Consider the following 114,120-nt stretch of genomic DNA (forward strand, 5'->3'; position numbering starts at 1 on the left):
AACCCGCTTTTCCGTTTAGAAATCCGCCTCTTAAAACATAGAAGGCAATAAACACTATGGTTGGTCTAAAAGGCAATCTATAACTTAATCGTTTTTGTGCCTTTCGTTTTAATGTTGGGTCTTTAGAAAATAAATTTTTAATATGCAGCGGTTCTTTAATTTCTCCAATCATTTTTTGAGCTTCCATTTCAGAGTAACGATTGTGTTTATCAAACCACCATGTCAATCCTTTATTAAATGGATAATGAATTAAATGCTCGTGGAGCAAACCTTCACTACCAGTTGTAATATATTCTTCATTAATTTCTCTGGCTACAGTGACACAACCATTTTTAAACAATCGAGGAAACCAAGTTGGATAGCCACTACTCTGTTTGATCCATTTATCCTGAAACATATCTTTACGTCTCACGCGATACATGGTGTTTTTATTATCAATTGAAACGGTTTTTAAAATTTCAGCTTTTAAATTAGACGTTACAATTTCATCTGCATCTACCATCAAAATCCAATCACAGGTTTTTGAAACTGTGGCTAAGGCAGCATTACGCTGACTAGCATAATTATCAAATTTTCGCTGTATGATAGTTGCATTAAAAGACTGAGCAATGTCTAAGGTTTTATCTGTACTATAAGAATCAAAGACGATAATAGTATCTACAAAATTGAGAGCTTCTAAGCATTTTTCTAGAATATTTTCTTCGTTGTATGTTAAGATAACTGCACTAATCATTTATAATCCTGTCTTTTATATATTTAGCTGGATTACCACCTACAATAGTCCATGGCTCAACATCCTTAAACACGCAAGCTCTTGCTCCTACAACAGCACCTTGTTTAATGGTTGTTCCCATACCTCCAACAAAGGCTTCGGTTGCAATCCAAACTTGATCTTCTATAATAAGATCTGCACAAATCATGGGAAATTTAGGATCGTTAAAATCATGAGAACCTGGACACAAATAAGCGCCTTGAGAAATTGTAGTATGAGCTCCAATTTTAATTTTTCCAGTGTTATAAACATTAACGCCTGCCGCTAAAGCAGAATATTCAGCCATTTCTAAATTCCAAGGTGCCCAAACAGTAACTGATGAATATACATGTGCTTTAGGATGTAATTTAGCTCCAAAGCAACGCAATAAAAATAAACGCCAAGGGTTAAACAGACTTAAAAAAAAAGGCTTAAAAAGAATAAGATTAACCAAAATCCATGCAGCTCTACCCAATTTATTTTTTCTACTTAACCAATTCTCAAATTTAGAGAGGTCTACTTTTAATTCACTCATTACTTAGTTGTTTAAAGTTACAAAGGACGGTAATTCTTTGGTATCAGAAAGAATCCATTCATAAAAAATCGTCATCATTTCACTAACGGCTTCTTTAGAATATTTACTTTCTACTAGATGTCTTCCATTTTCCCCCATTTCTAAACGTTTGATTTCATCTAAACTTAAAGCCTCATGAATTGCAGTACTTAGACTAGATAAATCACTATCAATCCACCAACCACACTGTTTTGTATTCAACTCTTCCCAAGGTGTTCCTTTTGATGCAATTACTGGAATTTCTCGTGCTAAAGCCTCTGGCACAACCATCCCAAAGTTTTCACTTTTACTAGGTAATACAAGATAACTTAGTTTCTGCATGATATCTTCTTGAGCTTGACCTGACAAAAACCCAGTAAACGTAATATTTTCTAAATTATGAGTTTTAATTAAGGTTTTAAGTTGATCGACATAAACCTGATCACCATCACCAATAATAACTAATTCTGCATCTTGTGTCATTGCTTTAGATGCAGCCCAAGCCTCTATTAATACTTCTAAATTTTTTATGGGAGCTAATCGACCTAAAAACCCAATTTTACGAGTACTAGAATGTGATGCTTTGGTCGTTTTACTAAATGCATTTACATCTATTGCGTTTGGAATTACAGCTACAGGCTGCGTTAATCCAAATGCTCTTAAATAGGTCATTTCTTTATGACTTGTAGCATGAAATGCTGTGGCTTTTAATAAATCTTTTTTCTGAAATAGGCCTAATGCCAATTTTTTAAACCATTTAGATTTTTTTAATCCTTCTGGATATAACATGCCGTGTGCAGATATAACGTAGGGCTTTTTATCCTTTTGTGCTTTTAAAGCTGCTGCATGCGAAGCATATTGCCATAATGCGTTTGTGTGATATAAATCATAATCTGAGTGCGTTTCTAGCCACGTTTTCAACTCTTTAGAATATCCATATCTTGGATGTTTTGGAGGTGTGAGAATCTTCATAAACGGTTCTCTACTAATAATCTCATCATTAGCTTGGGCATCAAAGGTTAACAAATCTGCATCCACATGATTCTCTTGTAATCCTTTTAATAAATTATAAGTACAGGTTGTTGGACCTCCAGACTTTAATCCCATTCCTGATATGACTTGAAGTACCTTCATTAATTCTCTAATTTTAAAGTATAACGTTTCACAATTATCTACCTATTTTCATCTGGGTTAACATATTGTTTTCGTTTATACCATCCAAAAAACGGACTCATAGCACCATTAACAATAGCTTTAAACTCTGAAGGTGATGAAAATTGCACCAAATTTCTATAAACCAATCCATCGGTACGCTTGTTATGATAATTCCCAGGAAGTGAGCTATATAATATTTTGTAACCAGCATCTTTACAACAATTTAAAACACGATCTGAAAAATAACCAATTGGAAAACAGAGTTCATTAACTTCTTTTTTGAGTAAGTCTTCTAAATAGGCTTTAGAAGCTTTTAACTCATAATTTAAATCCTCATCATTAAAGGACGTTAAATTTTCGTGTGCATAGGCGTGAGACTCAAATATAAAGCCCAAATCTTGGAGTTCTAATATTTCCGAAGCATTCATATAACCCTCTTGTCCAATTAAACTAATGGCTAAGAATATGGTTGGTCGCAAATTGTGCTTTACAAAATAATCTTTATTATCATAAATGCCTTTAAAACCGTCGTCAAAATTTATCTGTATTTGATTAGTCTTATTCTTAATTTTAGCTACAGGTGTATAACCTTCGGCTTTTAAGATCTCGATGTGTTGTATAAATATGTCCATCGAAGTAGACATATCTGTATAGCGTTTCTCTGGAGAATGCACATCATGGTAAAACACAATTTTACTCTTGGTGTTAGCGTTTAATTTTCCGCTTAAAACAAAAGCAAGCTCTTTAATTTTGTGTAGCATCTCTTAATTAATTGAATTTTGAATATTCACACTATTTTTCTTTTCTAATTGAAATTTCTCCCAAGGAGGCAATGGTCTTTCTCCTTTGTTTTTATAATGGAAATTGATAATATCAATTAAATATTGCGCTACTTTTTCTCCTTTTAAACGATTACTAAACTCAAGAATATAGTCTCTGTCAATATTATCTTTTTTAGTTATAGTTTGCTCTAACATTTGAGTTAGCTCATCTTGATTATTGATATTAAATACATGACCTATTTTATCATTTATAATTAAAATAGATGCACCACATTTATTACTACAAATTACTTTTAAACCAGAAGCGAGGGCTTCATTAACTACTGCTCCCCAACCATCAAAACGACTTGGTAAAATGAGCACATGATGTTGTCCTACAAGGTTTCTTAACTCTTTATTACTTACAACACCATTAAGGGTGACTTTATCTTTAAGTTGGAGATCTTTAACCAAAGTAGCAATAGCTGACTCATCTTCACCTTCTCCAAATACATCTAAAGTCCAATTTGTATTCTTAACATTTGACAAAGATTTTAGTAAAATATCTAAACCTTTTCGTTCTATGAGTTGCCCAATAAATAAGAATTTTAATTGATGAATATCTATAGGATTAGAGTTTACGACCTCAAGATCTTCAATACTATATAAAAATGAATAAAAATTCTCTGGCTTTACACCACATTCTAAATACCAATTTTTAGTACTGCTTCCTGATCCAAGCACAATATCATAGTGTTTTTGGTAGCGTCTTTCAATTAAAAATGAAAACAATCGACGCGTAATTGCTCTAGAGCCATTTAAATTAACGGTTTCTGTTAATAGCAATTTATGAAGCGGATATTTTAAACTTTGCTGAAATGCATTATATACCAAATGAATTGCTTTAATCCCAGAAAATACGTGATAACTATTTGGCATATCTTCTTGCAGTAGTCTTGCTATTTTTTCTTCGGAAGGATTGACATGTAATTCAAACTTAGCTGTTTCATTGACATTATTTTCCCATCCTTGTTTTTCGAGTTTCTTATAGAGTAATTCTTCAACAATCAACACGAATTTAGTCACCTCATTAGAAGCTGCTAAAGCATTCCAATATGGCAATTTATGCTGACTTACAATATTTTCCCAAAAAACAATTCTCATAGTTAATAAATAATTATGTCTTTACCTCTAATTCTATTATTAATTACACCGAGCAGTAACCAAACATAAAAAAACATAAAGCTACCAGATCCTAAAATATAACCTTCTACTACCATGTGGATGGTAAAAAAAAATAACATTGCAAATAACAATTTACCTTTATGATATGCATCTTCGGTACGATATAATTTTCTAAAGTAAGATAAGAATAAAACAATTAATGGAATAGCACCCAAAATACCTAACTGAGCAAATAAAACGCCCCAACTTGTACCTGGTTCAATTCTTCCATTAATTTCATTTATCTCACCTTTATTAGCAGATGCAAACCCGATACCAATCACTGGAGATTGTTCAAATTCTTCATAACGATAACCCCATAATTCACTACGAGAAGCAAAATCATCACCTTGTTCTTCAGCATATTCATTTTTTTTATCAATGTTTGCAGTATAAACACTCCAATATGGCACTGTTGCTCCAACTAAAATAATAACAAACGCAACAAGCTTGATTATTTTACTAAAATTCTTTCTAAACACAAGTAAAAACAGAATAAACGAAGACAATATTCCACCTATAAGAGAACCTCTCGAACCAGCAAGTAATAAACAATAAAGGCAAACTAAAACCATTAAAATACAAACAATCAATAATTTTCTATCTATTTTTTTTTGAGTTGCTTTCCAAATAATTATCAACATCATCAGACTAGTTATTGGACCTATTAACATAGAGTGTGATGTTAACCCTTGAAACATATCTGATCGACCAAACCCAGGAAATGCACTTGTAACATTACCTAAAAAAGATAATATTAAAACAGTAAATAATAATAGGTTTGTATATTTAAACACATATGTTCTAACCTCAGCTAGTGAGTCACTAAAAAACCATGGACTTAACATACAAAACACTAGTAAAAAGGAAACAAAGCGCTCATTTGCTTGAAAGTATGAAGGTATTGTATTACCAATAAGACTAAAAATAATAGCAAGAATAAAGAAGCTCATGATACCATCAAATCTTGGTTGTTTCGATACTACAACACCCACAAAAGCGGCTCCAAAAATCGCATAATAAACAGCCATTGGTAGACCAGGTGTTACAGTAATAATATTATTTACTGCTAGAATTGCTAATATGAGACCTATTTTTTTATACACTTTGCAATACTTTTATATAATCTTTCACAAGTGACTTTATATCGATAGACCTCTTAAGTTTTTGAGGTGTTCTGTTTTGATAGTATCCTTTAATACAAGTTACTAAATCGTGTACATTTTTTCCCTTAATTAACCATTTATCTTTGTCAGTTTCAAGAATAAGTTCTGCAATGCCTTGTCCTTCTACGGCAATAAAAGGCACACCACAAGCGTAAGCCTCAGTATACACACAACCAAAAGCCTCATAGTAAGATGGCATTACATACAAATCTAAAGTATTATAAAATGTATTTAATTCTTGATGTGTCATTTCTTTCTGAAATGTGATATGCGATTCTAATTGATGTTTAACCACATAAGCCTTACAATCATTCAAGAGCGCTCCACTGCCAATAAAAGCAACATACAAATTTGCGATTCCTTGTTGAATGAGTTCCTGAGCCGCTTTAATTAATGTCATTTGATCTTTTAAAGGCCAAAAATTAGCAATACAACCTATTTTAAAAATAGTGTTATCTTTTAGACCGTCTATGGGATAAAATTTATTAGGATCTACGCCATTATACAACACATATTGTGATCTCATTTTAATTTCTGAAAACGCTCGCACACAACTCAAGGTTTTTTCACTAACGCCAAGATGCAAGTCTATTTGATTACAAATAGAAACGCCATAATTTCTTACCCAATTTCTATGCCACGACAGATTACGTAAAACGCCATTTTCTAAACTCAATACATCAAAACCATGATGTTGTAACACCGTTTTAATTTTAGGGTTTTTGGTTTTTAATATATTTGCATAAAAACCATTTTCAGTTACATGCGTATGAGCTACAGTAATATTGTCACAATCTAGACTTATACTTTTTAATTTTTTAAGAAAAAATAATTTACTCAACCCATTAAACAGGCCAGACAATATATTTGAAGGCAATACCACTCTCTTGAAATAATAAACTTTTACACCCTCAAACTCATAATCTTTTTGCTTAGAAAACAAAGACTTTGGTTTTAAAACCGTTACCTGATAATCACTTACGGCCTCAATTGCCTTAACTTGATCTAACACATATGGACCTCTAAAATTATCTTTTGAAGGAAAAAAGGGCGTTATGACTAAATAATTTAGTTGTTTCGAGTTAAGCATATCGGTAAATAAAAATCTATTTAAAAGGATTTAAATGGTTATAATACATTCTTAACACACCTTTCATTCTATTTTTTTTAAAGGTCTTAGCTGATTTTAAATCTTCAAAATTTCTCAAACAAGAACTCAACTCGCTAATATTAAGTAAATTAACATCGTTATCAATTTTATACTCTAAATATTGCATTTCAGACTTAAGCAACAACTCAACTTTCTGTAAAATTCCATTTGGTATCTTTTTATAAGATCCTACTGAATCTGTATTGACTTTTCTATTTAAATTTTTATGAGCTTCAGCTGCTTCATCATTATTGATAATAAAATTCTTTGTATTCAAGTATTCGCTTTCAAATTCGAGTCCTAACTTTGAAAACAAATCTCCCATTTGCTTATTTGGATCTTTTGTTAATTGCTCGTATCTAATTTTAATAGTATTTTCATAAGGATTTTCTTCAATTAGCTTATAATAATAGTATTTAAGCAAAACAGCAGTATTTAATATGAATTTTTCATCTGCAAAATCATTATTATTCCATCGTTTAATATAAGATACAATAACATCTCTAGGATCTCTAATAATCCAAACAATTGTTGCCTCTGGAAATAAATCATAAATTCGTTTGAGTCTCAAAGCATGAGCAGGTGTTTTTTCTCCCCAAAATTCTTTATTATTACTTTTCGCATAAGAATGTCCTATTTCCATTACAACTTGAGATAACTCTTTTCCTCTCAAATCCTCATTTGCATCGAAATATTTTTTTACTACAGTTTTTGCATTGTCATCATAATCCTTTAAACTATTATATAATTGTTTCCCTAAATATTTGTATTCGAAATTTTTAGGATAGTCCTTAAGGTTAAGTAGTTGAATACAAGAAAACACCCAAGACTCAGGCATTATTGACAATTTAGGATGGTTGTTAACTATCCTTGACAATAATGTAGAACCGGATCGACTAGTTCCTACAATTAAAAGTGGAGATGCCTTCATTTTTTATTTACCTTTTAAATTATTATAAAACTATATTTTTAAATATTTATAATCGAACAAAACTATATCTTTATTATATAAAGCCTCAACTTATATTTTCATTTCAATACGATAACTATGTTCATTTTTATCGTTTGCTTTAATTCATTGATTCCTATCCTATTTTTTTAGTTGATCAACTATTAGTTTGGCATGTGCTTTACTGTCGTAATGATGATCTAGTGGATTAGCATTTTTTAATTTATTAAGAACTAAGCCATCCTTTCCCAGACTGTGTTGATCTAAATTCACACTCACTATGCCTTCTGATTTACAATAAGCATCTATTCTTCTATTAAATTCTACTGTAAGTTTTGTTCTGTCTAATTGTGAGACTTCAATTTCTTTTCTTGCCATCGCAACTTCTCCGGCAGAATCATCATCAAGAGTTGGTAATGGTGTACTAATAATTTTAACCTTAGCATAACTTGACATTTCTAAAATTAAACTTTGATAATTACTTATTGCAGTTTTTAACATAACATCTATATCTTCTCCATATTTTTTAGATCTGTACCAGACGACAAATCCTGTATCTACTTCACCCATCATTATTATAATTTCATCATAAGTCTTTTTAGATACAGTTTCTCGAAATATCTGATATGCTTGAGTTTTTGAGTTAGGATTCTCTAATCCAGAAACTGTAGCTCCTCCAACTGAACAAACTTCAAAATGTGTCATTGGGTTACTTATTAAAAATTGTCTATCACCAAATACAACAACATGAGAGTCTCCTAAAACAAGTACTTTTTTTGTTGATAATAAATAGTGAAGCTTTCTTAATTTACCTGAAATAGCACTTCTTAAACTCATAATCTTAAAAATTATATTCGAAAAATTTTATATCTTCTTTGTACAATTCTGTCACTCTTTCTTTCATTGCTATAGTGTATACTTCTCGATAATCAAACACCTTTTTATCTTTAGTTTTATTCAAATGAATTAAAGATTGATTCACACCTATATGTTTACTTATAGATTCAAAATCAGTTTCAAAATTCTCAAATCGACCCACAAAATCGACAACAATTTCTCCTTTTGCATTGGTAATATATTTATACTGCGGTATAAAATGAACCCATTCACTAACGCGCTCAGGAGTTAACCACCTCATGACGAAATCTTCAAAGGTATTAACTTGAGACATCACTTCGTCTGAAAACTGTTTGTCTTGAGGGTTCATTCCTCCCTTTTTCAAAAACCCATAAGCCGAATGTAATCGATCCCAAGGATTTCTCACAAACGTAAATTTATAATAGGCATTAAATCGTTTTTTTCCAAATAATTTTAAAAAGCGCATATAACTTGGATGGCCAAAACCACCTGCTTGATCTCCATATAAACTTTTTATAATAGAAATACCACCTGCTTTTGGGATATGTACAAACACACTCTTAGTAGCATCAAAACATTGGTAGACATGACCTTCTTCACGTCTCAACTTCTGATACTCTTGATATTCTTGGTATTCCTTTACCTTTTCTCTAAAACGTACTGGAACTAATGCTCTATATATCCTTTTCATTAGTGAGGTTTAGCTGTTTTTTCCCTTTCTATTAATCAATGATTTTATAAACTGTTTATCCTCTTGAGTATTAAATACCAAAAATAGACTTGTAAAAATAAGATACGTAGTGCATAAAGCAACAAATAGCCATAACGGTTGTCGTAAATTATCAAGAAAACCAAATCCAAAATAGTAGTAGGCTAATGCAATAACAAAATACACAACTATCATTTTCAAATAAGATAAACTGAAAGGTTGAATTTGTTGATTTGTATATAACATAGATACAGCATAAATACCTTGTACTGACAATGCTAATAATTTCACTATCCCTATACCAATTAGGCCATATTTGGGAATTAACAGTAAATACCCTGTCATACTTAAAACAGCTACAATTATAGAATTATTACGACTCACACGTTCTAAACCTGTCATATTAAGCATCATACCAACGGAGCCTGTACTAATATTTATAACTTGTGCAATCAACAATAATATTAACACTTGACCTCCTAATTTAAATTCTTCACCAAACACACTAAGAATAGGTTGATTATAAACAATTAAAAATATAATAAGCGGAAATGTCAACACATAAATGTATTTACAACTGGCTTGATAGTATTTTTTAAGCTCCACCATTCTATTTTCAGTATGTAATTGTGAAATAATAGGTGTAAATATCGCATTTACAGATAACAATATTGTTGGCACAAAAGCAGTTAACGTCAAGGCTATAGAATACACCCCTAAATCTTTAGTAGTTAAATAAATGGCTAGCAATATTTTATCACCTTCTCGTTGAAGAAGGCCCACCGAATTTGTTAATAACATATTATTTCCAAAATTCCGCTCTTCTTTATTTATTTTAGTAGTTGATTTTAAAGATAGTTTTAGCATTTGCTTGGGTAGCAATTTTTTAATCAACCAAAAAAACAGCCCTAGAGCCACTATAGCACCAATAATTTCTGCCCAAATATAACCTTCTAATTGATAACCCATGGTTATAAAACCAACAGCAACAGCAATTTTAATAGGTAGGCGAACAAAATGTCCAATGAGTGTACTTTTTCTAACCTCCTGTAAACCTCTAATCGTTTGATCACAGAGGGTAATGATCGCATTAACAATGAGTAAAATTCCGAAGTACGATAAGTAAGGTGTTAATTCAGGAGAATTTAAAAGTGTATTAGCAATAAAATCTGGAAACAGAAAAAATAAGGATGCACTAATTATAGACATCACAAGCGTAATACCTAATGTTTTACGCAAATACGTATGCAGCTGTGTATAGTTTTTTTGAGCCAAGTATTTTGAGATAAAGCGCACTAAACCATTACCTAAACCTAAACTCAAAAACACAGATAACACTGCTACGACGGTCATCCCAAGTGCATAAACACCTAACATATCTGCACCTAGCTCTTTGGAGATGTATATTTTAAAGAAAAAACCAATGGCTACAGAAAAGAGTGTACCTGCGAAATAAATGCCTGCTTGACCTGTTATTTTTTTTGCTATAGACATTACTTATTATATAATTTAAAAACTTCTTGTTCCCATTGTTTAATTACAATCTTCCAATCAAATTGTTTTGCCAAGTTTATAGCGTTCTTAGAGTTTAATTGTAATAACTCTGGTTTCTCTATAAGTTCTTGCATGGTTTCAATCATTTGCTGTAATGTTTCTACAACAAATCCATTATGCTTATGAGAAATCCATTCATTAGCACCATAATCTGAATACACTAAAGAGGGCACACCTGCTGCTGCAGTTTCTAAAGTTACTTTAGGAAAACCTTCAGATCTTGATGGCAAAACGTGCAAATCTACTGTTTTTAATAAGTTAGCTAAACTATTATGATCAATTATTCCATGAAAAATAATATTATCTAATTCCTCTTCTTCAATTTTAGTTATCAATTCTTTTTTATCTGCACCATCTCCAACAATATGAAATTTGATGTTTTTAAATTTCTTTGCCAAGTCTAACACATCAAAGATTCCTTTCCTTTCTATTAAGCGACCTATATATATTATATTATTAAGACTAATGATCTGTTTTTCAGGGCTTAAAAATGGAATTAAATCCAAACCTAAATACAACACTTGCTCCTCAGAAGAAATACCATGATGCTTAAAATTATATGATTTAAGATACTGTGTAATAGAATACAGCTTGTCGAACTTGCTGTAATGATCAACAAATGATTTATAATCTCCATGTACACTTAGTGAAGATTCTAAGTTTTTCTCATCAAAAATACCTTCAACAGTACTTATACTTTTCTTATTAAATAATTTTAGCAAAAAAAAGTTCCAACCAACAATTTCTCCTTTTGGTAAATAAGCAATATCACACCAAAAAATTCCTAAAAAGTAAGATAGATACTTAAAAAACTTATGAGGTTTATTAGTTTTTATAAGACGAACTCCTGGTATATTTATATTTGAAAGATTTCCAGAATACAAAACTATTGCTTTAACATCAAACTTTTGCTTATCAATATATTTGGCTATCGCTAAACAATTTAAGTTTTGAGCATTAGTACTATTAATATATCCTCCTAGAAAAATCTTAATTTTTTTATTACTCATTTCAATTAGTAACTATCAATTTTGATAACTCCTTATTATCAAAAGGTTCAAAAAATTTATTAGACCAACCTATGACTAATTTACTATCATTCTCCCAACTTCCTACGTGTGAATTATAATATATCCATAAATCCAACAAAGATTTATTTTTTTGGATTGGATATTTATATTCTTCAAGAAAGATATGGTTTCCTTGAGGTATTTTTTCATTAAATAAAAAGTATGTAGGAATCCCTTCTTCTGCCATTTCAAAAGCAGCTGTAGAGAAAAAGGTGACGTTTATTAAAACCTCTTCAGTATTTAAAACTGCATTGTCTGCTAAAACATCAACATAGTCGAAATCTTGAGAAATAGATTTTAAATCAACAGCATTATTATGTCTAGGGTGTTGTTTTAAAATAATTTTAGGTCTTCTATCTCTAGGAATTTTAGTAAACTCCTCTAATGTCTGTTTTAGCTTTGCGAACATCTCTAAATTCATTTGCTTTCCAACATCTGGCATAAATTGTAGCATAAATACAATTTTATCTCTCCCTTCAAAACCTTTAGTTGTAAGTTTCTTCTTTAAAAAATAACCTAATACGTGAATTTTATTTGGATAGTATTCTAAATCTTGTCTAAAAACATCTTTAAAAGCGCTTCCCCAAACTGCAACTTCTTTATCGTTTTGTACAATATGTATAGGCGCTTCACCATTATTATTAAAAAAACCTGTTTGTTCTTTATTGATAATACCGTGTTGATAATCTATAATTCTAGATTTAGGGTTATACCCTCTCCAAAACCCTCCTAAAGAATTACTCAGTGTAAAAACAACATTTGCCTTATAACGATTTGATGTAAAAAATCTATAAAACTTACCAATGAATTGCTCCCTAGTTTCAAAATTTTTAAAAAGTAAAAGTGGAACCAATTTTCTTAAGACAAACACAAAAAACAAGTTGAACTTTTCAGCCTTTGGATTAGAAGGCTTTAATGAATTTTTATCTGGTTCTTCAACAAGCTTATAACGAATATTATTTTTATCACAAAAGTCAACAAAAGGTTTGAATAAAAGATTTTCATTCGCAACATCTCTATTAAAATGTTGCGGATAATAAAATATAACCTGATTTTTTTCAGATGTTGACATTTCAGAATAGATTTTAAAACTCTTTTTTGCTAGCTAGAAATTCTGCAAACTCCCAATCTAATGGTGTGTCTATGTCGACAGAAGAAACATCATCCATTTGGTGTTTTATGATTTTTTTAAAATCTCCAATAGATTTATCTTTTATTGACTTAGGTTTAATAATATAAATCGCACCATTTAACTCCCAAACCTTAGGCACATCTTGTCGCCTTAAAACCTTACTTTCTTTACTCTTTTTTAAAAATGCATCATCATCTTCTTCAAATAGAACGTAATATGGGTTAGCACTTGTTTCTTTTACAGAAACGACCATATCTAAACTGTCATTATATAATGATAAGGCTTCCTTTATATGCTTTTGATTTCTAAATGGCGATGTAGGTTGCAATAAAATAATAACATCAGGTTCATTACCATTAATCAAAGTATATTCTTTTAATGCATGAAGTATCACATCTCTTGAACTTGCCGTATCTGAAGCGAGGTGATCTGGTCTTAAAAACGGAACCTTTAGCCCTGTTTCTTCAGCTATATCTTTAATTTCTGTAGAATCTGTACTTACATAGATGTATTGATTTTCAAAAAGACCCTGTGCAGCTTCTATGGTATAATGAATTAAAGGTTTCCCATTTAACAATTTAATATTCTTACCTGGCACTCCTTTAGAGCCTCCTCTAGCTGGTATGACAATTAATGGTTTCAAAATTAAAATTTTATAGTATTAATATCTCTCTGTGCCTTTTCAAAATCTTCATGTTTACCAACATCGAGCCAATAACCCACTAATGGGTAAGATACAACCTTTTTATTTTCGGCAATTAATTTCTCCATTAAATCGGTAGCATTAAAATGTGTGCCTTTAGGAATATATTCTAATACTGAACGTTTCATAAGGTAAATCCCACCATTAGAATAATACGTGTAGGTTGGTTTCTCTTTAAAATCTATCACTTGACCTTTAGACGTTTCTAAAACCGCATAAGGAATACTAACATTGTAAGGAATGGTCACCACGGCAAAGTCTGCATCTTTACTTAAAAAATCTAAATAAAAATTTTCGTAGTCTAGATTAGTCAACACATCAGAATTTGATACCAAAACATGTTCATGTTCTAAATTCTCAATTTTTGAAACAGAGCCAATAGTGCCTAAGGGCTCATCTTCCCAAACATAGTGAATGGATCTATTTTTATCTTTGCCATCACCAAAATAATCTACAATTTGGTCTCCTAAATATTTTACCGAAAACCAAAAATCATCAATTCCATAAAGCGCTAAACGATCAACATTGTGTTCCATTATAGATTTGTCTCCAACTTTAAGCAATGGTTTTGGAACTGTTTCAGTTAATGGTCGTAATCGTGTTCCTTTTCCTCCAGCCATAATAATGGCATCAATTGGCAAATACGAACGCATATGCCTAAAATTCACAACATTAACAACTGTATCATTAACATCAATTACTGGTATGATTCTGAAATTTTCTTTTCTGTATTCTATGATTTGATGAATATCTCTTGAGCCTTTTCTTATATATCTAGGACTTGATTGAATAATCTCACCTACAGGTTGATCAATAGTCACTCCTTTTAATAAACCTCGTCGCACATCACCATCTGTTAATGACCCTTTAAGTTTATCATCTTTGTCAACCACGAATACAATGGCATCACTTGCTAAATCATTTAAACGTTGTAATGATTCTCTAATGGATGTTCCGGTAGTTATTAAATGATTTCTAAAATTAATCATACTGTTGTATTGTTTTAATAATCGAATTTGCTGTGTTAGATTTATAATATACATTATTACCTTCAAAATCAGGTAACTTTAAGGCTTCAGTTGTTTTTTCAATTATGCTTTTTGAATCAAAAGCTACATCAAATACATTATCTCCATGCGCTCTACCTTGTTGTCTAGAGCCAACATTTATAACATACTTCCCAAAAGAGGCGGCTTCAATAATACCGCTAGAGGTATTACCAATCATTATTTTAGCATAATGCATGGCAGAAAAATAATTGACTTTCCCAAAATTTTCTATCAACACAATCCTTTCAGGTATTTGAGCTTTCAATTCATATAATTGCGTTCTATAAACGCTTCCAAGTGTATCTGCATTTGGCATTGTAATGACGATATTAAGTGTATCACTAATTGCCGCTAAAGCTTCTCTCATATGCTTTGCATAAGACAAGTTCGCATCGACTGCAACGGTTTCCGGATGAAATGTAACCAAGGCAAAGTCTTCATTTTTAATCGCAAATGCTTCTAAAAAAGGTGATTTTTCTAAGGGCTGAAAACTCGACATATTATCTAAACTCAATGCTCCTACATTAAATATATTTTCAGAGGATCCTGTAAGGGCTTCTACTTTTGTTTTATACTCTAAAGTTGATACAAAATGGTATTGCGACGCAAGTGTAATTTGATGACGGTAAATATTATCAATTGCACCTAAGGTGGTTTCGCCTCCATGAATATGCGCTAACTTAACGCCAAATGGAATGCTCGCTTGTACAGCTGCACTCATTTCAAAACGATCACCTAAACAAAAAACCAAATCAAAGCTGTTAGTTTGCCAAAATTCTGAAAACTTAAGCACTGTATTTCCATAGGATATAGCGATTCCTTTTTGAGAATCATCAGCTTCTAATGACGCTATCTCATGAATTACATCGTAACCTTCGGCTGCTATATTGGTTAATGTGTAACCGTGAGTTTTTGAAAGATGTGTCCCAAACGCAATAATTTCTAGTTGAAAATAATCATCAATTTTCAATTTCCGAAGTAATGGTAAATAAATTCCATAATCTGCTCTAGAACTTGTTAAAACTCCTATTTTCATGATAGATCAGTCCAATTTAATTTATCATAGGCTTTTTTGTCTGCTAACAATGTTTTACCAATAACAGTCGTCCATTCCATTGCAGAAATCCCGTCTCCAGGTCGTAAAGCAATAATATCGGACTCTTTAAGTGTCGTTCCTTTTAAAATATCGTGTCTTAGATGGATACTTTTTCTAGCGATATGAATATTTTTAGTTTCGCTCGCACTTGGCTCTTTAATTCCGTTACCACTTATGGCTAATTCAATATTTCTAATGGCACTAACCATGTCAACCAGCTCATTGGGCTCTAAAGACGCTTTGTGATCTGGACCTTTTAAGCTTCTATCTAAGGTAAAATGTTTTTCTATAACTGTTGCACCAAGAGCCACTGCTGCTGTAGGCACTTCAATGCCTAATGTATGATCAGAATACCCAACTTTTACTCCTAAGCGCTCGCCTATAGTGAGCATAGCTTTAAGATTAACATCTTGCATTGGCGTGGGATATTCGGTATTACAATGTAAAACTGTAAGGTGCTCTTTTTTTGTTCCGAAGGAAACCAAAACGTTTATAGCGGCTTCAATTTCTTCTAAGTTCGCCATACCTGTTGATAATACAATTGGCTTTTGAGTTTGGGCAATAGCTTTTAAATATGGATAATTGGTAAGCTCACCACTTGGTACTTTAAACATATCAAAATGTAAAGATTCTAAGTATTGAATCCCTTCTACATCAAAAGCTGTTGAAAAAAACTGAATACCTTTTGAGTTACAATACGTAACTAACTCTTTATGATCTGCGTCACTTAATTCTAAATTTTTAAGCATTTGATACTGCGAGTCATCACCATCACCAATGTTTTTAGATTGGTAAGCGGCTTTCTTTGCACTGGGACTTACAATCGTATCAGCCTTAAAGGTTTGAAATTTCACATAATCAACCTTAGCCTCAACAGCAGCATCAATAAGTTGTTTAGCAACATTGATATCTCCATTGTGATTTACTCCTGCTTCTGCAATAATTATAACTCTACTCATATGAAATAGTTCTTCCTGGATTACCTACAATTTTTGAATGGTCTGGAACATCACTTAACACCACAGCTCCTGCTCCAATAATAACATCACGACCTATGGTTATATTTTCTTTAATTACCGCATTAGCACCAATAAATGATTGTTCTCCAACAGTTACATTGCCAAGTAAAACTGCACCTGGAGCAACATGAACACCGTTTGATATCACACATTCATGCTCTACAATACAACCTGTATTTAAAATACAATAATCACCAATTTTTGCCATAATGTTTACGGTAGCATTTTTAGCAATAAAATTACCTTGACCAATAATAATTTCTTCGGAAATTTGAGACGATGGCGCAATGACATTTAAAAGTTGTTTGTTCTCACTTAAAATTAATTGAGCTACCTTTTTCCGAATAGTATTGCTGCCAATGCCTAAAACATAATCATAAGGTTTATCCCAATTAGAAAACGTAGCATCACTCTCAAATCCTAAATACTCTAGACCAAAAGGGTTAACCTCCATTTTTTGTTGTTCAGTATAGAACTGTAAATTCATTTGACTTGCTTTTGCACTATCTGCAACAACCAAACCATGACCAGAATAGCCTACTAAAACAATTTTATTATCTAACACTACTTGGTATATTTACAATGCGTTCTTCGAGAAATATAGCATTTTTTTGATTATCCTTTTGGAATTTCTCATACATAGGCAATCTAAACATCAATTGCCATATTGGTCTTGTCATGACACTTTCACTATTAGTATATTTCAAAAAAGCGTCTCTGTCTTGTTTATTTTCAAGTTCAACACACATTAACCAATAGTTAGCTTTTGTATTTGGCAATTCTGTTCTAAAATTTAGGCTTTGAGTTTTAAAAAAATCAGCATATATCTCAGCTATATTTCTTTTTTCAGCTAAAAAGGTATCTAACTGTTCTAATTGGGCACAAGCTAATGCTGCATTTAAATTGGGCATTCTATAATTATACCCTAACTCATCATGAAAATACTCATAAGGATGTGGCTGTTTAGCCGTTGTCGTTAAGTACTTTCCTTTTTCGGCAAGCGACACAGAATTACTCACAATTGCACCTCCACCTCCAGAGGTTACAATTTTATTACCATTAAATGAAAACACACCTAACTCTCCAAAACTCCCAGTGGGTTTGCCTTTATATTCGCTACCAAGTGATTCGGCCGCATCTTCAACTATTGGAATATTCCATGCCTTACAAACTGATATGAGTTCATCTAAATGCACAGGAAACCCAAAAGTATGCATTGGCAAACACGCACTAATTTTTCTTCCAGTTTTTTTATTATAGCAACCATCATCTCTTAATTCGCCATAGTCTTCTAAAAATGCAGAAACTGCTTTTGGCGATAATCCCATGGTGTCTAGATCTACATCTAGAAATACAGGATGTGCATGATTATATATAATTGCATTTGCGGTTGCAACAAAAGTTAATGCTTGTGTTAGAACTTCATCACCAGCTTTTACACCTACTAAGCGCAAAGCTACTTGTATACCTGCTGTACCATTAACAACTGCTACTGCTTTTTGAGTTCCAGTAATTTGCACCATTTGATCTTCAAATTGATCTACAAATTTCCCAACACTAGACACAAAGGTGGTATCAATACAACGTTCTAAATAGTTTTTTTCTTTTCCTCGAAATTTAGGCACATGTAATGGTATAAATTCACGTGTGTCATATAAATTTTTAATGTATTCTGTGACAGGTTTAAAATTCTCCATTACATTTTAGAGTCTAAATATTTACCAGTTTCTTTATGACCGAAATCGGGAATCATATGATGAAACAGGTCTACCAAAACATTTTTGTTCCATGATTTCTGAAATTTTAATTGTTCAATAGTATCTGAAAAATGATTTAATTTATCATTATCATAAGTTGCCTCGTTCTTGATGATACCTATTCCGCTAAAACGTTCCATGTCTAAAATTTCAGAATCTGTAAAAAACTCTTCAAAATCCTTTTCACCAGTTGTATCACTTTTAGTAAATAGACAAGGCCATTTTTTATTAGCTATATGTTTTTCAATATCTGTTCGTGCCTCTTCTTCAGTCTCACACACATGCGGTTCGTAACCTAGATTTTTTAAATATTTAACGGCAATATCAGCAAAAGAAATTAGGTGTAATGACTCTTCCAATTTCGGAAAAAATATATCTCTATTATCACCTAAAATACAAGATGACAAACACAGTTCTCCAGCCTCTTGAGGGACTACAAAATAACGTTTGATATCATTAGGCGCAACAATTGGTTGTTTCTTTTGAATGCGCTGATTAAACCCGTGAAGTAATGAACCATCAGAAAATGCTACATTAGCAAATCGTGCCGTAGAAATGTCAATTTGCTTGCTTCTTCGCATTAGAAACATTTCCATAATGCGTTTTGAAGCTCCCATCATATTTACGGGATTTGCAGCTTTATCTGTAGACACACAAAAATACTTCTTAGCATTTTTATTTATTGATTGCTGTATCGTTTTATCTGTATTAAAGATATTGACGTTAATCATTCGCATTAAAGTGAACGGATCTTTTTCGCTCCTCACATGTTTAAGCGCAGATAAATTTAAAATATAATCATAGTGACCATCTGCCTCGATAAAAGCATCATATTCTACCGAGCCTATATCTAATGCAAAGGTTTTGAAATCACCTTTAATATAACCAAATGAACTTCGTATATCTCTTACCAATTCAACAAGATTATTCTCACTAATATCTACAACGTGTAGCTTTAAAGGATCTCTTTTAAAAACCTCTTTAACAACTGCTTGGCCAATAGAACCTGCACCACCTAAAACTAAGAATTTTGATGTTGATACTTTTGTATACAACGCGTCTTGATTAGACTGAATATCTCTAGTAAACAGCATCTTATTTCTACCAATAAGTTCTAATGGTACACTCATAGATTATTACAATTTTTCATGAAACTTTTGCTCCTAATTATCTAATTGCAATAATACGATAATTTGACAAGGCTTAAAAGTTTAAATCTACACTTTCAAGACGTCACACTAGGATACAAGTAACTAAAATTAGTTTAAAACCGCATTTGAAATCACTTCTAAAACACGTTCAGTTGCTTTTCCATCCCATAGTTGAGGGATTTCTCCTTGTTTATAATCTCCAGAAATCACTTTTTCAACGACTTCTAGTATGTTTTTTTGATCAAAGTGGAGTAAAGTATTTGATCCAATATTAATGGTGCTGGGTCTTTCAGTATTTGGTCTTAACGTCAAACACGGAATTTGTTTATAAGTCGTTTCCTCTTGAATCCCTCCACTATCTGTTAAAACCATGGCGCTATTATGAACGAGATTTTGAAAACACAAATAATCCATGGGCTCTGCGATAATTAAATTATCAATGTTTTCAAACTCTACCTCTAAACCATTAGATTTAATATTCTTAAGCGTCCTTGGATGCATCGGGAAAATAATTTTTCTAGAAGATGGCAAACTCTTAATAAGTGACAACAATGCTTCTAAACCAGTTTTATTATCTACAGTTGCTGGCCTATGTATGGTCATTAAGATATAATGCCCTTTCTCTAAATTATAGGTTGATAGCAGCTTTTGATTAATAATATCTTTTTCAAAGGCAAACAATGTATCTATCATAGTATTACCAACAAAATAGATCTGATCTCTTGATTTACCTTCTTTTAATAAATTATCGAGCCCACTCTGTTCGGTAACAAAATAAAAATCGGTTATTTCATCGACAAGTATTCTATTAATTTCCTCTGGCATAGAACGATCAAAACTTCTTAGACCACTTTCAAGGTGCCCTAATTTAACTCCCATTTTATAGGTAGTTAAAGCAGCCGCTAATGTAGAATTCACATCTCCTGGCACAATAACCATATCTGGCTCAAAGGATAACATCACTTTTTCCAAAGTCATCATAATTTCACCAACTTGAGAATTTGCCGATGCTGGCTTAATATTTAGAAAATAATCTGGCCAAATATCTAACTGTTTAAAAAAAACATCAGCCATTGAAGTATCAAAATGCTGACCAGTATGTACAATTTTAATATCAAATTGATTAGAAAATCGTTGTTCGGCGACTTTTTTAAATTGAGTCACTTTAATATAATTTGGTCTTGTACCAACAACAAGTAAGACTTTTTTCATTATTAAAATTTTATAATCATATTGTAGACACCATATCAAATTCAAGGATCCACGTTACAAATATATTCTAATTTTCATGAGGCTATCTATAGCTTACTAATAAATTAAAATTGATTAGTTATAATAAAAAAAACGTGATTAAACTACATTTTAACTAAAATATGTAATTAAATTGTTTTTGAATTTTTCTTTTTACTACTTTTGCGCTCCCCTCTATCTACACAAAATCTTATTACCAAATTCATTAACTAATATTATTAAATCTTTAATAAATAAGATTGTAGAATTAAAATTTATTTAAATCATGAGAAAAATCTACGGATTACTAATAACAATTTTGTTTTGTGCATTTGGTAATGCTCAAACAGTGGTCACTATTGATAGAGAAAATGGACCTGGTCCAACCGCTACTGGTAATGACGCTTCTATTACCTCAATAGGCTTATCTAGAGGTGCTGGAGTCACACAAAGAAACGGAACTGCATTTTCAACAAGAAATTGGAATAGCTCGAGCCAAGCGACAGCAGAAACCAATAATGATTATTTAGAATGGTCAACATCTACAAATGCTAATTATGATATTCAAATTACTGAATTAGATATAAAACTAAGACGTAATACAGATGGACCTTCGGATTATCAATTATTTTATAGTTTAGATAATTTTGCAACTCCAGGAATCGCATTACACGCACCATCAACCTTAGCCGTTACTACTGACATAATCGTTAACGTTAATGGATTTACTATAAACTCTGGACCTTCTGGAACTATAACGTTTAGACTATACGCATGGAATGCAGCTACAAATGCTGGATGGCTTCGTGTGAGAGGTCAAACGTCATGGAGTGCTTTTGGCATTGCTGTTCCGGGTGCTAGACTTATAGGAACCGTCACACCTATTTCGGTTAATAGTTCTAATTCAAATATTGTAACTACACCTTTTGATCCTACAGATAATATCGATTACTCTAGTTATTCTGCTACTTCTGGGTTAACCACGAGTAATGCTATAAAAATAGGTGAATTTACAATTCAAGATGGTGGAGACTCTTTATCAGATGCCGACTTACTTACTACAATTTTAACAGACTTAGAGTTAGACGTGACTAACAGTTCTACAATTGCTGCAATGGCAATTTTTGATGGAACAAGTAACATTTCAGAAGTAACCACCGTTACTGAAACCACAGTATTCTCAGGAATTTCTGGACTATCTGCTCCTGATAATGGATCTAAAACGTTTGATTTATACGCTACATTTAATTCGTTAGTTGTAGATAACACGCAATTTCAAACCTCTATAAATGTTGCAATTGCAGATGGAATATTAGGATCAGTTTTTGATGCTATTGACGCTGGAGGTGCTCAAACATCGATAGCTGGTGATGATAACAGAATTGAAGTTACCGCTACACAATATGTTTTTGTACAAGATCCTTCAGATACATTTCAGTTTGAAGTTATGAAACCATATCCTACTGTAATGGCTGCTGATTTAAATGGCAATCAAGATGTAGATTATAATATAACTATCAATGTTCTCGCTGCTGGTTCACTTGATCCAGCATTTATAACATATACTATGACTAATGGTTTTGCGACTTTAGACACTATTGTTTTTACTGAAAAAGAAACTGCAGCTACTTTATTAGTTTATGGTGGCGCTTTTGCACCTACCACAAGTAACACTTTTACAGTTGAAGGCCCTTTACTTACAATCGCATCTCAAGATTTTGATGGTTCAACTCCAGAATGGACATACACTTCAAACACTGCAACATTTGATAATGGTTGGGGAACTGACGGTTATTATGATGTGATTGATTTAGCAAATGCTACACCATTAAATTACAATTCATTTTCAAATAATATTTTTGGTGAGAATGATTTAAACGATGAAGGAAATGGCACAACAGGTTATGCCACATTAACATTTGCTACTTTAGATATTAGCTCTTATGAAAACATTAAACTTACATTTGATTGGCAAGTCGTTGGTTATAACGGGAATAATGACGACGTGAGATATAGACTTTTTTATGATGGTGTTGCACAACCTTATGTAGTTTTATTTGACGGTAATGGTGCTCCTACAGATGATCAAGGCACAGTTTGGCTATCTATTCCTGACACTGTTAACACCGTTGGTTTTCAATTAGATGTTAGAAACAATGGCTTAATTGGATATTCTGGATTTGACAATTTTAGCTTAGTGAGCACTTTTGATGGGTTACTATATGTAGATAATGGCTGGACTCCCAACCCACCATCTGACACCACAGGTTCAGACAATGTATATATCTATGATGGAACTTATATCATTGGATCAAATATCGAAGCGAATAACTTCTATGTTAGCCCAATAGCAACTACTTCAATTTCAGCTGGACAATCTTTAACTGCGAACGCTAGTATTATAAACAACGGAACGATAGAAATGAATTCTGTTTCTACAAGTTATTCGTCATTAATATCAGATAATGTAGAAGGAGAAGTTATTTATAATAGACATGTAAACACATTTGCCGATTCGGGCTCTACTACTGGTCAAAATGATTTTGTATCAGCTCCAGTAACAAATAGCAATCAAACATTCTCTGTAATTAGAACAGCTAATACAGATATTCCTTCAGGACCAATTGGAGGCGTATTCTCGTATCTATTTGGCCCTTTCGACAATAATGCCAACACGTTTATTAATTACACTACTGCAGATGATGCCACAATCATTATTCCAGGTTTAGGATATAGAACAGCTTCTGACACTCCAACAGGGTCTACATTTGAATTTGTAGGAGATGTAGAAACCTCTAGCATTACTACGCCAATTACTGTAGGCACAAATAGCGATTTCAATTTAATTGGTAATCCGTTCTCTTCGTACATTAAATTGTCGAATTTTTTAACAGACAACATTACACAATTTAGCCCAGCTAACTTTGGAGTTTATGGTTATGATGGCTCTGCAACTGACGGTTATACCATCTGGAATCTAGCTTATTCGGATGCGAACCCAACTGCGCTTATCACTCCAGGTCAAGGTTTCCTAGTTGCTGCTAAAGCAGGCGGAGGAAGCATTGCCTTTGATATAGACTCTCGTTCTATAGGAACAACAGAAGACTTTATCTTAGGCAGAGTAGACAACACAAATCTTGCGCATGTACAACTAGAAATGGCAAATGATATCTATACGTATAAAACAGACTTTTATTTTAATGATAATGCAACTCTAGGTATGGATGCTGGATATGATTCAGGAATCTATCATGATGACGCTCCAGAATTTGCAATCTACTCTCATTTAGTTACCAACAATAATGGATTAAAGTTAGGAGCCCAGTCTGTAAATTACGATGCGATAAACGATGTTATTATACCTTTAGGAGTTAATGCTAACCAAGGAGAACAACTAACAATTAGCATATTAGAACACAACATCCCTGAAGGCACTGAAGTGTTTTTAGAAGACACAGTGAACAACACATTTACCTTATTAAATACTTCAGATTTTGTATTTACTCCAAATGTTAACCTATCAGGTACAGGACGATTTTTCTTAAGATTTTCTTCGGAAGCATTATCAACTTCAGAAAATAACTTTGAAACCATTCAAATTTACACAACTAAAGCACCTAAAACCTTGTTTATAAAAGGAGCGCTTCAAAGTGATACAACTCTTGAAATTTATGATATACAAGGTCGAATGATTTTGAACACTTCCTTAGATAGTCGTAATAATTCTAATCAAATAGATCTTTCAGAATACACAACTGGTATTTATGTTGTAAAATTAAATAACGGAAGTTCTCAAAAATCTCAAAAAGTAATTATCGACTAATCAAATAATTACAATTTAAATTCTACTAAAGCACACCTAACAAGTGTGCTTTTTCTGTTATAGATAATGTTAAAATTTTTTTTAGTAACATTTTAATAATACTACTTCATATTGTAATTAAGAAGAATTAATATATTTGTAATCCCTTATTTCAAAAGCCCTATCAGGCTTTTTTATTTTATTAATTAATAGCACATATCTACAACACATGAAACATTTTTACCTATTTTTATTACTTTTATTTATTTCAAGTATTGGTTTTAGCCAAACCATTGCGCTTCAAGATTTTGAAGCCTCTGCTCAAACTCCTGTTCTAAATTTCTCAGATTCAGGAGGAACCTATTCCACTGATGATGGACCTTATCCTGTTGGAGATAATAATTTCGTTTCTGGCAGCAGAGGATGGGAAGCAAATAACACAACATCTACAATTACATTTTCTTCAGTTGATATTAGCGCTTTTAGTAATACACGTTTAGACTTTAGATTAGCTTCATTTGCTGGCTCAAGTGGAAATGGAAATGATGATTCTGATTTTGTTTTAGTAGAAGTGAGTTTGGATGGTGGAGCTTCTTTTTCAGATGAACTTGAAATCAATGGAAACAATAATGCAAAATGGTCTTTTGATACAGGAACAGGAGTTGCTACCACTCCTTATGATGGCGATAATAATCAGACTAATTTCACACCATCTGCAGGTGGCTATTTAACCTCTGAAGGTTATAGTTATATTTCAATCACGAGTATTCCAACTACCACCCAATTAGTTATTAGAATAACATTGCAAAATAACAGTGGTAATGAATATTGGATTATTGACGATGTTGTTATCTCTGGTGTCGCATCATCTGGCCCAGTAAACCCAACAACCTTTACAGCGACACCATTATCTTCTTCCCAAATAGATCTTGCTTATGATGATAATGCTGCAGGTGATGATATTATCATTATTTTTGATACAGATAATACATTTACAACTCCAACAGGATCACCTACAGCTGTTGGAACTTCTTTTGCAGGAGGAACAATCCTATACGACAGTAATGGCACAGGAACGTATAACCATACTGGTCTAACCGAAGGAGCTACCTATTACTACAAAGCCTACTCGTATGATGGTGCAGAGTATTCATCTGGTTTGAGTGCCGATGCGACAACCATAATCAACTGCCCTAGCATAACAGATTTAACAATTGATAGTTATACAGATACGGAAGCTATAATTAGTTGGACAAATGGTGGCACAGAAAATGCGTGGGAAATTGTCGTTCAACTAAACGGCTCAGCAGTACCTGCTGATACTCCTGGGTATGGCACTGCAACATCTAGTAACCCACATACCGTATCATCATTATCAGACAATACACTTTATGAAGTTTATGTTAGAGCTAATTGTACCACTGAGAGTAACGGATTTAGCACTTGGGAAGGACCTGTTACCTTCACAACAGAAATCACACCTCCTCAAGGTAGCACATGTGAAGACCCAATAAATTTAGGAACATTACCATATGTTGCTTTAGGAGAAACTACAAATGGATTTGGAGATAATTATTCTGGATCACCTGGAGATTCTGGCTGTGGTAGCACTAGTTCATATTTAAATGGAGATGATATAGTATATGCATATACTGCTGATGAAGATGGAACTATTAATGTAAATTTAACCAACATTACAGATAACTACACTGGTGTCTTCATTTACGACTCTTGTAACGATATAGGATTTAGTTGTCAAGCAGGTAATGTAAATTCATCTAGTACAGCAGATTTGAATATCCCATTATTCCCTGTAAATAATGGACAAACTTATTATATTGTTGTATCTACATGGGCAGATCCGCAAACAACAACTTATGATCTTTCTATAACTAAAGGGACATCAAACTTAGCTAACATCATTGAATCTGGTTTTGATGAACCAAACAATATCGATTATACGTTATATGATGACGTCACAAGTGGATTAGATGATACTAACGCAATAAAAATTGGAGAATTCACTATTCAAGATGCCGGAGAAACATCTTCAGACTCCGATGCTTTAAGCACTACCTTAACAGACATTTCTTTTGATATTGTAGGATTTGCTAATATAGCCGCAATTGCTCTTGTAGATGACTCAACTGCTATGATTAATAATCTTGCTGAAACATCAACTGTAAATGCGACGACGTCATTTTCAGGTTTAAATATACAAGCTGCAGATGATGGCACAACAACTTTTAGCGTGTATGTTACCTTTGATAATACAAGTGTTACTGATAACGATCAAATTCAATTAACAGTGAGTGCTGCTACTGCAAACCCTAGTGGTTCTGTATTTACCTTAGCTGATGCTGGATCAGCAGAAACAACACTTAATGGTGACGATAACAAAATTGAAGTCACTGCAACAACTTTAATTATTGACACAAACGTATCAAATGTAGAAGTTAATGCTATTATGTCGCCTTCACTAACTGTTTTGGCTGTTGATGACGAAGCTAATGTAGATTTTGACTCTGGCAACGTTACTCTAACACCTTCTGTAGCAAATATTTTTGGAATTTCTGCGTCTTACGTAGAAGCAACAGTATCTGGCACTGCAACATTTAATAATTTAAGTTTTGACACTGTTGGTTCAGGATATACATTGACAGCGAGCTCTGGTAGTTTGACTACTGACACAAGTATATCTTTTGATGTGACTCCTGCAGGACCTGGTGGTGGCACTACAGATTTATTTTTCTCTGAATATATTGAAGGGTCTAGTAATAATAAATGTCTAGAAATTTATAATGGCACAGGAGCTGATGTTGATTTATCTTTATATGACATTTACATTTATATAAATGGTAACCCCATACATTCACCATCAAGTGATATAATACTATCAGGTACTTTGATTGACGGAGAGGTTTACGTTATTTGTGATGATGGTGCAGATACAGAATTTTTAGCAGAGGCAGATATGACTCCAACATCTAACTTTTATAATGGTGACGACGCTGTTGCTCTAGTTAAAAATGGAGTTATGGTTGATCTTATTGGTAATATTGGGTGTGATCCTGGTTCTAGCTGGAATGAAGGCGGTAATAATACAGCTAATAGTACTTTAGTAAGAAATAGCGATATATGCTCTGGAATTACAATCGATCCTGAAAACTCGCCTTGTGATTTCCCAACTTTAGCGAGTGAATGGACAAGTTTTGCTTCAGATACAGTTTCAAATCTTGGATCTCATACAGCAACCTGTGGTATTATACCAACGTGTAACACATTTGCAGGAAATGGCTTAACTGGTTCTGGAGGTCCTGTGGGAAATGGTAGCTTAGAAGCATGTGCAATCTCTGGTACCGAAATCACATTTACATTCACAAAAGCTGAAATGATATCTTTAAATGATGTACTCGTTTTTTACATCGATAGTGAAACTGGAGGTATTATGGATACATCAGGTTTAAATGATACTGCTGATGGACAGCGAATAGCTATTTCTGGTTATAATGGAACTACACGTTCTACGGTTACTTTTCCTCCTGGTTTTATGCCAGAATATGCTATTGCTTTAGACAATGGAGCAGCTAATCTTTTTCAATTAGATGCTAGTTCACATATATTTATTCAAGATGCTAGTTTAGCAATATCTGATGACGATTACACATTTTCAATAGATTTTACTAATATCAATACTACTCCAAATTCTGAAAGTTTCAACATTTTAGCTACTTATTTAAGTGATACTGCAGTTCGATCTAATGAATCTATAGGGCGTACAACAGCAACTGCTGTAAATCCTGGAGCAAGTAATCCGTTAGAATTTGAAACTTATTATCAAGTCAATAGTGGTTTTCAAGGTGGAAAAGCACCATCTCTTGCAGATGGATTATGGTCAGAAAGCGCATCATGGTTTAATGGAAATGCACCTTTAGCTGGTGATGAGATTACAATTAACAACGTTATTACGCAAGACACTGATTACATAGCAGGATTAATTGACATTACTGGAGCAAATTCGTTAACCGTTGATTCTGGAACTGCACTTGCTATAACTGGAGGAGTAACAGGAACAGGTAGTATAAATATAGACGGTAAACTTGTATTAACTGAAGGTGGATACACAAACCTCACTCCAACTTACGGTAATGGCTCTACCTTAGAATACAGAAATATTAGTGGAATATACAATCGTTTCAATGAATGGAATAATGGCACCTCTCTAGGTGTAGGTGTTCCAGATAATATAATTATCGAAAACGCCACTTTAGACATTACAAATTCTGAGCAAGCCAGTTTTGTTGATTTTACGGTAGGTTCAAATTTAGATTTATTAACTAATGGTAGCTTAACTGTTGATGCTACTGAAAGCTTAACTATTGGTGGAGATTTAAACATTTCCGCAGGAAACTTAGATTTAAATTCAATTTCTAATGATTATTCTAGTCTAATAATTGACGGAACTGCAACTGGAGATGTGATTTATAAACGACACATCAACACGTTTGCAAATAATCCTATTACTGGAAATAATGATCTTGTATCAGCTCCTGTTACTAATGCCAATCAAACTTTTAGCGAGTTTAGAAACATAAATACCAACATCCCATCTGGAACTATAGGTGGTGTGCCTTCATATTTATTTGGTTCTTTAGATAATGACACCAACGTATATATTAACTATACTACTGCAAATGATAATAATATACTATCTCCAGGTACTGGATATAGAACAGCAACAAACACTGCTACAACGACTCTAACGTTCGTTGGAGACGTACAAACTAGTGATGTATCTGTAGCCATTAATATTGGTGCAGCGAGTGAATGGAATTTAGTGGGTAATCCGTACCCATCATATATTAGTAGTGTAGAATTTTTAAATGAGAATGCTGCCTTATTAGACGAAGATGCCGTAGGAATTTATGGTTATGATGGTGACGCTGGAAGTGGTTGGAGAATTTTGAATTTCAACACCACCAATAGCACAGATTACAATATGGCTCCAGGACAGGGATTTTTAGTTGCTGCTGAAAGTGCAGGTACTGTAAACTTTACAACAGCAATGCAAACGATTATTGGTGATGATGATTTTATCCCTTTAAGAACAGAAAATAATAAGCATTTAAGACTTCAAATAGAAGGAGGCGATGCAAACTATGAAACTGATTTCTACTTCAATGATAATTCTACTTTAGGTCTAGATCCTGGTTACGATGCTTCTATTTATGACGCAAGCTTACCAAGTTTCTATTTATATTCTCATTTGGTTGAAAACAACACAGGACGATCTATGGCAATTCAATCCTTAGGATCTACAGATTTAAGTGCTGTTAGTATTCCGTTAGGTGTACATGCAAATCAAGGTGAACAAATTACGTTTAGCATTGTCGAGTCTACTTTACCTGCAACCGTAGAAGTTTACTTAGAAGACACTATAGCCAATACGTCTACTTTGTTAAATAGTACAGATTATATTTTAACACCAGATGTTAATTTAACTGGTACTGGCCGCTTTTTCTTAAGATATACTGAAGACGCATTATCAACAACAGAACAAAACTTTAATAATTTAAATATCTATAACTCAACAGTAACGAAAGAGGTTGTCGTTGCTGGTCAACTTTTAGAGAACACTACTTGCAACATTTATGATATTCAAGGTAGAATAGTATCTACAACCGAATTAAACGATACGACCTTAGAGAACAGAATTGATGTCTCTACAGTAAGTACTGGTATTTATATTGTGAAGTTAAAAAATAATAATCTAGAAAAAACTCAAAAATTAGTTATCAAATAACTAACATTTATTACAAAATCTAAAAAGACATATTCTATTGAGTATGTCTTTTTTTTATGCTTTATAACTTCTGAAATGTGACCTTCTAAAACCCTAAGTGTCTAAAAGCTGAATACTTATTAACACGAAAACGTTTGCGCTCATAAGTATAGTTAAACTTAATTATCTTTAAATATTCTTATATATTTTAGGAGTTAACATAAATGATTTATCATGATGAAAAAATACTTTGATTCAAGTTTTATTATTACATTATTAGTAACACTTACAACAAGCCTATCCTTTAGTCAATCTAACCATACAGTAACATTTTCTGGTACTTCTAGTGATTTTAATGCTACTGAAAAAATTTGGGGAGGCGATGATGTAGATTACTATGTAACTTTTGATGACACCTATATGTATTTTGGAGCATTTAGAGTGAATGGATCAACTTTTGGAGCTTATGATCATTTCACAGTGTATTTAGATACAGATCCTCAACCGAGTTTAACAGCAGGTAATGGAAGTACGACAGGTTTAAATTGGGACAACCAAACACCAACCATGCCTTATAATGCAGATCACAGATTTGTTATTAGAAGTAACGCTACAGGCGAGTCTTTTCATCATAAATACACAGGAGCTTCATGGGATGATCAAACCGGTGGTTCAACATCAAACTTTACTCAGTTCACTACAAGTACTGCTCTCGAAATAAGAATTCCAATTGCTAACATTGATAATGCAAAAGGTATTTACTTCTCTATGTTTATGTCTTATGGAGGAGGTGGTGGAGGATTTTTTGGCGCAAACGACGTCAATTATCCAATTTCATTTTCTGGAAGTACATTCTCAGGTTACTTTGGAGGTATTGGCTTAACATCAACTGGATGCAACCCAATAGACTATAAAAACCAACCTATACAAGATGAACTTGTAAATGCTAACCCTTTAGCAAACACTAAATATGCGTACATAGACATTAATAATAATGATTATACTGTGACTGGAGACATTGCTTTAGTTTCAGGAGGAAGTGGTAGTGTTGCCGCAGGAAAATCCTTAACAATTGATGGCAATTTTGATATTGATGGTTATTTTGAATTACAATCAATATCTAACTCATACTCAAGTATAATACCAACGACATCTACTGGTGATATAACTTATAAGAGACATGTGAATTATGCTGCAGGTTCAGGAACGTCTACAACCGCAAATGATTTAATTAGCACACCTGTAGCCGGTATGACCTTTGGAGATTTAAGAATGGATCCTAATACTAATATTCTCTCAGGTACGGTAAATGGTAATGGTCCTTTTTACCTTTTTGGACCATTTGATAATAGTAGTGTTAATAATTATGTGTTGTTTGAAGATGCCGTGGATGATGGCATAACTCTAGAAACAGGCGTTGGCTACCGAACTGGCTCAACAGATGGAGGCACTTATACTTTTACTGGAACTATAGAAACCGGTAATATACCAAAGACCATAACTACGCCTGCGGGAGGAAGTGAATGGAATTTAATAGGAAACCCATACCCTTCATATATTAATTTATCAGAATTTTTAAGTATTAATAGTAGTAAATTTGACACAAATGCAGTTGGAGTTTATGGTTACGATGGTACAGCTACTGATGGTTGGGCGATTTGGAATACGTTATATTCACTGATAAACCCAAACGCTGTAATTACACCTGGCCAGGGATTTTTTGTGGCTGCTGCTTCAGCAAGTGAAGTTGTAAATTTCAATACAAATATGAGAGCTATCGGTTCTAGTGATGATTTCATACCAATGCGCACTACTTCAGCTATAACTAATGTACAATTAAATATGTCGTCTTCTACAGATAGTTTTAATACCGACATCTACTTTACAGAGTTCTCTACATTAGGATTAGACCCTGGTTTTGACTCTAGTTTATTTGGCGGTACTATTCCTACATTTTCAGTATACTCGAATCTAGTTGAGCAAAACAATGGAGTACCATTTGGTATTCAAGCAGTAGGCGAAACAGATTACAATGATGTCACAATACCTCTAGGTGTAAGTGCTAATCAAGGTGAACAAATAACATTTAACATTACCACATCTACAGTACCAAATACAGTAGAAGTGTATTTAGATGACACTGTAGAAAACACATCTACTCTTTTATCAACAACTGATTATATTATCACACCTGCTTCAAATTTATCTGGTGTAGGTCGTTTCTATTTAAGATTTACTGATAATTCATTATCTACTGTTGAAAATAGCTTTGACGATTTAGATATTTTTATGGCTTCAAGATCAAAAGAAATTATCGTTAACGGTCAAATATCAGAACACTCTATATGCGAACTATATGATATACAAGGAAGATTAATTTTAACATATAACCTTGACACTACTAATTCACAAAACCGAATTAATGTTTCTAACGTAAATACTGGTATATATGTTATTAAATTATCAAGTAATGATTCAAAGTTATCTAAAAAGATTATTATAGATTAAATTGCGTTGAAAATAAAAGCGATAACATTTTTAAATATTATTTTTTTACTTACTTTTGTCCACTATATAAGATTACAATGAAAAGAACTAGTCCTCAAGATCAAATTACACGTAAGGAAGCTATCAGAAAGATGGGCAAGTACGCAGCTCTTACAGCGATGGGTACTTTTCTTATTCTTAATCCAAAGAAAGCTCATGCTACTTCGCCTCCAGATCCAGGTGGAAATCCATTTGATTAATACTATATTTAATTTTGAAAGCGGATTTAGCTCCTAAGCACATTCGTAAAATTGACGACTCCATAATCCTTTGGTTTAAAGAGTCTAATAGATACGTCGTAGTACCTCAACATACTTGGACGTTAATTAGCCTATATATAGAATCTAAAAATAAAGATGCTTACCTCAATCACCTCGAGCACGAACTCCAATTAGGAGATTTAGACGCATCTACTGCTATATTTACAGAAATCTCTAAGTTTTTAATTGAAGTTAACGTAGGTTCTAATGATGATAACGCAACCGTTACATCTGCTGTATCACCAAAATTAGACATCGAAAGATTTTATCAATTTGACACCAAGTGTGTCAAAATAAATTTTGAATCCACACGTATTGAAAGTATAATACATCCTCAAATTGAGCATCATTTATCAAATAGAAATGTAACTGTTGATACTGAATTTGACATATTCAAAATTAAGGATTTTTTGTATATTCATAAAAACAAGAAACACATTGGGCGATATCCAACTCATGCATTTCATCTTCTTCAAGGACGATTTGCGTTAGAATTAACTAACACTATTCATGATAAACATGCCGACGATTGGGTTGCTACATTTCATGCCTCTACTGTAGCTAACACAAAAGAAGCCATTATGATTATTGGAGATTCTGGCAATGGAAAAAGCACATTATCTGCACTATTAATGACTAACGGTTTTGATTTATTGGCAGACGACTTTACGCCTTTACATCTTGACACGAATCTATACCGATATCCGAGTGCAATATCAATAAAAAAAGGTGCTTTCAGTATTTTAGATGCTGAAATATCTAACTTCAACAACTTGAAGATTCATACCAATGGTCCTAAAAAAGTGAATCTTAAATATGTCCCTCAAAATCTCAGTTTTACTAATAAAAATTCCCATTTTCCGTGTACTAAGATTGTCTATGTTAAGTTTGATAAGACTAAATCGTCTGAATTGCATCACATTTCCGTAGAAAAAATAGTAGAGACCTTAATTCCAGATTCTTGGATTTCTCCAAATGAACATCATGCTCACAAATTCATGAATTGGCTTAATGATATTACCTGTTATGAATTAACATATAGTGATAATGATTTTGCTATTAGTAAATTTAAAGCGTTATTTAATCAATAGCGTATTTTAAATTTGCATATAATAGTACTATAACCAAAATTTCTTACTGTAATTTGTTATCAACCAAACGCACATACCAAGACACACTAAAACTTATTGCAGAAATATTGTGCGTAAACAAACCAACACAAGAACTTGAAAAATCATTAACAAGCTCTGAGATTGATTGGGAGTATTTTGTACAATTATCAAGTGAGCATTTAGTGTTAACGACGGCATACTGCAGACTAGAACAGAAAGAATTATTAAATTATTTACCAAAAGAATTAGTAGATTATTTAGAAGAGATTACCAACATTAATCGCAATAGAAATCTAGCATTATTAAATGAAATTAAGGCAATTGCAATCTGCTTTAATGAACACAATATACCGTATGTATTTTTAAAAGGTGCCGCTCTATTAATTGGAGGTTACTGTAAAGATTTGGGTGAACGTATGATATCTGATTTGGATATTTTAATTCCAAATGAATATATTAATCACGCTTATAAACTCATACAATCTTTAGGATATGATCAAGAAAAAAACTTCAATTATAGCGTAAAAAATTTCAGGCATTTAGCACGACAATTTAGCAATAGTAAATTGGCTGCTATAGAATTACATCACTCGGTGGTAAATACAAATTGTGCACCTAAAATCAATTATAGGTTGATATTTGATACGTCAGAGAAAGTTGATAATATTTACATACCAAATACCTATTACCTCAATTTGATCACTATTATTGGTGTTCAAACAAACTCCAATGGGTATCGCTACAAACAGTGGTTTTTACGAAGTTTGAGTGATAGTTTAACACTTAAATTAAGTCATGAAACTCAACTAATTGAAGATTTTAAGCATGATAAAATCGTAAAAGACTATTTGTCTAAATTATACACAATATTTAATTGTTGTGACATTAAACCAACTAATGTAACACTAACAAAACTAAACAGACGTTATCTATTTAGAATAAACCATATAGGTTATCATAAATTTTCACATAAAGTTAAATTCATTTATTACAATATCACAGAACGCATTACATTATTTTTCAATAATAAAAGTTATAGAAACCATTGTGTCAACTCGCTTAGATCAAAACTAAATCGTTAGAAACATGATGTTAATTTTAACTATAATAGTTCTTTACTAGCTTATAAATGCGAAACTTAGCAGTTTTAATTCAACTTAGAATCTATAAAATCTAAAATATTTTAAAATAATAACAAATAGAATAGCTTTAATAGGCTGTTGAGTCAATAAATTCAGCAAATTAGTCAATTATAATTTACAAAAAACCAAGTAATTTTAGAAATTATTTTAACTTTGCCAATTGTTACAAAGCATGAAGGTTTAAGTTTTACTTAACGTAACTTTATTTTATCATAATGAAAAAAACAATTTTAGTATTAACACTCTTAGCACTTTTTTGCTATGATAGTCAAGCCCAATCTCATCTTACAAAAAGAGAATTAAGAGATACAGATGCATGGATCTTATCTGCAGGTATTAATGCAACAGGAAGTCTTGGTTCTAGAAATCCATTTAAAAATGTAGATGATTTTCAATTTAGAAATCCTTTTGTGGTTGGTATTCAACATAAATGGTCAAGATTATTTTCAATTGAGCAAGATTTCTCAATAAATGGTTTTACTGAAAACACTATAATTGATGGAAATCCAGTTCCTGAAGATTACACATACTTTTCAACTAACACATATTTAAAATATTATTTTTCTGACCATTTATGGGATGAAAGATGGATCGACATATATGCTGGTGGTGGTTTAGGAGTTTTTCGCATTGATGAATATAACACCTCTGCCAATGTTGTGTTAGGTGGTATTTTATGGATAAACCCTAGAATAGGTGTGAGCTTTCAAGGTGTTGGTAAATTTGCTTTTAACCACGACGATAACTTATTTGCTAATAATCATATTCAATATATGCTTCAAGGTGTTTTTAGACTTGACTAAGCAAAACAAATTTAACTCATACAAATCCTCAAATATATTTTTTATTTGAGGATTTTTTATATCTACATTTATCCATAATCTCTCATAAATCCTTTAGTTGAAATCTTTTTAATAACCAGCAAAATTAAAACCCAACATTGTTTTTACCTTGTTATAAATTAACGGAAAATTAGATCTAAAATCTTGTGGTGATTCGATAAAGGTTTCTACAATAACAGAAATAAATTCAAACTGATTAGTATAAGCATAATCTCTTAAAAAATTAGAGTCCACTAACCTAGTTTTTAATTTTTGATCGTTGTCTAACATAGTTGTAAGCTCTACAAAAGCATCCAAAAATATTGCAGCACTGGTGCTTGATCGTCGTACTTTCATATAATAAAAATGAATAGCGTGCGTAAATTCATGGACGGCTAAATTGAGATTATCATCTTCTATCTCATAACCATGTAGCACATCTTTCCAAGACAATACTAACGCTCGCAAACCTAAATTAAACTCTCCCTTATGATATGTTTTATTGGTTTGTGAATAAAACGCCTCAGGATAAAAGATAATGCGCTCCACAGACTCAATATTATAATCTCTTAAACCAAAAGTCAATTTTGTTAATGTAGCAGATAACACGAGCTTCATCTCCTCTGTAACATCAATATCCTTCCCAATAAACTCTGTTTCACTTATGATTTTATAAACCCTATGCTCAAAATAAGATTGATGCTTTATTGACAATCTTTGATAGAATTTAAAATTTTTATTAAGTAAAGACTTTTGAGAATTGGTGAGTTTCTTTTTTCTAAAATACACATGATTAAAAAATAGCTTTTTGTTTATATATTCTACATAAGCCATTTCAAAAAAATAGAATAATCTACCTATAAAAAAAATAACCATTAAAAATGCTGCAACCAATAAAACATAATTAGCGATTACTTTTTCCTCTTCATTAAGCTTACTGTATTGTAGAGATAAAATAATAATTGAGTTTATGGACATGGTATTGTACTGTTTATTTTATGGTCTTCGGAAATATCAACTAAAACGTTAAATTGAGCGACACATTCAACTAATATAATGCTAAAAATACATTTGTGTTTAGAGTTTTAAGTTTCATTTTGCCACCACCCAAAATACGCCACTTTGAAAATAAAAAACCTAAGCTTATAAATTCAAGCAAGTTTGATTTAATATGAATACTAGACAAACTAACGGTTTGGATTAGCTCCTTATGTCGCTTTTCCTCAAAGCTCAGCTTTGAAAATAAAAAACCTAAGCTTATAAATTCAAGCAAGCTTGATTTAACGCTTAGGTTTTTTATTTATTCGTGACCTCGAGAGGATTCGAACCTCCAACCCTCAGAGCCGAAATCTGATATTCTATCCAGTTGAACTACGAGGCCTTTTTATACCATAAAATCTAAGCTAACTTTGCCTTTACAATAGTAGAAATAGTCTTTCCATCTGCTTGTCCAGCGAGTTCTTTATTTACTATTCCCATCACCTTACCCATATCTTTCATTCCTTCTGCTCCAACTTGCTCAATGGTCATAACAACAACTTTTTCTATTTCTTCTTCACTAAGCGCTTCAGGTAAAAACTGACTAATAACTTCAGCTTGATCTATTTCTGGCAAGGCCAAATCCTTACGATCTTGCTCTAAATATATTGCAGCACTATCTTTACGTTGCTTCACTAGTTTAGATAATATCTTAATTTCTTGCTCTTCGGTTAATTCCCCTCCTTCTCCAGACGTTTGAGCTAGTAAAATCTCAGATTTAACAGCACGTAATGCTGCTAATGCAGTTTGATCTTTAGCTTTCATTGCTGCTTTCATGGCAGTCATTACTTCAGTTTGTAAACTCATGATGTATTCTATTTTATTGAATAGCGAAGATAACAAAATTGAACTTATAATTTGATGCTAATATTTCCGAAGAACACATAAAAAAACCCGAAAAGTTAGTTAAAAATTTTCGGGTTTAACAAAGTGTGAAACACTAAACTAAATTTGCTACTAATCTACGTTGTCGTGTAAAAATGAATTGTTACTTCTTAGTTGAATATCGTCGTTTTCATCACTGGAAACAGATGTTCGAGAAGCGTTGGTTTCTGATGAATGCTGAGCATTCTCTAAATTCACACCTTGCCTTTTATAAGCAGGTTCTTTTTCAATTTCGTCAATTTTAGCAGTATTAAACTTGTAATTGAAATCTTTCATCTTACGTCGTCTCTCATCTGCTCTATCTTTTAACAAGTCTGAAATTGGACTATTCATAGGATCAATTTCTTCTCCTATATGCAATTCGCTTTCTTCTGGCTCTACAGTCTTTTTTTCAAAAACGATCTCTTCTTCAGTTTCTGGCTGCTTTGTCGTTTTTGTCTCATTCATTGCAGAATCGTAAGTCGAAAAATCATCTAAAGTATAACGCTTCTCGCCTTCATCATTAGCCTCTGGCACTGGTATCACTTCTACATGCTCATTAACTTCTAGGTCTTTCACATCATCTTCTAATGTAAAAAATGTGGTATCCTCTTCTTTGATAGTCTCTGGCTTTTCTTCAACCTCTTCTTCCGAAGCATTATAAGATAGTGGCAAATCAAAAGTTAGTGTAATTTGCTCTTCTTCTACCTCTTCTATAACAGTTTCTTTAGCCTCTTGCACTGGAGTAATAATGAACTCTTCTTCTTGAATTTTATGATCTAAAACTTCATCATACACAATATTGATATCTCTAATGATATCTGTAGTGGCAATTAAATTTGTTTCAAAATTACCAACAACTGTATCTGTATCTTCTTCATCATCCATTAAAGTATGAATCACAACTTCTGGTGCTTTTGGCTCTTCTTTTTGAAGAATAATATCTGGTCTTATAATTGCTGGATCAGGTTCTTTTATATGTACTTCTTCGTTTTTTTCGTCTTCTAAAGCATGCACAACTTTCTTTTGTTCTGTATTAGAAATTTCATGTTGCTGGTCTAAATCAAAACCCGTAGCAATAATGGTTACAGAGATGGATTCTTGTAAAGACTCATCTTCACCAACACCCATAATAATATTTGCGCCATGACCTGCTTCATTTTGAATATGGTCATTGATCTCTCCTATTTCATCAATAGTAATTTCTTCTGCACCAGAAACGATAAGCAACAATACGTTTTTAGCTCCAGTAATTTTATTATCATTTAATAATGGTGAATCTAAAGCTTTCATGATCGCCTCTTGCGCTCTAGATTTTCCAGATGCCGTAGCCGATCCCATGATGGCTGTCCCACTGTTACTCAATACTGTTTTAGCATCACGTAAATCAATATTTTGTGTATAGTGATGTGTAATAACTTCAGCAATTCCTCGAGATGCTGTAGCTAAAACCTCATCTGCTTTTGAAAAACCTGCTTTAAAACCTAGATTTCCATAAACTTCACGTAATTTATTATTATTAATAACCACTAATGAGTCTACATGAGCTCTGAGTGTATCAATACCTTTAGCCGCTTGTTCGTTTCTTGTTTTACCTTCAAACTGAAAGGGTAGCGTTACAATACCTACAGTTAAAATATCTAACTCTTTAGCTAGTTTAGCAATAATTGGCGCAGCTCCTGTCCCTGTTCCTCCACCCATACCTGCAGTGATAAAAACCATTTTGGTATTTGAACCTAACATACGACGTAAATCCTCTATACTCTCTACAGCCGCTTGCTCTCCTACATCTGGATTTGCTCCTGCTCCTAAACCTTCGGTTAAATTAACTCCTAATTGTATTTTGTTCGGAACACCACTATTTTGTAGTGCTTGGGCATCTGTATTACATATCACGAAATCAACACCATTAATCCCTTGTAAAAACATGTGATTAATTGCGTTGCTTCCACCTCCACCAACACCAATCACCTTAATGACGTTTGATTGGTTTTTTGGTAAATCAAATGCAATGTTGCCTAATTCATTGTTGTTGCTCATAAACCTACTTTTATTCTATTTAAACTTTATTCCCCAAACACCCTCGAAAGTCCTACCCATTCAAAGCTGTATGTACTATTTTATTCTGCGTTATCTAAAAAATCTTTAACGCGCTCTGTTAACTTATCTAGAAAAGATTTACGCTCTTTTTTAGGAGCTTCAACAATCTCTTCTACGTCTTCTTCTATTGTATTTTCTTCGGAAACATCAACTGCCACATTAGACATCTCTTCAACTTCTTTTTCGATACGTTTACGCTCTTGTCGTTTTAAACCATCCATTACTAATCCAACAGCTGTTGCAAATAACGGACTTGCAATATCGTCATCACTACCACCTGCTAAATGCTCGTTTGGATAACCTATTCTGGTATCCATTCCTGTGATATATTCAACCAATTGTTTTAAATGCTTTAATTGAGCACCTCCACCTGTTAAAACAATACCTGCAATTAGTTTTTTCTTTTGCTCTTCGTGACCATAATTTTTAATCTCTACATATACTTGCTCTATAATTTCTACAACACGAGCGTGTATAATTTTTGAGAGATTTTTTAATGTGATCTCTTTAGGTTCTCTACCACGTAATCCAGGAATAGAAACAATCTCGTTATCTTTATTTTCTCCTGGCCATGCCGAACCAAATTTTATTTTTAATAATTCAGCTTGCTTTTCAATGATTGAGCAACCTTCTTTAATATCTTCTGTAACCACATTACCTCCAAATGGAATTACTGCAGTATGACGAATAATCCCATCTTTAAACACTGCTAAATCTGTGGTACCACCTCCTATATCAATTAAAGCAACTCCAGCTTCTTTTTCTTCTTGACTTAACACTGCGTTTGCAGATGCTAAGGGTTCTAATGTAATGCCTTCTAATTCTAAACCAGAACTTTTTACGCAACGACCAATATTTCTAATAGACGATACTTGCCCAACAACCACATGGAAATTGGCTTCTAACCGTCCACCATACATCCCAATTGGCTCTTTAATTTCTGCTTGGCCATCAATTTTATATTCTTGCGGTAACACATGAATTATTTCCTCTCCAGGAAGCATCACCAATTTATGCACTTGATTGATTAAACGATCAATATCCTCTTCATCGATTACAACTTCAGAGTTTGCTCGAGTAATATAATCACTGTGTTGTAAACTTCTTATATGCTGTCCTGCAATACCAACAGTAACATCTTCTATTTTGAGACTCGCTTCGGCTTCGGCTTCTTGAACAGCTTGTTGAATGGATTGAATCGTTTGTGTAATATTATTTACGACACCTCTATGCACACCCAAACTCTTAGATTTTCCTATACCTAAAATTTCGGCTTTGCCATATTCATTTTTACGACCAATCATAGCCACAATTTTTGTGGTTCCGATATCTAATCCTACTGAAATTTTATTATTCTCCATCTGCTTACTTTTTGGTGCAAATCACTTGCTTATCAAACTTTAAATTCACTAGCTTATAATTTCCTAGCGAATCATCTTTCATTGCCTTCTTATAGAACGCTTTTAGATTATTAATTTTTTTATCTAACAATGTTAATGCTCCTAAATGAATATTAAAATCATGATTTCTAAATTTCAAATCAACTGTTTTGTCTTCGTTTTGATGAATCACAACTACGTGCTTCAGCAAAAAGTCGTCACTTTGTATTTTTTTAGCAATAGCATATACATTTGCTAGATCATTTTTCTCAACAAAACCTGTAATTAGAGGCACGCGTGCAGTACGATTTGTTGATAACGGCATATACGAACCTGTTTCATCAATGTAGTACGACGCATTTGTGCTCACTCGAGCAATAGGTTTTTTTTGTTCAATTTCAGCAGTGATTATTCCGTCAACAGTCATAAACACTTGCGCTTGCTTAATCATAGGATTGGAGTTTAGGGCAGATTCCAATCGATTCAAATCTATAATTTCTTTAGGCTTATTTGCAACACTCTCTTGATTTTGTATTAACAATTTACTAACAGTCTCATGAGTCACAAAAAGAATATCATCATCCACAAATTTTATTTCGGGAGTTTCAACTATTCTTGATGCATTTCTTATTGACGAAAACGCATACAAAAATACAACTAACACTAGTAGTAATACAACTTTTATGTAGTCATAATTAATTCGCATAACTCAGTGCTTTTTTTATATGCTTCACCTCTTCTCCAATATCTCCAGCTCCTATGGTTAAAACAACAGGAGCATCACTATTTTTTATTTCGTTAACCAATTCTGTTTTTTGAACTAATTTTTTGTTTTTATGTTCAATTTTATCTAACAACCATTGGGACGTTACACCTTCTATGGGTAATTCTCTAGCAGGATAAATATCTAACAATAAAATGTCATCAAACTGAGACAAACTCTTAGCAAATTCATCAATAAAATCTCGAGTTCTCGTGTATAAATGCGGCTGAAATATCACCAATACTTTTGCATCAGGATACATTTCTCTCACAGCCTGATGTACTGCATTAATTTCTTCTGGATGATGCGCATAATCATCGATATACACTAGATTATCTGTTTTTATTTGATAGGTAAATCTTCGTTTCACACCTTTGTACGATGCTAGAGCTTTGGCGAGCTGCGGCTGAGGGAGACCATATTCTACAGACATCGCCAAGGCTATTAATGCATTCGACAGGTTATGTCGTCCAGGTAGGTTAAATTTGAAATTTTTTAGTAATGTAGTTGGCGTTTTAACATCAAACTCATAGCTACCATTTACTATGTTTATATTTTCTACGGAATAATCACTATCGTCTTCAATACCATAGGTAATTCCTTTAATTGGCAATCCGTTTTTAACAAATAGCTTCCCGTTGGGTTTTATTTTTTTTGAAAAATCTTCAAACGATTTCACAAGTTCTGATGCATCACCATAAATATCTAAATGATCTGCATCCATTGACGTGATACAAGCAAAATCTGGTGAGAGGGTTAAAAATGAACGATCAAACTCATCGGCTTCTACCACAGACACCTCTGTTCCGTTGAGGATTAAATTAGAATTATAATTCTCGCTTATTCCTCCAAGAAAAGCAGTTACTTCAACATTACAAGTATTCAATAAATGACCTAAAATACTTGTTGTTGTTGTTTTTCCGTGGGTACCAGCAACAGCTAAACAAAACGTTTGTCTCGTAATTTCACCTAAAACTTGAGAACGCTTCATAACATGAAACCCATTGGTCATAAAATAATGTAACTCAGTATGAGCTTTTGATATGGCAGGCGTATAAATAATTTGTGTTGTATTTACATCTAAAAATGCAGCATCAATTTGGCTAACATCATCTTCAAAATGTATAGAGACTCCTAAATTTTCAAGCGCATCTGTAATATCAGATTTGGTTTTATCATAACCACCAACCATTAATCCTTTAGCCACAAAAAAGCGCGCTAATGCAGACATACCAATGCCTCCAATACCTACAAAATAAACGCTATGTGCTTGCTCTAATTTCATTTACTGTTTAATAATTTTTCTACTTCGTTAGCAATATCACTTGTCGCATTTACTAATGCTAGTTGCTTTATATTTAGACTTAATTCCTTTCTCATTTCCGAAGAAGACATTAACACATCAAACTCCTGTTCAAACTTTGCATCTAAGTCACTTTCTTTAAGCAAAATAGCTGCCTTTTTATCTGCAATAGCCTTAGCATTCTTGGTTTGATGATCTTCGGCTACATTGGGTGATGGTATAAATATCACAGGCTTACCAACGACACAAAGCTCTGAAACCGAACTTGCTCCAGCCCTAGAAATAATAACATCTGCTGCAGCATAAGCCATATCCATTTCATTTAAAAACGCGTGCACTTGTACGTTTTCTAAGCTATTATATTGCTTGTACTGTTGATAATATAATTTGCCACATTGCCATATCACTTGAATATTTTGAGTTTGAAAATACGTTAACTGCTTTTCAATTAACCGGTTAACACGTCTTGCCCCTAAACTACCGCCTAAAACCAAAAGTGTGTGCTTGCTATGAATTAAATTAAAAGCATCCTTACCCTCAATATGTTTACGTTCTATATCTAATAAATCTTTTCGAATGGGATTACCCGTTAAAATGATTTTTTCCTTCGGAAAGAATTTTTCTAACCCTTCATAAGCCACACAAATTTTATCAACCTGTTTAGCGAGCAACTTATTCGTAATTCCTGGATAAGAATTTTGTTCTTGAATTAAGCTAGGAATCCCTTTAGAGGTTGCCGATTTTAATAATGGACCACTTGCAAAACCACCTGTTCCAATAACCACATCTGGTTGAAACTGATTAATGATTTTTCTAGATTTTAATAAACTCGACATAAGTTTAATGGGAAACGCAAGGTTTTTTAACGTCAGTTTTCTCTGTATTCCAGAAATCCAAAGCCCCTTAATTTCATAACCAGCTTGTGGCACTTTTTCCATTTCCATACGATCTGAGGCTCCAACGAATAAAAACTGAGCATCTGGAAAACGAGATTTTAATTCGTCGGCAATAGCGATTGCAGGATAAATATGACCTCCTGTTCCTCCGCCTGATAATATAATTTTATAGTAACTCATTAAATGGTTTCGCTTAAAATTTCTAATGGATTATCTTCACTAACTTCTTGTCCTTTTATTTGCTCTCGCTTAGCACTAACGCTTAGTACTATTCCTATTGCTAAACACGTCATCCAAATTGATGTTCCGCCACTACTAATAAGCGGCAAGGTTTGACCAGTTACAGGAAACAACTCTACAGCTACAGCCATGTTTATCAAAGCCTGAAAAATAATGGGTAAGCCAACTCCTAAAACAAGCAATTTTCCGAAGACTGTATCCGACTTTTGCGATACAATTACGATTCTAAATAACAACCAAGAATATAATAACAGTAAAAATAAGCCGCCAAGTAAACCGTATTCTTCTATAATAATGGCAAAAATAAAATCTGATGAGGATTGAGGCAACACATTTTTTTGAGTGCTTTTTCCAGGGCCTTTACCTTGTATTCCGCCTGATGCTATTGCTATTTTTGCGTTTTCTATTTGATAATCTGCTTCGGTATCTTCTCCATTAGCAAAATTTTCAATTCGACTGGTCCAAGTGTCAACTCGGTTTGGCATAACATCTGGAAATGCTTTAGCAATCAACACAAAAAGTGACAAAGCCAAAATCCCACCGCCTATAATGATAGCAAGGTATTTAATAGGATATCCTCCTATAAAAGTTAACATCATGACCATTAAAAATATAATAGCCGTCGTCGAAAAATTAGCTGGCAAAATTAAAATTAGCACAAAAAATACAGGAGCCCATAATGGCAATAACGTTTCTGTAAAAGTCACTTTTTTATCTTGAATTTTAGATAAATATCGGGCAACGTAAACCATTAACACCACAGCAGCCAATGTTGACGTTTGAAATGACATACCCACAAATGGAATTTGAATCCATCGGCTCGCATTAGCACCATCAATTGTAGTTCCTTGCAGCATTGTCACAACCAATAAGACAATAACTATAGGAATCATCACCATTGACAATCCTCGAAAATAACGATACGGAATTTTATGAACGCCATACATAATCGCAAACCCTAAAAAGAGATGCATTAAATGTTTTACAAAAAAACCAAAGGTGTTGCCAGCACCTCCAACATAAGCCAAATTACTCGCAGCACTATACACAGGAAGAAATGAGAAAATTGCTAATAATGCAGCAATTGCCCAAATTAATCGATCGCCTTTTATGTTATTAAATAGTGTTTGCACTGTTTTCCCCTAATATATTTTAGTTTTTTATCATTTTAATAGTGGTATGACTCAAAACCTCTTAATGTTATCATTTAAATAAAACGTTGAGTCGCAGCTCCTTTTACATGCCAACCGCACTTTTTACAAATTTCTTACTGCGTCCTTAAATTGACGGCCTCTATCTTCATAGTTTTCAAACAAATCAAAACTAGCGCATGCTGGCGACAACAATACATTATCTCCAGCCTCAGCAACTTTATAAGCTATTTTAACCGCTTCACTCATAAATTGAGTTTCTATAATAACATCTACCATACCGCCAAAATTCTCCATCAATTTTTGGTTATCTACACCTAAACAAATAATAGCCTTCACCTTCTCATTAACAAATTGAAACAACTCTTTATAATTATTTCCTTTATCTACACCACCAACAATCCAAACAGTTGGAGCATCCATGCTTTCTAAAGCAAAATAAGTGGCATTTACATTAGTTGCCTTAGAGTCATTGATATATTGTACTTTATTAATTTTAAGTACATTTTCTAGACGATGCTCTACCCCTTGAAAGTTTTCTAAACTCTCACGAATTGTTTGTTTTCTAATTTTTAACAAATGCGCTACGGTAGAAGCAGCCATTGCATTTTTAATGTTATGTTTTCCTTCTAATGTTAAATTTTTTGTCGGCATAATTATCTGGTTGTTATCTATTGTTATTTTTATATTCTCTTTATCTAAGCACGCTCCATTTTCAATGGTTTTCATCAATGAAAATGGTAATAATGTGGATTGAACAGGATGCTTGTCTAACCAATCTAAAATGACGTCATCATCTCCATCGTAAATGAAATAATCATCTTTAGTTTGATGTTCTGCAATCCTAAATTTTGAGGCGATATAATTCTCATACTGATAATCATATCGATCTAAATGATCTGGTGACAAATTGGTTAAAACCGCTATATGCGGCTTAAAATCAATAATATCATCCAATTGAAAACTACTTATCTCTAACACATAATTTTCATAATCATGCTCTAATATTTGCTTAGCAAAACTATCTCCAATATTACCTGCTAAACCAACGTTTAAATCCTGTTTTAGTAAGTGATGTGTTAGCGTTGCTGTTGTTGTTTTCCCGTTACTTCCGGTTATTCCAACAAGCGTTGCATTGGTAAATTTTGAAGCAAATTCAATCTCAGAAACCACCGTAATTCCTGTTGCTCTAATTTTTTGTACTAGATCAACTTTATCAGGAATTCCTGGGCTTTTCATGATAATATCTGCGTTCAGAATTTTTTCTTCGGAATGCTCGCCATCCTCAAATTCAATCTCATTATGTTTAAGAACTTCTTTATACTTTTCTTTTATTATTCCTTTATCTGAAACAAAAACATCATAACCTTTAGCCCTTCCTAAAAGCGCTGTTCCAACTCCACTTTCTCCTCCTCCTAGTATGACTAATCTTTGTCTTTTCATTTTTTTTATTATACGCTACCAAGCAGAATCTAATTTTATTGATATGGATTCCGCATCACATACGGTATGACAAGTTTTACCTAATCTTTAATGTCACTATTGAAATAATAGCTAACAGGATACCTACAATCCAAAATCGTGTAACTATTTTACTTTCGTGGTATCCAGATTTTTGATAATGATGATGTAAGGGCGACATTTTAAAAATGCGTCGACCTTCGCCATATTTCTTTCTTGTGTATTTGAAATAACTCACCTGCATCATCACCGATAAATTTTCGGCTAAGAAGACACCACACAACACAGGAATCAACCACTCTTTTCGAACAGCAATAGCAATAACCGCTATAATTCCTCCAATAGTTAAACTACCTGTATCACCCATAAATACTTGAGCTGGATATGTATTGTACCATAAAAACCCAATTAGCGCACCTACAAAAGCAGCTATATAAATCGTGATTTCTTCAACTCTAGGGATGTACATTATATCTAAGTAATCTGAGAAAATAATATTACCCGAAACCCAAGCAAATATGCCTAAAGTGAGCACAATTATCGCAGAAGTCCCAGCCGCTAAACCATCTATTCCATCGGTTAAATTTGCACCATTTGACACAGCTGTAATGATAAATATGGAGGCAAGTATAAAGATGATCCAAGCATATTTTGACAAATCTGGGCTAATCCAAGTAATTAAATCTGCATAATCAAACTCATTACTTTTCATAAACGGAATTGTGGTCTTTGTAGACTTAGCCTCTTCTTCAAACAATTGAGAAGGTGAAATATTTGGATTCTCAGCTAAAAGCACATTTTGTTGCTCTTGAGGCAACTTTTCTTTCATAGTAACATCTTCATGAAAATACATAGTTGCTCCAACGATAACACCTAAACCAACCTGACCTAGCACTTTAAAACGCCCTTTTAATCCCTCTTTATTGTTTTTAAATTTCTTAATATAATCATCTATAAAACCAATAACTCCCATCCAGACCGTCGTCACTAACAAAAGAATGATGTAAATATTTTCGAGCTTAGCTAATAATAAAACAGGAATTAACGTTGCCAAAATAATAATAATGCCACCCATTGTTGGCGTACCAGCCTTTTCTACCTGACCTTCTAGACCAAGATCACGAATAGTTTCTCCTACCTGCTGCTTTTGAAGAAAGCGAATAATACGTTTTCCAAAAATTGTAGAAATTAACAAAGACAGAATAATAGCTACAGCAGCTCTAAAGGTTAAAAACCCAAAAAGAGATGCTCCAGGAAACTGAAACTGCTGTTCTAAATATTCAAATAAATAATATAACATTGATTGCTTATTTCTGTAATTGTTTTAAAAATTCTTGTACTGTTTTGAAATCATCAAAATCAAAGCGTTCTCCTTTAATTTCTTGATACGTTTCATGACCTTTTCCTGCTATTAGGATGATATCTTTAGGGCTTGCTAATTGACATGCCGTTTTTATAGCTTGTTTTCTATCTACAATAGACATTGTTTTTTTAAAATTTTGAGGCTCAACTCCTTTTTCAATAGCCTCTATAATAGTTTCTGGAACTTCACTTCTTGGATTATCGCTAGTAAAAATGACTTTAGTACTTAAAGCCGAAGCGATATGTCCCATTTTAGGACGCTTTGATGTATCGCGATCTCCTCCACAACCCACAACTGTAATAAGTTGTTCGTTATTTGTGCGAATACTATTAATTGTTTCTAACACATTTTTTAAGGCATCTGGCGTATGTGCATAATCTACAATTGCTGTGATTTTTTCTTCGGAAATGAGATACTGAAAGCGACCACTTACACTTTCTAGTTCACTTATTAAGCGTAAAATCTCAACTTTTTCAAGTCCTAACAATTCAGCTACACCATAAATTGCCGTAATATTATAGGCATTAAAATCACCTATGAGTTTTGTCCATAATTCGACATCGTTCAACTTTAAAAGCAAGCCACTAAATTCATTTTCTAAAACCTGCGCTTTATAATCTGCATATGTTTTTAAAGCATAGGTATAGGTTTTAGCCTTAGTATTTTGTAGCATGATTAAACCATTTTTATCATCAATATTTACTAATGCAAATGCCGTTTTAGGCAAATTATCGAAAAATCTTTTTTTCACATCTCTATACTCTGCAAATGTGTCGTGATAATCTAAGTGATCGTGTGAAAGATTGGTAAAAATACCACCTTCAAAATGCAAACCATCGGTACGTTTTTGGTGAATACCATGAGAACTCACTTCCATGAAACAAAACTCAACACCAGCATCATTCATTAATTTTAAATACGAATTGATCGTTAACGAATCTGGAGTAGTATGTGTCGCCTTATATTCAGTAGTATCAACCATAATTTTAACTGTTGACAACAATCCAACTTTATAGCCTGCATTTTTAAACAACTGATATAAAAGCGATGCAATGGTTGTCTTTCCGTTAGTTCCTGTAACACCAACCAAGCGTAGATTTTCCGAAGGGTTTCCGAAGAAATTAGAAGCCATATATGCTAATGCTACATTTGCATCTTCAACCTCTATATACGTAACACCATCTACTAAATGACTTGGTAAAACCTCACATACAATAGCAATTGCACCTTGCTCAATTACAGCATCAATAAATTGATGACCATCAACAGTTGATCCTTTAATAGCAACAAAAACATCACCGTTTGATACCTGACGAGAATCAAAATACATGTCATTAATAGCCACACTCGTGCTACCCACGACTGCATTTATAGTAACCTTATATAATATGTCTTTTAATTGTATCACGATGTTCTTAAAACAATGGTTTGATTTTGTTTTACTTTAATACCTTTATTCACAGATTGCGACGTTATAGTCCCAGCACCTTCCATTTTTACTTTGAGTCCCATGTTCTCTAATAATGCTAAGGCATCCATAGCAGGTAAGCCAATTACACTTGGCATTATGGTTTTATAGGTTTGAGCCGTTTCATAAAACATGTGGTAATCTGCATCAGTTTTTTTATCTACAACCTCTAAAGACTCTAAAGCGTCTACCAAAGGTGTTTCGGTATAAATTTTTTGAGCTATTCTTTTAAATACAGGACCAGAAACATCTGCTCCATAAATACCTATTTTTGTACTCGGTTTGTGTATTACTACGATACATGAATATTTTGGGTTATCTGCTGGAAAATAACCTGCAAAAGACGACACGTACTTTCTATCTTTTCTCCACGCTTCGTAATCATTATAATCTGTTCTTGCTGTTCCAGTTTTTCCTGCCATTGAAAAATTTTCAGAATACATTCTTCTTCCAGTTCCTCTAACCACTACATTTTTTAATATCTCTTTGATTTCGGCCAATGTTTTATCTGAACATATTTTTTGACTGATCACCTCTTTATCAAAAGTTTCTATTTCTCTATCAAATTCTTTTACTGCATTTATAAATCGTGGCCTCACCATTTCACCATTGTTAGCAATAGCATTGTAAAATGTTAAAATTTGCAATGGTGTCATTTGCAAATTATACCCATAAGCCATTGACGGTAATGCATTTTTACTCCAAATAGCATCTCCTGGTTCTGGAATAATAGGTTTTCCTTCACCAATTAATGACACTCCAAGAGTATCATGAAGTTTCCAACTTTTGAGACGGTTGAGAAATTTTCTAGGCTGCTCTGAATAGTGATCATCAACAATTGTCGCCATACCAATATTAGATGACACCTCTAAAGCTCTTGCTGCTGAAATTTTACCATAACCACGAGAATCGGTTATTGTTCTGCGATAAAAACGCTTACTTCCCTTTTTAGTATCAACAATAGTAGATGTATCAATAACTCTATCTTCTAAAGCTGCCATTAAAGCCATGACTTTAAATGTAGATCCAGGTTCATGACTTTCTCCTACAGCATAATTAAGACGCTCATAATAGTTTCCTTTTGTACTCCTACCTAGATTTGAAATAGCTTTAATTTCACCAGTTTTTACATCCATAACAACGGCACAACCATGATCTGCTTCATAAGTTTCTAACTGCCCTAAAAGCGAATAATGTGCGATATCCTGAATATTAACATCTATCGTCGTGTAAATATCATAGCCATCTTGAGGCTCTACTTGATCATAATCAACGATTGGTTTCCACTTACCGCTGCCTATTTTCTGCATGAGTCGTTTCCCATTTTTGCCACGTAGATATTTTTTACCGAAATAGCCGTCAATTCCTGGTCTGGTTACATTTCCGTCGTCATCAATCTTTTCATAACCAATGGTACGCTCAGCAATACCACCCATTGGGTGATCACGCTTTTCTTCTTGAGTCACTATAAGTCCGCCTTTGATTGCGCCAAGATTTAGCATAGGAAAGTTTCGCAGTCTAATGTATTCTGAATAGCTAATATTGCGCGCTAGGAGGAAATAGCGATTTCTATCTAACCTTGCTTTTTTAATTCTTTTTAAATAATAACTGGATGGCTTACCAGAAAACTTAGAAAGTGAATCTGACAAAGGCTTGACAAGCGCATTAAACACATCGTTTTTAGGCTGAATAGCATCAATTCTAATATCATACTTTGGGATTGAAGTTGCTAATAAACTTCCATCAGACGAATACACGTTACCTCTATTTGCAGGAATATCCATATCTTGAATGTTACGTTCTTCTGCCATTGCGATATACGCCTCACCTTGCACAAACTGAATTGTGCATAACTTAAATACCACAGCAAGCGCGAAGACAAACATACTGCCAGCCACGAAATACAATCTGTTTAATATGTTAGTTTCGGTTATTGCCACGTTATCAATTCTGTGTTTTTACTTTTATTTTTATTGGTGGATTTTCTGAAATTAGCAATCCTTTCTTTTTCATTTCAATTTCAATTTGAGATGCTTTTTTTAGCCTCATCAAAGTGCCTCGTCCATCTACAAATTGAGATCTTAAATCTTTAGCTTCGTTTTTTAATCGCGCAATTTCATAGACCTTTTGATCTGCACTATGCGAACTTGCAATCATTATGATTGCTAATACCGAAATGAAAATGATAATCCTCCAATTTTTGAACGAATCATCACTCACTAAAAATTTACCTCTTAATATGCTGTAAATGTTCTTTTTCATAACTTCTCAGCAATACGAAGCTTTGCACTTCTTGCTCTGTTATTTATTTTTATTTCTTCTTTTGTTGGAATTATTAATCCGCCAACTTTTTTTAGTGGTACTTCAAAATTTCCAAATACATCACGCTCTGGCTCTCCTTCAAATAGACCATTTCTAATAAATCGCTTAACTAATCTATCTTCTAACGAGTGATACGAAATCAAACTTAATCGTCCTCCTTTTACTAAAATTTCTGGCGTTTGCTCCAAAAACTCTTTTAAGGCTTCAATTTCTTGATTCACTTCAATACGAATGGCTTGATAAATTTGAGCCAAGACCTTGTTTTCTCTTTGATGATTTAAAAACTTTTTAAGCGCTAACTTCAATTGCTCGCTTGTTTTTATCTCGTTATCTTTTCTTGCCATCACAATTGCACTTGCCATTGCTGGCGCTTGTCGCAATTCTCCATACTGAAACAACACTTGCCTAATTTGTTCCTCATCATAATCATTAATCACATGATAAGCTGACAATGCATCATCCTGATTCATTCTCATATCTAAATCTGCTTCAAAACGCGTAGAAAAACCACGTTCGGCAACATCAAATTGATGTGATGACACACCAAAATCTGCCAAAATACCATCAACTTGCTTTACACCATGAAATCTTAAAAAACGCTTTGCATACCTAAAGTTTTCATTTATTAATGTAAAACGGCCATCATCAATTGCATTTAAAAGCGCATCCTTATCTTGATCAAAAGCGAATAACTTTCCGTTAGGTCCTAAATGCTTTAATATCTCCTTACTATGACCACCACCTCCAAAGGTGACATCAACGTAAACACCGTCAGGTTTAATATCTAAACCATCAACAGTTTCTTTAAGCAATACAGGGTTATGATATTCCATCTTCATCGTCTTGTCCCATTACTTCTTCAGCTAAATCGGCAAAGTCTCCAGTTGCGTCATCAATAGCTTTTTCATATTTATCTTTATCCCAAATTTCAATAATGTTGATTGCAGACGACACTACGATGTCTTTGGTAATTCCTGAAAAAGCAACTAAATCTTTAGGAATTAACAATCGTCCTGCCGAATCAACCTCAACCTGCTTTAAACCAGCCGTAAAACGACGAATGAAATCATTATTTTTCTTTTTGAAGCGATTAAGCTTATTCACCTTTTGCATCAAAACTTCCCACTCTGTCATAGGATATAATTCCAAACAAGGTTGAAAAACCGCACGTTTAAGCACAAAACCATTTTGCAACACAGGAAGCAACTGCTTTTTTATGGCAGCAGGTAACATGAGCCTTCCTTTGGCATCAACTTTACACTCGTATGTTCCTATTAAAGGGTTCAAAATGATTGATTTACTAACTATAACGATTAAGAATCAAAGATATTGAAAATTTTACCACTATTTACCACTATACTCCACATTTGTTGATAAATTTATAATTGACAAGTTTTTGTAGCGTTCCTATTTCCGAATAAAAACACGTAAACACTTACTATCAGAGAACTAATTTTAAAAAAGGACAACTTATTTCAATTGTTAACATCTTCACCTATACTAAACTTTAACGAGTGAAATAATGTGTAAGAGTTTTAATTGAATTACCTATATTTGTTTTTAAGTAAAATGACTAACCATTAATGGCACACCGTTTAAAGAAAGAGAAAGACTATAGGTATATTGAAGTTGGAGAAGGCAAACCTTTAATCGTTTTACACGGTTTAATGGGTGGTTTGAGTAATTTTGATGCTGTAACTACCTATTTTAGCGAAAAAGGCTATAAGGTGATCATCCCTGAACTGCCTATTTACACCATGTCACTTATTAAAACCAATGTTAAAAATTTTGCAAAATACCTGCATGATTTTATAGAATTCTTGGGATTTGACAGCGTTATTTTACTCGGAAATTCGCTTGGCGGACATATTGGTCTATATCACACCAAATTATACCCTGAAAAAGTTAAAGCACTCATCATCACTGGTAGTTCTGGTTTATACGAAAGCGCCATGGGTGGAGGCTACACTAAACGTGGTGACTACGAGGTGATAAAGAAAAAAGCACAAGATGTATTTTACGATCCTGCAGTTGCTACTAAAGAAATAGTTGATGAAGTTTATGAAACCGTAAATGACAGAAATAAGCTCATCAAAACCCTTGCCATTGCAAAGAGTGCAATTCGTCATAATATGGCAAAAGATTTGCCAAAAATGACATTACCTGTTTGCATTATTTGGGGTAAAAATGACAATGTCACACCTCCTGAAGTAGCTGAAGAATTTAATGAATTATTGCCAAATTCTGAATTATTTTGGATTGACAAATGTGGTCATGCTGCCATGATGGAACATCCTCAAGAATTTAATGACATCTTAAATGCTTGGCTTGAAAGTAAGAAGCTTTAATTCCCAAAATATATTTTAATTTTAGTTTCTAATAGTATTTACTTCGGAAATTGGAAAACACAAAACCATGGTCATAAAAACAGCCGAATTTATTGTAAGCAACTCTGAAGTAGACAAATGCCCGAAAGACCAGATACCTGAATATGCTTTTATTGGTCGAAGTAATGTTGGTAAGTCCTCACTAATCAACATGATTACCAATCATAAAAATTTAGCTAAGACCTCAGGACGTCCTGGAAAAACACAGCTTATTAATCATTTTTTAATTAATAAAGAATGGTTTTTAGTGGATTTACCAGGTTATGGATACGCTAAAGTATCAAAAACTGCCAAACGAAAATTTCAAAAATTCATCACTAATTATTTTGAAAAACGTCGTCAATTAGTATCAGCATTTGTACTTGTAGATATTAGACATGAACCTCAAAAGATTGATTTGGAATTTATGGAGTATTTGGGTATCAGTCAAATTCCGTTTTCGATCATATTTACTAAAGCAGATAAACTAAAGCCAAAAGCTATTGAGCGACATGTTGAAGACTACTGCAATAAGATGTTAGAAACCTGGGAAGAGGTGCCTAGTTATTTAGTCACGTCATCATCAAAAGCTATTGGACGAGAGGACGTATTACAATTTATAAGTGATACCAATACTGAGATTGAAGGATTGAGGTAAGCTATGGCTGAGTCTAACTCATAAAGTTTCACCTGTGTTCAACCTGACTAATAACTTACATCTAAAATAGCATGTGCCAAGAATTACTTGAAAACATATAACATAATGGAATTCATTTTTGAATTGATATTACGCTGTATTTTACATTATCCAGGAGCATATATTAGACGGTTTATATTTGAAGAAGAACATGACATTGAATATTATTTAAAAGACTCCTTAATAAACACCTTTGTATCACTTTTAGTGATTACTTTTTTAATCGTCATTTTTATTGTTTCAAAACATTTTTTCTTCGGATAAAGGCTTTTTAACTCTTCACATCCAAAGCGTCTCTCAACGCATTTCCAATTAACATAAAAGACATAACTAGGACCATAATACAAATTCCTGGAATTAGTGCTAAATAAGGTTTCCCGAGAATGATATAATTATAATGATCTTTTATCATTGCTCCCCAACTTGCCATTGGTGGTTGTGCTCCAATACCAAGAAAACTCAAGCCACTTTCTATAAGAATAGCTGCAGCAAAATTAGCTGCAGAAATGACAATGATTGGCGCCATGATATTTGGCAAAATATGTTTAGTAATAATTCTATAATCATTGAAACCCATGGCCTTAGCAGCAGTAACATATTGCATTTCTTTTGCGCTTATTATTTGTCCGCGAACTACTCTAGCCACTTCTACCCACATGGTTAAACCTACAGCTATAAATACTTGCCAAAATCCTTTATCTAAGGCCAAAGTAATAGCTATAACTAATAAAAGCGTGGGAATTGACCAAGTCACATTAATAATCCACATGATGAAAGCATCAATTTTCCCTCCATAATATCCAGCAATACTTCCGAAGAAAATACCAATTACCAATGAAATAAAAACAGCAATGAATCCTATAGAAAAAGAAATTCTAGAGCCTACCAAAACTCTACTTAGTAAATCTCTTCCGTATTTATCTGTACCAAAAAGAAAGGTTTTATTTTGAATATAAGGCTTATAATTGTCGTTAGGAAAAACGTTTAGATTGATAGATTTATCTGCTCCAACTAAACCATCTGAAGCGTATTCTGTATACAGTAAGGTATTGTTTTCTATTTTATATTTTGATATTGGAATTTCTGTATCACTACTTTTGGTTCCAAATAATAATTTTGAAGCGAAGTTTTGATTGTTTTCTATTTCCGAAGGAATACTAAGCATTTGCACCTCAAAACCGGGACGTTGAGAATGGATTGACAAGTGCATTTGATTGGCGTTTTGAGAATGGTCTGGCGCAATCACATAAGCAAACAATGATAATAGGCCAATTATTACAATTAGGCAAAAACTTAAAACGCCCCAAAAATTCTTTTTGAATTTTCGGAGCGCTAATTGTGATAATGAGTCGCTTGTGTTGCTCATTCTAGTTCTTTACAGACGTCGCTACTTTTTTAATTTCGTAGGTCATTTTAAGGTCATTTAATACATTAAGTGCCTCTTCAATATAAACATCTTTACTTAAGCTAGAATGCCAACGTACGCGTTTTTCTTTTAAAATTGAATCTTTATCCATCAATTTCATCTCATATGGCAATGACTCAAATGTTAGATTTGTTGTATAATCAGATAGTTTTTCAAAACGCTTAGACTCTTCTTCATTAATGTTTAAAGTTTTTTTATAATCTTCGTAATTAAGCGAGTACATTTCTCTATCTCTTATTCTTTTTACCCATTTAGCATTTTCGTCGATAAGTTTTAACTGCTCGTTGTTTGCCATACGCTTTTTACTGTTTGCGATAGTTGTATCATAATCATAATAACTTCCCCAAACTTTATAATCTGCAGCTTGTATTTTATCCCAAGCTAATGGATTTTCTTGATCTTTTTCTCCAATATCAATGTAGCTATAACGGTCTGGCACAACGACATCACTTTTAACACCTTCTAACTGTGTTGAACCGCCATTAATTCTATAGAATTTTTGAGTTGTAAATTTTAAAGCTCCCATATCGCCTTCGCTATTTTGTCTTACCATACGGTTAAGATCTAATACGTTTTGTACAGTACCTTTACCGTAAGTTTGCTTACTTCCAATAACGATTGCTCTTTTATAATCTTGCATTGCTGCTGCTAATATTTCTGAAGCTGAAGCAGATAATTCATTAACTAAGATCACTAAAGGTCCATCCCAAACAATAGATTTATCTCTATCAGTTAAAATTTCTTTAGGCTCACCAGCCGTTTTAACTTGCACAATAGGTCCTTCTTCAATAAACAATCCTCCCATATCTACAACAGTTTGTAAAGATCCTCCTCCATTATTTCTCAAATCGAGCACGATACCTTCTACACCTTCTTCTTTTAAGCGCTCTAACTCGCGTTTTATATCTGATGCGGCATTTCGATTGTTGTAATCTTCAAAATCTACATAAAACTTTGGCAGGTTTATCACACCAAATTTCTTATCATCTTTAATTACTGTAGATGATTTAGCGTAGGTTTCTTCTAACTCTACAATATCTCTTTTAATGGTAATATCTTCAATTGTACCATCTACTTTTTTTAGTGTTAAGGTTACATTTGTACCTTTTGGACCTTTGATAAATTTAATGGCATCATCTAAACGCATACCAACAATATTGACACTTTCTTCTTCATCTTCCTGCTTCACTTTCATGATTTGATCACCAACCTCTAATTCATTTTGTCTCCAAGCTGGACCACCACTAATAATTTCATTGACTATAGTGGCATCCATTTTTTTCTGAAGCCTAGCTCCAATACCTTCAAAATTTCCAGACATTGCTACATCAAAGCGATCTTTATCTTCTGGCGCAAAATAGAATGTATGCGGATCAAACTCCTCTACAATTGCATTGATAAACACCGCAAACCAATCTTTACGCTGTCTATCATCTATAAAATCATAAAGCTCATCTAGAGATCTTTTTGTTGCATCTCTAGCATCTGCTTCTAAATCTTTTGTAGATTTTTTTAATATCTCATCATTTGCTTTTTGAAGTTTTTCATATGCAGCAGCGCTCATATCTTCTAAAGTAATGTCGTTGTTTTTAGCAAATTCTTGATCGCTTAATAAATCGTCATAGTTAGCAATTGTAGAAAATTTTAATTGTTGTCTCCAACGCTCTTTCATTTGCTTTTTAGATGTCACATAGCTTAACTTTTTATAGTCTGTTGAAAAATCTTCAGCTCTTGAAAAATTAAAAGGTTGAGACAACACTTCTTTATAAAGGTTTTTTGATTCTGAAATTCGCTTCAATAAGCGTTCATGCGTTAAATTAAAGAACGTAAGATCGTAAGCTTTAATTTGATCATCTAATTGGTCTTTGTAAGCGGCAAACTCTTCTATATCTGACTTATAAAAATAGCGCTTAAACGGGTCTAGTTGTTCTAAATAGTCTGTAAAAACAGCTTCAGAGAATCCATCGTTTATATCCTGCGGACTAAAATGTCCTTCTTCTAAAACGTAAGTAATTAATTGAATTAACAATTTATCTTTATTAGGATCTTGAAATTTCTTAGTAGTAAAACTGCAAGAGGCAAATGCTAATAGCAAAACCAATAGTGACAGTTTATAATTCCTTTTCATCATATCAATCATATTTTATTAAATGTAAATTAAATAACCTTATCCTATTTAAAAGGTAATAAAACTTGTAGATTATTTACATAATTTCTACTAAAGTAAAAGAAAAAACCATGCCAATAAAATGAGAAGCTAATAATTTTTTGTTAAAGCTTTATTTATAGGAATTTCAAGCGTCTTTACGTATTTTAGCGACACGCAAACAATTAGAAAAACCATTCTTTTTTTTATGTCAAAAAAGCCACTTATTTTAGTCACTAATGATGATGGAATCACAGCTCCAGGAATTAGAGCATTAATTGAAGTTATGAATACCATAGGCGACGTGGTCGTTGTTGCTCCTGATAGCCCACAAAGTGGTATGGGACACGCTATCACAATTAACTCTACGCTTCATATTGAACAGGTCACTATAGATGATGGTCATCAAGAAGAATACAGTTGCTCTGGCACACCTGCAGACTGCGTAAAACTTGGTGTAAAACAAATTTTAGATAGACGTCCAGACTTGTGCGTATCTGGAATTAATCACGGTTCTAATTCGTCAATCAATGTGATTTACTCTGGTACGATGAGTGCAGCAATTGAAGCTGGTGTTGAAGGAATTCCTGCCATTGGTTTTTCACTATCTGACTATAATTGGAGTGCTGATTTTGAGCATTGTAAAACTTACGTCAAAACTATTGCTGAGAACGTTTTAAAACATGGTTTGGATAACGGCACTGTGTTAAACGTTAATTTTCCGAAGTTAGAAAAAAGCGATGTTAAAGGCATAAAAATTTGCCGTCAAGCAAAAGCCAATTGGGAAGAAGTATTTGACAAACGTCAAAACCCTAATGGAAAAGATTATTATTGGCTAACTGGTAAATTTGTAAATTTGGACCAAGGTGAAGACACAGATGAATGGGCTTTAGAAAACGGTTATGTATCGGTTGTTCCTGTTCAATTTGATTTAACAGCACACCACAGCATTCAAGAATTAAACACATGGGTATTTGATGAAAAATAAAGATATAGTTATAGGTATTGTGATAGGATTAGCTTGCAGTTGTGTTGGCCTTGTTGTGGTTCTTTTGATCTTCGGAAAAGGGAATTCTATAAATGATTCGCTTGATATTGCAATAAATCAAGGTGTATTCACTAAATTAATGAGCATGGGAGCAATCCCAAACCTTGCCGCTTTTTTCTTATTCATAAAAAAGAATCAAGACGCTAAAGCACAAGGGGTTCTAATAGCAACTGTAATGGTAGCTGTAACAACATTAATTATCAGGTTTATTTAACTATATACATGAAATATTACATCATAGCTGGCGAAGCCTCTGGAGATCTTCATGCATCCAATTTAATGAAAGCATTATATCAACAAGATGATAATGCTGATATTAGATTTTGGGGAGGCGATTTGATGCAAGCTGTTGGTGGCACTTTGGTAAAACACTATAAAGAACGACAATTTATGGGTTTTGCTGAAGTTATCATGAATCTCAGAAAAGTACTTGGGCACATAAAATTTTGCAAGCAGGATATTGAAAATTTTCAACCAGATGTGATTATTTTTATAGACAATTCTGGATTTAACTTACGCATTGCTAAATGGGCAAAAGCTAAGAATTTCAAAACGCATTATTATATTTCTCCGCAAGTTTGGGCATCACGAGCAGGTCGTGTTGAGAAAATCAAACAAGATGTGGATGCTATGTATGTGATTCTTCCTTTTGAAAAAGAATTTTATGCCAAATATAATTATAATGTTCATTTTGTTGGCCACCCTTTAATTGATGCTATTGCAGATAGAAGTCAGGTAAACCCAATAGCATTTAGAAAACAATATAAGCTATCTAAAAAGCCAATAATCGCACTTCTTCCAGGAAGCCGAAAACAAGAAATCACAAAAATGCTTGGCGTTATGCTAAGTCTTGTGAATGATTTCTCAGACTATCAATTTGTTATTGCTGGTGCTCCTAGTCAGGATTTTGAATTCTACAAGCCCTTTATAAAACAAGATAATGTTGCTTTTATATCTAATAAAACCTATGATTTATTGAGTGTGTCTACAGCAGCTTTAGTCACTTCTGGAACGGCAACTCTAGAAACTGCGCTTTTTAAAGTACCGCAAGTGGTTTGTTATAAAGCTAATCCTTTGTCGTATCAAATTGCTAAACGTATTATTACTTTAAAGTATATTTCGCTCGTTAATCTTATTATGGATCGTGAAGTTGTGACAGAATTAATTCAAGGTGACTTAAACACAAAACGACTAAAAACAGAACTAACTAAAATACTAGATGATGATAATCGTGTTGCATTCTTTATTGATTATTACGATTTAGAGAAAAAACTAGGCGGAAAAGGTGCTAGTGAAAAAACAGCGAAGTTGATTTATGACAGTTGTAAATAACATTGTTGACAACCCTAACATTATTTTTTGAACTTCATTACTTAATTCTATATTTTTAGCCACAATTACTGAGCTCTACATGAAAAAAATTATATTCCTACTTATATTAAGTGCATTTTTTGCAAGTTGCAACTCCTCAAAACGCGTTGTTACAAAAAAATCGAAGACTACAAAATCTAGTAATAAACGTCATACATCACCATCGGCATCTACGCCAAAAAAAGTGGCAAACATTATAGATTATGCTAAAACTTTTGAAGGTACTCGTTACAAATATGGAGGCACCACCAAAAAAGGCATGGACTGTTCTGGTCTAGTGGTTACTGCGTTTAAAAAAGAAGACGTGCTTTTACCAAGAACAACAGGAGACTTATCAAAACGTGGCGATTGGATAGACGTAAAGAAAGTAAAAGAAGGTGATTTATTATTTTTTGCAACTTCAAAAAACAACCGTCGCGTTAATCATGTTGGCATTGTAACTTCAAGTAGACCTGGTCATGTAGAATTTATACATGCATCATCAAGTAGAGGCGTGATGATATCAAATCTCGCAGAACGCTATTGGTATTTGGCTTATGTTCAAGCAAGACGGGTTTTATGATATCTTTTAATGTTGTAGAATATTTACTATAGTATAGATTATTTACTATATTGAGGTTGTGAAACCTCTAAATACAGTTATAATTAAACTAACGCTCTGCCTTATTATAGGCATAGTACTTTGTCATTACTTCACTGTATCGCTTATAGTTATAAGTTATTGTTTACTCGCCCTATTTGCTTTGCTAGGTATTTGTTCTTATGTTTTAAACAGAACCTTTAAAAAGACCATCTGGTTTGGCTGTATTGCGTACATTCTCATGATTTGTCTAGGAATCTATACTTACCAAACTCACAATCAATTAAATTTTAAAAAGCATTACACAACACTTCACTCTACTGATGTTAAGGATACCAAATTAATCCGTCTCAAAATTAGAGAACGATTAAAGTCTTCAACCTATTATGACAAATATGTAGTGGAACTTATCGCTATAAATAAGGCGTCTGTTAATGGAAAATGTTTACTAAACATTTCAAAAGACAGTTTAAACGCAGCCTATACAATAGACGATGTGCTCATTACATCTACAAATTTTAAATCCTTACCATTTCCTATAAATCCAAATCAATTTAATTATAAAGCCTATTTAGAAAAACAATATATCTATCATCAATTAAGTGTTAGCGATCATGATATATTAAAACTAAAATCACCTGAAACAACAGTATATGGATTATCTGATCAATTAAGGCAAACTATAAATAAGAAATTAAATTATTACAACTTTAAGCCCGAGGAGTTAGCCATTATCAATGCCTTATTACTTGGTCAACGCCAAGATTTGAGTCAAGATTTACAACAAAACTATGTTAACGCTGGAGCGATTCATATTTTGGCTGTTTCAGGTTTGCATGTCGGCATTATTTTATTAATACTTTCACATTTTTTAAAACCTTTAGAACGTTTTAGAAACGGAACAGTATTAAAAGTGATTATTCTAATCACCCTCTTATGGTCTTTTGCGCTTATTGCTGGCTTATCGGCCTCGGTCACAAGAGCCGTAACCATGTTTAGCATTGTGTCTGTTGCCCTTCATTGGAAACGTGCGACAAACATTTACAACACCTTAGCAATTTCAGTATTTATTTTGCTATTATTTAAACCTTTATTTTTATTTGATGTTGGTTTTCAAATGAGTTATTTAGCGGTATTGGCCATAGTAAGCCTGCAACCTTTACTTTACAACATATGGAAACCAAAATGGAAAGCTATAGATTATTTTTGGAAAATACTAACCGTAACCATTGCTGCTCAGTTTGGTGTTGTCCCTATTAGTTTATACTATTTTCATCAATTTCCAGGTTTGTTTTTCATCTCTAACTTGGCAATAATTCCATTTTTAGGACTCATTTTAGGTATTGGTATTTTAGTTATTGTACTGGCTTTATGTAATATTTTACCTCAATTTTTAGCAACTATTTATGGGTTTATCATTAGTGTAATGAATGACATTATAAAGTGGGTTGCGAACCAGGAACTCTATGTATTAAAACATATTTCATTTGATATTACACATGTTATTGCCTTTTATAGCTTAATAATCGCTTCTATTTTTATGTTTAAAAAACAACATTTTAAACCTATCTCGTTTTTCCTAATTGCTATATTATTAGTTCAAGGAGCTTATATGCATTCAGCATTTAAAAACAGTAACGAGGCTTTTATTATTCTTCATAAAAGTCGTTATAGTATGATATTTCAGAAATTAAATTCAGAATTAAAAATTTCACACAATTTAGATAGTATGTCGTTATCTAAAGATAAGATTATTACTAATTATAGCGTCGGAAATTTTATAACTTCAAGCACGTTAGATACCTTACAATCGGTATATCAATTTCACGATAGAACCCTACTCATTATTGATAGTTTAGGTGTTTATAATGTGAAACGTTTTGAGCCTGATTATGTGTTACTGCGTAATTCTCCTAAGCTTAATATGAATCGTGTTATAGATTCAATTAACCCTAAATATATTATTGCAGATGGGAGTAACTATACATCTTACGTGAAACGCTGGAAACAAACTTGCTTAAAAAGAAAACTCCCTTTTCATTATACTAAGGAAAAGGGAGCTTTTATTATAAAATAGCATCTAAATATTTACTCTTGAAACTCTCCTTTAAACGCTTTGTAGTACGTATTAAATTCGTCTTGAGTTGTAATATTCTTATAGTCGTTAGACTGAAACAACTTTAAATACAATTCTATTTGCTTTGGTTTCATATAACCACTAATTGGTTGTATCACACTGCCTACTTCATCAAAATATACAATTGTAGGATATGCTCTAACACCGAGATGACGTGACAATTGGTGCACACTATTTCTACGGTTTTTCAATTCTTCCTTATAGCCTGGGTTTTTGAACTCTGCGTTTTTATAATTAACTACAGAATTTCCTTCTGCATTAAACTTTACAGCATAAAAATTCTTGTTTACAAAAGCGACAACATCTTTATTATGAAAGGTGTTTTTATCGAGCATTTTACAAGGACCACACCAATTGGTATAGACATCCATCATGATTTTTTTAGGATTTTTCTTTTGAGCTGCAAGCGCTTCTTCAAAAGTCATCCAATTAATTTCTGTTGACTGTGCTATTGCAGCGCTTGAAGACATCAAGACTATTGTAACTATAACTAGTATTCTTTTCATTTGTTATTTATTTTTTTTACAAGGTCAAATAGAATTCGCCATCAACTACATTGAGATATAAACCCATCTTATTGCTGCGGCTCATTTTATGATTTGATTTGTTGCAAAAGTTATTCCGAACTTACAAAAAATGCTCCTAAATAGGAGCATTTTAAGTTATTTTAACGATTATATTCGATTAACGAACACCATGCATTAATTTTTTTAATACTGGATTTAATACGAATATAATAAGTCCTGCAACGATTGGTACCACTGTAAATATTAAAAAGAACGTAGACAAACTATATTCTTTAGTTATGTTTTCTATTTGTCCACCAACTACTGCTGCCATTTTATTTCCAATTGCAATTGCCAAATACCACATACCAAACATTAAGGCTATCATCCTTCCTGGCACTAATTTACTAACGTAAGACAGTCCTACTGGCGACAAACAAAGTTCACCAAGGGTATGGAATAAATAAGCTAGAATTAACCAAATCATACTTACTTTAACACCATCTACAATACCGAACGCTCCAAAAGCTAACAAACCAAACCCTATACCCATCACACTTAAGCCTATTGCATATTTAGTAGCTGCACTTGGATTGTATTTGCTTTCCCACCATTTAGAAAAGAATGACGCGAAAACAATGATAAAAAATGAATTTAAAATACTAAACCATGATACTGTGATTTCTACTTCATTATCTCTTACTTTAGTCACGGTTGCATTAACAAAGCCATCATCCTTACTTTCTGCTATAGAATGAGCTAATAATTCTGATTTTTTCTCATCTGTAGAAACGAAAGAAAACTCGGTTAACTCCTTATTTTTATTAATAATAATTTTGCTATCACCTACTTTATAATCTGCATAAGGTTCTCCAACAGTAATTGTTTTTGTCACAATTTTTTGCGAAGCATCTGTAGTCATATTTTGAGTTACAGGAATGTATTTAAATTGCAACTCACCTTTATCATTTTTCACTTGATTGCCGTCTTCATCTAACTCGGCTTGTTCAATTGCGCTGTAGCTCACATCGTAAGCCGTAGTGTTAAAATCTCTATTTAACATCCATCCAACAATTCCCCACATTAAAATGAAACAAATCACTAGTACAATATTCGATCCAGGTATTTTTTTAAATGTTTTTTTCCAAAGAATAAATAATACATAGGAAATAATTATTAATGGGATTACTGTAAGCAAGGTATTAACAACATTAAACATGGTGGCTGCACTTCCGCTTAATAATCTATCAACATTATCTCTTGCAAAAATGACTAATGAAGATGCTCCTTGTTCAAATGACATCCAAAAAAACACGGTAAAGAATGCAAATACAATAAAAGCAATCATTCTATCTCTTACGACTCTTGTATAACGCAATATTCTTCCTATTACAAGAACTAAAAACAAAGCTAATGCAAAAAGTACGGCTGTATATTGCCCTTCAAAATCTCCTATTTGTAAGAAAGCGAACATATCAATTCCTGCAATTTTAGACATTGGATCGTTAACCGCATAACCAAGACCTATAATAGATGAAATAGCTATTAAAACTTTATCTAGAGTTGTGAACGGGTTTGCTGGTTCTTCTTGTTCTTCAATAGAATCTTTAACTACAACACTATCTTCATTAATATTTTGAGGTAATTCTACTTCATGTTCCTTAGAAGGTTTAGCTCCAATTTTTCCAAATAATGGACCTGCTAACCAAAATTGAATGGTCCCTAAAAGCATGAAAATTCCGGCTAAACCAAACCCATAAGCCCATCCTACTTTTTCAGCTAAATAACCACAAAGCATCATTCCGAAAAACGCACCTGCATTTACTCCCATATAATAAATAGTGTAAGCACCATCTTTCTTTTCTGGATGCGTTTTATACATATCAGAAATTATAGAAGTCATTGTTGGTTTAAAGAAACCTGTACCAACCACTAATAAAAACAATCCAAAGTATAAAGAGAATTCCGTTTCTAAAGCCATTGACGCATGTCCAGCTGTCATTATTAAAGACCCAATAATAACAGCCCAACGATAACCGGTATATTTATCGGCAAGCCAACCTCCAATAATTGGAGTAATATAGAGCAACATAGCATACGTACCAAAAAGTGCACCTGCATTTTCTACTGTCCATTCCCAACCTGGATTGTATCCAATTGCAGCCATAGTAAGAAAATTAACAAGTAATACACGCATTCCGTAAAAAGAAAAACGTTCCCACATTTCGGTAAAAAATAACACAAAAAGTCCGGCTGGATGCCCCAGAACTTTATCTTTAAATAAATTTTCGATATCTGTATTCATAGAAAGTATATATAGTTAGAAAGAAAAACCCTAACATTAATTCAATGCAAGGGCTATTAATTGTAATTTTAGTTTTGAATATCTTTATCACCAAGCTCATAACCTTCTTGCTCGAAGGTCTGATCATCATTTATAATTCTCTCATTATCCTCTGCACCATGAGTAAGTCGCTTTAAAGGTTTTAATAATAAAATTACAAGTAATCCAAAAATAACTGTAAATATTGTGATCCCAGAGAAAATGGCATATTCACCAAATTCTGAAGCAGACTCACCAATTACTCCTGCTACTTTATTTCCTAAACCTGTAGCAGCAAAATAAACACCCATCATAAGTGATGCATATTTTACTGGTGCTAATTTTGTAATAAAAGATAGTGCCACTGGTGAAGAACACAGCTCTCCAATAGTATGAAATAAATAAGCTAATACTAACCATTGCATACCTGAGCTTCCTTCTGCATTAAATTCTGCTGCTGCAAAAATCATGAATACGAAACCAAGTCCCATAATCATAGTACCAACTGCCATTTTAAATAATGATGACGCTTCTTTACCTTTTAGTTTACGCTTTGCCCAATATCCTGCTACTAAGGTTGCAAAAATGATTATAAATCCAGCATTTAACCCTTGAAACCAAGTTGCTGGTATCTCCCAACCAAATAACATTCTATCTGTATTAGTCTTCGTATATATACTCATTAATCCTCCAGCTTGTTCAAAAGCTCCCCAGAATACGATTACTATTAAAAATGAAAGTAATAATACTAAGTAACGATCTTTAGATATTTGATTTTCTAAATTTTTGTAAATCATCATCATGACTCCTGCAACCACAGCAATAAAGATGTATAAAGCTGTATAACCCCAACTATCTACTCCTTCGTAAGTATATCCTGCATAAACAGCATAAGCCATAATAATTAACACAATTCCTAAATTAACAGGTGATTTCATTAAATCGCCAAGTAACTTACTAATTGAGACATCATTCTTTTTATCTTCTAAAGTTGGTTTATTTCCTACATTGATCAAGTATTTCTGTCCGTATAAATAAACTATTAAACCTAATAACATTGCAATACCTGCAAGTCCGAATCCATAATGCCATCCAATTTTCTCACCTACATAACCAACAATAAATGTTGCTAATAAAGATCCTAAATTGATACCTATATAAAAAATACTAAATCCTTTATCTCTTCTAATATCTCCTTGTTTGTATAGTCCACCAACCATTGTAGAAATATTTGGTTTTAAAAGTCCAACACCTAGTATAATAAGTGCTAAACCAGTGTAAAATGCCCACATTTCATCAAAGGCTAGAATTCCATGGCCTGCTACTAATGTTAAAGCTCCATAGAGCACAGCTTTCTTTTGCCCTAAAATTTTATCGGCAATCATACCTCCTGGTATTGACATAACGTAAACTAACATCGTATACCATCCATAAAGCATAATTGATTCTGAGCTTAACCAACCTAATCCAGGATTATCAGCTGTTGTTTTCTCAACTAAATAGAGAGTTAAAAGCGCACGCATTCCGTAGTAAGAAAAACGTTCCCACATTTCTGTAAAGAATAAAACATAGAGACCTACTGGATGTCCCCAAAGTTCTTTTTGATGTGGTTGTTTAATTGTTGCTGACATAAATTTATGTATTAGTTAGTTATTTTATCCTTTAATTTTACTTCTTCTTCCTTCGACTCTTTTTATAAATCTCTATTTTCACCTAAGTTTTCATGAATGAAGTTTGTCATTTTTTTATAGAGATGTAATCTTGTATTCCCACCATAAATACCATGATTTTTGTCTGGATAAATCATCCATTCAAATTGCTTATCGGCTTGAATTAACGCTTCTACCATACGCATTGTATTTTGCACATGTACGTTATCATCGCCTGTTCCATGAATTAATAAGAAATCGCCTTTAAGTTTATCTACATGGTTAATTGGCGAATTTTCATCATAACCACTTGGATTTTCTTGAGGCGTTGTCATGTAACGTTCAGTATAAATAGAATCATAATACCTCCAACTTGTTACAGGTGCTACAGCTATTGCCATAGAAAAAGTATCGTTTCCTTTAAATAAAGCATTACTACTCATAAAGCCACCATAACTCCAACCCCAAATACCAATATTATTTTCATCAATATATGATAGTTGGCCTAATTGTTTAGCCGCTTGAATTTGATCTTCTACTTCGTATTTTCCTAGTTCGTTTTGTGTGACTTTCTTAAAATCTGCACCTTTAAAACCTGTTCCTCTACCATCAATACAAACAATAATATAACCTTGTTGTGCTAAATGCTGATACCAGTAATCATTTGCGCTATTCCAACGGTTAGCTACTTGTTGAGATCCTGGACCAGAATATTGGTACATAAATAAAGGGTAAGTTTTAGTTTCATCAAAATTTGCAGGTTTGATGGTCCACATATTTAAATCATTACCATTAACACTTATAGTGCTAAACTCTTTCTTTGAGGTGTTATAACGTGCTAACTTTTGTGCAAGTTTATTATTGTTTTTGATGCTTTTAACTAGGTTGCCCGTTTTAGAGTTATGTAAGGTGTATTCTGGCGGATTGGTTGCACTAGAGAATGAATTAATAAAATAGGTAAAGTTTGCACTAAATGATGCAGAATTTGTACCTGTGTTTTTTGTTAATAATTGTTTCTTTTTACCATTTAAACCAATGGAATATACACTTCGGTTAATTGAACCATCTTCAGTAGATTGATAAAAAATACGATTTGTCTTTTGATCATAACCATAATAATCGGTCACTTCCCAATCTCCAGAGGTGACTTGGTTTATAAGTTGTCCGTTTTTATTGTAGTGATAAATATGATTAAATCCATCCTTTTCACTTGTCCAAATAAAACTGTGATCTTTTAAAAATGTTAAATTAAAAGTAACGTCAATGTAAGCTTTATCTGTTTCAGCTAAAACCAAGTTAGCAGTTGATGTTTCCGCGTTTATCATCCATAAATCCAACTCATTTTGATGTCTATTGGTATATTGAGCGCTCAATATATCAGCATCATTGGTCCATTTAATTCTAGGAATGTAAAAATCATTGTAGGCTTTATTAAGCTGCACTTCTTGCGTTTTATTTTTAGCTAAATCAAAAATGTGCAACGATACATTAGAGTTGGTTTCACCGGCTTTTGGATATTTAAATACGGTTTGAGTTTGGTATAGTTGATTTCCGTAGACATCCATTGAAAACTCAGGAACATTGGTTTCATCAAACCTTATGAAGGCTATTTTGTCTCCATCAGCATTCCATTCAAAGGCTCTAACGAAGCTAAATTCTTCCTCATAAACCCAGTCTGTAATACCATTAATAACTTTATTTTTTTCACCATCAAAGGTGATTTGAACGGTTTCACCTGATTTCAAATCTTTGACAAATAAATTATTATTTAAACCATACGCAATTTTAAGACCATCTGGAGAAAATGTAGGTTCTTGTATTTTTTCTTCAGAAACTAATGTTGTTTGGTTAGTTTCGGTATCGTAAACATAGAATTTACCTAATGTTGAACGTCTAAAAATAGACTCCACATTTGTTGCTAATAATACTTTAGTTTCATCAGCACTAAACGTATAGTTTGAAAATGAATTGATACCACTAAGGTTACTAGATTTTACAAGTGTATTTACTTTGCTTAGTGTTTTGTAATTATAAATATCAATTTGAGTACCTCCTTTTTCATAATTTAAAACCGAATATTGTTGTCCATTTTTCATTGAATGCAAAGCATCCATTCGTTCAGTTCTAAACGTTCCATTCCATATGTCTTCTAGTGAGATTTCTTTATTTTGTGCTGGAGATAAAGCGGTTATAAAAAATACAAGAAGTGTAACAGATTTTAATATATTCATAGAGGTGTTTTTTTGACAAAATAATGTCAAGTTTACTAAAAATAATGCAAAAAACGGTAACTATAGACTGTTAAATATGCAATATTATGACAAGGCCTCAATAATAATACCAAGAATAGTATCTTTGTCGTTTCAAATTAACATCAATTTGTGGTATTAAAACAATAAAAAATAGCAGATGAACAGAACCATTACTGGCTTTTCGAAATTAACAAAAACAGAAAAAATTAATTGGCTTGTTGATACTTATTTTACCGATGCAACCTCTGCAAAGTCGCTTTTAAAACAGTATTGGAATGAAGACAATAAATTACAGCAACTTCATGATGAATTTATTGAAAATACTATAACTAATTACTATTTACCATTAGGTGTTGCACCAAACTTTTTAATTAATGATCGGGTTTATGCTATACCAATGGCCATTGAAGAAAGCTCTGTTGTAGCTGCTGCAAGTAAAGCTGCGAAGTTTTGGTATGATCGAGGCGGATTTAAAACCGAAGTCATTTCTACCGAAAAAATTGGTCAAGTACACTTTATGTTTTCTGGGGAAAGCAGCAAATTAGAACAATTTTTTAAAGCCACTAAATCAACATTTATTGAAGATGCTCAACCGCTTACCAAAAACATGGAGAAACGTGGAGGTGGCATTTTAGATATTAAGTTAGTAAATAAAACTCAACATATTGATAATTATTACCAACTGCATGCAACGTTTGAAACCTTGGATGCTATGGGTGCCAATTTCATTAATTCTTGCTTAGAGCAATTTTCAAAAACCCTCAAAAGAGAAGCTCAAAATTTTGAAATATTTTCTTCGGAAGAGAAGAACATTCAGGTTATCATGTCTATTCTTTCAAACTATGTTCCTAATTGCCTAGTGCGAGCAGAAGTAAGTTGTAACATAGAAGAACTTACTGAAAACCAAGACATTTCGGCACAAGAATTTGCTGAAAAATTTGTTCAAGCTGTCAATATCGCAGAGATTGAACCCTACAGAGCAGTTACGCATAATAAAGGCATCATGAATGGTATTGATGCTGTAGTTTTAGCAACAGGAAATGATTTTAGAGCAGTAGAAGCTGGTGTTCATGCTTATGCATCTAGAACCGGACAATACTCAAGCTTAACTCATGCTAAAATTGAAGATGGTATCTTTACCTTTTGGATGGAAATTCCATTGGCTTTAGGAACCGTTGGCGGATTAACAAAACTACATCCATTAGTAAAGTTAGCGTTAGAACTACTTGGAGAACCTTCAGCAAAAGAGCTCATGCAAATTGTTGCTGTAGCAGGATTAGCTCAAAATTTCGCAGCACTTAGATCTTTAACTACAACTGGTATTCAAGAAGGCCACATGAAAATGCACTTAATGAATATTTTAAATCAATTTGAAGCCACGCTTGAAGAAAAAACAAAACTTATAGCACATTTTAAACATAATACGGTTACGCATAGTGCTGTGGTTGAAGCTATAGATAATTTAAGACATTAAATGAAACGTTTTTACAGCCACGGAAAGCTATTACTAACAGGAGAATATGTAGTTCTTGATGGTGCCATTGCATTGGCTGTACCTAGTATTTATGGTCAATATTTAGAAATTAAAAAAGGAAAAGACAACAGACTCAAATGGATAAGCTTAGATGAAAATGGGATGGTTTGGCTTGAAGTAGAATTTAAGTTCAACCATAATGAGATCACTCCTATTTTTACTCCTGAAAATGATATTTCAAATCGGTTATTACAGATATTGAAAGTTGCTAAGCAACTCAATCCAAATTTTTTGACTACTACAGAGGGCTATCAAATAACTACAACATTAGAGTTCCCAAAAAATTGGGGACTTGGAACTTCATCTACGTTAATTGCAAATGTTGCCAATTGGGCAAAGGTTGATGCTTATACTTTATTAGATCAAACATTTGGAGGAAGCGGTTATGACATTTCATGTGCTGAAGCGAATGGAAGTTTAACGTTTCAGCTTAAAAAAAACGAGATATCTCGCACTGCTCTAAATGACAAGAAACAATTAATTACAGCTGTTGATTTTAATCCTATATTTAAAGACCATATTTATTTTGTTCATCTTAATAAAAAACAAAATAGTAGAGATGGCATTAAACAGTATCGAGAAAATAGTTGTGATATGAGTACAACGATAGATAAAATTAACGCAATCACGATAGCGATGCTGAATTGCGAGAGCCTTAGCACGTTTCAAAAGTTGATGGATGATCATGAAGCGCTCATTTCAGAAGTTATAAAAGAAACACCTATAAAAACGCGTTTGTTTAGTAATTTTAAAGGCAGTATTAAAAGTCTTGGTGCTTGGGGTGGAGATTTTGTAATGGTCGCCTCTAAAGACAATCCTACAGCTTATTTTGAAGCTAAGGGTTTCACCACTATTTTACCTTATACCAAAATGGTTTTACAATCAACATAGTTACTCAAGCTTTATATCACAGTATCTTAAAAATAAAAAAGCTTCGCAAATTGCGAAGCTTTTTTTATATCTGTAATGTAAGAGATTAATAGAATGTTGCTCTATTATCTTCAATATCTGCAGTTTCTTTTAAAGCGTTATATACTTTAGTTTGTGCTGCATTTGATCTTGCTGTACTTAAACGATTAGCAATAGATTGATAGTTGTCTAATTTTGTTGCCTCTTGAATATTTGACACACTTACCATGTAAACACCTTTTTCGCCATCAACTAAACCAGAAGTTTCTCCATCACTTAACCCAAATGCTACACCTACTACTTTAGGCTCTAGTCCTGCTCCTGTAAGCGTTGGATTTTTCATATTCACAGCAGAAGCGTTAGTTGCTGGTCTACTTTGGTTTTTTGCAACCTCATCTACAGTAGTTCCTGTTATTTTAGCTCGAATCAGTTCTGCTTTCTTTTCTTTTCTAATATCGCTCAATACAGATGCCGAAGCTGTTTCTGGATCCATTAACCCTTTCTCGCTAACTTTAGTGACTTGAACAACAGCGTAACCACCTCCAGGAATTGTAAAACGCTTGTAATCGCCAACCTCTGTTTCGCTTTCAAAAGCCCAACGCACCATTGGTCTTTGACTTGCTAATCCTGGGATTTGCTCATCTAACACTTTTATACCATTTACTGGCTTTACAGTAAGTTTACGTTCATCTGCTATATTTTGGAAATCACCATCTTGAAGTGCAAGCTCAAATTTTGAGGCTTCTGTAAAAATATTATCAATAGTTTCAGTTGATGGCTCAATTTTTCTAGCTATTGTAGCTACTTTAACTACATTAGAAGCACCTTTTTGGTCTAATATTTCAATTATATGAAATCCAAATTGTGTTTTTACAACACCAATATCACCTACTTTATTTTCAAATTCGAAATCACTAAATGGCTTTACCATTTGAGTACTTGGGTGAAAATCATAAACACCACCTTTATCAACACTTCCTTGATCTGAAGATAAAGCAGTTACTAAATCTGGAAATTTAGAACGATTTGCTTTTACAATAGCTAATACGCTATCTGCAGTTGCCTTTGCTTGCTCTACTGTTTTAGTTACATCTGGTGCAGCACTTGAAGCTCCAACATGCGGAATTAAAATATGACGAACCTTTGCTGAATCTGGCACTTGATTTTTAGCGACCATTTTAGTTAATTTCATCATGTTTCCATCTTTGTAAGGACCATAAACATCTCCAATATTTAAATTGTACAATGTATCTGCAACAACAGATGGCAATGCTGACTTTTTCACAAATGCATCATTATAAGCTAGATCTGAAGCAGCAGTATAATTAATATAACTTTCTAAATTTGCAGCTTTAACAGTTCTAAATGCTTTAATGGTATCGTTTTTACCATCTTCAAAAATAGCTTTACCGTTTACAAAATCATTAAGTGAAGCTTTTAAATTATTTTCATCATCTAAGCTAGGCACTTCTTTAAACTCAACATATACAATATCACGAGATGCTTCTACTTCAAATTTCTTTTTGTTATTGCTGATATAAGATGAAATATCTCCTTTAGTTACTTTAACTAAACTATCGTTAATAGTTGAATAAGGGACTTGAACATATCTTAAGTCTCTTGTAGAGTTTTCTAATAAGTAATCTACTTCTGCTTCGTTTAAAGTAGCATTAACTCCTGCTTTAACCATACTGTAATAAGCTCTTTCTTGAGCACCAATAGCAATTGAATTTTCGCTATTAACCCAATCATCATAAGTTAATTGAAAGTTTCCAACTACAGAACGCTCAGGATATATGGCTTTTAGATTAGCAACAAATTCTGTTAATTTATTTTCATCAAACAGTCCAGCTTCATTTTGAAACTCTGGGTAAGATGCAAAATTTTGTTTTAATAAATCTTTCATTTGATCTTGCTCAACTGTAAGACCGAGTTCATCAAATTGTGTGTTCATTATTGCACGACGCACTTCTTGATCATAAACTCTATTCATTGCTTGTGTAGAAGTAGCTCCTGCACCTAACTGTCTTTGCGTGTTTTCTACTTTAGACATAAAGTCTACTCTGTCAATAGTTTTGCCATTTACGGTAGCTACAACATCTTGAGCTGTACCTAATAACGCGTCACTATTTTTAAATAGATCTGCAAGTACAAATGAAAATAATGCTAATGCAATGATTAGTATCAAAAAGAGTGAACGTTGTCTAATTTTATTTAAAACTGCCATTATATTTATATTTAATAAGTGGGCGAAAATACCAATTTCTATCAAATAATAAAAGGAGATGTATGTTTTTATTACTGAATTTTAGAAGCCTGCATAATTTATAGGCTAAAGGATTAAATTTATAGGATAAATGTTACGGTAAACTCTATGCTTAGCTATTTACTTTATGGTAAAGTTGAGATGAGTTAAGTTGGCACATTTCCGAAGAAAAAAACGGGAATATTACTTTAATCGTCGTCGATAATTTGAAGCGTGACGATATCTATTTTATTGGAAGAGACTTCTAAAATGGTGAATTTAAAATTATTGATTACAATTTGAGCATCAACCTGAGGAATCTCTTCGGTTTCGTCTACTATGAGTCCGCCAAGGGTTTCATAATTCTCACCTTCTGGCAGATTGAGTTTATAGGTTTCATTAATATAATCAACCTCTAAACGTGCAGAAAACCTAAAGTTTTCAGCATCTATTTTCTCTTCAATTAGAGCCACACTATCGTGTTCATCTTCAATTTCTCCAACTAGCTCTTCGACAATATCTTCAATGGTCATAATACCGGCTGTACCGCCATACTCATCAATTACAACGGCCATACTTTTTCTCTTTTTGGTCAAAATATTAAGCACGTCTTTTACTAGCATCGTTGCTGGTACATAAACGACAGACATGGTGATGGCTTTTATAGAGGTAGGTTTTTTAAATAATTCAAACGAGTGCACGTACCCTAAAATGTCATCTATACTATCTTTATAGACTAATATTTTTGACAATCCAGATTCTATAAAAAGTGTACTTATTTCTGGAATTGTTTTTTTAACCTCAACGGCAATGATTTCGGTACGAGGTATCATGACTTCGCGAGCTTTTACTTCGGAAAATTCTAGCGCATTTTGAAAAATTTGTATTTCACTATCAACTTCGTCATGCTCTTCTACAGACTCCATTTGCTCACTAATGTAATTTCCTAATTCAACTTTGGTCATTGCTAATTGCACATCATCGCCTTCAGTTTTAAAGAAACGTTTTAATATAAAATCTGATATAGAAATAATAAAAGAAGATAAGAACCAAAACATTACATAAAATATATAGGCCGGAAATGCAAAGATTTTTAAGAACGAATTAGCATATATTTGGAAGAATACTTTTGGAAGAAATTCTGCCGTAAATAATATAATAATAGTAGAAATTACAGTTTGAGATAATAAGTTTAAATCACTCAATAAATAGTTCACAATTTGATATTGAGATGGTAACATAGATTGAAACCATTGTATGAGAACATCACCCATTACAAAGCCATATATAACTAATGCAATATTGTTACCAATAAGCATTGTTGCTATAAATTTGGAAGGTTTTGCCGTGAGTCGTTTTAAAATATTAGCTAGAAAGTCGCCTTGTTTTTTCTCAATTTCTATATGAATTTTGTTGGATGACACATAAGCGATTTCCATTCCGGAGAAAAAAGCCGAAAGCAATAACATTACAATAATGATCACAATGCTAAAGTCCATAGTTAAGAACCGTTGCGATTACCGAATTTATTTTTAAATTTTCTGCGGAAGAAAAACATAAAGATAGCTAAAGCTGCAAAGACGAATGATATGATAGATCTATTCCCTTCTTCTCCCCAACTTACAAAACCATCATAGATAAATAACACTGCAAAAAATAGATATAAGTATTGAAAAAACTGAAGAATCTTCATGAGCTAGTTTAAATATTAAGGTACAAAGATAAGATATTAATCTTTTAGGATCATATCTCCTCTACCTTCTAATATGGTGTAGTTTTTAAATTTAGTATCTGAGTCAAAAATATCACCATGACCATTATTTGCTGTTGCCGATTTTAAACGTACCGGAAGATTAGAAAACAACCACTCATTTTTTTGATCGTAATATAATTGCTCTGCAAACAAGCTATCATTTTGAGGTGTAATTAATATGACATTCCCTTGAAGATCAATCAAATCTGTGGCGTTATATACGATACCGTAATCTGCAATGACCACATTTTTTTGATTCTTTTCATCATATAATGATAATCGTACACCATCTGGAAACTCAGAGAACGAAAAATCTCGATTAGAATAATCTAGCATTTTGGGGCTTTCTAGATTAGCGATAACTTTACCTATGGAGTCTGTAACTTCGGTATATTTTAAATTAATGTTCTTTGCTTCTCCAACGGGTTGATTTTGAAGAACACCCATTTGCTGAACATCTTTTAAATTGCTTTCACATGAAAAAAGCATAGTTACAACTAGAGTTGTGACTATGCTTTTTAATGTATGTGAAACTATTATTTTCATTTATAGCTGAGGTACTTTTACGCTACCTCCAATCCAACATCCAATGTTGATTGTTTTACCTGCCATGTTTTCAGAGAATATTTCGGCTTTAGTTGGTGCGTTTCCTTCGTAAGATGCTGCTGTTTTAGCTGCTGTTCCTTTTAATCTCGGGTCAACTTGACCAGCTTTTCTAGCCTCTTGAGCTGCATACCAAAACACGGCTCTTTTGTTGAAAGCATTATCACCACAGTTATTTGCACTTTTTGCATACATCGTTGCGATGTATAAATGTGGTGTACCATCTGATGGATTCAATTTTAAAGCTTCTCTATAATACGTTCTTGCAGAACCGTAACTTCCTCTTCTTTTAAAATCATTAGCCGTTTTCTTAGCCATTCTAGCTTTTTTGATAGGATCGGTTTGCATATCATACGATTCTTTCAAATATCTATCAGCTTCAGCAGTTTTACCTTCTTTTCTCAATACAGTTGATACAAAATATTTAGTATCTGCAGAAGGATCTGCTTGATCATAAGCTTTTACTAACTCAATGTACAATGGATCATCTGTACATTCTTTATTATACATTTTACTAACGGCTCTTTTTAACCAAGCACCATTAGATTTATTCATTTCAAAATCCTTTTTATACAATGGGATTAGGTTTTCACAGTTTGCTAATTCACCAATGTAAGCATCTAAACTTCCTGATATTTTATCGTTAGCTTCTAATTTTTGACCATAGTATTTTTTATACTTTCCTTCATTTTTAGTCAATGCAGTACCTGCTGTTTCTTTTTCGATTAATTTATTTAATGATTTAGAATATTGATCATTTAAATCTTCTAATTGATCATTAACATCATCGTACTTATCAAATACTTTTTGAATTTCAAATTTTTCTGCTTTGAATAAATCTACAGTTTTAGTAAAATACACATATAAACCTTTAGTACTCGTAAAATCTGACTTATAGTTTTTAAACACATTATCAAAAGATTCAAAGATTTGCATATCTGTTAAACCTAATGCTTTTTGGTTTTCATACTTTAATAATGCTTTTTGCTCTTCAATTTCACCTTTGCTATACTTACTTTCATAATTTACATTAGCTGCATCTAAAAGTGTATTGTAATCTTCAATAAAAGCAAGTTTTTCTTCTCCAGCAGAGTTGTCAATTTTATGATCTAAAATTTTCTCACCATATTTATATATTGCAATGTTAAACTTTGGACACTTGTTTCTAACTTTCATCCAAGGCTCATAAGCTTCGTCATATTTTTTACTCTTAACATAATCGTTCATCAATGTTAAGTTTAGCATACATTCTTCATCTTGCTGAGCAAAACCAAAGTTAGTCACCATTAAGAGTGCTGCTATGAGTAATGTAATTCTCGTTTTCATCTTTCTTGTAATTTATGTTAGTTATATTTTCTTTTTTCAAACCATCTATCATTTAACGATAAACTGATTTGTAGTCTAAAAAAGTTTTCTTGAATAAGGTTTTGATTGGTTGTACCACGTTTTCCGAATTCAACTCCAAGGTTTGCATTAGAAAATACATTCCCGACTGGTAACCCTACTCCAAAAGACATGCCAAACTCATTTATAGTCTCATCATTAATCTCTAAACCTGTATTCTCAAATCGAACACCAGCCCTATAGGTTACTCGTTTCCAGTAACTTCCAAAAGAATTATAATTTGGTATATAAAAACCACCAAATGATAAATTTGATGCGTTTACAAAATTAGTATTTTCTATTGAAACAATTGGATTTGAAAAATCACTTGTATTTTGGGTTGTATATTCTGCACCAATAAACCAAGCTCTAGGTTTCCCTATACCTGCCCCAAATGAGAATCTAGATGGCAGTGTAAGTTCTGTCTCATCCAAGTTTTGAGCTTCTAAATTACCTTCAACCTCATTAATTACAAATTCTTGGCCTGTTTGAGAACTTATAACGATGGTAGAAAAAGATCTTTCATTTAAAGATGATAAATCACTCTTTGGAGAATAAGTAAGTCCTGCTTGAAGCTCTAACTTATCATTAATCATCGTTTTATAGGTTAAACCAATATTAAAGTTAAGACCACTTAAATCTGAACGATTATTCTCTCTTGTTTGATATTGCACTAACTCACCTTCATCATAAACAAACTCAATAGCACTGTTTTGGATATTTCCGAAGTTATAGTTCATATCAACTCCAAGACTTAACTTATCTGTGATTTTGTAACCTAAGCCAAAAAAAGCTCTATTAACTCCACCATCACCACTATACCTATTAGTAATAACATCGTCATTAGTATCTTCTAGTTTGTACCCTACAGAAGTATAAGGCACTAATCCTATTCCAAATCCAAATTTACCCACAGGCATTGACAATGCTAGATAATCAAAAGTCGTTGAACTTACTTCAGCCTCACCAGAATTAGCTTCCAAATTTGTACTGTTGTGACTTGCTCCAATTGAAAATTTAACTGGTCTGTTTTCATTGTTCCATATTGTAAGATCTGGACCAACATAAGCTGCAGGATTTCTTAAATTTACATGAATACTATCGGTATAGATACTTAAACCACCCATACTTCTATTTTCAACCGTTCCCTTAAATTTTAAACTTCCAATTCCGTAGAAAGAATATGGAGATGCGGTACCTTCTTGACCATACGATTGTATCGCAAAGAAAGTGACTAAAACTATTACAAGTTTCTTTATCATTATTGTGAGTTATATTCTAAAATAAAATTCAAACCCTCTAAAAGAAAATTTGAATTGGCAAATATGCCATTTTTTAATTGGTTTGACAAGAAATTGGTATCACCTCCTGTTAAAATAATTGTTAAATCTGAATATTTTTTAATATATTCATCAATCACACCATCAATTTCTTTTAACACCCCAATCACTACACCCGAGTGTATGGAGTTTTGCGTGGAGTTCCCTAAAATACTATCAGGTAATTGTGTATCTAATAACGGTAAATTAGCAGTTAAATTATTAAGGGTTCTATATCTTAAACGTATTCCAGGGGAAATAGCACCACCTAAATATTCATTATTGGTATTTACAAAGTCATAAGTTATACAAGTCCCTGCGTCAATTATTAAGACGTTACTATCTGGAAACTGCTCAACCGAAGCACATACGAGACCTATACGATCTACACCAAGTGTTTTAGGTGTTTCATATAAATTTACAAATGGTAGATCGAGATCATGTGAGAGTAATACAACTTTAACCTTATCCTCAAGTGTACTAACATGCTTATCCTCTAATATTCCTACGGAAGACATTATAGCTTTATCAATCTTTGGATATATTTTTAATACACCTAATGCTAATTCATTAAAATCATTGATTTCACCTACAAGCTTCTCTTTTAGTACATCTTCACTAAAAACAGCAAACTTCACAAATGTATTTCCTACATCAACAATTAAATTCATAGAATGTCTTAAAAATGCTAAACTACAAAACCAAGTCTCAAGTTATAATAGTAATTAACCAAATTATAACATTTTTTTAAGTTTAAACCTATGATTTAAAGCTCTTAAAAAATAATTAATTATTTTTTTGAATTTTATTTTTGTGAATTATAAAAATGGGTATATATTTGCACTCGCATTTTTATGCTACTGGTGCCTTAGCTCAGTTGGTAGAGCAAAGGACTGAAAATCCTTGTGTCCCTGGTTCGATTCCTGGAGGCACCACCATCAAAAAGTCTTAAACGTTTAGAAATAAATGATTTAGGACTTTTTTGGTTTTAGAAAGGGACAACAAAAGGGACAAAGTAATTACCTTATATAACTTAAATCATATTTGGATAAGTCAACCAAATAAAAATAGAACTCTAAAATAGAGTCCTACTATTATCTTTTTTATTAATGATCATGATCTTAATGGTCATCACTTTCTTCTTCACCAGATTGATTCATCATCATTTCGTGGTCGTATTTACAACAACCTGGTAAACCATCATATGCTTCTTCATCACCTGCTACTTTTTCGGTATCATAGCCTGAAGCTGCGATTGCTTTATGGATTGCCATTGCATCGGTTTTTGTATCATTAAAAGACACATCAATCTTCTTCTTATCGACATCCCAATTAGCACTTGCTACACCTTCTACACCATTTGCTGCTTTTTCAATGGTATTTTTACACATTCCGCAATTTCCTCTTACACCAAAAGACAGGTCTGTCATTGCTATATCTTTAGAGATTTCAGTAGTTGTGGTTTCTGTTTCTTTTTTGGTTTCGTTTTTACAACTTGTTAAACCTAATGCTGCTATTACAGCTACACTTAAAATTACTTTTTTACTCACGTTGATTACATTTTTGTTTTTGTGTTCGTGATTTTTCTTTGAAAAATTCATTGTTTAAAAATTTAATTGTTATTATTCTATTACTTGTTTTACTTCTCCACAGGTTAGCATTGCTTCACCAAAATATGGGTTGATTACTTTTTCTTCTTTGCTCAACCAATATGCACCATTATTGTTATCTGCCATTGGACAAAATTCCACATAAACCTTTTCATTGACACCAAATAGTTGTACAGCATTGATTAGATGTGATGATAAATGTTTAAAATGGTCTCTTTGTGATTCTATATCGGATGTTTCAGAAATTAAGGTTGCAGAAGATTTTATTTCGCCTTCTAATGACATCCAATTGTTATGCGCCTTATTATCTGACAACAATTTCATATCTACTTTGTTCAATTTATTTAATAAAGTTGTTGCGTTTGCTGAAGTACTTTTTGAATCTTCTTTTACTAAAGCATCTTTTAAATTGATATACGCATTGAAAACAGCTTTTAACTGCTCTTGAAATTTCGCTGATACTTTCAAACGCTCATTCATATTAGTGTGGTCACTTTCTTTGTTAGATGCATTGTTATCTATACCTAAATGACCTTCGTGTCCAGTCATTACTTTACCACCATCTTTATTCATCATAGACTTTTTCCCTTGTAATTGTGCTGCTGCATCAACCGTAAATGTACCGTTAGTCACTATTTCATTTCCAGCAAATACACCTTCTACAACTTCATATTCATTACCAATTTGATTGCCTAATTTAATTTCACGCATTTCAAAAATAGGTTGGTCTGGATTTGTTTTAAGGTACACCACAGAACGTTCACCTGTCCATAACACAGAAGATGAAGGAATTGTTAATAGGTCATCATTATTAGCTGTACTGCCTTCAATATTTGCGGTTACAAACATTCCTGGTTTAAATACATCGTCCTTATTGCTTAAAACAACACGTAAGGTTACAGTTCTTGTTTTCGTGTTTAAAACTGGGTCAATGAAATCTACTTTACCTTTAAACTCTTTATTAGGATAAGCATTGGTTGTTATCATCACTTCCTGTCCTTTTTTAAAGCGGTCAATCTGATTTTCATACACATCAAAATTTCCCCAAACCGTGTTTAGATTAGCAATTTTAAGTAAGGGTTGTCCTTGTTTAATGTAATCGCCTTGCTCTACCAATTTTTCTGTAACAGTACCCGAAACGGTTGCATAAACAGGAAAGTTTTCTTTTACTTTCCCTGTTTCTTCAATCTGATTGATTTGATTTTCAGAGAGCTTCCATAATTTCAATTTATTACGGACTGCTTTGTATAAAGCAGGTTGTGATTCTTTTAAAGATGCTGCTGTAATTAACTCTTGTTGTGCTGCATAGAGTTCTGGTGAATAAATGGTTGCCAATAATTGACCTTTACGAACTTCTTCACCTGTAAAACTCACATTCAAGCGTTCAATTCTACCTGAAAAGTAACTGACTTGTACTGCATTAGCCTCTTCGTTTTCAGCAATTTTACCAGATAATTTGATAGTATTGCCTTCAACATTGCCTTTACCAACAATAGATGTTTGAATATTAGCTAAAGCCATTGCGTTTTCAGTCAATTTGAATTGGTCTGCTAATAAACCATCACTTCCACCATCAGCAGGAATTAAATCCATACCACAAATAGGACAATCGCCTGATTCTGGTTGCATAATTTGTGGATGCATAGAACACGTCCACATTTGATTGGTTTCTGAAATGGCATCGTGATTATGTTCTGTATCTTTTTTTGATGAACCACCAAAAAGCAACCAACCCAATAACACACCTACTACGAGTATGCCAATATATATGACTATTTTATTATTTTTCATTCTCTAATCGTTTTATCATTGCTTTCATTTCTCCTATTTCTTTACGTTGTGCTTTTATAATATCTTCTGCTAATTTCTTAACTTCTGGGTCTTGAATATCTGCTCTTTCACTTGTTAAAATAGCGATAGAATGATGTGGTATCATTGCTTTCATCCAAAGGATATCACCAATAATTGGTGCTTGTGTTCTTACCAACCCTAATGCACCTACAAACAGAATAAAACTACCTGCGAGTATGGCGATATTCTTCTTTTTATCATTATACATTTTTCGCATAAAAAACCACATTATTACTGCCATTGTTGAAATTCCTAAACACGTCATATAGAATCGTGTTAAACTAAACCATACGTGGTCTATGGAATAGGTGTTTAAATACATTGTGATGTACATTGCTACAAATGAGCAAGCCAACATTATAAAGAAGGTTTTGTAATTTCCTTTGTTTGAGTGTTCTTTTGGATTTTTCATAATTATTTGATTTTATAGTTATACTTTAATTGTTCTTAATCGTAGTGCGTTACCTATTACCGAAACCGAACTAAAACTCATTGCTAAAGCTGCTATCATTGGCGAGAGTAGTATTCCGAAGAATGGAAACAACACACCTGCTGCAATAGGTACACCTAAAGTGTTGTAGATAAGTGCAAAAAATAGGTTTTGCTTAATGTTCTTCATTACAGCATTACTCAAGTTTTTTGCTTTTACAATACCGTGTAAATCGCCTTTTACTAAAGTTATCATAGCACTTTCTATCGCTACATCTGTTCCTGTTCCCATTGCAATACCTACATCACTTTTTGCCAATGCTGGTGCATCATTAATTCCATCACCTGCCATAGCAACTACTTTTCCATTTTTTTGTAGTTTCTCTACTTCTTTGAGTTTGTCTTCTGGTAGCATACTGGCTTTAAAATCTGCAAGATTTAGTTCTGATGCTACTGCTTGTGCTGTATCGTGATTATCACCTGTTAGCATTATTACATCTATCCCTTTATCTTGAAGTGCCTTAATCGCTTTAGCACTTGTTTCTTTTATCTTATCGCCTATAACTACATATCCAACTACGGTTTTATCTATTGACAAATAAGAAACTGTTTTACCCTGTTTTTGGTAAGATTTAGCTTCGTCTTTCATTTTAGAGATAATATCTGCTTTGGCATATTCCATCATTTTAGGATTACCTAATGCTACTTTTTTATCTTTTATGGTCGCTTCAACACCTTTTCCTGTGACTGCACTAAAATCTTCGGACTTTAAAATTTCTGCGTTGTGTTCTTTGCCATATTTAACTGTCGCTTCTGCTAAAGGATGTTCGCTATTGGTATTTAGTGAAACGATGTATTGTAACACTTCTTTTTCGCTTAAAGCATCATTAAAAGCACCAACGGTTTCAACTGTTGGTTTTCCTTCGGTAATTGTTCCTGTCTTGTCAACGATAAGCGTATTTACCTTATCCATTTTTTCAAGAGCTTCAGCATTTTTAATCAATACACCATTTTGAGCACCTTTACCCACACCAACCATTACAGACATTGGCGTTGCCAAACCTAAAGCACAAGGACAAGCAATGATTAGAACTGCAATTGCATTGACCAACGCATACACATAAGCAGGTTCTGGACCCCAAATTGACCATATAATAAAAGTGATAATAGAAATAAGAACTACAACTGGCACAAAATAACCTGAAACTTTATCTGCTAAATTTTGAATAGGTGCGCGACTTCTACTGGCATCATTAACCATATGAATGATTTGCGATAATAGCGTGTCACTTCCTACCTTTTCGGCTTTCATTAAAAAGGATTGATTACCATTAATTGTTCCGCTACTTACTTTATCATTTTCAGCCTTGTTTACTGGAATAGGTTCACCTGTAATCATAGATTCGTCAATGGTTGTTTCGCCTTCAGTTATCACACCATCAACAGGAATTTTATCTCCTGGTTTTACTTTGAGAATATCGTTTAGTTCTATCTCGTCAATACTGACTTCAATTTCTTCATCATTAACTATTTTTATGGCTTTATTCGGTGCTAACTTTAGTAACTCTTTTACTGCCGAATTGGTTTTACTATGCGCACGAGCTTCTAACAATTGACCTAAAAGCACTAACGTTAGAATAACTGTTGCTGCTTCAAAATAGACGTGAACTGCGCCTGATTCAGTTTTAAATTGTTCAGGAAATACATCTGGAAACAACATCCCAAATACACTAAATAACCAAGCCACACCTGCACCGATTCCAATGAGTGTAAACATATTGAGATTCCACGTTTTAATGCTTTTGTAAGCACGTTCAAAGAACATCCAAGTGGCATAAAACACTACTGGAATGGATAAAACAAACTGAATCCAGTTCCAATTTTTCTGTTCCATTATATTATACAATGGATTGTTATTAAGCATTTCGCTCATAGCAATTAAGAAAATGGGTAATGTGAATACAGATGCTATCCAAAATTTCTTTAATAGCTTCTTATACGTTTTTTCTTCTGCTGAACTATCTGCTTCCATTGGTACTAAATCCATTCCACAAATAGGACACGAACCTGCTTCATCTTTTACAATTTCTGGATGCATAGGACACGTCCATTGTTCCTTTGAAGTTGCTGATAGATTTTGTTCTTCCACCAAATCCATTCCGCAAACCGGACAATCGCCTGGTTCATCATACGTTTTATCGCCTTCGCAATGCATAGGACAATAAAATGTGCCTGTGCCTTTTCCATTGGGTTGCTCTTCCTTTTTATCTTTTGAATGTTGATGCTGTTCACCTTGTTTATGAATACTGTATCTATCACCATCCTTTTTTAAGGCTTCTTGAAAAGTTTCTATGGGAATATGCGATTCCATTTCGATGGTAGCTTCTGCCTTATCTAAATCGACTGTTGCTTTTGAAACGCCTACTACTTTATAGAGTGTTTCCTCAACGTGACTGCGACAACCGTTGCAGGTCATTCCGTGTATGTGATATGTGTGTTTCATTGTTTACTGAATTAAATAATTTATGATTGTACTTTGTACATAGTAGGTCTTCACAGATTCTATTTGGTTCATTTGAAACTTTAGCTGTAATTCTTGAATATCTAAAACATCATTAAAATCAATCGTTCCTGTTTCATAGCTTTTGATTAAAATATCTTCTGCATCTTTGGCTTGCTGTAGGTTTTTGGTTTGGGTAGCATAACTAATTCTTGCAGAAATGCGTTCGTTATACGCTTTGTCTAAAAGCGTTTCCAATGCATTTAAACGTTCCTGTTTTTGAGCAGTAATTTCCTGCTGTTGTAACTCATTTTGTTTGGTTTGGGATTTGTATTTCTTATTGAAAATTGGGATAGAAACCGAAACTATTGGCATTACAATATCCTTTCCGTTATCACTGAAATCCATATTTGGTCTTTCAGCGACATTGATATAGTCTAATCCAAAACCAATCATTGGACTGCTTTCTTTTTGATTCAATAATTCTGATTGCTCTATGGATTGATAGAGTTTATCATATTTCAACAATTCGGGATGTAATGCTAAATTTTCAGTAGTGATTTCAAAATCTTCTGAAGGTATCATTAGACTATCTACCACTTTGACCTCAAAATCATTTTCTCGATTCAATAGATTATTGAAGTTAGTTTGTTCTGCTAAAAATTGTTGACTTAAAACATCTTTTAATTGTTGCATTTCGTTTTGACGCATCTGTAATCGTAATACATCTACTGCGGATGCTTTACCAACCTCAACAGAAGTTAATGCCAACGTTTCGTAAGTTTCTAATAGTTTGATGTTTTCAGTTAAAACCTCTTGCTTTGCTTTGTTGGCGTAGAGATTATAATAGGATTGTGATACCGAAGCCATCAACTTTCGCTTTGCGATAACAATGTCCTCGTATTTAGCATCTGCCAATGAACTTACATAGTTTTCTCTCGATGTAATGGTTCCGAACCACGGTAACATTTGTTTAGCAGATACTTTAAAGCGTTGTGCTCCTGTTCTGGTTTCCGGCTCACTTACAAAAAAACCAACACCAAATTCGGTATTAGGAATGGTGTTGACCTCGTTTACCTTTTCGGAAGCTCTTTTGTATTGTAACTCAAACTTTTGAATTTCTGGATTGTTTGATTCTGCTTCTTGAATGTAGGATTGAAGCTCTTGTGCTTTCGCGAAAGCGGAAACAAACAAAATGCTGATTATTATAATTATATTTTTCATTTTGATGTTCTTTTAAGTTGAACTTCTGCTTTCCAGCTGTACAATACTGGTACAACAAACAAAGTGATTAAGGCTATAAGCATTCCACCAAAACTTGGGATTGCCATAGGTATCATTATATCGCTTCCTCGACCTGTAGAGGTTAATATTGGTAATAATGCTAAAATAGTAGTAGCAGTAGTCATTAAACAGGGTCTAATTCGTTTTTCTCCTGCTTCTACTATGGATGCTCTAATTTCTTTTTTATTCTCTGGTGTGTTTCTATCAAAAGTTTGGGTTAAATAAGTTGCCATTACTACACCATCATCGGTTGCAATTCCGAAGAGTGCAATAAACCCAACCCAAACAGCTACACTTAAATTGATTGGATGCATCTGGAATAAATCACGCAGGTTTTCACCAAAGAAATTGAAGTTTAAAAACCATCCTTGACCATACAACCAAATCATAATAAAACCACCTGCAAATGCTACTGCAATTCCCGTAAATACCATTAATGATGTGCTTACAGAACGGAATTGAAAATACAGGATCAAGAAAATAATGGCCAATGCTAAAGGCACTACAACCGATAAGGTTTTTTCTGCTCTTAATTGATTTTCATACGTTCCTGTGAATGCATAGTTGATTCCTTTTGGTACAATTAACGCACCAGAATCTATCTTTTCTTGGATTAGTACTTGTGCATTTTCAACAACGCTTACTTCTGCAAAACCATCCATTTTATCAAATAACACATAGCCAACTAAAAAGGTATCTTCACTTTTAATTACTTGCGGACCTTGCTCGTATCTTATAGTTGCCAATTCGCTTAATGGCACAGGACTTCCTTTTTCAACTGGCACATAAATCTGTTGTAAGTCTGTTGGGTTTGCTCGTAATTCTCTTGGGTATCGTACTCGTACACCATATCGCTCACGACCTTCTACCGTTTGGGTTAAGACCATACCACCAACTGCTACTTTTAATACATCTTGAACATCTTGTATCGAAATGCCATAACGTGCAATTTTCTCTCTATCAATATCAATTAACAAATAGGGTTTACCAACAATTCGGTCTGCAAAAACAGCTTCTTTTTTAACACCTTCAGCTTGTTTCAAAATACCCTCTAACTGCACACCAAACGCTTCAATTTGTTTTAAATCTTGACCTTTCACCTTGATACCCATAGGCGCTCGCATTCCTGTTTGAAGCATTACCAATCTGGTTTCAATAGGTTGTAGCTTTGGTGCAGAGGTCACACCAGGCAATTTGGTGACTCTTACAATTTCATTCCAAATATCGTCTGGTGATTGTATTTCTGGTCGCCAATTACGATAGTACTCGCCATTATTATCTTTTATTAATTGAGACCTTGAAACAGTATTGAAAGTTGTGTTTTCAGTATTATTTGGGTTCGATATAAAACGACCATCTTTTAATTCAAACAAGCCATCCTCATTTACTTTGTAGCGTTGTCGTTCTCGGTTTTCATTCAGTATATATTCTGGTTTGTACTGAATGATATTTTCATACATTGATAGTGGTGCTGGGTCTAAAGCTGATTCTGTTCTACCTGCTTTTCCAACTACGGTTTCAATCTCTGGAATACTGGCTACTGCCATATCCAATTGTTGTAAAACCCTTTTATTTTCTTCCACGCCAGAATGAGGCATTGAAGTTGGCATCAACAGAAAAGAGCCTTCATTTAATGATGGCATAAACTCTTTTCCTGTATTCTTCATAATGAAAAAACCAGCAATTACAATTGCTGTTGGAACAGACAAAAAGAGCAACTTATTATCTAAACACCATCTTAAAATGCGTGTGTAGTATTTTATGAATAATGAGAAAACACCTAATAAACCAAAGCAAATAATACTAACGAAAATGAGATTCCAAAAAATGCTTTTATCAACGCCTAATGGTCTCCAGTATTCTGCTAACAAGAATACAATAGCTGATACCGAAATAATGATATTGATAAGATTCGCTTGCTTGTCTGTTATCTTATTTTGAAGATTGAGAAGTGCTGTAATTCCAAACGCTATCAAAATCAACCCTAACCAATATCCATAGACTATGGCTACGATTCCCAATGCTATTAAAACGCCATTTAAAACATATTTAAAAGTGTTATTAATGTTTTTCTTTCTGAATAAAAATGCAGCAAACGGTGGAATTAAAAACAACGCTACTATTATAGAAGCTGTTAATGCAAAAGTTTTTGTGAATGCTAATGGTCTGAATAGTTTTCCTTCCGCTCCAATCATTGTAAATACAGGAATGAAACTGATAATCGTTGTCATAACTGCGGTTACGATTGCGCCTGAAACTTCGGCTGTAGCATTGTAAACTACCGTATTAATGGATTGAGTTCCATCATCTTCATCTAAATGCCGAATGATATTTTCTGATAGTATGACACCAACATCTACCATTGTACCAATAGCAATCGCAATACCCGATAAGGCAACTATATTGGCATCTACACCAAAGAGTTTCATTGCAATAAATACCATTAAAACTGCAACAGGTAATAGTCCAGAAATTAGTACGGAAGCTCGAAGATTAAACACCATTATGATTATAACCAAAATGGTAATCAATATTTCAAGAGTTAAGGCTTCATTGAGTGTACCTAAAGTTTCTTGTATCAGTTCTGTTCTGTCATAAAAAGGTACTATGGTAACTTGTGAGGTTCTACCATCCGCTAATACTTTTGAAGGTAATCCAGCACTTAATTCATTAATTTTTTCCTTTACGTTATTAATAACTTCCATTGGGTTTGCTCCATAACGAGCTACCACAACTGCACCAACAACCTCTGCACCTTCTTTATCTAATAAACCACGTCTTGTTGCAGGACCTAATGAAACTTTACCAATATCCTTTATTTTAATAGAAGTGTAATCTTCTGAAGTGACTACTGCATTTTCAATGTCTGAAATGGATTTCACATAACCCAAACCACGAACTAAATATTCGGCTTGGTTAATTTCCAATGTTTGTGCACCAATGTCTTTATTGCTTTCCTTAACTGCTTTTACAACTTGGTTTAAACCAATGTCGTATTGACGCATCAATTCTGGATTCACATCGACTTGGTATTCCTGCACATAACCACCAATAGATGCAACTTCAGATACACCACTTGCAGAGGACAGCGCATACTTTACATAGTAATCCTGAATACTGCGTAACTCTTGCAAATCCCAACCACCAGTTACATTTCCGTTGTCGTCACGACCTTCAAGCGTGTACCAAAATATTTGTCCTAATCCCGTAGCATCGGGACCCAAAGCAGGATTAACACCTTCGGGCAATAAACCACTTGGTAAGGAATTGAGTTTTTCGAGAATACGACTTCTACTCCAGTAAAATTCGATGTCTTCTTCAAAAATGATATAGATACTTGAAAAGCCGAACATAGAAGAACTACGAATGGTTTTTACTCCAGGAATCCCTAACAAGGATGTGGTTAATGGATATGTAATTTGGTCTTCTATATCTTGTGGCGAACGACCATCCCACTTTGTAAATACAATTTGTTGGTTTTCTCCAATATCTGGAATGGCATCTACCGCTACGGGGTTGCTTGGTAAGAAACCAGTATCCCAATTAAAAGGTGCATTAACAGTTCCCCATCCTACGAAAAGGACAAGCATTAATACCGCAACGAGTTTGTTTTCTATTAGAAATTTTATGCTTTTATTTAGCATTGGCTTTGATAATTAAACAATTAGACATTGGTGTTTGGAAAACACCGAATACAGCAAATTATCCTTACGACATTGGAGTCATAGGATAAAAAAGTCTATTGTTTAAAAATCAAATTAAGTATGTTTCGTCAATCTTGTAGAGTTGCCTTATGACGAGTGGCGGTTTATATTCTTCGTAAGTAGAAACGTTATTTTCTAAACCTTCAAAAAGGTTAATGTAAGTATAAACAAATGAAGCTATAAATACTTGTTGCTCAAACGTGATTTTGTCAACTTGCAATTGTAATTCGTCTTGACCTTCAATTGCTAATTGTTCATTATCACAACAATTTTTCTTGGTAATAGAACACCCTTCGGTTGAAGGCTTTTCCATTTCCATTCCGCACCCTTTTGCTTTATGGAATATGGCAGTTTCCACTAAAGTATCTCCGCAATAATGCATATTCACAGTAAATGACATTGTAGAGCATAACACTACAAAAGCCATTGCTAAAGACATTGCTAAAGACATTATTTTATGGGAAAATTGCTTCATATCTATTTGCAAAGGTATAAAAATTTAATATATGTTAATTTTGTTTAACAGAAGTTTAATTGACTAATCTGCTTAATACCAACTCATTCGTTGTAATCTAACTGCATTCAATATTGCTAACAATGCTACACCTACATCTGCAAAAACTGCTTCCCACATTGTGGCTAAACCACCTGCTCCTAAAATCAAAACAATAACTTTAACACCAAAAGCTAAAATTATATTTTGCCAAACGATTTTTCGTGTAGAACGACTTATTTTAATAGCTCTCACTACTTTTGAAGGTTGGTCTGTTTGAATGATAACATCTGCTGTTTCAATAGCTACATCGCTCCCTAAACCACCCATTGCAATACCAACGTTACTTGCTGCTAAAACTGGTGCGTCATTAATACCATCACCTATAAAAGCTACTTTGTTTTCAGGATTTTTCTTTAAAATTTCAACTTCGCTTAATTTATCTTCTGGTAATAATCCACCTTTAGCATTTTTAATATTCAACTCTTTAGCGACTTGTTGCGTAATGGAATCTTTATCACCGGAAAGCATCATAATATTTTTAATGCCTACTTTATGTAAATTAGTAATTGTTTCTTTTGCATCTTCCTTTAATTCATCTGCTATGACTACATAACCTGCAAATTGATTATCGATTGCTACCAACACTATCGATTCTACAATAGATTCCGTTTCCGTTGGAACATTAATATTATTCGCAGTCATTAAGGCTTTATTACCTACTAAAACTGTTTTACCATTTACAATGCCTTTTAAACCTTTACCTGCAACTTCAGAAACGTCTTGTGCTTCAAAATCCTCACCTTCAGCTTTGTACTCTAAAATGGCTTTAGCAATTGGATGCGTGGATTGTTCTTCCATCGCCATTAAGTATTGCATAAATTCGGTTTCATTCCAACCAATTGCTTTTACTTCTTTGATTTTAAAAACACCTTTGGTAACGGTTCCTGTTTTGTCCATTACCAAAGTATTTATCTTGGTCATTGCATCTAAAAATGAAGCACCTTTAAATAAGATTCCATTTTTTGAAGCTGCTCCCAATCCACCGAAATATCCTAATGGAATTGAAATCACTAACGCACAAGGACAAGATATTACCAAGAAAATTAATGCTCTGTATAACCAATCTCTAAACACATAATCATCTACAAAAAAGTAAGGTATAAAAGTAACACCAATAGCTAAAAACACTACAATTGGTGTGTAGATACGAGCAAACTGTCTGATGAATAATTCTGTTTTAGATTTACGTGCTGTTGCATTTTGAACCAAGTCTAATATTCTCGCAATAGAACTGTCTTCAAACTTATTGGTTACCTCAACTTCAATAACGCTTTCCAAATTAATACTACCTGCGTAAACCTTTGCTTCTTTTTGAATGGAATCTGGTTTGCTTTCACCTGTTAACGCAGCTGTATTTAAAGATGCTTTTTCGGATAATAAAATGCCATCCAATGGAATTTTTTCACCTACACGAATTTGAATTTTCTCTCCAATATTGACAACTTCAGGCGAAACACTTTTATAATCACCCTCACGAAATACATTGGCTTCTTTAGGTCTAACATCTAATAATGCTTTTATATTTCCTTTTGCACGATTTACAGCAGCACTTTGAAATAATTCGCCTACTGCATAAAATAGCATTACTGCAACACCTTCGGGATATTCCCCAATAACAAATGCACCAATGGTTGCTATAGACATTAAAAAGAACTCTGTAAAAACATCGCCTTTTTTAATACTATTCCAACCCTCTTTTACAACAGGTAGTCCTACAGGAAGATATGCAATACCATACCAAGCAATACGAATCCAATCCTTAAAGAATGAAACATCAAAATAATCTAAACCTATTCCAATGATAAGCATTGTAAAACTTATGATTGCAGGTACGTAGGTTTTGAATGCACTTCCATTACCGTGATTATGACCATCATTATGCGTGTGTTGCACTTCTGAATTTGGTTTTAAATCTCTTAAATTGACTTTCTTTTTTTTCATTTAATATCTAATAATTTTTCAATGTCATTGGGAATAGGCATTCGTTTTAATGGTGGCACGTTTGCTCCACCAGTATTACCAAGTGGAACGTGATTTATAAATGATTTCCAGCCACCCACAAGCAACCTAATTATTTGACCTATTACTTCTTTCGTATCTTTTTGTCTAAATCCAAACTTTAGCATAAGCCAATGTAAATAGGTATGTTCTATAGGATAAGATTGTCCTATTATATGACTACGTTCTAAATGATACCAAGCATTACCAAACTGCTTATTTTCTAAACAGAAACTGTATTGTTTTAATTCTTGGTTATACGCCTGTTTTAGATGTTTAGGTATTTTAGTATTAAACTTCATATCCTCTAATTTTGGATAAATGTACTTTAATAGTAAGTGCAATGGAAGTGCAATAATTAGACACTACACTTATCGCAAATACCTTTTACCACCAAATTTACATTCTCTGACACAAAACCATCTGGCACTTTTATTTGAGGTATTTTATGTTCTGTTAAGCAAATGGTTTCATTGCAATTATTACAATGGAAATGTAAGTGCAAATCGGTTTCAATTTCACAATTACATCCCTTTTCACATAATGCATATTTTGTAATCCCTGTACCATCGTCTATTTGATGCACAATAGCCTTTTCTTCAAAGGTTTTAATAGTTCTGTATAAAGTGGTTCTGTCTGCTTTTGAGAAAGCATTTTCAATATCACTTAAAGTAACAGCGACCTCTTTTTCTGCAAGAAACTTATATATAAGCAAACGCATTGCTGTAACACGAATATTTTTTGACTCTAATACTTGTTCTATTGTTTCCATAATTAATGTGCGTGTTCTGCTTCTCCTTTTTTCATTTCTGCGTTAAGATAATAAGCATTGTTATAAGCAAATTTTGTATTACTTTCTATGTTTTCAGTAAATTGAACCGATACCCAATCACCATCTTTAGTGCCTAACACAACTTCGATAGGTTTAAAGCTCCAATCGTCATTTTCTTTTTCTACTGAAAACACATAATATCTTTCGCCTTCTTTTATAATTGCACTTTCTGGTAAAGCTTTTGTTTGGGTATTATCTACTTGAATTTTACCTTGAATATACATACCAGGAATTAAGTTACCTTTTTTGTTTTCTATTTCTGCGTGAACGTGGACTGCTTTTGGGTTGTCCTCAAAGGTTTTGCTTACGGAATAGATTTCTGCGGTAAGTTCTGTATCTGGAATGGATTGTACTGTAAAGTTTACTTTTTGACCTTTCTGTACTTTATAAACATCTTTTTCAAACACCATTAAATCTGCGTGAACGTGATGTGTGTTTACGATATCAAATAGTTCGGTTTGTGGCTCTACATACTGACCTGTTTTTACTTCAACTTTTTGTACAAAACCCTCTATTGGACTTCGCAAGGCAATGCGTTGTGCAATTGTGCCATTACGAACAGAAGAGGTATTGACATTTAATATTTTTAATTGTGCTTGCATACCATTTACCATTGCTTTTGATGCTTCATATTCTGCTTCTGCCTTTTGAAAATTAGCACCAGAGCCAACACCTGCTTCATATAATTTTTGTTGACGTTCGTAATTCTTTTTCAAAAAATTACTATTACTATAAGCATTTAAATAATCGGTTTGCGCTTGTATAATATTTGGGTGCGATAGATAAGCCACTACTTGACCTTTATTTACTTTATCACCTTCAATCACTTCAATTGAAACGACATTTGCACCAACAACAGTAGTAATAGCTGCTTCGTTTTGTGGTGGTACTTCTAGAGTTCCGTTTGCTTCAACATAACCGCTCATATTACGTAATGCCAACGTATCTATTTTCATTTTTAAAGCATCGAATTGCTGTTGTGAAAGCATTACTTCTTCGCTTTCATTATGTGCTTCATTAACTTCTGTTTTTTCTTCCTCATCGTGGGAATGACCATCATTTTCGTTATGATTTTCTTTATTTCCGCAAGCTGAAACAAAAATTGCTAACACCATTACGGTAAGGATTTTATATATTTTATTTTTCATTGTCTTATTGATTAAAATATTGTAATTGAAATGTGCTTTCTAAATAGTTTACTAATGCAGTCTGTGCTTCAAGTTCCGATTGAATGGCCTCTTTTATCAACTGCGTAAATGCAGTATAATCAATTTCGCCTTCTCTATATGCCAGTAATGCACCTGTTTTTTGCTCTTTTGTTAATGGTAAAACTTGGTCTTTGTAAAACTCCCAAGATGTTTTCCATTTCATATAATTTTCTTTAGCCTGAGCAAACCTTGATTGTACTTCCTGTTTTTTGAACGCTACATTGGTTTCGGCTATGTCTTTATCAATGCTGGCACTTCTAATCTGTGCTTTGTTAGTACCTGATAAAAACGGAATTGAAATTCCTGCTTGATAGGTGTAAAATCCTGAATTGCCATTTACTTTTTGTAAACCACCTTGAAGATTGAACTTTGGCAAATTATCTGCTTTTGCAGCTTTATATTTAGCTTCCGCTTCATCTACAATGTTCTGCGACATACTGTACAATGGATGACTTTCAATACTGAATGTTTCCATATCACTATCTATCGCTACCTCAAATTCATCTGAAACTGTAAAAATTTCTTCTGATACCAACCACAAATTGAATTGCTGTAAGGCAATAAGATAATTACTATAGGCTTGCGCTTTTTTATTCTGAATTTGAAACGCTTGATTTTTTGCTGCCGAATATTCTAATTTAGAAATAGCTTCGACTTCATAATTTAAAGCTACTGCTTGCTCGAATTTGGAATAAATGGAATCCAATTCCTTATACAAATCATAGTTTTGTTTCATTTGATAGCAATTAGACCAAGCTTTTTTAACTTCCAATTCTAATTCCAACTCGGAAAGTTGAAAGGCTTTTTGCGCCAATTGAATGCGTTGTTCTTGTAGCTTCTTTTTAGAACCTATACCAAATACATCAATATTAGATTGACCTATACCAATGGTTGTATAAATGCCATTACCACTATTAATTTCTTCTCCACCAGTAAAAATTTGAGTAGTACCAAAATCATAAGCAGTCGCTTTTAATTGCTCTTGTTTCGTGATTTCCAATTGCTTTTGTTTGAGCAATGGATAATTACTTTTTGCGAGTTTAACAGCTTCTTGTAATGAAATTTCGGGAATTGTTACAATCAACTCTTGTGCATTACTTTGTGGTGAAAAGCCAAATAGTAATAATACCATAGCAGTCGCTGTTACTAACTTTTTGTTTGGTTTAAACATAAATGATTTGTTTTCTACCCAATGGTATAAAATTGGTAGCACAAATAGTGTTAGCAAAGTTGAAGTTAATAATCCACCAATAACAACAGTTGCCAAAGGACGTTGTACTTCTGCACCTGCTGATGATGAAATTGCCATAGGTAAGAAGCCTAATACATCTGTAAAAGCAGTTAGCATAATAGGTCTGATTCTTCGTTTTGTACCTTCAACTATTCTATCCTTTAGATTGGTTACACCTTCTTCTTTTAATTCGTTGAGTCCGCTTATCATTACCAAACCATTTAAAACTGCAACACCAAACAGCACAATAAAACCAACACCTGCCGAAATACTAAATGGCATTTCACGTAACCACAACGCCACAACACCACCAATAGTTGCCATTGGAATTGCTATGTAAATCATTAAGGTCTGTGGTAAAGATTTTAATGCAAAATATATTAGTATAAATATGAGTAACAATGCAATAGGCACGACGGTTTGTAATCGGTTGCTGGCACGTTCTAAATTTTCAAATGCACCACCATAACGAATAAAATAACCTGATGGTAATTCTAATTGTGCATCTAATTTTGATTTAATTTCAGTTACTAACGATTTTACATCACGTCCTCTAACATTAACACCTACATAGGTTCTTCTGTTGGTATTGTCTCTACTTATTTGCATTGGTCCTGCTTTGTAGCTTACATCTGCAATTTCACGCAAAGGAATTTGAGCACCTGAAGGTAAATTGATATACAGGTTTTGAACATCTGAAATATCCTTACGGTTTTGATCACTTAATCGTACTACTAAATCGAAGCGTTTTTCACCTTCAAAAATCACACCTGCTGTACCACCTGCAAATGCAGATTGTACGGTTTGATTAAGCGTATTTATTTGAAGTCCATATTGCGCCAATTTATTCCTGTTGTAATTGATTGTCATTTGTGGCAAACCTGTTGTGGCTTCCGCTTTCATATCGCCAATACCTTCAGTACCTGCGATAATTTTAGATATTTCTTCGGCTTTTTGAGATAGAATGTCAATATCTTCACCATAAAGTTTTATGGCAATATCTTCACGAACACCTTCTAATAACTCGTTAAAACGCATTTCAATAGGTTGTGTAAACTCATAATTAACACCAGGAACCATTTCAACTGCTTCTTTCATTGCTTCAATCAATTCATCTTTTGATTCTATTGTAGTCCATTCACTTTTAGGTTTCAGGATTACAAAAACATCGGCAATATCCATAGGCATCGGGTCGGTTGGAATTTCGGCAACACCAATACGACTCACAATTTTATCGACTTCTGGAAATTTTGCTTTTACTATTTGTTCTATTTTGGTAGTAGTTTCAATAGTTTCTGTAAGTGAACTACCTGGTTTTAAAATAGCGTGAAATGCAATATCGCCTTCATCGAGTTGCGGAATGAACTCGCCACCCATTCTTGAAAACATAAAAACGGTTATTCCGAACAACACAACTGCAATACCAATTACCCATTTCCCTTTTCGCAAGGCTCTAACCAATAAGGGTTGGTATTTGTCTTCAACCCAATGTACAAATCTATCTCCATAGGATTTATTATCATTTTTTGGTGCTCTTAATATTAGAGCTGACATCATAGGCACATAGGTTAAACAAAGTACCATTGCACCAATCATAGCGAAAATAAAGGTCAACGCCATTGGTTTAAACATCTTTCCTTCAATACCTTGTAAAGCTAAAATGGGTAGAAAAACGATAAGGATAATCAACTGACCGAAAAACGCAGCGTTCATCATCTTTTTTGAAGCATTAGACGCCACTTTATCTCGTTCTTTGGATGTAAGCTGCTTCTTTTTTAGGACTTGTGATGCAATGAGAAATACTGTACTTTCAACTATTATTACCGCTCCATCAACTATAATTCCGAAATCTATTGCTCCTAAACTCATTAGGTTTACCCAAACATCAAAAACATTCATTAAAATAAAAGCGAATAATAAGGATAATGGTATAGTTGAAGCAACGATTAAACCACCTCGCCAATTACCCAATAAGAAAATGAGCACAAAAATTACTATCAATGCACCTTCAATAAGATTTGTGGTTACAGTAGAAGTTGTTTCGCCAATTAATTTACTTCGGTCTAATAATGGCTCAATAATTACACCTTCAGGTAATGACTTTTCAATTTGAGCCATTCGCTCTTTTACATTGGCAATAACATCATTGGAATTTGCACCTTTTAGCATCATCACCAATCCACCTACAACTTCACCTTCACCATCTTGGGTTAATGCACCGTAACGTATGGCAGAACCAAATTGTACCGTAGCAATATCGCCAATAGTGATAGGAATATTATTGATATTCTTAACCGTAATTTTTTTAATGTCTTCTAAACTCCGTACCAAGCCTTCTCCACGAATAAAATTAGCCTGATGGTTTTTTTCAATATAAGCACCTCCTGTATTTTGATTATTAGCTTCAAGTGCATTAAACACATCTGTAATGGTCAACCCAATTGCGTTTAAATCGTTTGGGTCAACCGCTACTTCGTATTGTTTTATTTTTCCACCTATGGCGTTAACCTCAACTACACCTTCTACCATTGCCATTTGACGTTGTACAATCCAATCTTGCATTGAGCGTAAATCTGCAATGTCGTATTTGTCTTTATACTCTGGTGCTACTTTTAAGGTGTATTGGTAAATTTCCCCTAATCCTGTTGAAATAGGTCCCATAGTAGGTTCTCCAAAACCAGCTGGAATTTGTTCTTTGACTTCATTTAGTTTTTCAGCTACTAATTGGCGAGGTAGATACGTACCCATATCATCGTCAAATACAATGGTAACCACCGATAAACCAAAACGAGAGATTGACCTAATTTCCTGTACATCTGGCAGGTTGCTCATTGCCACCTCAATAGGATAAGTAACAATTTGCTCAATATCTTCAGTACCTAAATTGGGGGATTGTGTTATAACCTGTACTTGGTTATTGGTAATATCTGGAACAGCATCTATTGGCACTTTGGTCATACTCCAAATACCTGTTCCGATTATGGTAAGCGTAAGCAAACCAATAATGAATTTGTTATTGATTGAAAAATCAATGATTTTATTAATCATAGAAAATGTATTAATTCAGTTAAACTATTCGAAATAATTCTGATATAAGAAATAGAATTACACGAAATGAAAAGAACCCTTTAGGCTCAAAATTGGATATAATTATCCATTAAAAACTGAATTATACTTTAGGTGGTTGAAAAAGTGATTCCAAATATCTGGAAGTGAAGTTTGCTTTATGTAAATTATATTGTTTTTTCTCTTCAAACTTTAGTCGATTGTTTAATGCCAAATTATTTTTCGCAATAATTAACACTAAAGGGTGACAACATTGATTATGGGAATGGACTGGTGTATTCTCCTTGTCAGGGTTATGATGTTGCTCTTCATTTTTAGCATCGCTGTCAATGTAATCTTCAACTACATATTCAAAGAAAGAGTCTCCATAAACTTTATGCTCTTGATAATGGGTAATTACATTTGAAATTTCTTTAATTGGACCACAAAAGTCCATATCTATGCTTATCCCTTGAAAAAAGAATAAAATAGACATTGATATGGAAACAAATATTTTCATATAACTTATACAAATATACAAATTATTGAATGCAATGGTTGTGCAAAAGTGTTATAGCTATAGCTATGCGTTTTCAACAATGTCTCGTTCTTCCTCTGTTAGACCATATAAATCGTACACCATAGTATCAATTGTTTTTTCTGTTTGAGTGATTTGGGCTTGTAACTCTTGGGCTTTTTTCTTGTTATCCTCAAAAAGTTCTAACCACTCAAACTCGTCTTTTTTGGCAAGCGGTGTGCCACCTGCTTTTTTAATGGCTTTGTTGAGTTCTTTTATAAAGTCTGCAAAGTCTAATTCGTGCCAGTTTTCGAGTTTGCGTGAAAGTTTAAGCAGATTAAATGACGACAAAATAAACCGTTGGAAACTATTTTTTTGATTTATATGCTGATTTGCAAATGTTTGGATTTTCAATACATTTTCTAATAGAACTGTATTAGATTTAGCGATAGGAAAATCTTTAAAGTGTTGAAGTTTAACTTTTGGAAATAAGTCATCGAATTCTGAATGTTTAAACCTAAAATAAAAGCTCATCAATTTAGAATTTATAATACCTAAAACACTTTTAGAATTAAATTCAGAATTTTCATTAAATTTTGCAATAAATACTGATTGGTCAGTAAAGAATAATTCTTCTATTTCAGTTGCATATAGAAGTTTAGATGGTATTTGCCGTAATAAAATTCTATTGCCTTCAAAAAAATCAATTTCTCTTGGTTCTGCAAGCCATTTACCATAACTTACATAACCATCATTTTGCCAGTTAATAGTCCACCTGTTTATATTTTTACCTTTTATATATGGTTTAAAAGTTGAATCTTTTTGAATATTTGACTGAAATGGATCTTGCGATATAAATTCTTTTGTATGCCCCACACGTTTATGATAAAGTCCGACACCACGACCAATTCGTGAAATTTCTGATAATTTCAGGGTGTTTTTTTCAATTTTTCTTAAACAATTTAATATAGATTTATTTACTGAAAGATTAATAATGAAATTATCCTCCTGCAGCCAACCTTCTTGTAGAGATGAGAATTTTTCAAAGATTTGAGAATTGTCAAAATATAAAATCACGGTTTCTTTACCTCTCTTTTTTAATCCATAATTAACAATTATTGTATCAACATTTGCGTCAATGAAAGTATTTGAAGGCATATCAACAAACTCATAAAGTTTATACTCAGCTAATATTTTCTTCCTTACTGGTGACAAGAAAATATTGTTCAACCAGGCGTTTGGTATAATCAGCGATATTATTCCTTTTCTATTTATTAAATGTGAACATTTCTCAATGAACAAAACATAAAGGTCTATTTGATAAACTGATGTATCATATTTACCTAAATAATATTCCTTTTCGTTATTGGTAAAATTTCCGTCTTTCGAACTGACATAAGGCGGATTCCCAATCACTACATCAAAGCCTTGTTTTACATCAACAGATTGCTTCGTTCCTCGCAATGACGGATTGAAAATCTGTGGAAATTCTTGTTGCCAATTAAAGGCTTTATCTCCTGCTACAGTTTTGCTATCAATTAATGAGTTGCCGCATTTAATGTTGCTGCTTAAATCGCTTAACTTACGTCGTGGTTGTGCGGTGCGTAACCAAAGCGATAGTTTGGCTATTTCTACGGATTCTTCGTTAAGGTCCACACCGTAAATATTGTTTTCTAAAATGGTGTTTTCTATATCACTTAAAATAAGGCCACCACCCAATACTTTTGCTTTTAGCTCATCGATGTAACGGTGTTCTTTTATTAAAAAATCTAACGCTTGGTTTAAGAATGCTCCAGAGCCACAAGCAGGGTCGCAAATGGTTATTTGCAGTAACCATTCTCTGTAGTTATCTAAAACTTCTAATAGTTGCTTTTTGGTGTTTTGGTGTGTTCCCTTTTTTATCTCGAAATAGGCTTCTTCCTTAAAACCTAATTGGTCTTTTTTCTCTTGGCAAAGTTTACCAACGGTATTTTCTACAATGTATTTGGTAATGTATTTTGGTGTGTAGAACACGCCATCTTTTTTGCGTTTGCTCTTTTGCTTATCGAACTCGCCACCTTCGATTTCGGCATTAATGCTTTCTATTTCGTTGAGTGAGTTTTCAAAGATGTGCCCTAAAATGTTAACATCTACTTGACTGCTAAAATCGTATTTAGCGAGTTTGTAGGTGTGTTTGTAAAGTAAGTCATCATCAATCTCCAAACTATCTAAAATAGCATCCGGTTTAAACAACCCGCCATTATAGGCATATATTTCTGCTCTTGAAGTTGTGCCTTTTCTACCTTCATCTAAAAAATGAAAGTATTGTTTAAAGAGGTTGTATAATGGGCGTTCGTCACCAAAATCAATATCGGCTTTCCACTTATCGAGAATTTGGATGGTTGAGTTTGGTGGTAAGAGGTCTCTATCTTCGGCAAAGAAAATAAACAGAAAACGGTCTATGAGTTTCTGTGATTTTTTGAATAGGGATAGTTTTACGTTTTTTTCGAGTGCTTTTAGTTCGTCTGTTTCTTGAGACATCTCGACTGCGCTCGATGTGACAGCTTCGGATTTAATGCGTTTGGCATTTCGTTTTACCAGGTCTCTAAAGAGTTCGCGTTTAAAAACGGAATAGTCGTTGTAAAACTGTTTGGTAATCTTGTCTTCTTCAACTAAAGAGGCTTCTTTTATTGTTAGTGGTAGATTGTTAAGAATGTTATCCTTTTGCAAGCACAAGTACATTAAGGCAAATTCTTCGGGTGCTAATTGAAAGAGATTGAACTCTAAAAACTCGGTAGCATCATTGATGTAAAATCGCAACTTCTCAAAATTGGATGTAATGACATACACACAGCCTTTTTGATTGGCTTTATAGTCGAATGCCTGTTTACGGATGCTTTCTAAATCTTTGGTATTAGTTCCCTTTAGTTCAATAACTCCAATTGCTTTGGTTTCTTTTAAAATAGCTCCATCAGCTTTTCCTGCTCCTTTTTGGTTTTTAAACTCGGTTGTGATATTGAAATCAGGTTTTGGATTCAGGGTATAACCCAAGACGTTGACAAACAGCTCGTCCAGAAACTTTGCCTGGTACTGTTCTTCTTTTGAGTTTTTAATATTCTCTTGAATGGTAGCATTATGAAAATACTTAGTATATTTTTTATAGGCACGCTCTACTACTGAATTATCTTGTTGTGCCAGATATGTTTTTATTACTGATGTTTGAAATAATGCCATTTAAATGGATAAAATTCTTTATTCTCTAAAAATAGTAATTAAAAGTAATTTTACCTTCATAATCCTTTTCTAAAAGTTGGATGGGAACTTTTTTGTTTTATTGAATATTATAGCAGTTTTTAATTGTTTTAATTCTTCTTTTAAGCTCTCAATATCACCTTTAGTTGCTGGTAACGTATTTGGTGCAAATATTTTCTTTGCAGAAAAAACTACTGCATCAGAAGTCATTGATCCTATAGCTGAATTTGAAATTGCAACTGTATTAATTTCTGTAGAAGGTTTTAAATTACTTAACCTTTCATCAATTGCTTTAATACTCGCCATAATTTCATTGGAATTAACCAAACTATTTTCTTGATTTAAAGCTATAGTTTCATCCTTTTTATAATGTCCAGAAACGTATTTATAATCATTTCGCTTGTAACTTGCTTTTGTTTTACAACTCGTTGTGCAATACACGTGGTTACTTCTCCTTGATTCAAACATTTGATGACAATGTTTGCAGTATTTGTTTGTTTTCATAGTTTATTGAGTCTTTTTTGTACTAAATACGTTAAATAAGGTTTTATTTAACCTTTTATCATCTTCTAAAACTTGTTCCTTTAAATTCAATAATGTTAAACATTTCATGGAAACGATCATACATCCGACCTCCATATCGTAATCCAAGATCTTGCAAAGTTTGTTTCGCACAATTATCATTTGTTGTATAGTTACAAGAAGCAAATGTTATTAGATTTTTATCATAGCGATTTATCAACACTTCATCGATAACATCAATATGCCCATAATTACTTGCTATTCTTTCAGAATTAACATCATCAATAAACATCAATTTTCGCTCTACATCTTTAAAAAAACTTTCTTTGTCCATTGGGGTTTTACAAACTTCATAATGATGCACAAGTGATTTAGATGTATAAATCTTAAATCTTAAATTTGGGTACTTTTTGAAGATGTTTTCAAAAACTCTCATGTAATCTGTCTTTCCTAAACCATAACCACCTATCAACATTAGTCCCTTTGCGAAAGAAGGAATACTTATATCTGCTCTTAAATTTTCACATTCAAAAAACTCTTTATCCCTCAAAAAATAAAAAAACAATACTTTTAAATTATGGATAACATCACAACTCTCTTGAAGTTCTTTTCCGTACATTTCTTCAAATGTTTTAAGAAAGACTTTCCATAATTCCCGTTTAGTGATTTCATGTTCGGGCTCCATTTGATTATTAAAATTTGAGCTATAACTACGTTCTATTAATTGATTTAATATTTGCTTAGTATTTTTAACCTTATTATTTCTCATAGTAGTAAATTATCTATTAGTTAATAATTCAGTCTTGGATTTACTCTTTATTTTAGGAGTTCTTTCATTTGCCAACCATTTTGTTAAACGTTTATCAATTTCAAAAAACCTCTCTGTTTCGTAACGCATTTTGGTTTTATCTAAACTTAATTCGCTCCAGTAATCAAAAAAAGATTCTAATATTTCAAATTTAATTTTAGAGTGCTTAAAAACTTGTTTTTTAAATCTTACACGTCTATCATTAATTGTTTCTTTATTAAATTCATTTCCCTTTTTACTTTCTTTAGTTGTTGTTATTTGAGTGTTGTTTGTATGTTTCTTGAAAACTGTTTGCAAGTTAACTGGTTTGTTACTTTCAGTATTTGCAGACTGGAATTTATCATAATTAATAAGGGTTATAAGAGTAAATCGGTTTGTTGATTTAATTTTAATATAACCACTGTCTTGCAATTTTTGAATTGCAGTTCGTACAGCTTGTATAGACAATCTTAGATCTGTAGCTAAATGGTTATTTGAAGTAATTAATTGACCTCTTTTAACAAGCTGTCCTTGCCATTTTTTATCCTTAAAATTTACTTTAAAAATTAAATGAAAATAAAGTCGCACTATATTTGGCGATTGATACCATTCCCAATCCATTAAATCCCGATGCATGAGTACATATCCTATCATAATTAATCTTGCTTAATAAGTTTAAGATATATATCACTTTTTTTGTAGTACACTCGGTTTCCAATTCGATAACTGGGAAGAATTTCATTTTTTCGCCAATTCCATAATGCTTGCTTACTACATTTGAGTAATTTTATTGTCTCATCTACAGTGAGCAATTCTTCATCATCCTTTTTAGGAGGCCTATATTTTTTAAAAAACTCCTTCAGCTTAATGTCTACACCAATCAAGATATTGTCTGTAAGTTCTTCAGGAGTTGTTTGATAAAAATGTAATTGTTTTGATTTCATTTGTTGTTATTTAGTATTTATTTCAGGTACAAAGTTAAACCCAAATAACACCTCTTAAAGTACCAGTAGGTACCGGTACCTATCCTAATCTTCCAGAATCCGGAAGGTGAAATCCATTTTTTAAAAAATTTTCATTAAGTTTTATAAATTTTTCAGAATCCACACTACTATATTTTCTTAAAGTTTCAATTGAAGGATCAATGCCTGTAAAATCAAATGAATTTAGGATCATACGTGATAATTCCTGATAATTAATCTCACCATTTTTTTTAATTGGTGGATCCATATAATTTTCCGCAATCAACTGACTAACAAAATATGCCAAATGAGCAGGTTTACCAGACCATATTAACTTATTTGAGATATTATTAAGTTTTAAATTTGAATAACGTTCTACAAAATCTGAAATAAATGTTTTTCTTATTTTGATATCCTCATGAAGATTTTGATAATCTACTATATGATATAGCAAAGTATCTTCATAGCTTGGCTTAAGTATTACATTTTCTGTTTTTATAAAATCATCCTCTAAGCTTATTTCATTATAATAACCACCTTCAGACATGCTAAATTGAGCGTTATTCAATACTTCATCTATTTTTGGTAAAATTTTATATTTCAAAACCTTTAAAAGCAATTCCTGATTTGAAGATTGACCATAATGATAGTTAAGAAATTCATCCACATCAAGAACATCTATTTCTATTAATAGTTCTTTTAAAAAATATTTTAGATAAAAATCATCAATCAATTCTGGTTCATGATAATCAAAATTATCAAGTTCATATTTTAAGCCTTTATTGACTTCTTCTACTTTCAACTTATTGAAATGAGTTTTATTAATTGCAAATATTTCTTTATAATTCATAGTTTGATTTTTAAGTTAATTTTATTGAAAAAATGCACTATCAGCAATTTTTACTGCTCTTTCTTGAGGTGTCACTTTAATATACTTGTAAAATTCTCGCTCTGTTGAATGACCACTTATTGCCATAATATCTATTGTTGACATTTTAGAAAGATAGGCATTCGTACAAAATGATCTTCGAGCTGTATGAGAAACGATTAAAGTATGTTTTGATACCGTTTCATTTGTTTTCTTCCCTCCTATTGTTCTTTTAATAGAAATTTGTTCATTGATTTTTGCTTTTCTTCCAGCTTCTTTTATGTATTCATTTATATCAGGAGCATTTAATTTACGAGGGAGATTACCATCATATCTCTCATTCATTATAGATTTTATGCGAGGATGGATTGGAACGTAGACCTTTTTACTTGTTTTCTTCTGCGTAAATTCAAAAACCTCCCTATTATTGAAAACTTTAATCTGGTCAGCCCTAATACCATTATAATCTGACACCCTTTGACCCGTGTAATATCCAATCAAAAAAATATCACGTGCGAGTTCCCAATCTTTTGTCTTAGACAAATCAACATTATACAGCGCTTCAATTTCTGATTCAGTAAGGTATATTGATATTGTTTCTTCTGACACCGTTTTGAATTCCCTATGCCTATACTGAAAATTGGTATTAATACCATCATCTGAAGCTCGATTCAAAATTGTAACTAAATTCTTAATGTGCTTTCCAATTGTATTGATGGAATAGTTCTTTTTCTCCAAGAACTCTATAAAAATGTAATAGAACTTTAAATTGATTGATTCAAAATCTAAACTGTATTTGACCTCCTTGTCAAAGTCTTTTAATCTATTAACGGTTTGTTTATAAGATCGAACAGTAATTGGACTCAACTTAACAGCTCCTATATTTTTAGCCTGATTTTCTTTACTACTAATAAAATTTTCTGCAAACTCAAAAAACGAAGTAATTGGTTTTTCGACCTCTTCCGAGTCTCGAATAATTTTTTCTAATAATCCTTTGAGAATTTTCCTATTCTGCTTTTCTACTTCAGTTAAGTTGGAAACTTCTTCTATAAAATTAGAAGAATACCTAAGTAAATCTTTATTGACCGTGTCACGATTTCGCAATGTTGAGACAGCCCTAATTCTTTGATTAGATTTATCCCAATTTTTTGGATTCACTTTATACCCAGTAGCAAACTTTATTCGATTATTTCTTCCAAAGCTATAATCTAAAACTATGGAAGTTTCTGTTTTAGCGTTAACATCTTTTAACCTATACTTAATGGTTCCAGAGGTAGATTGAATTGCTTTACTCATAAAATATGATTCTTATAAATTAATAAAGGGACAACAATAGGGACAACAATCACATTATATATTGTTATTTCAAAAGTAAACAAATTATACAACAATCACTACAAACACAGTAATAACATAGCTTTTAACTAAAATATAATAAATAGAGATAACATACTATAAAGCAAAAAGTGGTACTGGAGGCACCACCACCTAAACCCGATCTGAAAAGATTGGGTTTTTTGGTTTTTATAACTTCACGTTTTGATTTAGAATTCATTAAAAGACTTCCTATATCACTTTTTCTACGGAAATTTTACAACTAAAAATTGAGTCCAAATTAATTCAATAAAACCCTTTTACACTAAGCGCACTTTTTTTATTTAAAAATTTAAAATACTTGAACATCATACAAAATAAATGATATATATTTGATTACCAACACCTTAAATAAGAGTCAACAGCATTGAATCTAGCGAAAATCAATCAATAATATTCACCAAATAAAAGCAAACAAGTACTTTAGATTTAGCAAATAAAGATATGAGTCAATTAAATAAATACAGTAAAACCGTTACACAAGATCCAACACAGCCAGCAGCTCAAGCTATGCTTCACGCAATAGGATTAACAAAAGAAGATTTCTTCAAACCCATAGCAGGTATTGCAAGCACTGGTTACGAAGGCAACCCTTGCAACATGCACCTTAATGATTTAGCAAAATTAGTTAAGAAAGGTACAAACAATGAAGACGTCATTGGCTTAATTTTTAACACAATTGGAGTTAGTGATGGCATCTCTATGGGAACACCAGGAATGCGATACTCACTGCCTTCACGTGATATTATTGCAGATTCCATGGAAACCGTCGTACAAGCCATGAGCTATGATGGGCTAATTACTGTAGTAGGATGTGACAAAAATATGCCTGGCGCTCTAATGGCAATGATTCGATTAAATCGCCCAAGTATTTTAGTCTATGGAGGCACAATAGATTCTGGTTGCCATAACGGACAAAAATTAGACGTTGTCTCTGCTTTTGAGGCTTGGGGAAGTAAAGTTGCAGGTACAATGCAAGAAACAGAATACCAAAATATTGTTGAAAAAGCATGCCCAGGAGCAGGAGCTTGTGGAGGCATGTATACAGCAAACACAATGGCATCTGCAATTGAAGCTCTTGGCATGACCTTACCTTTTAATTCTTCTAATCCCGCATTAAGTGATTCAAAAAAAGAAGAATCTGTAAAAGCAGGCGAAGCTTTACGCCTATTATTAGAAAAAGACATTAAACCAAGCGATATAATCACAAGAAAATCTCTTGAAAATGCTGTAAGACTAGTAACAATTCTAGGTGGTTCTACTAATGCAGTATTACACTTTTTAGCTATTGCAAGAGCTGCTCAAATAGATTTTACCCTTAAAGATTTTCAAGATATAAGTGATAACACTCCGTTTTTAGCCGATTTAAAACCTAGCGGAAAATATCTCATGGAAGACGTTCATGCTGTTGGAGGAATTCCGGCTGTTATGAAATATCTATTGAAAAAAGGACTAATTCATGGAGACTGCTTAACAGTTACAGGAAATACTATCGCTGAAAACTTACATGATGTTGCCGATTTAACCGAAGGTCAAGACGTTATCAAACCTATAGAGAACCCTATCAAAATTTCTGGTCATTTACGTATGCTCTACGGAAATTTAGCTACTGAAGGCAGTGTTGCTAAAATAACCGGAAAAGAAGGATTAAACTTTGTAGGAAAAGCAAAGGTTTTTGAAGGTGAATATGCAGCAAATGACGGAATAAGAGACGGGAAAGTAGAAAAAGGCGATGTGATAGTCATTAGATATGAAGGTCCAAAAGGAGGACCTGGCATGCCAGAAATGCTTAAACCAACGGCTGCTATTATGGGAGCAGGTTTAGGTAAGGACGTTGCTTTAATAACCGATGGAAGATTCTCAGGAGGTACGCACGGTTTTGTCGTAGGCCATATAACTCCAGAAGCACAAGAAGGCGGCAACATTGCATTAGTTAAAGATGGAGATTTAATCACTATCGATGCAGAGACCAACTCTATTTCAGTGGAAGTTTCCGAAGACGAATTAGAAAAAAGAAGATTAAAATGGCAAGCACCAGAATTAAAATTCGAACGTGGTGTACTTTATAAATATGCAAAAACAGTGTCATCAGCCTCCAAAGGTTGCGTAACTGATGAATTCTAAAAAATTCATAGGAAAGCAGGAAAATATGGAAACAACAACAATAAAAAACGAATCTAATAACACTCAAACCACCGAAAGAATCTCTGGTAGTGAAGCCATCATAAAATGTTTATTAGCCGAAGGTGTGGATATTCTTTACGGTTATCCTGGAGGCGCAATTATGCCAGTTTATGACGAATTATTTAAGTACCAAGATCAAATTCATCATGTTTTAACACGTCACGAACAAGGAGCTGCTCACGCAGCACAAGGATATGCACGTATTTCTGGTAGAGTTGGTGTCGCAATGGCAACTTCAGGACCTGGAGCTACCAATTTAGTTACTGGTATTGCAGATGCTCAAATAGATTCAACACCATTAGTATGCATCACAGGACAGGTTGCTTCGCATTTGTTAGGTAGTGATGCGTTTCAAGAAACTGACATTGTAGGCATTTCTACACCAGTCACCAAATGGAATTGTCAAATCACCAAAGCTTCACAAATCCCAGAGGTCTTAGCCAAAGCATTTTACATTGCCAAAAGCGGACGACCAGGACCCGTTTTGGTGGACATCACTAAAGACGCTCAGTTTGAAGAGTTCGATTTTAAATACGAAAAATGTAAAGGCGTAAGAAGCTACAAACCTGTTCCTTACACTGAAGAAAACGCACTAAAAGCTGCTGCCGAACTGATTAATAATGCAAAAAAACCACTTATAGTTTGGGGACAAGGTGTTATTTTAGGAAAAGCAGAAAACGAATTTAAAGCCGTTGTTGAAAAAGCTGGCATCCCTTCCGCATGGACTATTCTTGGAGCATCTGCAATCCCAACATCTCATCCATTAAATGTTGGTATGGTTGGTATGCATGGTAATTATGCGCCAAATGTTTTAACCAACGAATGTGATGTTTTAATCGCTATCGGAATGCGTTTTGATGATCGTGTAACTGGCAACTTAGCATCTTATGCAAAGCAAGCAAAGATTGTACATTTTGAGATTGATCCTGCTGAAGTTGATAAAAACGTAAAAACCGATGTTGCTGTACTTGGAGACGCAAAAGTTAGCCTTGACGCATTATTACCATTATTGAATGCAAATACGCATAACGATTGGCATCAAAAATTTAAAGATTTATATAAAATTGAATACGAGAAAGTCATTAAAAATGATTTACATCCTACCAAAGAGGGCTTAACTATGGGAGAAGTGTTGAAAGAAATCAACATACAAACCAAAGGTGAAGCCGCTATTGTAAGTGATGTAGGACAGCATCAAATGATTGCTTGTCGTTATGCCAACTTTAATCAATCTAAAAGCAATATAACATCTGGCGGATTAGGAACCATGGGATTTGCTTTACCTGCAGCAATTGGAGCAAAAATGGCAGCACCACAACGCGAGGTCGTTATGATTGCTGGTGATGGAGGTTACCAAATGAATATTCAAGAGTTAGGGACTATTTTTCAACAAAAAGTACCTGTAAAAATTGTGGTACTTAATAATGAATTCCTCGGAATGGTTAGGCAATGGCAACAGCTATTTTTTGATAAACGTTATGCATCTACAGAAATGATAAACCCAGATTTTGTAGCCATTGCAAAAGGCTATCATATTGATGCCAAAAGGGTTTCAGAACGTAAAGATTTAAAAACTGCCGTAAAAGAAATGATAGATTGTGAAGGTCCTTATTTCTTAGAAGTAAGAGTAGAAAAGGAAGGCAATGTATTCCCAATGATACCTACAGGAGCTAGTGTATCAGATATAAGATTAGAGTAAAATAAGAACAAAGAAACTAGAATAGAGAATAAAAATTTCAAAATCCTGAAAGACCATAAAAGTCTATTTTCTATTATCTTTTTTCTATCATCGATTAAAAGAATGAATACAGAAAACAAACAATTTACCGTTTCAATATATACAGAAAACAATATTGGATTGCTAAATAGAATTTCAGCAATATTTCAACGACGACACATGAATGTTGAAAGCTTAAATACGTCGCCTTCAGAAATAGAAGGTGTATCCAGATTTACACTTGTTGTTAATATTACCGAAGCTCAAATGAAAAAAGTTATCGGTCAAATTGAGAAGCAAGTTGAAGTGATTAAAGCTTACTATCATACTGAAGACGAAATCATTTATCAAGAATCATGCTTATTTAAAATTAAATCTGAATTGTTATTTGACGAACGTCAAATTCAGAATATCATCAAAGAAAGTAATGCTAGAATCGTAACCGTAAACAAAGACTTCTTTGCTATCGAAAAATCTGGAAGAAAAGAAGAAATAGATTTATTATATAGAGAATTAAATGCCTTCGGAATTATGCAATTTACGCGATCAGGACGTGTCGCAGTCACTAAAGACGAAATGAAAATATCTACAATGCTTGAAGCATTTCAAGAT

At 33.1% G+C, this 114,120-nt stretch carries 87 protein-coding genes and 2 tRNA genes (1 of these 89 cut by a window edge); 20 read left to right on the forward strand and 69 right to left on the reverse strand.

The annotated features are described in order from the left end of the window. The 21 genes from TD29_RS13895 to wecB form a co-directional block, all read right to left on the reverse strand. Positions 1-733: the 5' portion of a glycosyltransferase family 2 protein gene (locus TD29_RS13895; RefSeq protein ID WP_040281392.1), read on the reverse strand. The gene continues 83 nt to the left of window position 1, outside the view; the window shows 733 of its 816 coding nt (coding positions 1-733); the start codon lies at positions 731-733; its stop codon lies off the left edge, out of view. Beyond that, entirely contained in the window at positions 726-1,286 is a 561-nt protein-coding gene (locus TD29_RS13900; protein WP_040281394.1) for an LbetaH domain-containing protein, read from the reverse strand. The genes TD29_RS13895 and TD29_RS13900 overlap by 8 nt, the downstream gene beginning before the upstream one ends. Before the next feature lie 3 nt (positions 1,287-1,289). Beyond that, positions 1,290-2,438: a glycosyltransferase gene (locus tag TD29_RS13905; RefSeq protein ID WP_040281395.1), complete on the reverse strand. Its 1,149-nt coding sequence runs from the start codon at positions 2,436-2,438 to the stop codon at positions 1,290-1,292. A 38-nt stretch (positions 2,439-2,476) separates the two neighbouring features. Further along, positions 2,477-3,220, reverse strand: a complete 744-nt coding sequence (locus tag TD29_RS13910; RefSeq protein WP_040281397.1) for a polysaccharide deacetylase family protein — start codon at positions 3,218-3,220, stop codon at positions 2,477-2,479. Positions 3,221-3,223: 3 nt separating this feature from the next. After that, positions 3,224-4,384, reverse strand: coding sequence for a glycosyltransferase family 4 protein (locus tag TD29_RS13915; RefSeq protein ID WP_040281399.1), 1,161 nt, complete (start codon positions 4,382-4,384; stop codon positions 3,224-3,226). A gap of 2 nt (positions 4,385-4,386) precedes the next feature. Next, positions 4,387-5,550 carry an O-antigen ligase family protein gene (locus TD29_RS13920; protein ID WP_040281401.1) on the reverse strand — a complete coding sequence of 388 codons (1,164 nt, stop codon included), beginning with the start codon at positions 5,548-5,550 and terminating at the stop codon, positions 4,387-4,389. After that, a complete protein-coding gene (locus TD29_RS13925; protein ID WP_040281403.1) occupies positions 5,543-6,700 on the reverse strand; it encodes a glycosyltransferase in 1,158 nt (385 codons plus the stop codon). The genes TD29_RS13920 and TD29_RS13925 overlap by 8 nt, the downstream gene beginning before the upstream one ends. Before the next feature lie 16 nt (positions 6,701-6,716). Continuing rightward, positions 6,717-7,691 (reverse strand): sulfotransferase family protein, encoded by a 975-nt coding sequence (locus tag TD29_RS13930; RefSeq protein WP_040281405.1) that lies wholly within the window; start codon positions 7,689-7,691, stop codon positions 6,717-6,719. Positions 7,692-7,850: 159 nt separating this feature from the next. After that, positions 7,851-8,546, reverse strand: a complete 696-nt coding sequence (locus tag TD29_RS13935) for an SGNH/GDSL hydrolase family protein (protein WP_052467122.1) — start codon at positions 8,544-8,546, stop codon at positions 7,851-7,853. Between the two features lie 4 nt (positions 8,547-8,550). Then, positions 8,551-9,258 carry a sulfotransferase family 2 domain-containing protein gene (locus TD29_RS13940; protein ID WP_084203486.1) on the reverse strand — a complete coding sequence of 236 codons (708 nt, stop codon included), beginning with the start codon at positions 9,256-9,258 and terminating at the stop codon, positions 8,551-8,553. 9 nt (positions 9,259-9,267) lie between these two features. Continuing rightward, the gene (locus TD29_RS13945) at positions 9,268-10,770 is read right to left on the reverse strand and encodes a flippase (protein WP_040281409.1); all 1,503 of its coding nucleotides are present in this window, start codon (positions 10,768-10,770) and stop codon (positions 9,268-9,270) included. After that, a complete protein-coding gene (locus TD29_RS13950) occupies positions 10,770-11,840 on the reverse strand; it encodes a glycosyltransferase family 4 protein (RefSeq protein WP_040281411.1) in 1,071 nt (356 codons plus the stop codon). Before TD29_RS13950 ends, TD29_RS13945 begins: the two co-directional genes overlap by 1 nt. A gap of 1 nt (position 11,841) precedes the next feature. After that, the gene (locus tag TD29_RS13955; RefSeq protein WP_040281412.1) at positions 11,842-12,972 is read right to left on the reverse strand and encodes a hypothetical protein; all 1,131 of its coding nucleotides are present in this window, start codon (positions 12,970-12,972) and stop codon (positions 11,842-11,844) included. Between the two features lie 13 nt (positions 12,973-12,985). Further along, the gene (locus TD29_RS13960; protein WP_040281414.1) at positions 12,986-13,675 is read right to left on the reverse strand and encodes an acylneuraminate cytidylyltransferase family protein; all 690 of its coding nucleotides are present in this window, start codon (positions 13,673-13,675) and stop codon (positions 12,986-12,988) included. Between the two features lie 2 nt (positions 13,676-13,677). Continuing rightward, on the reverse strand, positions 13,678-14,724 hold the full coding sequence (locus TD29_RS13965; protein ID WP_040281524.1) for a nucleotidyltransferase family protein: 1,047 nt from the start codon (positions 14,722-14,724) through the stop codon (positions 13,678-13,680). After that, complete coding sequence (neuC, locus tag TD29_RS13970; protein ID WP_040281416.1) at positions 14,717-15,820, reverse strand: UDP-N-acetylglucosamine 2-epimerase; 1,104 nt, start codon at positions 15,818-15,820, stop codon at positions 14,717-14,719. The genes TD29_RS13965 and neuC overlap by 8 nt, the downstream gene beginning before the upstream one ends. Then, complete coding sequence (gene neuB, locus TD29_RS13975; protein ID WP_040281418.1) at positions 15,817-16,839, reverse strand: N-acetylneuraminate synthase; 1,023 nt, start codon at positions 16,837-16,839, stop codon at positions 15,817-15,819. Before neuB ends, neuC begins: the two co-directional genes overlap by 4 nt. Then, entirely contained in the window at positions 16,832-17,464 is a 633-nt protein-coding gene (locus TD29_RS13980) for an acetyltransferase (RefSeq protein WP_040281420.1), read from the reverse strand. Before TD29_RS13980 ends, neuB begins: the two co-directional genes overlap by 8 nt. Then, positions 17,454-18,596 (reverse strand): LegC family aminotransferase, encoded by a 1,143-nt coding sequence (locus tag TD29_RS13985; protein WP_040281422.1) that lies wholly within the window; start codon positions 18,594-18,596, stop codon positions 17,454-17,456. The genes TD29_RS13980 and TD29_RS13985 overlap by 11 nt, the downstream gene beginning before the upstream one ends. Further along, positions 18,596-19,786 (reverse strand): UDP-N-acetylglucosamine 4,6-dehydratase, encoded by a 1,191-nt coding sequence (locus TD29_RS13990; RefSeq protein WP_040281423.1) that lies wholly within the window; start codon positions 19,784-19,786, stop codon positions 18,596-18,598. Before TD29_RS13990 ends, TD29_RS13985 begins: the two co-directional genes overlap by 1 nt. A gap of 129 nt (positions 19,787-19,915) precedes the next feature. Further along, a complete protein-coding gene (gene wecB, locus TD29_RS13995) occupies positions 19,916-21,019 on the reverse strand; it encodes a non-hydrolyzing UDP-N-acetylglucosamine 2-epimerase (protein WP_040281425.1) in 1,104 nt (367 codons plus the stop codon). Between the two features lie 304 nt (positions 21,020-21,323). On the opposite strand from wecB, the gene TD29_RS14000 reads away from it, so the two are divergent. The 6 genes from TD29_RS14000 (at position 21,324) to TD29_RS14025 (ending at position 36,485) form a co-directional block, all read left to right on the forward strand. Continuing rightward, positions 21,324-24,860 carry a T9SS type A sorting domain-containing protein gene (locus TD29_RS14000; RefSeq protein ID WP_040281427.1) on the forward strand — a complete coding sequence of 1,179 codons (3,537 nt, stop codon included), beginning with the start codon at positions 21,324-21,326 and terminating at the stop codon, positions 24,858-24,860. Positions 24,861-25,068: 208 nt separating this feature from the next. Continuing rightward, complete coding sequence (locus TD29_RS14005) at positions 25,069-30,642, forward strand: beta strand repeat-containing protein (RefSeq protein WP_040281428.1); 5,574 nt, start codon at positions 25,069-25,071, stop codon at positions 30,640-30,642. 213 nt (positions 30,643-30,855) lie between these two features. After that, positions 30,856-33,129, forward strand: coding sequence for a T9SS type A sorting domain-containing protein (locus TD29_RS14010; RefSeq protein WP_084203488.1), 2,274 nt, complete (start codon positions 30,856-30,858; stop codon positions 33,127-33,129). Between the two features lie 253 nt (positions 33,130-33,382). Beyond that, positions 33,383-34,519: a hypothetical protein gene (locus TD29_RS14015; RefSeq protein ID WP_040281431.1), complete on the forward strand. Its 1,137-nt coding sequence runs from the start codon at positions 33,383-33,385 to the stop codon at positions 34,517-34,519. A gap of 107 nt (positions 34,520-34,626) precedes the next feature. After that, entirely contained in the window at positions 34,627-35,622 is a 996-nt protein-coding gene (locus TD29_RS14020) for a nucleotidyltransferase family protein (protein WP_161792622.1), read from the forward strand. Between the two features lie 275 nt (positions 35,623-35,897). Beyond that, entirely contained in the window at positions 35,898-36,485 is a 588-nt protein-coding gene (locus tag TD29_RS14025; RefSeq protein ID WP_040281435.1) for a hypothetical protein, read from the forward strand. Positions 36,486-36,593: 108 nt separating this feature from the next. Here the strand turns inward: TD29_RS14025 and TD29_RS14030 are convergent, their stop codons facing one another. From TD29_RS14030 to mraZ, 16 genes are all read right to left on the reverse strand, one after another. Further along, positions 36,594-37,481: a zinc-dependent peptidase gene (locus TD29_RS14030; RefSeq protein WP_052467123.1), complete on the reverse strand. Its 888-nt coding sequence runs from the start codon at positions 37,479-37,481 to the stop codon at positions 36,594-36,596. A gap of 329 nt (positions 37,482-37,810) precedes the next feature. Continuing rightward, a tRNA-Arg gene (locus TD29_RS14035) sits at positions 37,811-37,884 on the reverse strand. Between the two features lie 17 nt (positions 37,885-37,901). Beyond that, positions 37,902-38,348: a GatB/YqeY domain-containing protein gene (locus tag TD29_RS14040; RefSeq protein WP_040281436.1), complete on the reverse strand. Its 447-nt coding sequence runs from the start codon at positions 38,346-38,348 to the stop codon at positions 37,902-37,904. Positions 38,349-38,498: 150 nt separating this feature from the next. Further along, positions 38,499-40,445 (reverse strand): cell division protein FtsZ, encoded by a 1,947-nt coding sequence (gene ftsZ, locus TD29_RS14045; protein ID WP_040281438.1) that lies wholly within the window; start codon positions 40,443-40,445, stop codon positions 38,499-38,501. Between the two features lie 80 nt (positions 40,446-40,525). Then, positions 40,526-41,866, reverse strand: coding sequence for a cell division protein FtsA (ftsA, locus tag TD29_RS14050; RefSeq protein WP_040281440.1), 1,341 nt, complete (start codon positions 41,864-41,866; stop codon positions 40,526-40,528). A gap of 4 nt (positions 41,867-41,870) precedes the next feature. After that, on the reverse strand, positions 41,871-42,590 hold the full coding sequence (locus TD29_RS14055; protein WP_040281442.1) for a cell division protein FtsQ/DivIB: 720 nt from the start codon (positions 42,588-42,590) through the stop codon (positions 41,871-41,873). Further along, entirely contained in the window at positions 42,580-43,932 is a 1,353-nt protein-coding gene (gene murC / locus TD29_RS14060) for a UDP-N-acetylmuramate--L-alanine ligase (RefSeq protein ID WP_040281443.1), read from the reverse strand. Before murC ends, TD29_RS14055 begins: the two co-directional genes overlap by 11 nt. Further along, entirely contained in the window at positions 43,929-45,026 is a 1,098-nt protein-coding gene (gene murG / locus TD29_RS14065; RefSeq protein WP_040281444.1) for an undecaprenyldiphospho-muramoylpentapeptide beta-N-acetylglucosaminyltransferase, read from the reverse strand. Before murG ends, murC begins: the two co-directional genes overlap by 4 nt. Then, a complete protein-coding gene (locus tag TD29_RS14070) occupies positions 45,026-46,219 on the reverse strand; it encodes an FtsW/RodA/SpoVE family cell cycle protein (protein WP_040281445.1) in 1,194 nt (397 codons plus the stop codon). The genes murG and TD29_RS14070 overlap by 1 nt, the downstream gene beginning before the upstream one ends. Positions 46,220-46,342: 123 nt before the next feature. After that, positions 46,343-47,680 carry a UDP-N-acetylmuramoyl-L-alanine--D-glutamate ligase gene (murD, locus tag TD29_RS14075; RefSeq protein ID WP_040281446.1) on the reverse strand — a complete coding sequence of 446 codons (1,338 nt, stop codon included), beginning with the start codon at positions 47,678-47,680 and terminating at the stop codon, positions 46,343-46,345. 76 nt (positions 47,681-47,756) lie between these two features. After that, entirely contained in the window at positions 47,757-48,998 is a 1,242-nt protein-coding gene (mraY, locus tag TD29_RS14080) for a phospho-N-acetylmuramoyl-pentapeptide-transferase (RefSeq protein WP_040281447.1), read from the reverse strand. 7 nt (positions 48,999-49,005) lie between these two features. After that, entirely contained in the window at positions 49,006-50,469 is a 1,464-nt protein-coding gene (locus TD29_RS14085; protein WP_152611526.1) for a UDP-N-acetylmuramoyl-L-alanyl-D-glutamate--2,6-diaminopimelate ligase, read from the reverse strand. Beyond that, positions 50,466-52,415, reverse strand: a complete 1,950-nt coding sequence (locus TD29_RS14090) for a penicillin-binding protein (RefSeq protein ID WP_052467124.1) — start codon at positions 52,413-52,415, stop codon at positions 50,466-50,468. The genes TD29_RS14085 and TD29_RS14090 overlap by 4 nt, the downstream gene beginning before the upstream one ends. A 58-nt stretch (positions 52,416-52,473) precedes the next feature. Beyond that, entirely contained in the window at positions 52,474-52,791 is a 318-nt protein-coding gene (locus TD29_RS14095) for an FtsL-like putative cell division protein (protein WP_040281450.1), read from the reverse strand. Beyond that, positions 52,788-53,684 carry a 16S rRNA (cytosine(1402)-N(4))-methyltransferase RsmH gene (rsmH, locus tag TD29_RS14100; protein ID WP_040281530.1) on the reverse strand — a complete coding sequence of 299 codons (897 nt, stop codon included), beginning with the start codon at positions 53,682-53,684 and terminating at the stop codon, positions 52,788-52,790. Before rsmH ends, TD29_RS14095 begins: the two co-directional genes overlap by 4 nt. Beyond that, entirely contained in the window at positions 53,671-54,138 is a 468-nt protein-coding gene (mraZ, locus tag TD29_RS14105; protein WP_040281451.1) for a division/cell wall cluster transcriptional repressor MraZ, read from the reverse strand. The genes rsmH and mraZ overlap by 14 nt, the downstream gene beginning before the upstream one ends. Before the next feature lie 296 nt (positions 54,139-54,434). On the opposite strand from mraZ, the gene TD29_RS14110 reads away from it, so the two are divergent. The 3 genes from TD29_RS14110 to TD29_RS18390 all read left to right on the forward strand — a co-directional run bounded on the left by TD29_RS14110 (position 54,435) and on the right by TD29_RS18390 (position 56,178). After that, positions 54,435-55,199 (forward strand): alpha/beta fold hydrolase, encoded by a 765-nt coding sequence (locus tag TD29_RS14110; protein ID WP_040281453.1) that lies wholly within the window; start codon positions 54,435-54,437, stop codon positions 55,197-55,199. Between the two features lie 67 nt (positions 55,200-55,266). After that, positions 55,267-55,875 carry a ribosome biogenesis GTP-binding protein YihA/YsxC gene (gene yihA, locus TD29_RS14115; protein WP_040281455.1) on the forward strand — a complete coding sequence of 203 codons (609 nt, stop codon included), beginning with the start codon at positions 55,267-55,269 and terminating at the stop codon, positions 55,873-55,875. A gap of 105 nt (positions 55,876-55,980) precedes the next feature. After that, positions 55,981-56,178: a hypothetical protein gene (locus TD29_RS18390; protein ID WP_152611527.1), complete on the forward strand. Its 198-nt coding sequence runs from the start codon at positions 55,981-55,983 to the stop codon at positions 56,176-56,178. Positions 56,179-56,185: 7 nt separating this feature from the next. Here the strand turns inward: TD29_RS18390 and TD29_RS14120 are convergent, their stop codons facing one another. Together TD29_RS14120 and TD29_RS14125 are read right to left on the reverse strand one after the other, a co-directional pair. After that, the gene (locus TD29_RS14120) at positions 56,186-57,280 is read right to left on the reverse strand and encodes an ABC transporter permease (RefSeq protein ID WP_040281457.1); all 1,095 of its coding nucleotides are present in this window, start codon (positions 57,278-57,280) and stop codon (positions 56,186-56,188) included. A gap of 1 nt (position 57,281) precedes the next feature. After that, the gene (locus TD29_RS14125; RefSeq protein WP_040281532.1) at positions 57,282-59,468 is read right to left on the reverse strand and encodes a carboxy terminal-processing peptidase; all 2,187 of its coding nucleotides are present in this window, start codon (positions 59,466-59,468) and stop codon (positions 57,282-57,284) included. A 226-nt stretch (positions 59,469-59,694) separates the two neighbouring features. Here TD29_RS14125 and surE point away from each other — a divergent pair, with 226 nt between their 5' ends. The 5 genes from surE to TD29_RS14150 all read left to right on the forward strand — a co-directional run bounded on the left by surE (position 59,695) and on the right by TD29_RS14150 (position 64,562). After that, a complete protein-coding gene (gene surE, locus TD29_RS14130; protein WP_040281458.1) occupies positions 59,695-60,474 on the forward strand; it encodes a 5'/3'-nucleotidase SurE in 780 nt (259 codons plus the stop codon). Beyond that, a complete protein-coding gene (locus TD29_RS14135) occupies positions 60,464-60,748 on the forward strand; it encodes a membrane protein (RefSeq protein ID WP_040281460.1) in 285 nt (94 codons plus the stop codon). Before surE ends, TD29_RS14135 begins: the two co-directional genes overlap by 11 nt. 8 nt (positions 60,749-60,756) lie before the next feature. Continuing rightward, a complete protein-coding gene (gene lpxB / locus TD29_RS14140) occupies positions 60,757-61,866 on the forward strand; it encodes a lipid-A-disaccharide synthase (protein ID WP_040281462.1) in 1,110 nt (369 codons plus the stop codon). 79 nt (positions 61,867-61,945) lie between these two features. Next, positions 61,946-62,467, forward strand: a complete 522-nt coding sequence (locus tag TD29_RS14145) for a C40 family peptidase (protein WP_040281464.1) — start codon at positions 61,946-61,948, stop codon at positions 62,465-62,467. 58 nt (positions 62,468-62,525) lie between these two features. Beyond that, a complete protein-coding gene (locus tag TD29_RS14150) occupies positions 62,526-64,562 on the forward strand; it encodes a ComEC/Rec2 family competence protein (RefSeq protein ID WP_084203492.1) in 2,037 nt (678 codons plus the stop codon). Positions 64,563-64,573: 11 nt separating this feature from the next. On the opposite strand, the gene TD29_RS14155 is transcribed toward TD29_RS14150, so the two are convergent. From TD29_RS14155 to TD29_RS14170, 4 genes are all read right to left on the reverse strand, one after another. Continuing rightward, on the reverse strand, positions 64,574-65,128 hold the full coding sequence (locus TD29_RS14155; RefSeq protein WP_040281466.1) for a thioredoxin family protein: 555 nt from the start codon (positions 65,126-65,128) through the stop codon (positions 64,574-64,576). A gap of 178 nt (positions 65,129-65,306) precedes the next feature. Next, positions 65,307-67,433, reverse strand: a complete 2,127-nt coding sequence (locus TD29_RS14160; RefSeq protein ID WP_084203494.1) for a peptide MFS transporter — start codon at positions 67,431-67,433, stop codon at positions 65,307-65,309. Between the two features lie 68 nt (positions 67,434-67,501). Continuing rightward, positions 67,502-69,082 carry a peptide MFS transporter gene (locus tag TD29_RS14165; protein ID WP_040281470.1) on the reverse strand — a complete coding sequence of 527 codons (1,581 nt, stop codon included), beginning with the start codon at positions 69,080-69,082 and terminating at the stop codon, positions 67,502-67,504. A gap of 62 nt (positions 69,083-69,144) precedes the next feature. Continuing rightward, a complete protein-coding gene (locus tag TD29_RS14170) occupies positions 69,145-71,331 on the reverse strand; it encodes a S9 family peptidase (protein ID WP_040281536.1) in 2,187 nt (728 codons plus the stop codon). Between the two features lie 178 nt (positions 71,332-71,509). Here TD29_RS14170 and TD29_RS14175 point away from each other — a divergent pair, with 178 nt between their 5' ends. Both TD29_RS14175 and TD29_RS14180 read left to right on the forward strand, forming a co-directional pair. Continuing rightward, complete coding sequence (locus tag TD29_RS14175; protein ID WP_040281472.1) at positions 71,510-72,826, forward strand: hydroxymethylglutaryl-CoA reductase, degradative; 1,317 nt, start codon at positions 71,510-71,512, stop codon at positions 72,824-72,826. After that, the gene (locus TD29_RS14180) at positions 72,827-73,777 is read left to right on the forward strand and encodes a GYDIA family GHMP kinase (protein WP_040281473.1); all 951 of its coding nucleotides are present in this window, start codon (positions 72,827-72,829) and stop codon (positions 73,775-73,777) included. Positions 73,778-73,862: 85 nt separating this feature from the next. On the opposite strand, the gene TD29_RS14185 is transcribed toward TD29_RS14180, so the two are convergent. From TD29_RS14185 to TD29_RS14215, 6 genes are all read right to left on the reverse strand, one after another. Further along, a complete protein-coding gene (locus TD29_RS14185; RefSeq protein ID WP_040281475.1) occupies positions 73,863-76,022 on the reverse strand; it encodes a peptidylprolyl isomerase in 2,160 nt (719 codons plus the stop codon). A gap of 227 nt (positions 76,023-76,249) precedes the next feature. Continuing rightward, a complete protein-coding gene (locus TD29_RS14190; protein ID WP_040281477.1) occupies positions 76,250-77,539 on the reverse strand; it encodes a hemolysin family protein in 1,290 nt (429 codons plus the stop codon). Positions 77,540-77,769: 230 nt separating this feature from the next. Next, complete coding sequence (gene lptC, locus TD29_RS14200) at positions 77,770-78,339, reverse strand: LPS export ABC transporter periplasmic protein LptC (protein ID WP_040281480.1); 570 nt, start codon at positions 78,337-78,339, stop codon at positions 77,770-77,772. Next, complete coding sequence (locus tag TD29_RS14205) at positions 78,340-79,722, reverse strand: tetratricopeptide repeat protein (protein ID WP_040281481.1); 1,383 nt, start codon at positions 79,720-79,722, stop codon at positions 78,340-78,342. It lies immediately after the preceding gene. Between the two features lie 17 nt (positions 79,723-79,739). After that, on the reverse strand, positions 79,740-81,041 hold the full coding sequence (locus TD29_RS14210; RefSeq protein ID WP_040281482.1) for a membrane protein: 1,302 nt from the start codon (positions 81,039-81,041) through the stop codon (positions 79,740-79,742). Next, a complete protein-coding gene (locus tag TD29_RS14215; protein WP_040281483.1) occupies positions 81,041-81,769 on the reverse strand; it encodes a type III pantothenate kinase in 729 nt (242 codons plus the stop codon). Before TD29_RS14215 ends, TD29_RS14210 begins: the two co-directional genes overlap by 1 nt. 191 nt (positions 81,770-81,960) lie before the next feature. Here TD29_RS14215 and TD29_RS14220 point away from each other — a divergent pair. After that, a tRNA-Phe gene (locus TD29_RS14220) sits at positions 81,961-82,036 on the forward strand. Between the two features lie 183 nt (positions 82,037-82,219). Here the strand turns inward: TD29_RS14220 and TD29_RS14225 are convergent. The 20 genes from TD29_RS14225 to TD29_RS14320 all read right to left on the reverse strand — a co-directional run bounded on the left by TD29_RS14225 (position 82,220) and on the right by TD29_RS14320 (position 109,529). Next, positions 82,220-82,699 carry a heavy-metal-associated domain-containing protein gene (locus TD29_RS14225; RefSeq protein WP_052467125.1) on the reverse strand — a complete coding sequence of 160 codons (480 nt, stop codon included), beginning with the start codon at positions 82,697-82,699 and terminating at the stop codon, positions 82,220-82,222. A 21-nt stretch (positions 82,700-82,720) separates the two neighbouring features. After that, positions 82,721-84,499, reverse strand: coding sequence for an efflux RND transporter periplasmic adaptor subunit (locus TD29_RS14230; protein ID WP_040281484.1), 1,779 nt, complete (start codon positions 84,497-84,499; stop codon positions 82,721-82,723). Beyond that, entirely contained in the window at positions 84,489-84,971 is a 483-nt protein-coding gene (locus TD29_RS14235; protein WP_040281486.1) for a DUF305 domain-containing protein, read from the reverse strand. Before TD29_RS14235 ends, TD29_RS14230 begins: the two co-directional genes overlap by 11 nt. A gap of 18 nt (positions 84,972-84,989) precedes the next feature. Then, entirely contained in the window at positions 84,990-87,491 is a 2,502-nt protein-coding gene (locus TD29_RS14240; protein WP_040281488.1) for a heavy metal translocating P-type ATPase, read from the reverse strand. A gap of 3 nt (positions 87,492-87,494) precedes the next feature. Then, positions 87,495-88,712, reverse strand: coding sequence for a TolC family protein (locus TD29_RS14245; RefSeq protein WP_040281490.1), 1,218 nt, complete (start codon positions 88,710-88,712; stop codon positions 87,495-87,497). After that, positions 88,709-92,416: an efflux RND transporter permease subunit gene (locus TD29_RS14250; protein ID WP_040281491.1), complete on the reverse strand. Its 3,708-nt coding sequence runs from the start codon at positions 92,414-92,416 to the stop codon at positions 88,709-88,711. Before TD29_RS14250 ends, TD29_RS14245 begins: the two co-directional genes overlap by 4 nt. Before the next feature lie 109 nt (positions 92,417-92,525). Continuing rightward, complete coding sequence (locus tag TD29_RS14255; RefSeq protein WP_241485282.1) at positions 92,526-92,951, reverse strand: HYC_CC_PP family protein; 426 nt, start codon at positions 92,949-92,951, stop codon at positions 92,526-92,528. A 72-nt stretch (positions 92,952-93,023) separates the two neighbouring features. Then, positions 93,024-94,973 carry a heavy metal translocating P-type ATPase gene (locus TD29_RS14260; RefSeq protein ID WP_040281493.1) on the reverse strand — a complete coding sequence of 650 codons (1,950 nt, stop codon included), beginning with the start codon at positions 94,971-94,973 and terminating at the stop codon, positions 93,024-93,026. Then, positions 94,970-95,332 (reverse strand): DUF3703 domain-containing protein, encoded by a 363-nt coding sequence (locus TD29_RS14265; RefSeq protein ID WP_040281542.1) that lies wholly within the window; start codon positions 95,330-95,332, stop codon positions 94,970-94,972. Before TD29_RS14265 ends, TD29_RS14260 begins: the two co-directional genes overlap by 4 nt. Before the next feature lie 56 nt (positions 95,333-95,388). Then, entirely contained in the window at positions 95,389-95,802 is a 414-nt protein-coding gene (locus tag TD29_RS14270) for a Fur family transcriptional regulator (RefSeq protein ID WP_013622780.1), read from the reverse strand. A 2-nt stretch (positions 95,803-95,804) separates the two neighbouring features. Continuing rightward, positions 95,805-97,010 (reverse strand): efflux RND transporter periplasmic adaptor subunit, encoded by a 1,206-nt coding sequence (locus tag TD29_RS14275; protein ID WP_040281496.1) that lies wholly within the window; start codon positions 97,008-97,010, stop codon positions 95,805-95,807. Positions 97,011-97,014: 4 nt separating this feature from the next. After that, a complete protein-coding gene (locus tag TD29_RS14280; protein ID WP_040281498.1) occupies positions 97,015-101,349 on the reverse strand; it encodes a CusA/CzcA family heavy metal efflux RND transporter in 4,335 nt (1,444 codons plus the stop codon). A gap of 121 nt (positions 101,350-101,470) precedes the next feature. Next, on the reverse strand, positions 101,471-101,866 hold the full coding sequence (locus TD29_RS14285; protein ID WP_241485283.1) for a hypothetical protein: 396 nt from the start codon (positions 101,864-101,866) through the stop codon (positions 101,471-101,473). 63 nt (positions 101,867-101,929) lie between these two features. Continuing rightward, positions 101,930-105,076 (reverse strand): Eco57I restriction-modification methylase domain-containing protein, encoded by a 3,147-nt coding sequence (locus TD29_RS14290; protein ID WP_040281500.1) that lies wholly within the window; start codon positions 105,074-105,076, stop codon positions 101,930-101,932. Positions 105,077-105,145: 69 nt separating this feature from the next. Next, a complete protein-coding gene (locus tag TD29_RS14295) occupies positions 105,146-105,598 on the reverse strand; it encodes a hypothetical protein (protein WP_152611528.1) in 453 nt (150 codons plus the stop codon). Positions 105,599-105,656: 58 nt separating this feature from the next. Further along, positions 105,657-106,385, reverse strand: a complete 729-nt coding sequence (locus tag TD29_RS14300) for a P-loop NTPase family protein (RefSeq protein ID WP_040281503.1) — start codon at positions 106,383-106,385, stop codon at positions 105,657-105,659. A gap of 9 nt (positions 106,386-106,394) precedes the next feature. Then, on the reverse strand, positions 106,395-107,057 hold the full coding sequence (locus tag TD29_RS14305; RefSeq protein WP_152611529.1) for a hypothetical protein: 663 nt from the start codon (positions 107,055-107,057) through the stop codon (positions 106,395-106,397). 2 nt (positions 107,058-107,059) lie between these two features. Continuing rightward, entirely contained in the window at positions 107,060-107,347 is a 288-nt protein-coding gene (locus TD29_RS14310) for a helix-turn-helix domain-containing protein (protein WP_040281507.1), read from the reverse strand. 79 nt (positions 107,348-107,426) lie between these two features. Next, a complete protein-coding gene (locus tag TD29_RS14315; protein WP_040281509.1) occupies positions 107,427-108,215 on the reverse strand; it encodes a hypothetical protein in 789 nt (262 codons plus the stop codon). A gap of 21 nt (positions 108,216-108,236) precedes the next feature. Continuing rightward, positions 108,237-109,529 (reverse strand): site-specific integrase, encoded by a 1,293-nt coding sequence (locus TD29_RS14320; RefSeq protein WP_052467126.1) that lies wholly within the window; start codon positions 109,527-109,529, stop codon positions 108,237-108,239. Positions 109,530-110,051: 522 nt separating this feature from the next. Here TD29_RS14320 and ilvD point away from each other — a divergent pair. The 3 genes from ilvD to ilvN all read left to right on the forward strand — a co-directional run. Then, complete coding sequence (gene ilvD / locus TD29_RS14325; RefSeq protein ID WP_040281510.1) at positions 110,052-111,731, forward strand: dihydroxy-acid dehydratase; 1,680 nt, start codon at positions 110,052-110,054, stop codon at positions 111,729-111,731. 25 nt (positions 111,732-111,756) lie between these two features. Then, entirely contained in the window at positions 111,757-113,490 is a 1,734-nt protein-coding gene (ilvB, locus tag TD29_RS14330; RefSeq protein ID WP_040281549.1) for a biosynthetic-type acetolactate synthase large subunit, read from the forward strand. A gap of 102 nt (positions 113,491-113,592) precedes the next feature. After that, the coding region (gene ilvN, locus TD29_RS14335; RefSeq protein WP_040281512.1) for an acetolactate synthase small subunit at positions 113,593-114,120 on the forward strand (528 nt) is incomplete at its 3' end.

Origin of the sequence: Psychroserpens damuponensis (assembly GCF_000826655.1) — a bacterium.
GTDB lineage: Bacteria > Bacteroidota > Bacteroidia > Flavobacteriales > Flavobacteriaceae > Psychroserpens > Psychroserpens damuponensis.

Bases quoted from the DNA above. Each gene is read 5' to 3' on its own strand.
- TD29_RS13900 (WP_040281394.1), bottom strand. From the start codon at position 1,286: ATGAGTGAATTAAAAGTAGACCTCTCTAAATTTGAGAATTGGTTAAGT.
- TD29_RS13905 (WP_040281395.1), bottom strand. From the start codon at position 2,438: ATGAAGGTACTTCAAGTCATATCAGGAATGGGATTAAAGTCTGGAGGT.
- TD29_RS13910 (WP_040281397.1), bottom strand. From the start codon at position 3,220: ATGCTACACAAAATTAAAGAGCTTGCTTTTGTTTTAAGCGGAAAATTA.
- TD29_RS13915 (WP_040281399.1), bottom strand. From the start codon at position 4,384: ATGAGAATTGTTTTTTGGGAAAATATTGTAAGTCAGCATAAATTGCCA.
- TD29_RS13925 (WP_040281403.1), bottom strand. From the start codon at position 6,700: ATGCTTAACTCGAAACAACTAAATTATTTAGTCATAACGCCCTTTTTT.
- TD29_RS13930 (WP_040281405.1), bottom strand. From the start codon at position 7,691: ATGAAGGCATCTCCACTTTTAATTGTAGGAACTAGTCGATCCGGTTCT.
- TD29_RS13935 (WP_052467122.1), bottom strand. From the start codon at position 8,546: ATGAGTTTAAGAAGTGCTATTTCAGGTAAATTAAGAAAGCTTCACTAT.
- TD29_RS13940 (WP_084203486.1), bottom strand. From the start codon at position 9,258: ATGAAAAGGATATATAGAGCATTAGTTCCAGTACGTTTTAGAGAAAAG.
- TD29_RS13945 (WP_040281409.1), bottom strand. From the start codon at position 10,770: ATGTCTATAGCAAAAAAAATAACAGGTCAAGCAGGCATTTATTTCGCA.
- TD29_RS13950 (WP_040281411.1), bottom strand. From the start codon at position 11,840: ATGAGTAATAAAAAAATTAAGATTTTTCTAGGAGGATATATTAATAGT.
- TD29_RS13955 (WP_040281412.1), bottom strand. From the start codon at position 12,972: ATGTCAACATCTGAAAAAAATCAGGTTATATTTTATTATCCGCAACAT.
- TD29_RS13965 (WP_040281524.1), bottom strand. From the start codon at position 14,724: ATGATTAATTTTAGAAATCATTTAATAACTACCGGAACATCCATTAGA.
- neuC (WP_040281416.1), bottom strand. From the start codon at position 15,820: ATGAAAATAGGAGTTTTAACAAGTTCTAGAGCAGATTATGGAATTTAT.
- neuB (WP_040281418.1), bottom strand. From the start codon at position 16,839: ATGAGTAGAGTTATAATTATTGCAGAAGCAGGAGTAAATCACAATGGA.
- TD29_RS13985 (WP_040281422.1), bottom strand. From the start codon at position 18,596: ATGGAGAATTTTAAACCTGTCACAGAATACATTAAAAATTTATATGAC.
- TD29_RS13990 (WP_040281423.1), bottom strand. From the start codon at position 19,786: ATGAGTGTACCATTAGAACTTATTGGTAGAAATAAGATGCTGTTTACT.
- wecB (WP_040281425.1), bottom strand. From the start codon at position 21,019: ATGAAAAAAGTCTTACTTGTTGTTGGTACAAGACCAAATTATATTAAA.
- TD29_RS14000 (WP_040281427.1), top strand. From the start codon at position 21,324: ATGAGAAAAATCTACGGATTACTAATAACAATTTTGTTTTGTGCATTT.
- TD29_RS14005 (WP_040281428.1), top strand. From the start codon at position 25,069: ATGAAACATTTTTACCTATTTTTATTACTTTTATTTATTTCAAGTATT.
- TD29_RS14010 (WP_084203488.1), top strand. From the start codon at position 30,856: ATGATGAAAAAATACTTTGATTCAAGTTTTATTATTACATTATTAGTA.
- TD29_RS14025 (WP_040281435.1), top strand. From the start codon at position 35,898: ATGAAAAAAACAATTTTAGTATTAACACTCTTAGCACTTTTTTGCTAT.
- TD29_RS14030 (WP_052467123.1), bottom strand. From the start codon at position 37,481: ATGTCCATAAACTCAATTATTATTTTATCTCTACAATACAGTAAGCTT.
- TD29_RS14040 (WP_040281436.1), bottom strand. From the start codon at position 38,348: ATGAGTTTACAAACTGAAGTAATGACTGCCATGAAAGCAGCAATGAAA.
- ftsZ (WP_040281438.1), bottom strand. From the start codon at position 40,445: ATGAGCAACAACAATGAATTAGGCAACATTGCATTTGATTTACCAAAA.
- ftsA (WP_040281440.1), bottom strand. From the start codon at position 41,866: ATGGAGAATAATAAAATTTCAGTAGGATTAGATATCGGAACCACAAAA.
- TD29_RS14055 (WP_040281442.1), bottom strand. From the start codon at position 42,590: ATGCGAATTAATTATGACTACATAAAAGTTGTATTACTACTAGTGTTA.
- murC (WP_040281443.1), bottom strand. From the start codon at position 43,932: ATGAAATTAGAGCAAGCACATAGCGTTTATTTTGTAGGTATTGGAGGC.
- murG (WP_040281444.1), bottom strand. From the start codon at position 45,026: ATGAGTTACTATAAAATTATATTATCAGGCGGAGGAACAGGAGGTCAT.
- murD (WP_040281446.1), bottom strand. From the start codon at position 47,680: ATGAAAAGACAAAGATTAGTCATACTAGGAGGAGGAGAAAGTGGAGTT.
- mraY (WP_040281447.1), bottom strand. From the start codon at position 48,998: ATGTTATATTATTTATTTGAATATTTAGAACAGCAGTTTCAGTTTCCT.
- TD29_RS14090 (WP_052467124.1), bottom strand. From the start codon at position 52,415: ATGTTTGTCTTCGCGCTTGCTGTGGTATTTAAGTTATGCACAATTCAG.
- TD29_RS14095 (WP_040281450.1), bottom strand. From the start codon at position 52,791: ATGAAAAAGAACATTTACAGCATATTAAGAGGTAAATTTTTAGTGAGT.
- rsmH (WP_040281530.1), bottom strand. From the start codon at position 53,684: ATGGAATATCATAACCCTGTATTGCTTAAAGAAACTGTTGATGGTTTA.
- TD29_RS14110 (WP_040281453.1), top strand. From the start codon at position 54,435: ATGGCACACCGTTTAAAGAAAGAGAAAGACTATAGGTATATTGAAGTT.
- yihA (WP_040281455.1), top strand. From the start codon at position 55,267: ATGGTCATAAAAACAGCCGAATTTATTGTAAGCAACTCTGAAGTAGAC.
- TD29_RS18390 (WP_152611527.1), top strand. From the start codon at position 55,981: ATGGAATTCATTTTTGAATTGATATTACGCTGTATTTTACATTATCCA.
- TD29_RS14120 (WP_040281457.1), bottom strand. From the start codon at position 57,280: ATGAGCAACACAAGCGACTCATTATCACAATTAGCGCTCCGAAAATTC.
- TD29_RS14125 (WP_040281532.1), bottom strand. From the start codon at position 59,468: ATGAAAAGGAATTATAAACTGTCACTATTGGTTTTGCTATTAGCATTT.
- surE (WP_040281458.1), top strand. From the start codon at position 59,695: ATGTCAAAAAAGCCACTTATTTTAGTCACTAATGATGATGGAATCACA.
- TD29_RS14135 (WP_040281460.1), top strand. From the start codon at position 60,464: ATGAAAAATAAAGATATAGTTATAGGTATTGTGATAGGATTAGCTTGC.
- lpxB (WP_040281462.1), top strand. From the start codon at position 60,757: ATGAAATATTACATCATAGCTGGCGAAGCCTCTGGAGATCTTCATGCA.
- TD29_RS14145 (WP_040281464.1), top strand. From the start codon at position 61,946: ATGAAAAAAATTATATTCCTACTTATATTAAGTGCATTTTTTGCAAGT.
- TD29_RS14155 (WP_040281466.1), bottom strand. From the start codon at position 65,128: ATGAAAAGAATACTAGTTATAGTTACAATAGTCTTGATGTCTTCAAGC.
- TD29_RS14160 (WP_084203494.1), bottom strand. From the start codon at position 67,433: ATGAATACAGATATCGAAAATTTATTTAAAGATAAAGTTCTGGGGCAT.
- TD29_RS14165 (WP_040281470.1), bottom strand. From the start codon at position 69,082: ATGTCAGCAACAATTAAACAACCACATCAAAAAGAACTTTGGGGACAT.
- TD29_RS14170 (WP_040281536.1), bottom strand. From the start codon at position 71,331: ATGAATATATTAAAATCTGTTACACTTCTTGTATTTTTTATAACCGCT.
- TD29_RS14175 (WP_040281472.1), top strand. From the start codon at position 71,510: ATGAACAGAACCATTACTGGCTTTTCGAAATTAACAAAAACAGAAAAA.
- TD29_RS14180 (WP_040281473.1), top strand. From the start codon at position 72,827: ATGAAACGTTTTTACAGCCACGGAAAGCTATTACTAACAGGAGAATAT.
- TD29_RS14185 (WP_040281475.1), bottom strand. From the start codon at position 76,022: ATGGCAGTTTTAAATAAAATTAGACAACGTTCACTCTTTTTGATACTA.
- TD29_RS14190 (WP_040281477.1), bottom strand. From the start codon at position 77,539: ATGGACTTTAGCATTGTGATCATTATTGTAATGTTATTGCTTTCGGCT.
- lptC (WP_040281480.1), bottom strand. From the start codon at position 78,339: ATGAAAATAATAGTTTCACATACATTAAAAAGCATAGTCACAACTCTA.
- TD29_RS14205 (WP_040281481.1), bottom strand. From the start codon at position 79,722: ATGAAAACGAGAATTACATTACTCATAGCAGCACTCTTAATGGTGACT.
- TD29_RS14210 (WP_040281482.1), bottom strand. From the start codon at position 81,041: ATGATAAAGAAACTTGTAATAGTTTTAGTCACTTTCTTTGCGATACAA.
- TD29_RS14215 (WP_040281483.1), bottom strand. From the start codon at position 81,769: ATGAATTTAATTGTTGATGTAGGAAATACATTTGTGAAGTTTGCTGTT.
- TD29_RS14225 (WP_052467125.1), bottom strand. From the start codon at position 82,699: ATGAATTTTTCAAAGAAAAATCACGAACACAAAAACAAAAATGTAATC.
- TD29_RS14230 (WP_040281484.1), bottom strand. From the start codon at position 84,499: ATGAAAAATAATAAAATAGTCATATATATTGGCATACTCGTAGTAGGT.
- TD29_RS14235 (WP_040281486.1), bottom strand. From the start codon at position 84,971: ATGAAAAATCCAAAAGAACACTCAAACAAAGGAAATTACAAAACCTTC.
- TD29_RS14240 (WP_040281488.1), bottom strand. From the start codon at position 87,491: ATGAAACACACATATCACATACACGGAATGACCTGCAACGGTTGTCGC.
- TD29_RS14245 (WP_040281490.1), bottom strand. From the start codon at position 88,712: ATGAAAAATATAATTATAATAATCAGCATTTTGTTTGTTTCCGCTTTC.
- TD29_RS14250 (WP_040281491.1), bottom strand. From the start codon at position 92,416: ATGCTAAATAAAAGCATAAAATTTCTAATAGAAAACAAACTCGTTGCG.
- TD29_RS14255 (WP_241485282.1), bottom strand. From the start codon at position 92,951: ATGAAGCAATTTTCCCATAAAATAATGTCTTTAGCAATGTCTTTAGCA.
- TD29_RS14260 (WP_040281493.1), bottom strand. From the start codon at position 94,973: ATGAAAAAAAAGAAAGTCAATTTAAGAGATTTAAAACCAAATTCAGAA.
- TD29_RS14265 (WP_040281542.1), bottom strand. From the start codon at position 95,332: ATGAAGTTTAATACTAAAATACCTAAACATCTAAAACAGGCGTATAAC.
- TD29_RS14270 (WP_013622780.1), bottom strand. From the start codon at position 95,802: ATGGAAACAATAGAACAAGTATTAGAGTCAAAAAATATTCGTGTTACA.
- TD29_RS14275 (WP_040281496.1), bottom strand. From the start codon at position 97,010: ATGAAAAATAAAATATATAAAATCCTTACCGTAATGGTGTTAGCAATT.
- TD29_RS14280 (WP_040281498.1), bottom strand. From the start codon at position 101,349: ATGATTAATAAAATCATTGATTTTTCAATCAATAACAAATTCATTATT.
- TD29_RS14285 (WP_241485283.1), bottom strand. From the start codon at position 101,866: ATGAAAATATTTGTTTCCATATCAATGTCTATTTTATTCTTTTTTCAA.
- TD29_RS14290 (WP_040281500.1), bottom strand. From the start codon at position 105,076: ATGGCATTATTTCAAACATCAGTAATAAAAACATATCTGGCACAACAA.
- TD29_RS14295 (WP_152611528.1), bottom strand. From the start codon at position 105,598: ATGAAAACAAACAAATACTGCAAACATTGTCATCAAATGTTTGAATCA.
- TD29_RS14300 (WP_040281503.1), bottom strand. From the start codon at position 106,385: ATGAGAAATAATAAGGTTAAAAATACTAAGCAAATATTAAATCAATTA.
- TD29_RS14305 (WP_152611529.1), bottom strand. From the start codon at position 107,057: ATGATAGGATATGTACTCATGCATCGGGATTTAATGGATTGGGAATGG.
- TD29_RS14310 (WP_040281507.1), bottom strand. From the start codon at position 107,347: ATGAAATCAAAACAATTACATTTTTATCAAACAACTCCTGAAGAACTT.
- TD29_RS14315 (WP_040281509.1), bottom strand. From the start codon at position 108,215: ATGAATTATAAAGAAATATTTGCAATTAATAAAACTCATTTCAATAAG.
- TD29_RS14320 (WP_052467126.1), bottom strand. From the start codon at position 109,529: ATGAGTAAAGCAATTCAATCTACCTCTGGAACCATTAAGTATAGGTTA.
- ilvD (WP_040281510.1), top strand. From the start codon at position 110,052: ATGAGTCAATTAAATAAATACAGTAAAACCGTTACACAAGATCCAACA.
- ilvB (WP_040281549.1), top strand. From the start codon at position 111,757: ATGGAAACAACAACAATAAAAAACGAATCTAATAACACTCAAACCACC.